89 protein-coding genes, 24 tRNA genes, 6 rRNA genes, 1 pseudogene and 1 other annotated feature (1 of these 121 cut by a window edge) are annotated in these 115,343 nt (G+C 37.0%); of the genes and pseudogenes, 16 read left to right on the top strand and 104 right to left on the bottom strand.

The window, feature by feature from the left end; genetic code table 11:
* Positions 1-94: the start of a phosphohexomutase domain-containing protein gene (locus tag BP17_RS05885; RefSeq protein ID WP_035052524.1), read on the bottom strand. It extends 1,433 nt beyond the left edge of the window; 94 of the gene's 1,527 nt are visible here — the first part of the coding sequence; the start codon lies at positions 92-94; its stop codon lies off the left edge, out of view.
* A 36-nt stretch (positions 95-130) separates the two neighbouring features.
* Positions 131-586, bottom strand: coding sequence for an arginine repressor (gene argR, locus BP17_RS05880; RefSeq protein WP_035052522.1), 456 nt, complete (start codon positions 584-586; stop codon positions 131-133).
* 173 nt (positions 587-759) lie between these two features.
* Positions 760-1,001, top strand: a binding site (T-box leader).
* Positions 1,002-1,093: 92 nt separating this feature from the next.
* Between argR and argS the strand changes: the two genes are divergently transcribed.
* Positions 1,094-2,788 carry an arginine--tRNA ligase gene (gene argS / locus BP17_RS05875; protein WP_035052520.1) on the top strand — a complete coding sequence of 565 codons (1,695 nt, stop codon included), beginning with the start codon at positions 1,094-1,096 and terminating at the stop codon, positions 2,786-2,788.
* A gap of 462 nt (positions 2,789-3,250) precedes the next feature.
* Here the strand turns inward: argS and BP17_RS05870 are convergent, their stop codons facing one another.
* The 4 genes from BP17_RS05870 to BP17_RS05855 all read right to left on the bottom strand — a co-directional run bounded on the left by BP17_RS05870 (position 3,251) and on the right by BP17_RS05855 (position 7,070).
* Complete coding sequence (locus BP17_RS05870) at positions 3,251-3,784, bottom strand: acyl-CoA thioesterase (RefSeq protein WP_035052519.1); 534 nt, start codon at positions 3,782-3,784, stop codon at positions 3,251-3,253.
* Positions 3,781-5,037, bottom strand: a complete 1,257-nt coding sequence (locus tag BP17_RS05865) for a thiolase family protein (protein WP_035052517.1) — start codon at positions 5,035-5,037, stop codon at positions 3,781-3,783. The genes BP17_RS05870 and BP17_RS05865 overlap by 4 nt, the downstream gene beginning before the upstream one ends.
* A gap of 185 nt (positions 5,038-5,222) precedes the next feature.
* Complete coding sequence (gene trmL / locus BP17_RS05860; RefSeq protein WP_035052515.1) at positions 5,223-5,732, bottom strand: tRNA (uridine(34)/cytosine(34)/5-carboxymethylaminomethyluridine(34)-2'-O)-methyltransferase TrmL; 510 nt, start codon at positions 5,730-5,732, stop codon at positions 5,223-5,225.
* Positions 5,733-6,221: 489 nt separating this feature from the next.
* Positions 6,222-7,070 carry a methyltransferase domain-containing protein gene (locus BP17_RS05855; protein WP_035052514.1) on the bottom strand — a complete coding sequence of 283 codons (849 nt, stop codon included), beginning with the start codon at positions 7,068-7,070 and terminating at the stop codon, positions 6,222-6,224.
* A 192-nt stretch (positions 7,071-7,262) separates the two neighbouring features.
* Between BP17_RS05855 and BP17_RS05850 the strand changes: the two are divergent.
* Positions 7,263-7,697, top strand: a pseudogene (locus tag BP17_RS05850) (DUF2188 domain-containing protein).
* Between the two features lie 62 nt (positions 7,698-7,759).
* Here the strand turns inward: BP17_RS05850 and BP17_RS05845 are convergent.
* The 51 genes from BP17_RS05845 to BP17_RS05600 all read right to left on the bottom strand — a co-directional run bounded on the left by BP17_RS05845 (position 7,760) and on the right by BP17_RS05600 (position 49,368).
* The gene (locus tag BP17_RS05845; RefSeq protein WP_035052513.1) at positions 7,760-8,269 is read right to left on the bottom strand and encodes a YtxH domain-containing protein; all 510 of its coding nucleotides are present in this window, start codon (positions 8,267-8,269) and stop codon (positions 7,760-7,762) included.
* A 145-nt stretch (positions 8,270-8,414) separates the two neighbouring features.
* Complete coding sequence (locus BP17_RS05840; protein ID WP_035052512.1) at positions 8,415-9,674, bottom strand: PLP-dependent aminotransferase family protein; 1,260 nt, start codon at positions 9,672-9,674, stop codon at positions 8,415-8,417.
* Positions 9,675-9,777: 103 nt separating this feature from the next.
* Positions 9,778-9,915, bottom strand: coding sequence for an OadG-related small transporter subunit (locus BP17_RS13365; protein WP_408605794.1), 138 nt, complete (start codon positions 9,913-9,915; stop codon positions 9,778-9,780).
* Positions 9,916-9,941: 26 nt separating this feature from the next.
* Positions 9,942-11,012, bottom strand: a complete 1,071-nt coding sequence (locus BP17_RS05835) for a sodium ion-translocating decarboxylase subunit beta (protein WP_051910555.1) — start codon at positions 11,010-11,012, stop codon at positions 9,942-9,944.
* Positions 11,013-11,110: 98 nt separating this feature from the next.
* Positions 11,111-11,482 carry a biotin/lipoyl-containing protein gene (locus BP17_RS05830; protein WP_035052510.1) on the bottom strand — a complete coding sequence of 124 codons (372 nt, stop codon included), beginning with the start codon at positions 11,480-11,482 and terminating at the stop codon, positions 11,111-11,113.
* Positions 11,483-11,494: 12 nt separating this feature from the next.
* Positions 11,495-11,785 carry a hypothetical protein gene (locus tag BP17_RS05825; protein WP_035052509.1) on the bottom strand — a complete coding sequence of 97 codons (291 nt, stop codon included), beginning with the start codon at positions 11,783-11,785 and terminating at the stop codon, positions 11,495-11,497.
* Positions 11,786-11,794: 9 nt separating this feature from the next.
* On the bottom strand, positions 11,795-13,213 hold the full coding sequence (locus tag BP17_RS05820; protein ID WP_035052507.1) for an oxaloacetate decarboxylase subunit alpha: 1,419 nt from the start codon (positions 13,211-13,213) through the stop codon (positions 11,795-11,797).
* Positions 13,214-13,287: 74 nt separating this feature from the next.
* A complete protein-coding gene (locus tag BP17_RS05815) occupies positions 13,288-14,928 on the bottom strand; it encodes a phosphoenolpyruvate carboxykinase (ATP) (protein WP_035052505.1) in 1,641 nt (546 codons plus the stop codon).
* Positions 14,929-15,090: 162 nt separating this feature from the next.
* Positions 15,091-15,174 (bottom strand) — tRNA-Leu (locus tag BP17_RS05810).
* 34 nt (positions 15,175-15,208) lie between these two features.
* Positions 15,209-15,279 (bottom strand) — tRNA-Cys (locus tag BP17_RS05805).
* 31 nt (positions 15,280-15,310) lie between these two features.
* Positions 15,311-15,382 (bottom strand) — tRNA-Gln (locus BP17_RS05800).
* Between the two features lie 11 nt (positions 15,383-15,393).
* Positions 15,394-15,466, bottom strand: a tRNA-His gene (locus tag BP17_RS05795).
* A gap of 36 nt (positions 15,467-15,502) precedes the next feature.
* A tRNA-Trp gene (locus tag BP17_RS05790) sits at positions 15,503-15,576 on the bottom strand.
* Positions 15,577-15,607: 31 nt separating this feature from the next.
* Positions 15,608-15,688: transfer RNA gene (locus BP17_RS05785), tRNA-Tyr, on the bottom strand.
* 5 nt (positions 15,689-15,693) lie between these two features.
* Positions 15,694-15,769 (bottom strand) — tRNA-Phe (locus BP17_RS05780).
* Positions 15,770-15,806: 37 nt separating this feature from the next.
* Positions 15,807-15,879 (bottom strand) — tRNA-Asp (locus BP17_RS05775).
* A gap of 12 nt (positions 15,880-15,891) precedes the next feature.
* Positions 15,892-15,964: transfer RNA gene (locus tag BP17_RS05770), tRNA-Val, on the bottom strand.
* A 45-nt stretch (positions 15,965-16,009) separates the two neighbouring features.
* Positions 16,010-16,081 (bottom strand) — tRNA-Glu (locus BP17_RS05765).
* A gap of 11 nt (positions 16,082-16,092) precedes the next feature.
* Positions 16,093-16,181 (bottom strand) — tRNA-Ser (locus BP17_RS05760).
* Positions 16,182-16,234: 53 nt separating this feature from the next.
* Positions 16,235-16,307, bottom strand: a tRNA-Asn gene (locus BP17_RS05755).
* A 14-nt stretch (positions 16,308-16,321) separates the two neighbouring features.
* Positions 16,322-16,437 (bottom strand): 5S ribosomal RNA (gene rrf, locus BP17_RS05750).
* A gap of 88 nt (positions 16,438-16,525) precedes the next feature.
* Positions 16,526-19,446 (bottom strand): 23S ribosomal RNA (locus tag BP17_RS05745).
* Positions 19,447-19,669: 223 nt separating this feature from the next.
* Positions 19,670-21,231 (bottom strand): 16S ribosomal RNA (locus BP17_RS05740).
* Together the 16S, 23S and 5S rRNA genes with 12 tRNA genes alongside form the textbook arrangement of a ribosomal RNA operon.
* 3,108 nt (positions 21,232-24,339) lie before the next feature.
* A tRNA-Leu gene (locus BP17_RS05735) sits at positions 24,340-24,423 on the bottom strand.
* Positions 24,424-24,457: 34 nt separating this feature from the next.
* Positions 24,458-24,528 (bottom strand) — tRNA-Cys (locus BP17_RS05730).
* A 31-nt stretch (positions 24,529-24,559) separates the two neighbouring features.
* Positions 24,560-24,631: transfer RNA gene (locus tag BP17_RS05725), tRNA-Gln, on the bottom strand.
* Positions 24,632-24,642: 11 nt separating this feature from the next.
* Positions 24,643-24,715: transfer RNA gene (locus BP17_RS05720), tRNA-His, on the bottom strand.
* Between the two features lie 36 nt (positions 24,716-24,751).
* Positions 24,752-24,825: transfer RNA gene (locus tag BP17_RS05715), tRNA-Trp, on the bottom strand.
* 31 nt (positions 24,826-24,856) lie between these two features.
* A tRNA-Tyr gene (locus tag BP17_RS05710) sits at positions 24,857-24,937 on the bottom strand.
* A 5-nt stretch (positions 24,938-24,942) separates the two neighbouring features.
* A tRNA-Phe gene (locus tag BP17_RS05705) sits at positions 24,943-25,018 on the bottom strand.
* A 37-nt stretch (positions 25,019-25,055) separates the two neighbouring features.
* Positions 25,056-25,128, bottom strand: a tRNA-Asp gene (locus BP17_RS05700).
* A 12-nt stretch (positions 25,129-25,140) separates the two neighbouring features.
* Positions 25,141-25,213 (bottom strand) — tRNA-Val (locus BP17_RS05695).
* A gap of 45 nt (positions 25,214-25,258) precedes the next feature.
* A tRNA-Glu gene (locus BP17_RS05690) sits at positions 25,259-25,330 on the bottom strand.
* 11 nt (positions 25,331-25,341) lie between these two features.
* A tRNA-Ser gene (locus tag BP17_RS05685) sits at positions 25,342-25,430 on the bottom strand.
* A 53-nt stretch (positions 25,431-25,483) separates the two neighbouring features.
* A tRNA-Asn gene (locus BP17_RS05680) sits at positions 25,484-25,556 on the bottom strand.
* Positions 25,557-25,570: 14 nt separating this feature from the next.
* Positions 25,571-25,686: ribosomal RNA gene (gene rrf / locus BP17_RS05675) — 5S ribosomal RNA — on the bottom strand.
* Between the two features lie 88 nt (positions 25,687-25,774).
* Positions 25,775-28,695, bottom strand: a 23S ribosomal RNA gene (locus tag BP17_RS05670).
* Between the two features lie 223 nt (positions 28,696-28,918).
* Positions 28,919-30,480, bottom strand: a 16S ribosomal RNA gene (locus tag BP17_RS05665).
* A gap of 543 nt (positions 30,481-31,023) precedes the next feature.
* Positions 31,024-32,652, bottom strand: a complete 1,629-nt coding sequence (locus BP17_RS05660) for a glycoside hydrolase family 13 protein (protein ID WP_035052503.1) — start codon at positions 32,650-32,652, stop codon at positions 31,024-31,026.
* Positions 32,653-32,664: 12 nt separating this feature from the next.
* Positions 32,665-33,324, bottom strand: coding sequence for a beta-phosphoglucomutase (pgmB, locus tag BP17_RS05655; RefSeq protein WP_084676299.1), 660 nt, complete (start codon positions 33,322-33,324; stop codon positions 32,665-32,667).
* Positions 33,325-33,430: 106 nt separating this feature from the next.
* Positions 33,431-35,710 carry a glycoside hydrolase family 65 protein gene (locus tag BP17_RS05650; protein ID WP_035052500.1) on the bottom strand — a complete coding sequence of 760 codons (2,280 nt, stop codon included), beginning with the start codon at positions 35,708-35,710 and terminating at the stop codon, positions 33,431-33,433.
* Positions 35,703-36,563 (bottom strand): DUF1189 domain-containing protein, encoded by an 861-nt coding sequence (locus BP17_RS05645; RefSeq protein WP_035052497.1) that lies wholly within the window; start codon positions 36,561-36,563, stop codon positions 35,703-35,705. Before BP17_RS05645 ends, BP17_RS05650 begins: the two co-directional genes overlap by 8 nt.
* A gap of 35 nt (positions 36,564-36,598) precedes the next feature.
* Positions 36,599-37,450, bottom strand: coding sequence for a sugar ABC transporter permease (locus tag BP17_RS05640; RefSeq protein ID WP_035052495.1), 852 nt, complete (start codon positions 37,448-37,450; stop codon positions 36,599-36,601).
* 1 nt (position 37,451) lies between these two features.
* Positions 37,452-38,762 carry a sugar ABC transporter permease gene (locus BP17_RS05635; protein ID WP_035052491.1) on the bottom strand — a complete coding sequence of 437 codons (1,311 nt, stop codon included), beginning with the start codon at positions 38,760-38,762 and terminating at the stop codon, positions 37,452-37,454.
* A gap of 84 nt (positions 38,763-38,846) precedes the next feature.
* On the bottom strand, positions 38,847-40,124 hold the full coding sequence (locus BP17_RS05630; protein ID WP_035052489.1) for an extracellular solute-binding protein: 1,278 nt from the start codon (positions 40,122-40,124) through the stop codon (positions 38,847-38,849).
* A gap of 201 nt (positions 40,125-40,325) precedes the next feature.
* The gene (locus tag BP17_RS05625; RefSeq protein ID WP_035052487.1) at positions 40,326-41,600 is read right to left on the bottom strand and encodes an extracellular solute-binding protein; all 1,275 of its coding nucleotides are present in this window, start codon (positions 41,598-41,600) and stop codon (positions 40,326-40,328) included.
* A 490-nt stretch (positions 41,601-42,090) separates the two neighbouring features.
* Entirely contained in the window at positions 42,091-43,872 is a 1,782-nt protein-coding gene (locus tag BP17_RS05620) for a glycoside hydrolase family 13 protein (protein WP_035052485.1), read from the bottom strand.
* Positions 43,873-43,928: 56 nt separating this feature from the next.
* On the bottom strand, positions 43,929-45,617 hold the full coding sequence (locus tag BP17_RS05615; protein WP_035052482.1) for an alpha-glucosidase: 1,689 nt from the start codon (positions 45,615-45,617) through the stop codon (positions 43,929-43,931).
* Positions 45,618-45,744: 127 nt separating this feature from the next.
* Positions 45,745-47,445 (bottom strand): glycoside hydrolase family 13 protein, encoded by a 1,701-nt coding sequence (locus BP17_RS05610; protein ID WP_035052480.1) that lies wholly within the window; start codon positions 47,443-47,445, stop codon positions 45,745-45,747.
* Positions 47,446-47,718: 273 nt separating this feature from the next.
* Positions 47,719-48,672 (bottom strand): LacI family DNA-binding transcriptional regulator, encoded by a 954-nt coding sequence (locus BP17_RS05605; protein WP_035052478.1) that lies wholly within the window; start codon positions 48,670-48,672, stop codon positions 47,719-47,721.
* 237 nt (positions 48,673-48,909) lie between these two features.
* Positions 48,910-49,368 carry a Fur family transcriptional regulator gene (locus BP17_RS05600; protein ID WP_035052477.1) on the bottom strand — a complete coding sequence of 153 codons (459 nt, stop codon included), beginning with the start codon at positions 49,366-49,368 and terminating at the stop codon, positions 48,910-48,912.
* Between the two features lie 205 nt (positions 49,369-49,573).
* Between BP17_RS05600 and BP17_RS05595 the strand changes: the two genes are divergently transcribed.
* Positions 49,574-50,866 carry a glutamate-1-semialdehyde 2,1-aminomutase gene (locus BP17_RS05595; RefSeq protein WP_035052475.1) on the top strand — a complete coding sequence of 431 codons (1,293 nt, stop codon included), beginning with the start codon at positions 49,574-49,576 and terminating at the stop codon, positions 50,864-50,866.
* A 125-nt stretch (positions 50,867-50,991) separates the two neighbouring features.
* Positions 50,992-52,089: an FUSC family protein gene (locus BP17_RS05590; protein ID WP_035052473.1), complete on the top strand. Its 1,098-nt coding sequence runs from the start codon at positions 50,992-50,994 to the stop codon at positions 52,087-52,089.
* A 104-nt stretch (positions 52,090-52,193) separates the two neighbouring features.
* Here BP17_RS05590 and BP17_RS05585 read toward each other — a convergent pair whose 3' ends face one another.
* From BP17_RS05585 to BP17_RS05535, 11 genes are all read right to left on the bottom strand, one after another.
* Positions 52,194-53,042 (bottom strand): hypothetical protein, encoded by an 849-nt coding sequence (locus BP17_RS05585; RefSeq protein ID WP_232219605.1) that lies wholly within the window; start codon positions 53,040-53,042, stop codon positions 52,194-52,196.
* A gap of 196 nt (positions 53,043-53,238) precedes the next feature.
* The gene (ntdP, locus tag BP17_RS05580; protein WP_035052470.1) at positions 53,239-53,772 is read right to left on the bottom strand and encodes a nucleoside tri-diphosphate phosphatase; all 534 of its coding nucleotides are present in this window, start codon (positions 53,770-53,772) and stop codon (positions 53,239-53,241) included.
* Positions 53,773-54,222: 450 nt separating this feature from the next.
* Positions 54,223-55,431 carry an A/G-specific adenine glycosylase gene (gene mutY / locus BP17_RS05575; protein WP_035052469.1) on the bottom strand — a complete coding sequence of 403 codons (1,209 nt, stop codon included), beginning with the start codon at positions 55,429-55,431 and terminating at the stop codon, positions 54,223-54,225.
* A complete protein-coding gene (gene recX / locus BP17_RS05570) occupies positions 55,428-56,279 on the bottom strand; it encodes a recombination regulator RecX (RefSeq protein WP_051910466.1) in 852 nt (283 codons plus the stop codon). The genes mutY and recX overlap by 4 nt, the downstream gene beginning before the upstream one ends.
* Positions 56,280-56,413: 134 nt before the next feature.
* Complete coding sequence (locus tag BP17_RS05565) at positions 56,414-57,379, bottom strand: general stress protein (protein WP_232219604.1); 966 nt, start codon at positions 57,377-57,379, stop codon at positions 56,414-56,416.
* Between the two features lie 155 nt (positions 57,380-57,534).
* Positions 57,535-58,404: an SDR family oxidoreductase gene (locus tag BP17_RS05560; protein WP_156956003.1), complete on the bottom strand. Its 870-nt coding sequence runs from the start codon at positions 58,402-58,404 to the stop codon at positions 57,535-57,537.
* A gap of 159 nt (positions 58,405-58,563) precedes the next feature.
* On the bottom strand, positions 58,564-59,439 hold the full coding sequence (locus tag BP17_RS05555; protein WP_035052467.1) for a general stress protein: 876 nt from the start codon (positions 59,437-59,439) through the stop codon (positions 58,564-58,566).
* 174 nt (positions 59,440-59,613) lie between these two features.
* Positions 59,614-60,771 (bottom strand): cation diffusion facilitator family transporter, encoded by a 1,158-nt coding sequence (locus BP17_RS05550; protein WP_232219603.1) that lies wholly within the window; start codon positions 60,769-60,771, stop codon positions 59,614-59,616.
* A 15-nt stretch (positions 60,772-60,786) separates the two neighbouring features.
* The gene (locus tag BP17_RS05545; RefSeq protein WP_232219602.1) at positions 60,787-61,113 is read right to left on the bottom strand and encodes an ArsR/SmtB family transcription factor; all 327 of its coding nucleotides are present in this window, start codon (positions 61,111-61,113) and stop codon (positions 60,787-60,789) included.
* A 115-nt stretch (positions 61,114-61,228) separates the two neighbouring features.
* Complete coding sequence (locus BP17_RS05540; protein ID WP_035052464.1) at positions 61,229-61,984, bottom strand: hypothetical protein; 756 nt, start codon at positions 61,982-61,984, stop codon at positions 61,229-61,231.
* 131 nt (positions 61,985-62,115) lie between these two features.
* Complete coding sequence (locus BP17_RS05535; RefSeq protein WP_035052461.1) at positions 62,116-63,048, bottom strand: competence protein ComK; 933 nt, start codon at positions 63,046-63,048, stop codon at positions 62,116-62,118.
* A 238-nt stretch (positions 63,049-63,286) separates the two neighbouring features.
* Between BP17_RS05535 and BP17_RS05530 the strand changes: the two genes are divergently transcribed.
* The 4 genes from BP17_RS05530 to BP17_RS05515 all read left to right on the top strand — a co-directional run bounded on the left by BP17_RS05530 (position 63,287) and on the right by BP17_RS05515 (position 65,757).
* Positions 63,287-63,490 (top strand): DUF1659 domain-containing protein, encoded by a 204-nt coding sequence (locus BP17_RS05530; protein ID WP_035052459.1) that lies wholly within the window; start codon positions 63,287-63,289, stop codon positions 63,488-63,490.
* A 56-nt stretch (positions 63,491-63,546) separates the two neighbouring features.
* Entirely contained in the window at positions 63,547-63,771 is a 225-nt protein-coding gene (locus BP17_RS05525) for a DUF2922 domain-containing protein (protein ID WP_035052457.1), read from the top strand.
* Between the two features lie 94 nt (positions 63,772-63,865).
* Complete coding sequence (locus BP17_RS05520) at positions 63,866-64,969, top strand: peptidoglycan-binding protein (RefSeq protein ID WP_035052455.1); 1,104 nt, start codon at positions 63,866-63,868, stop codon at positions 64,967-64,969.
* A gap of 119 nt (positions 64,970-65,088) precedes the next feature.
* On the top strand, positions 65,089-65,757 hold the full coding sequence (locus BP17_RS05515) for a deoxynucleoside kinase (protein WP_035052453.1): 669 nt from the start codon (positions 65,089-65,091) through the stop codon (positions 65,755-65,757).
* 232 nt (positions 65,758-65,989) lie between these two features.
* Here BP17_RS05515 and BP17_RS05510 read toward each other — a convergent pair whose 3' ends face one another.
* From BP17_RS05510 to BP17_RS05495, 4 genes are all read right to left on the bottom strand, one after another.
* Entirely contained in the window at positions 65,990-67,141 is a 1,152-nt protein-coding gene (locus BP17_RS05510) for a mannitol-1-phosphate 5-dehydrogenase (RefSeq protein WP_035052450.1), read from the bottom strand.
* Position 67,142: 1 nt separating this feature from the next.
* Positions 67,143-67,583: a PTS sugar transporter subunit IIA gene (locus tag BP17_RS05505; RefSeq protein ID WP_035052448.1), complete on the bottom strand. Its 441-nt coding sequence runs from the start codon at positions 67,581-67,583 to the stop codon at positions 67,143-67,145.
* A 21-nt stretch (positions 67,584-67,604) separates the two neighbouring features.
* On the bottom strand, positions 67,605-69,698 hold the full coding sequence (locus BP17_RS05500; RefSeq protein ID WP_084676295.1) for a BglG family transcription antiterminator: 2,094 nt from the start codon (positions 69,696-69,698) through the stop codon (positions 67,605-67,607).
* 98 nt (positions 69,699-69,796) lie between these two features.
* On the bottom strand, positions 69,797-71,203 hold the full coding sequence (locus BP17_RS05495) for a PTS mannitol transporter subunit IICB (RefSeq protein ID WP_051910554.1): 1,407 nt from the start codon (positions 71,201-71,203) through the stop codon (positions 69,797-69,799).
* 460 nt (positions 71,204-71,663) lie between these two features.
* Between BP17_RS05495 and glmS the strand changes: the two genes are divergently transcribed.
* Positions 71,664-73,472, top strand: coding sequence for a glutamine--fructose-6-phosphate transaminase (isomerizing) (gene glmS, locus BP17_RS05490; protein WP_035052440.1), 1,809 nt, complete (start codon positions 71,664-71,666; stop codon positions 73,470-73,472).
* Between the two features lie 456 nt (positions 73,473-73,928).
* Here glmS and BP17_RS05480 read toward each other — a convergent pair whose 3' ends face one another.
* The 19 genes from BP17_RS05480 to BP17_RS05390 form a co-directional block, all read right to left on the bottom strand.
* Positions 73,929-74,474, bottom strand: a complete 546-nt coding sequence (locus BP17_RS05480; protein WP_035052436.1) for a hypothetical protein — start codon at positions 74,472-74,474, stop codon at positions 73,929-73,931.
* 108 nt (positions 74,475-74,582) lie between these two features.
* Positions 74,583-75,974, bottom strand: coding sequence for a dihydrolipoyl dehydrogenase (gene lpdA, locus BP17_RS05475; protein WP_035052434.1), 1,392 nt, complete (start codon positions 75,972-75,974; stop codon positions 74,583-74,585).
* 119 nt (positions 75,975-76,093) lie between these two features.
* Positions 76,094-77,044 (bottom strand): glycosyltransferase family 2 protein, encoded by a 951-nt coding sequence (locus BP17_RS05470; RefSeq protein ID WP_035052433.1) that lies wholly within the window; start codon positions 77,042-77,044, stop codon positions 76,094-76,096.
* Between the two features lie 94 nt (positions 77,045-77,138).
* Positions 77,139-78,959 (bottom strand): polysaccharide biosynthesis protein, encoded by a 1,821-nt coding sequence (locus BP17_RS05465; RefSeq protein WP_051910465.1) that lies wholly within the window; start codon positions 78,957-78,959, stop codon positions 77,139-77,141.
* A 62-nt stretch (positions 78,960-79,021) separates the two neighbouring features.
* Positions 79,022-79,744: a CpsD/CapB family tyrosine-protein kinase gene (locus BP17_RS05460; protein ID WP_035052431.1), complete on the bottom strand. Its 723-nt coding sequence runs from the start codon at positions 79,742-79,744 to the stop codon at positions 79,022-79,024.
* Between the two features lie 2 nt (positions 79,745-79,746).
* Entirely contained in the window at positions 79,747-80,496 is a 750-nt protein-coding gene (locus tag BP17_RS05455; RefSeq protein ID WP_035052428.1) for a YveK family protein, read from the bottom strand.
* A gap of 80 nt (positions 80,497-80,576) precedes the next feature.
* Positions 80,577-82,037 carry an oligosaccharide flippase family protein gene (locus BP17_RS05450; RefSeq protein WP_035052425.1) on the bottom strand — a complete coding sequence of 487 codons (1,461 nt, stop codon included), beginning with the start codon at positions 82,035-82,037 and terminating at the stop codon, positions 80,577-80,579.
* Positions 82,038-82,118: 81 nt separating this feature from the next.
* Positions 82,119-83,180 carry a glycosyltransferase family 2 protein gene (locus BP17_RS05445; protein WP_035052423.1) on the bottom strand — a complete coding sequence of 354 codons (1,062 nt, stop codon included), beginning with the start codon at positions 83,178-83,180 and terminating at the stop codon, positions 82,119-82,121.
* Between the two features lie 26 nt (positions 83,181-83,206).
* A complete protein-coding gene (locus tag BP17_RS05440; RefSeq protein WP_035052420.1) occupies positions 83,207-84,040 on the bottom strand; it encodes a glycosyltransferase family 2 protein in 834 nt (277 codons plus the stop codon).
* A complete protein-coding gene (locus BP17_RS05435) occupies positions 84,009-85,331 on the bottom strand; it encodes an O-antigen ligase family protein (RefSeq protein ID WP_051910464.1) in 1,323 nt (440 codons plus the stop codon). Before BP17_RS05435 ends, BP17_RS05440 begins: the two co-directional genes overlap by 32 nt.
* A 37-nt stretch (positions 85,332-85,368) precedes the next feature.
* A complete protein-coding gene (locus BP17_RS05430; protein WP_035052418.1) occupies positions 85,369-86,586 on the bottom strand; it encodes a glycosyltransferase family 4 protein in 1,218 nt (405 codons plus the stop codon).
* 53 nt (positions 86,587-86,639) lie between these two features.
* Positions 86,640-87,839 carry a DegT/DnrJ/EryC1/StrS family aminotransferase gene (locus BP17_RS05425; RefSeq protein ID WP_035052416.1) on the bottom strand — a complete coding sequence of 400 codons (1,200 nt, stop codon included), beginning with the start codon at positions 87,837-87,839 and terminating at the stop codon, positions 86,640-86,642.
* Positions 87,840-87,886: 47 nt separating this feature from the next.
* Positions 87,887-88,630 carry a sugar transferase gene (locus tag BP17_RS05420; RefSeq protein WP_035052414.1) on the bottom strand — a complete coding sequence of 248 codons (744 nt, stop codon included), beginning with the start codon at positions 88,628-88,630 and terminating at the stop codon, positions 87,887-87,889.
* A 180-nt stretch (positions 88,631-88,810) separates the two neighbouring features.
* Positions 88,811-89,617, bottom strand: coding sequence for a GNAT family N-acetyltransferase (locus BP17_RS13060; RefSeq protein ID WP_051910463.1), 807 nt, complete (start codon positions 89,615-89,617; stop codon positions 88,811-88,813).
* A gap of 59 nt (positions 89,618-89,676) precedes the next feature.
* Positions 89,677-90,645: a GNAT family N-acetyltransferase gene (locus BP17_RS05410; protein ID WP_035052412.1), complete on the bottom strand. Its 969-nt coding sequence runs from the start codon at positions 90,643-90,645 to the stop codon at positions 89,677-89,679.
* 563 nt (positions 90,646-91,208) lie between these two features.
* Positions 91,209-92,177 carry a GNAT family N-acetyltransferase gene (locus BP17_RS05405; RefSeq protein WP_035052409.1) on the bottom strand — a complete coding sequence of 323 codons (969 nt, stop codon included), beginning with the start codon at positions 92,175-92,177 and terminating at the stop codon, positions 91,209-91,211.
* 764 nt (positions 92,178-92,941) lie between these two features.
* A complete protein-coding gene (locus tag BP17_RS05400) occupies positions 92,942-93,889 on the bottom strand; it encodes a sugar-binding transcriptional regulator (RefSeq protein ID WP_035052406.1) in 948 nt (315 codons plus the stop codon).
* A 32-nt stretch (positions 93,890-93,921) separates the two neighbouring features.
* Positions 93,922-94,281, bottom strand: coding sequence for a PTS glucitol/sorbitol transporter subunit IIA (locus tag BP17_RS05395; RefSeq protein ID WP_035052405.1), 360 nt, complete (start codon positions 94,279-94,281; stop codon positions 93,922-93,924).
* 83 nt (positions 94,282-94,364) lie between these two features.
* Positions 94,365-95,621, bottom strand: coding sequence for an NAD(P)H-dependent oxidoreductase (locus tag BP17_RS05390; protein ID WP_035052403.1), 1,257 nt, complete (start codon positions 95,619-95,621; stop codon positions 94,365-94,367).
* Between the two features lie 384 nt (positions 95,622-96,005).
* Between BP17_RS05390 and BP17_RS05385 the strand changes: the two genes are divergently transcribed.
* Genes BP17_RS05385 through srlE form a run of 3 tightly spaced genes read left to right on the top strand, consistent with a single transcriptional unit; the run spans position 96,006 to position 97,985 of the window.
* Positions 96,006-96,410, top strand: a complete 405-nt coding sequence (locus tag BP17_RS05385) for a transcriptional regulator GutM (RefSeq protein ID WP_035052401.1) — start codon at positions 96,006-96,008, stop codon at positions 96,408-96,410.
* Positions 96,411-96,436: 26 nt separating this feature from the next.
* A complete protein-coding gene (gene srlA / locus BP17_RS05380; protein ID WP_035052399.1) occupies positions 96,437-96,976 on the top strand; it encodes a PTS glucitol/sorbitol transporter subunit IIC in 540 nt (179 codons plus the stop codon).
* 22 nt (positions 96,977-96,998) lie between these two features.
* A complete protein-coding gene (gene srlE, locus BP17_RS05375) occupies positions 96,999-97,985 on the top strand; it encodes a PTS glucitol/sorbitol transporter subunit IIB (protein WP_035052397.1) in 987 nt (328 codons plus the stop codon).
* Positions 97,986-98,112: 127 nt separating this feature from the next.
* On the opposite strand, the gene BP17_RS05370 is transcribed toward srlE, so the two are convergent.
* The 11 genes from BP17_RS05370 to BP17_RS05320 all read right to left on the bottom strand — a co-directional run bounded on the left by BP17_RS05370 (position 98,113) and on the right by BP17_RS05320 (position 108,019).
* Positions 98,113-98,862 (bottom strand): SDR family NAD(P)-dependent oxidoreductase, encoded by a 750-nt coding sequence (locus BP17_RS05370; protein ID WP_035052394.1) that lies wholly within the window; start codon positions 98,860-98,862, stop codon positions 98,113-98,115.
* 203 nt (positions 98,863-99,065) lie between these two features.
* Positions 99,066-99,713: a ribulose-phosphate 3-epimerase gene (gene rpe, locus BP17_RS05365; RefSeq protein WP_035052392.1), complete on the bottom strand. Its 648-nt coding sequence runs from the start codon at positions 99,711-99,713 to the stop codon at positions 99,066-99,068.
* A gap of 18 nt (positions 99,714-99,731) precedes the next feature.
* Entirely contained in the window at positions 99,732-100,409 is a 678-nt protein-coding gene (locus BP17_RS05360; protein ID WP_035052390.1) for a ribulose-phosphate 3-epimerase, read from the bottom strand.
* Positions 100,410-100,416: 7 nt separating this feature from the next.
* Positions 100,417-101,067: a transaldolase family protein gene (locus BP17_RS05355; protein ID WP_035052388.1), complete on the bottom strand. Its 651-nt coding sequence runs from the start codon at positions 101,065-101,067 to the stop codon at positions 100,417-100,419.
* A gap of 17 nt (positions 101,068-101,084) precedes the next feature.
* Complete coding sequence (gene rpiB, locus BP17_RS05350; RefSeq protein ID WP_035052386.1) at positions 101,085-101,534, bottom strand: ribose 5-phosphate isomerase B; 450 nt, start codon at positions 101,532-101,534, stop codon at positions 101,085-101,087.
* A gap of 85 nt (positions 101,535-101,619) precedes the next feature.
* Positions 101,620-102,651 (bottom strand): zinc-binding dehydrogenase, encoded by a 1,032-nt coding sequence (locus tag BP17_RS05345; RefSeq protein WP_035052384.1) that lies wholly within the window; start codon positions 102,649-102,651, stop codon positions 101,620-101,622.
* Positions 102,652-102,655: 4 nt separating this feature from the next.
* A complete protein-coding gene (locus BP17_RS05340) occupies positions 102,656-103,705 on the bottom strand; it encodes a galactitol-1-phosphate 5-dehydrogenase (RefSeq protein ID WP_035052382.1) in 1,050 nt (349 codons plus the stop codon).
* Between the two features lie 77 nt (positions 103,706-103,782).
* Entirely contained in the window at positions 103,783-105,060 is a 1,278-nt protein-coding gene (locus BP17_RS05335; protein ID WP_035052380.1) for a PTS galactitol transporter subunit IIC, read from the bottom strand.
* Positions 105,061-105,107: 47 nt separating this feature from the next.
* Entirely contained in the window at positions 105,108-105,389 is a 282-nt protein-coding gene (locus tag BP17_RS05330) for a PTS sugar transporter subunit IIB (RefSeq protein ID WP_035055166.1), read from the bottom strand.
* 52 nt (positions 105,390-105,441) lie between these two features.
* Positions 105,442-105,906, bottom strand: a complete 465-nt coding sequence (locus BP17_RS05325) for a PTS sugar transporter subunit IIA (RefSeq protein WP_035052378.1) — start codon at positions 105,904-105,906, stop codon at positions 105,442-105,444.
* 16 nt (positions 105,907-105,922) lie between these two features.
* Positions 105,923-108,019, bottom strand: a complete 2,097-nt coding sequence (locus tag BP17_RS05320; protein ID WP_035052375.1) for a BglG family transcription antiterminator — start codon at positions 108,017-108,019, stop codon at positions 105,923-105,925.
* A gap of 1,104 nt (positions 108,020-109,123) precedes the next feature.
* On the opposite strand from BP17_RS05320, the gene BP17_RS05315 reads away from it, so the two are divergent.
* The 4 genes from BP17_RS05315 (at position 109,124) to BP17_RS05300 (ending at position 113,912) form a co-directional block, all read left to right on the top strand.
* Positions 109,124-110,113 (top strand): thiamine pyrophosphate-dependent dehydrogenase E1 component subunit alpha, encoded by a 990-nt coding sequence (locus BP17_RS05315; RefSeq protein ID WP_035052372.1) that lies wholly within the window; start codon positions 109,124-109,126, stop codon positions 110,111-110,113.
* 12 nt (positions 110,114-110,125) lie between these two features.
* On the top strand, positions 110,126-111,109 hold the full coding sequence (locus BP17_RS05310; RefSeq protein WP_035052370.1) for an alpha-ketoacid dehydrogenase subunit beta: 984 nt from the start codon (positions 110,126-110,128) through the stop codon (positions 111,107-111,109).
* A gap of 14 nt (positions 111,110-111,123) precedes the next feature.
* Positions 111,124-112,488 carry a dihydrolipoamide acetyltransferase family protein gene (locus BP17_RS05305; protein ID WP_035052368.1) on the top strand — a complete coding sequence of 455 codons (1,365 nt, stop codon included), beginning with the start codon at positions 111,124-111,126 and terminating at the stop codon, positions 112,486-112,488.
* 485 nt (positions 112,489-112,973) lie between these two features.
* Entirely contained in the window at positions 112,974-113,912 is a 939-nt protein-coding gene (locus tag BP17_RS05300) for a sugar-binding transcriptional regulator (RefSeq protein WP_035052364.1), read from the top strand.
* Positions 113,913-114,070: 158 nt separating this feature from the next.
* Here the strand turns inward: BP17_RS05300 and BP17_RS05295 are convergent, their stop codons facing one another.
* Positions 114,071-114,883, bottom strand: coding sequence for a Cof-type HAD-IIB family hydrolase (locus BP17_RS05295; protein WP_035052362.1), 813 nt, complete (start codon positions 114,881-114,883; stop codon positions 114,071-114,073).
* Positions 114,884-114,928: 45 nt separating this feature from the next.
* Positions 114,929-115,189: a hypothetical protein gene (locus BP17_RS05290; protein ID WP_035052360.1), complete on the bottom strand. Its 261-nt coding sequence runs from the start codon at positions 115,187-115,189 to the stop codon at positions 114,929-114,931.
* Positions 115,190-115,343: the final 154 nt, after the last annotated feature.

Genomic DNA, 115,343 nt, shown 5'->3' with positions numbered 1-115,343 from the left:
CATCTGTTAACGTTAGTTCATGCTCCGCTGTTTTGATAGCAATTCCACGAATATCCGACCCATTTTGTAATGAAGCTAAATTAAATTCAGACATATTAACAATATTCCCTCCTTCTTAACTCTTTAAGGTTTATGCTTCAATCCATTTTTTTAAGTAATCGTACATTTTTTTTGCCTCTTCTTCATCTTTTGAAATAATTAAACAAGTATCATTACCACCTACAGTACCAACCATTTCTGGAAAATCAATGGCATCTAACAACGCAGCCACAACATGAGCATTACCCGGTATCGTCATCAATACATTTGTAAACTGTACTTGCGTCAGTCGGATCACAACATTCCCTAATGTAGATTGTAGCTTTTCTTCATTAGACATTCGATTATTTTGGAATATCGTATACTTGACATTCCCGCTAGATGAAGTCGTTTTTACTAAATGCATCTCTTTAATATCTCTTGAAATGGTTGCTTGTGTAGCCTCAACCCCTTCTTGTTTGAGATAATGCAATAACTCTTCTTGTGTAGCAATATCATGATTTGTAATGATTTGTTTGATTGCTAATTGTCGGTTTGATTTTTTCATACTGCAAGGCCCCCTTTTAATTAAAAGATTCTTCTTTTTTATTATACCAAACAAATGATGTATACGCTTATATTTTGTGATATTTTTGCAAAATAGTGAATAAAAATTCTATTTTTTTAAAACAATGGCATTCTTTTAGGCAATTTGCTATAATGGATTAAAGTCACATTTATAGCTACTCTATGATGAAGAGAGTACTGATAGAAATCATTTTAAGCGAGTTGGGATGGTGTAAGCCGACAATGAAATTTTTCAGGAAACGTACTTCTGAGAGGACAAAGCTAGTTTGCTATACAGTTCAACTGCATAGATTACTCAGCTTATCCGGTTTTGTTTGCCGTTATCTAAAAACAAGTGGTTTTGTCAATTGACAAAGCAACAAGAGTGGTACCGCGGGGAAAACCTCGTCTCTTTTTTGATCAGCATAGAATCAAAAAATAGGCGTTTTTTTTATGTCTAAAATACTAATTTTTGAACGTAAAAGTCGTTCATGTAGGAGGAAAAAAAATGGATTACAAATTAATAGTTGCTCAAGCACTAAAAGAACAGATTGGTGAAGCTTTACCAATCGAAAAAATCGTCAGCTTATTGGAAAATCCAAAATCAGCTGAACATGGAGATATTGCTTTTCCTGCTTTCGCTTTAGCAAAAGCTTACCGTAAAGCTCCTCAACAAATTGCTACTGAATTAGGAGCATCAGTTACTTCTTCTCTTGTAGAGAAAATAGAGGTTGTGGGACCTTATCTCAACTTCTTTTTAAATAAAAAAGAAGTTAGTGCAGCTGTTTTAGCTGAAGTTTTAGAAAAAAGTGGCCATTATGGCGATGCTGAAATTGGTGAAAATAGAAACGTACCTATCGATATGTCCTCACCAAATATTGCAAAACCAATTTCAATGGGCCATTTGCGTTCAACAGTCATCGGAAATTCTTTAGCAAATATTTTAAAAAAAGTCGGTTTTAATCCAATTAAAATCAATCACCTTGGCGACTGGGGAACCCAATTCGGTAAACTGATCGTAGGCTATAAACTTTGGGGCAGCGAAGAAGCTGTTAAAAAAGATCCAATTGGCGAACTTTTAAACTTGTATGTTAGATTTCACAAAGAAGCTGAAGAAAAACCTGAATTAGATAATGATGCTCGTGAGTGGTTTAAAAAATTAGAAGACGGCGATCAAGAAGCTCAAGATCTTTGGAAATGGTTCCGAGAAGAATCTTTAAAAGAATTTAATTATATCTACGAGCGTTTAAATATCACTTTTGATTCTTTCAATGGTGAAGCATTTTATAATGATAAAATGCAAGAAGTAATTGATTTGCTTGAAGAAAAAAATGTGTTGACTGTAAATGATGGAGCTACTATTGTCGATTTAGAAAAATACAATCTAAATCCTGCATTGATCAAAAAATCTGATGGTGCTACTCTGTACATTACCCGTGACTTAGCAGCAGCGATCTACCGTAAACGGACATACGATTTTGCACTGTCTTTATATGCGGTCGGCAATGAACAAAGCCATCACTTCAAACAGTTAAAAGCTGTTTTAAAAGAAATGAATTACGATTGGGCAGATGACATGCAACACATTCCTTTTGGGTTGATCACACAAGGCGGTAAAAAATTATCTACTCGTCAAGGAAAAATTGTTCTACTTGAAGAAGTATTAGATGACGCCGTTGCTTCTGCACTTGAACAAATCGAAGAAAAGAATACCGATTTACCAAACAAGGAACTGATTGCTGACCAAGTTGGTATTGGCGCCGTTATCTTCCACGATTTGAAAAATGATCGGTTAAATAACTTTGACTTTACCATTGAAGAAGTTGTTCGTTTTGAAGGAGAAACAGGTCCTTACGTTCAATACACAAGAGCTCGTGCAATGAGTATCTTAAGAAAATCAGGTATAGCTGGCATCGATACGACTATCGCCTACTCTTTAGATGATGCTTATAGCTGGGATATTATTAAGTTGTTGCAAAGTTACCCAGATGATGTCAAACGTGCCTATGAAAAATTCGAGCCATCTGTGATTGCCAAACACGCGATTCATTTAGCTCAAGCGTTCAATAGATACTATGCAAATAGCAAAGTCCTTGTCGATGATGCTCAAAGACCAGCTCGTTTAGCATTGGTCCAAGCCGTTGCAACTATTTTGAAAGAAGATTTAAGATTATTAGGTGTTGAATCTCCAGATCAAATGTAATTTACTTGAAAAGCTTCAACAGATCAATAATCTGTTGAAGCTTTTTTTTTACTCTCTATTTAAATAAACAAAGAAAGAACGGCTCTAGGTCAAATAGTGTGGATGCTTCAGCTACGTACTGGCATGGATACACTTAGTCATAGCCTACAGTGCTTTCGTTTGATGGCCGATGACCATCCTGCGCTTATTCGTTCCAGTTACCTTAGCTCTTGTGGCTTTAGCCACTTTAGAGATAAGGTATGCGTTAGAAGATATCGTATCTGAACGCTTTTAGTCACACTCCACAACTCGTAATCGCTCTAAAGCACTAACGTTTTGTAATTCTCATAGAATTCAATACATAGCTACAAGCAATCCTATTCCGCCAGAAGTTTTGGGCAAGTAATTTAATTATCCATACCAAAAAATTATACAAAGAAGGAACGAGGCATTTGTGCCCTCGTTCCTTCTTTGTATTTGTTCTTAGTCTTCATCTTTCAAAGAACTGGTCAGCGTAATTTTGTAAGCAAATTGTTTATTAAATTCTCGCTTGGCGAAGCGATTCTTTTTGCGTTCTTCATACCCACCGCAGACGAATTTTTCTTCCTCAGTTTCAGGTTTGATCATTGGAACAACCGCCTTACTTTTGTCTTTATTGAATGCAACAAAAGTTAAAAAAGCTGTAACTGCTAGATATTGTTCACCAGTCAGTAGATCTTCTCCAATAACTTTACAAAATACTTCTACAGATGATTTTCCAACACCAGAAACATAGGTTTCAATCGTAATGGCATCATTTCGATTAATAGGATGCAAAAAGTCAACAGAGTCTGTTGAAGCGGTCACCGACCGTGTCCGAATATGTCTCGTTACAGCTATCGAAGCTGCTACATCTAACATACTCATGAGTTCCCCACCAAATAACGTTCCATGATTGTTCAATTGATTTGGAAAAATACTATGTGTCTGAATCACTAAGGATTCACGACAACTTTTTACCGGTCTTTTCTCATTCATTCTTTAACAGATCCATTCTCTAATAATAATGCGATTCCTTGACCGCCGCCAATGCAGGCTGATGCAATAGCATATTTTTTTTCAGGGTGGTTTTTAAATTCATAACAAATCGACGTAATGATACGTGCTCCAGACATTCCTAAAGGATGTCCCAATGCTATTGCCCCACCATTTGGATTTAATCGTTCATATAATTCAGAACCCGGATTAATGCCTAATTCCTTCATACAACCCAATGTTTGGGCTGCAAAAGCTTCATTGATTTCTAAAATATCTATCGCTTCAAGTGTTAATTCATTTTGGGCCAACACTTTATTGATTGCGTAAACAGGGCCTAAACCCATTACATTTGGGTCACACCCGGATACAGCAAAATCAACAATTTTAGCCATCGCATTTAGCCCACGCTCTTTTGCAACAGAAGACTTAGTGAATATTTCAAAAGCTGCCCCATCATTTAGCCCAGATGAGTTCCCAGCGGTGACCGTCCCTTTTCCATCTTTGCGAAAAACCGGTTTCAATCTGGCTAAATTCACCATGTCCATTCCAGGTCTAGGATGTTCATCAGCATCCACTATTGTTACGCTGCCTTTAAGACCCTTCACTTCAACTGGAACAATCTCTTGAGCAAATCGACCACTATCAATCGCTTGAGCCGCCTTGTTTTGACTATCCACTGCAAATGCGTCTTGTTCTTCTCGAGTGATCGTGTATCTTTCAGCTACTTTTTCTGCGGTATCCCCCATATGATGGATCTCAGGATAATCATTAGTCGGCTGAGTACTTACATGTAGGGCTAGATTTGCATCAATCACCGTAAAGTTGCCTGTTTTGAAACCTTCATATCTCGCTTCTAATGGCAAATAAAATTCTGAACGAGACAAGCTTTCAACCCCACCGGCTGCAATAAAATCCATATCCATCGTCATCAGTTCTTGAACAGCTGAAATAGCTGATTGAATCCCAGAACCGCACACGCGATTAATGGTCATTCCTGTAGACTCTTGTTTTAGACCTGCCTTTAACCCAATGACACGGCCAATATTACTTTCTTCTTGTGTTCCCATTGCTTGACCGGCAATCACTTCTGCTATATCTTCATTCATTAACCCAGCTCGTTTAATCGCTTCTTTTAACGCTACGGCTCCTAATTCACTTGAAGGAACCGTTTTTAATCCTCCTAAATAAGCCCCAATCGGTGTACGGGCTGCACCTACAATGACAATTGGATCATCAGTTTTTAATCTTGGCATAACTTAAATCGCTCCTTAACTTATATGGATACATACTTATTTATTATAATTCTTGTAAATAAGATTATCAATTCCCATTGGCTTGTTTAAGCAATATTATGAAAAGCTTTACTTTTAGAATAATAGCAGTGATTTATCCATAAAAAAACAAACTAGCTTTAACATAATGCTAGTTTGTCTTTAAATTAATCCAATTTATCACTTTCATAATGGTGCGTTAATTCCATTCCATTAAAATCTTGCTGGCGAAGAGCTTCATAAATTAAAATCGCCGCCGTATTTGATAAATTCAATGAACGAACATGTTCATCGTTCATTGGAATCCGCAAGCAATCTTCTTCATGCTCACGCATAAATTCTTCCGGCAAACCCGTTGTTTCTTTCCCAAAAAGAAAATAGTGATCTCTTTCACTTGCAGCATAGTCAACATCGCTATAATTACGATGACCAAATTTAGTAATCAAATGCAATTGCTCATTTTGTACAACTTCCATAAAAGCTGCTAGACTTTTATGATACGTAATATGAACTTGATTCCAATAATCTAATCCAGCTCGTTTTAAATGCTTATCATCAGTTTGGAATCCTAATGGTTCAATTAGATGCAAATGTGTATTGGTTGCTGCACACGTACGAGCTATATTTCCTGTATTTGCAGGGATTTGTGGTTCAAATAAAGCAATGTGATTTGTCATGTTAACTAAAATCCTCCTAAGATAATTCCAATAATGAATTATTTTTTCTCATTTTTTACTAGAGCTTCTTCTAAAGACGCAATTACCAGTTCATTTCTTCAAGCTGATTTTTTCTTTTAATGAACTTGATCTTTCAACCATAAGATTACTCTTTACATTTATTTTATCGCATTTTTACGTTAAAAACAAAAAAAATTTAGTATACGGTCACTTAATGACACAAATTAGTTTAGCCTTTAATTAAAAAAGAACGCAAAAAAACGTATTGCTTCGGTGTCCAGCACTGCGAAACAATACGTTAGTTAAGCCTATCACAATTCACTAACTTTTATCAAAATCTGATGGATTCCTGATAAAAACGAATGACGTTTAAGAACTTATAGGTAATATAACATCGCTGTGGCATAGTTGCAAGGGTATTAGCTAATGAACCTTCATGAAACCGTTACAAAACAAACCTAGAGTTCACAATTCGTTCACAAACTTATCTTATTTTTGTCCAATTAGCACACAAACATCAATTGTTATTTCTTGCAACGGATGCGTTAAAGCATACTCTTTAGATGCCGAACTAGCACCCCAACTTAATGGCGTCATTTTCATTAAATCTTCAAATAAAGTTGGCGTTAACTCAAATGAATACTTGACTCGTTTGATTTCTAATGTCGGAAAATGCTCTTTAAACTTCGTGATCACTACTTCATTTGAGTAAGTTTGTTTTTCTTCTTGATCACGGTAAAATAATTTCCTCAATTCAATTAAATAATCTTTCTCGGGAACGACTTTGATTACTTGGCCGCCTTTTTTTAATAATCGATCGAACTCTTTGTAATTCGAAGGCGAAAAAATATTTAAAATTGTATCATACTGCTCTGAAGCAAAAGGAGACTGTGCTAAATCAGCTACACACCAGAACGCATTTGAAAAATGAGTGGCTGCTAATTGAATGGCATCCTTTGAAATATCAAAACCAATTTTTTGGCCATTCAAACCTAGTGTTGTTAAATAATCAAGTTGAGAACCCTCTCCACATCCAACATCTAACGTATGGCCATTCTCTTTTTTTGCAATACTTTTATACAGTTCATCTAATAAAGGATGGAATAAACCAGCCGTTGCAATATTGAATCTTGAAGACAACATCTCTTTATCGTATTCATTTTTAGTTCCTTTTAACAGAAAATAAAGCGTACCCTTTTTTGAAATATCAAAAAGATGGCCATTCGTACAACTTAAACTATTGCCTTCAATTTGATCGAATACCTCTTTACAAATAGGACATTGAAACAATTCTCTATTTTCTTTTAGAAACAATGCAGCTTTTTCTATTTTTCTCATATGCAACCTTCTTTCATTCAACCTAATTCCAAATCATATATAGTGTTTCCTAACCCGTCTATCAATATACCATTATTAATCGATTATTTCATAGTTTCTATCACAATGTTGACTACAATCCTTTTAATTGTTTTATTAATCTAACAATGCTATAACATAATTAAACTAGAATCTGAGAGGATGTTGAGCGTTATGCCTTGGGATGTCAATGATTATCCTAATTCATTAAAAAACTGCGACCCGCTTTTACGAAAAAAAACGATTGAAATCGCGAATGCTCTTCTAGCCAATGGATATGATGAAAATCGTGCCATTCCAATTGCTATTTCACAAGCTAAAGAGTGGATGGCAGCTGCTTCTAAAGAAGAAAAAGAAACCTTTGATAAGGAAAGAAATCCTAAAAAATCTGATCAGCATGATACTTCAAGTTCAAATCCAAAATTATTAGATAATGCAGTTGAAGTTTTTTAGGAAGAAAATCACTGGGTCGTAAAAACAAAAGAAGCTAAACGAACTAGCGATACATTTGATAAAAAAACCGAGGCAGTAGATCGTGCAACTGAAATTGCTGCTAATAAAGAGTCGAAAGTTATTATTTATAAAAAGGACGGATCACGACAAAATTAAAACAAGGTATTTACAATGATGATTTCATTGTAAATACCTTGTTTTTTTGGAATAACAGATACTTAGAAAGTATCTACTGCTTTATTTTCAGCCTTTGTTTCATCGATTTCCATTTTAGCTTCATCAATAACCGCTAATGAAATATCTTTCGCTTCTGAAGTTGTTTGACTTACTTGTTCTTTTAAACTTGTAGCTGTGTATTTCACTTCAGTTGCAGCATCAATTAAGTTAGCCTTTAAATTTTCTTTACTGCCTGGCACACCATCTTTAACATCTTTTAAGTCGGATTTTAAAATTTGAGAATCCATTTTGATTTGTTCTGCCAATTGTTTTGAAACTAACTGTACATCCGTTTTCAAACCTATTGCAGCATCGGTTGCAATGGCTTTAAAATCTCCACCACGTTCTTTTGCGATAGACAGATACTCGCTAGATGATTCTTTCATGATCTCCGCTCTATCTTTCAACTCTCTTTGGTATTCTTCTCCAGACTTAGGTGCATACAATAAAGCTGCCACATAAGCTGCTGCTCCTCCAATTACTGCTCCAAATAAAAATGTTCCTTTTGACATCTGTTCATCTTCCTTTCTGTAATAAGTGCTAGAATTGACAATGGTATATGAAAGTCTATTTTAGTACTATTCTTAATGCTGCTTTTGTTGCTATTCTTAGTTTACACTTTATCGATCCATACTAACAAAAGTTATCCCTCAAATGTTATAAAGATACTCGTTTTTGTACACTAACGTAGTCAATACATAAACAAAGAGCATCCATGGCTATAGCCAAATCAGGTAATGAAACCGAAGTCGGCGCTAAGCGTATACTGTTGTCCATTGGGTTATCACCATGTGGATAGGTGGCACCTGCTTCTGTTACAGCAACACCTATTTTAGCTAATGCCTCAACGACCGCAGTTGCATACCCGTTTTCTGTCGTCAAATGAATAAAATAGCCGCCTTTTGGCTCTGTCCATTTCAAACTCTTTTTATCAACAAAATAATGTGATAGTTTCTCATTGATCAACTCAAATTTCGGCTTCAAAATAGCTGCATGTTTTTCCATATGTTGAGCAATATGGTTTTTATCTTTTAAAAACTTCACATGTCGCATCTGATTGATTTTATCGAACCCGATTGTTTGGTAAGAAAGTTCTTTTGCTACTAAAGCAATATTTTTTTTACTTGCTCCTAAAGCAGCTACTCCCGCACCTGGAAATGTGATTTTTGAGGTTGAACAAAACATCCAAGCTCGATCAGGATTTCCAGCCGCTTTACAAGCGGTCAATAAATTTTTAGCCGCATGCTTATCTTTAGTCAAATGATGAACAAGATAGGCGTTATCCCAAAGAATCATGAAATTATCAGCTTTTGTTTCCATACTAGCCAATTGATCGACCACTTCATCTGAATACGTTATACCGGTTGGATTGCTATAAGTCGGCACACACCAGATTCCTTTTATAGTTGAATCATTTGCGACTAATTGTTTTACTTCAGCCATATTAGGACCATTCTCGGTAAGTTCAATCGGAATCATTTCAATTCCTAGGTTCTCAGTCATCGCAAAGTGGCGATCATACCCTGGACTTGGACATAGAAATTTAACGGGCTCGTTAAAGGAGCGGCCTGCTTTTTTGGTAAATAATTTTGAAGTGATGACCAAGTGCATCAAACTCAAACTCGAGTTTCCTCCAATCAAGATTTCATCCATTTCTGTTTCTAACAGTTCTGAAAATAGTTTCTTAGCTTCGTGAATCCCAGTCAATTCGCCATAATTACGGATATCGATCGTACCTTGGCTTAAAAAATCGTTTGGTGAAGAAAGCAAGCCAAGCATCGGTCCAGACAACTGTAATTGCTCTTTACTCGGTATCCCTCTTTTTATATTTAAGTTTAAAGGATGTGCCGCATAATTATCGTATATTCTTTTTAACTGCTGATACTGATTCTGCAGCTCTTCTACTGTTTGTGTCATTTCCTTAACTCCTTTCGCTTATACTCTTCTCAAAAAAGTATAGCGAAGAACAATTAAGAAAGCAAAACAAACTTGTTGATTTCCCTTTTTGCTACTACAGTAACTAACCTTTTTCCGAAAACCATTTAACCAGACCCGTACAAGCTAAGAAAAGAATACCTAACACAATAAAAATACCCAACATACCATATCCCATTAGTTCCAGACCTTGCTGTAAAGCTTTATAATCAATATCAAACATCTTTTCACCACTTTCTTTTTCATGAATCAAGCAAAATACCCAAGTAATAATCCGCCGGCGATCACTGAAGCGATTTGACCAGAAACATTTGCCCCAGCAGCATGCATCAAGACAAAGTTTTCTTTATCTTCTTCTTGAGCCATTTTTTGGATCACTCGAGCAGACATTGGAAATGCAGAAATACCCGCACCACCAATCATAGGATTGATTTTTTCTTTACGGAAAAGATTAATGAATTTTGCAAATAATACTCCACCAACCGTATCCATAATAAAAGCAATCAAGCCAAATCCGATGATCAATAACGTATCTATAGTCAAAAATAATTCAGCAGTCATTTTTACAGAAATGGTCAGACCTAATAAGATACTGATAATATTGACTAGTTCATTTTGAGCGGTATGGCTTAACCGATCTAAGACACCACATTCTCTCAATAGATTACCAAACATTAAAAATCCGACTAATGGTAAAGAAACAGGTGCTACAAATCCGGCAACCATAATGACGATGATTGGGAAAAAAATGCGAACTCTTTTTGAAATCGTCGTTGCTGTGTACTGCATGCGAATCAATCGTTCTTTTTTTGTCGTTACAGCTCGAATAGCCATGGGTTGGATAATTGGGACCAACGCCATATAGGAATACGCGGCTACAGTAATAGGCCCCAATAAATGCGGAGCTAGTTGCAATGCTACAAAAATAGACGTTGGCCCATCTGCAGCACCTATAATACCGATTGAAGCTGCTTCTAAAATATCAAATCCAAAAATCACCGCAACCAATATAGTAAAAAAAATACCAAATTGAGCAGAAGCTCCATATAACAAAAGGATTGGATTTTGCAGTAACGGTCCGAAATCGATCATCGCACCGATCCCAATAAAAATCAGCAGTGGGAATAGTTCTGTTGCAATACCAAAATCAAATAAAACATTGAGGATTCCTTCTTGCTCTTGGTTATTGACCACTTGACTGACTAGACCAGATTGAGGGAAATTCACCAATAATGTTCCAAGACCCATAGGAACCAGTAAGGTCGGCTCATATTTTTTCTTGATACCCAAATAGATTAAACTTCCGCCAATGACCATCATGATAACTTGTCCAAGTGAAATCGATAATAGGCCAGTAAAAAAAGTACTCAAAAAATCTCCTCCCTCACCCTGGATCTAGCACGATCATAAAAGAAACGTTACCTTGGCATAATAACCATTAAAGACTCACCGGCTTCGACCGCTTGACTGTTTTGTACATTTACCTTAAGAACAACCCCACTAACTGGAGACACAATGTCATTTTCCATTTTCATTGCTTCTAATAAACACATCGTTTCTCCAGCCACTACAGTTTGATTTTCTTTTACCTTTACAGATAGTATTCTTCCTGGCATAGGAGCCGTGATCATTACTCCTTCTTGAGGAATTGCTTCGGATTGTTCCGCACGCACGCTTCCTCTATCCTTTTTTTCATTGATTCGAGAGGGTTCTTGGCTAATTTCACCTTCTATTTCCTTTACTGAAACTTGATAGATTTTACCATTAACGGTTATCTCATAGTTTTTCATCAGCACACACCCTTACCGAATTCGCTCAATTTTTGTTATTTGATAGCTTTTATCTTGCTGATCCTCATTAGCTAAAATCAGCGCCATCAAAACGGCGACCATTTTTGTCTCATCCTCTTCATCGATTGCTGAAGAATCTTGTTTCGCCTGAACAAGCACATCAGTTTTTCTATTCATTTTAGCAAATTTCGAGCCAACTATGACCAGTTGACGAATCAATTGCCAGCTCATGAGTACTAAAAAAACAACTAATAGTCCAACAACAGCAATCACCACTATATCCAAATAAGAAAAACGGTCCATTTAGTCACCTCATTTTATATAGCCAGAAATTCTTATTATTTGTTCACTATTCAACTCATTTTTTTTTAACTTTGCATCTGGAATTGCGTATTTTTTCAGTAAAAATTCTTTCCCAATTTGCGGAAATAGAGCATAAGTCAACACATCTTCATCCGTTTTCGCTAAAACACCTAATTCTTCTTTCAAGCGTTCAAATTCTGGTTGGATATGATCAGCCGGCCGATCCGTAATAACTGGATCGTTATAAATAATTTGTTTTCTGAACTCATCACTGATAGGCATTGGTGGACGACCATATGAACCGTGTAAATAGTCTTTGATTTCATTTGGGACCATTTTGTAACGTTCCCCGGATAATACATTAAAGACGGCTTGTGTCCCGACCATTTGACTCATAGGCGTTACCAATGGTGGGAAACCTAAATCTTTTCGAACTTGAGGGACTTCTTTCAAAACTGCTTCGTATTTATCAGTTGCATCAGCTTGCTTCAATTGCGAATATAAATTCGACAACATCCCACCAGGAACTTGATACAAAAGAGCTTTTGGATCAACACCCAACATCTTTGGATCCAGCAACTGATTAGCCAAATAGTTATCTCGAATTGGTTTAAAGTAATCCGCTATCTCTTCTAACAGCTGAAGATCAAGTTTTGTTGTGATCTTCCCTTCATTTAACGCAATGGCCATCGATTCAGTCGGCGGTTGACTCGTTCCTTCCGAAAATGGCGAAATGGCTGTATCAATTATGTCCACCCCTGCTTCTACAGCTAATAAATACGTCATTTGTGAGACGCCGCTTGTAGCATGTGTATGCAGACTAAGTGGAACGGTTAAAACTTTTTTTAGCGATCCAACAAGTTCCTTTGCAACATATGGTGTAAGAATGCCGGCCATATCCTTTATACAAATAGAGTCAGCACCCATTTTTTCTAATTCCCTAGCAAGCTTGATATAATAATCTATGGTATGAACTTCACTTATTGTATAACAAATAGTCAGTTGAGCATGCTTGCCGTATTTTTTGACTGCTTTTAAAGAAGCCTCCAAATTTCTAGGGTCATTCAGTGCGTCAAAAATCCTAAAGATATCTATTCCATTTTCACTCGCCTTTTGAACGAATTTGTCTACGATATCATCTGCATAATGACGATACCCAAGAAGATTTTGCCCTCTTAACAGCATTTGTAATTTTGTATGCGGTGCACGCTCTTTAATAGCTCTTAAACGTTCCCAGGGATCTTCATTTAGAAAACGGATGGCTGCGTCAAATGTAGCTCCTCCCCAACATTCTAGTGAGTAGTATCCGACTTGAGCCATTTTTCCGATAATAGGCAACATTTCTTGTGTGGACATCCTTGTCGCCATCAAGCTTTGATGAGCATCTCTAAGAACAGTTTCCGTTATTTCAACTTGACGTTCTTCCATCTCCTCATACTCCTCTCTAGTGAATGAAAAGGGTCATTTGAAGCGACCAACCTTGATGTCATTTAGTACAGCTTTTAGTCAATCAGAGCTTTCATTGCTTCTAAAGCTTCATCTGGTAAAACATTCATTTCATTTTTTTCTTTTTGTTCTTGAATATAAGCAACACGCTTTTGCAAACGCTCTTGAACCAGTTGACGATACTCATGATTGTTAAAATCTGGCTCATAGCCATCTATTACGAGATAACTCAGCTCATTGATTACTCCAAATGTTTCGAACACAGCTGTATCCTCAACAATTGATTCAATACTGCCTAATGTAACTGCAGGAGTAACCTTCTTATCTAAAAAGTAACCTGTATTTAAAATATAACAATCGATATTTTGATCCGTAAATAATGTCTTGAAATGATTGTAATCTTCAATAAGCGGATAAATACGGAAAGGATTTGCATAAGGCTCGATCACCAATTTGTTTACATCGATTCCTTTTTTTAATTGCTCGGCTGTTGAGCGTTTCGTAGCCAATGTAGCCCCAAATGTTGCAGCAAGAACTGGGTCAGTTACCTTGATTACAGGAGGCAAGCTATCATCTTTCATGATCCAATAGATAGCATTGATTGGTTCATTGAATTTATCTACACGATTTGAAGTAGAATAACGTGATTTGACCGTTCTTCCATTTCCATTTCGTAAGTCTTCTGTCAAAAGGACTTTATCTCCATTTTCATCTAACGTGACCGCGACATTTTGTACCGTTACAAAATAATCAACTTCAGGATGATCTGAAGGATAATCTTGTGTTTTATCAAAATAGGATGGTTCCAATGCAATAGAAGAACCATTCGCTAGTGAAATGATAAACGCATCATCATGTAAAACTTCAACAGCATATTTATTTCCATGTTTAGCGTGGGTCAATGTTGATTTCCCTGAACCTGATAAGCCAAAAAAGGCTGATACATAATTTTTCCCATTAGATAAGGTAAATTTCTTTTGACCACCATGACAAGCAACATATTCCAATCTATGAGCTATCCCCCAAGCCATTGTTAAGGTTGCTTTCTTTAATTCACCAAAATAATTCATTCCTAAAATAACAGCTGCATTGTGATTTGAATCAAAATAAGCCAGTCCCATAGGGTAATCTGGATGATGCCATTCTGGATCTTGATAAATAAAAATATCGCCTTCATTTATTGCTCTAGATTGAACATATAATTCATCATAAACTTCATTACAAATTTGGAAATTCAATAACCATGAATAGATATTATTTTCTTGACCAACAGGTACGCTCAAGTGGGCCTTCACCATGAATTCGGGATCTAATCCAACATAAGCAGTTCCTTTATACCGCAATTTTTTTTCGCCTTGATGAATAGCTTCACGAATAATTGGTGCCAGTTTAGCATCTTCTTCAGGATTTTCTCCCAAGATACGTTTTGCCGCTGCTGTTCTCCCGACTACTGCTCCACCGTTCTCAACTAATACCCTTGCTCCAAAGGGTAACTCGAGTTTTTCTGGATATTTGACTAATAAATCTGTTACAATAGTATGCATTGAATCCTTAGCCAATAAGTACGCTTCTTCGATCGTCTTTACCTCTTTATTATTGTTTCCGTACATCGCCGTTTCTACAACTGAGCGTAAGGACGAAAATACGGGATTATCTTTTCTGATTTCTGCTTTTGAAAAAGTTGACTTTGTTGACATTATATCTCCTCCTATTTTCTAAAAAAATTAATTCAATTAATTTTCACGAATATAAAAGCGCTCTCATTTAACTAAAAAAACATTAGATATTAATATCTTTATCATAACAGATTCAATAAAAAAAAGCCCCTAAAAACAGTTTTGTTTTTAGGGGCTTTAATATACCGGCGGCCGGAATCGAACCGGCACGCCCTCGCGGGCACAGGATTTTGAGTCCAGCGCGTCTACCAGTTCCGCCACGCCGGCATATGGACTACTTTTTTTCATCTTTTCAAAAATAAGGCGGTAACCGGATTTGAACCGGTGATGAAGGTTTTGCAGACCTCTGCCTTACCACTTGGCTATACCGCCATCTTTTTAGTTGAATAGCTATTCAATTAAACTGGGCTAGCTGGATTCGAACCAACGCATGAGGGAGTCAAAGTCCCTTGCCTTACCGCTTGGCTATAGCCCATTAAAAAAAAAGGCGACTGATGGGGTTCGAACCCACGCATGCCGGAACCACAATCCGGTGTGTTAACCACTTCACCACAATCGCCATGGTAATTATTTGTTATTGGTCTTACTTTAAAAATGGCAGGGGTAGTAGGAATTGAACCCACACTGATGGTGTTGGAGACCATAGTTCTACCTTTAAACTATACCCCTATCTTAATAGAAGGTCTTACATAAAAAACAATGGAGGGGGACAGATTCGAACTGTCGAACCCGAAGGAGCGGATTTACAGTCCGCCGCGTTTAGCCACTTCGCTACCCCTCCATAAATGGTGGCCTGGGACAGAATCGAACTGCCGACACCTTGAGCTTCAATCAAGTGCTCTACCAACTGAGCTACCAGGCCTTTATAGAAATGGTTTTTAGTTTAATTATTCTACCAACGGTCTCGACGGGAATCGAACCCGCGATCTTCTGCGTGACAGGCAGACATGTTAACCCCTACACCACGAGACCTTTTTAAACTAATGGAGGTTGACGGGCTCGAACCGCCGACCCTCTGCTTGTAAGGCAGATGCTCTCCCAACTGAGCTAAACCTCCAAGTGAGACCGTGCTTTTACTCTAACCCAGTAACGTCGTTACTGATGACCCGTACGGGAATCGAACCCGTGATACCGCCGTGAAAGGGCGGTGTCTTAACCGCTTGACCAACGGGTCATTATTTTAAACGGAGAGTAAGGGATTCGAACCCTTGAGACAGTGTTCACCGCCTACATGATTTCCAATCATGCTCCTTCGGCCACTCGGACAACTCTCCAGATGGGGTTCACTAACTGATCTCTCTTTTGTTTTCATAGATCGACTATGGAACTCCGCAAGTAGGACTCGAACCTACGACATCATGATTAACAGTCATGCGCTCTACCAGCTGAGCTATTGCGGAATAAAATTGAATCTGCGTGGCAACGTCCTACTCTCACAAAGGGAAACCCTTCACTACCATCGGCGCTAAGAAGCTTAACTTCTGTGTTCGGCATGGGAACAGGTGTGACCTTCTTGCCATCATCACCACACAATTTCAATCAGAGAACATTGTTCTCTCAAAACTGGATAAGGTAAAAATCGTTTTTGTTCTGAATCCGTCGTACACCGGTTATTTCTTTGGTTAAGTCCTCGACCGATTAGTATTGGTCCGCTCCATATATCGCTATACTTCCACTTCCAACCTATCAACCTGATCATCTCTCAGGGGTCTTACTCACTTACGTGATGGGAAATCTCATCTTGAGGGGGGCTTCACGCTTAGATGCTTTCAGCGTTTATCCCGTCCACACATAGCTACCCAGCAATGCCCTTGGCAGAACAACTGGTACACCAGAGGTGTGTCCATCCCGGTCCTCTCGTACTAAGGACAGCTCCTCTCAAATTTCCTACGCCCGCGACGGATAGGGACCGAACTGTCTCACGACGTTCTGAACCCAGCTCGCGTACCGCTTTAATGGGCGAACAGCCCAACCCTTGGGACCGACTACAGCCCCAGGATGCGATGAGCCGACATCGAGGTGCCAAACCTCCCCGTCGATGTGGACTCTTGGGGGAGATAAGCCTGTTATCCCCAGGGTAGCTTTTATCCGTTGAGCGATGGCCCTTCCATACGGAACCACCGGATCACTAAGCCCGACTTTCGTCCCTGCTCGACTTGTAGGTCTCGCAGTCAAGCTCCCTTATGCCTTTACACTCTGCGAATGATTTCCAACCATTCTGAGGGAACCTTTGGGCGCCTCCGTTACACTTTAGGAGGCGACCGCCCCAGTCAAACTGCCCGTCAGACACTGTCTCCCAGCCCGATAAGGGCTGTGGGTTAGAGTGGTCATACAGCAAGGGTAGTATCCCACCAACGCCTCCACCAAGACTGGCGTCCTGGCTTCATTGGCTCCTACCTATCCTGTACAAGCTGTACAAACACTCAATATCAAACTGCAGTAAAGCTCCATGGGGTCTTTCCGTCCTGTCGCGGGTAACCTGCATCTTCACAGGTACTATAATTTCACCGAGTCTCTCGTTGAGACAGTGCCCAGATCGTTACGCCTTTCGTGCGGGTCGGAACTTACCCGACAAGGAATTTCGCTACCTTAGGACCGTTATAGTTACGGCCGCCGTTTACTGGGGCTTCAATTCTGAGCTTCGCCCGAGAGCTAACCCTTCCTCTTAACCTTCCAGCACCGGGCAGGCGTCAGCCCCTATACGTCATCTTACGATTTTGCAGAGACCTGTGTTTTTGATAAACAGTCGCCTGGGCCTATTCACTGCGGCTGACCAATTGGTCAGCACCCCTTCTCCCGAAGTTACGGGGTCATTTTGCCGAGTTCCTTAACGAGAGTTCTCTCGCACACCTTAGGATTCTCTCCTCGACTACCTGTGTCGGTTTGCGGTACGGGCAGTTTGTTTCTAACTAGAAGCTTTTCTTGACAGTGTGACATCGGGAACTTCGGTACTTAATTTCCCTCCCCATCACAACTTGTTCTTAAAGAAGCAAGCATTTGACTCACTTCAAAACTTGTTGCTTGGACGTGCATATCCAACAGCACGTATTCCTTAGCCTACTGTGTCCCTCCATTGTTCAAACAAAACAAACTGGTACAGGAATCTCAACCTGTTGTCCATCGTCTACGCCATTCGGCCTCGACTTAGGTCCCGACTAACCCTGGGAGGACGAGCCTTCCCCAGGAAACCTTAGTCATTCGGTGGACGGGATTCTCACCCGTCTTTCGCTACTCATACCGGCATTCTCACTTCTAAGCGCTCCACTAGTCCTCACGATCTAGCTTCAACGCCCTTAGAACGCTCTCCTACCATAGAACCAATGGTTCTATCCACAGCTTCGGTGTTATGTTTAGCCCCGGTAAATTTTCGGCGCAGGGTCACTCGACTAGTGAGCTATTACGCACTCTTTAAATGATGGCTGCTTCTGAGCCAACATCCTAGTTGTCTAAGCAACTCCACATCCTTTTCCACTTAACATAAACTTTGGGACCTTAGCTGGTGGTCTGGGCTGTTTCCCTTTCGACTACGGATCTTATCACTCGCAGTCTGACTCCCGGATATAAATCAATGGCATTCGGAGTTTATCTGAATTCGGTAACCCTAGAAGGGCCCCTAGTCCAAACAGTTGCTCTACCTCCATGATTCTAATTCCGAGGCTAGCCCTAAAGCTATTTCGGAGAGAACCAGCTATCTCCAAGTTCGATTGGAATTTCTCCGCTACCCACACCTCATCCCCGCATTTTTCAACATACGTGGGTTCGGTCCTCCAGTGCGTATTACCGCACCTTCAACCTGGACATGGGTAGATCACTTGGTTTCGGGTCTACGACCACATACTCATTCGCCCTATTCAGACTCGCTTTCGCTACGGCTCCGTCTCATCAACTTAACCTCGCATGTGATCGTAACTCGCCGGTTCATTCTACAAAAGGCACGCTATCACCCATTAACGGGCTTTAACTATTTGTAGGCACACGGTTTCAGGGGCTATTTCACTCCTCTTCCGAGGTTCTTTTCACCTTTCCCTCACGGTACTGGTTCACTATCGGTCACTAGGGAGTATTTAGCCTTGGGAGATGGTCCTCCCGGATTCCGACGGAATTTCTCGTGTTCCGCCGTACTCAGGATACTGATCAGAGTGAAATTGGTTTCGGTTACAGGGCTTTTACCTTCTTCGGCAGACCTTTCCAGGTCGCTTCTCCTACCAACTTCATTTATGACTCTATATGTTCAGTCCTACAACCCCAGAAAGCAAGCTTTCTGGTTTGGGCTATTCCCGTTTCGCTCGCCGCTACTCAGGGAATCGATTTTTCTTTCTCTTCCTGCAGGTACTTAGATGTTTCAGTTCTCTGCGTCTACCTCTACTGACCTATGTATTCAGTCAGCAGTAACATCCTATCAAAGATGCTGGGTTCCCCCATTCGGAAATCTTTGGATCAAAGCTCACTTACAGCTCCCCAAAGCATATCGGCGTTAGTCCCGTCCTTCATCGGCTCCTAGTGCCAAGGCATTCACCGTGCGCCCTTATTAACTTAACCTATGGTTAATCGTTAATGTTTAATACTCATCTTTCGATGAGAACCTTAAAAAACTTATTTTTTTAAACTTTTCGGTGTGTTTCTGGTTTCTTACTTAATTACGATTTTTAACTTTATCCAGTTTTCAAAGAACAATTTTTACATTCAAGCGTTTGAGAAGATTAGACCTCTCAAAACTAAACAAAGTAAAGACGAATGTGTGGGTTTCCGTTATATTCCTTAGAAAGGAGGTGATCCAGCCGCACCTTCCGATACGGCTACCTTGTTACGACTTCACCCCAATTATCTGTCCCACCTTAGGCGGCTGGCTCCCAAAAGGGTTACCTCACCGACTTCGGGTGTTACAAACTCTCGTGGTGTGACGGGCGGTGTGTACAAGACCCGGGAACGTATTCACCGCGGCGTGCTGATCCGCGATTACTAGCGATTCCGGCTTCATGCAGGCGAGTTGCAGCCTGCAATCCGAACTGAGAATGGCTTTAAGAGATTAGCTTGGCCTCGCGACCTTGCGACTCGTTGTACCATCCATTGTAGCACGTGTGTAGCCCAGGTCATAAGGGGCATGATGATTTGACGTCATCCCCACCTTCCTCCGGTTTATCACCGGCAGTCTCACTAGAGTGCCCAACTGAATGCTGGCAACTAATAATAGGGGTTGCGCTCGTTGCGGGACTTAACCCAACATCTCACGACACGAGCTGACGACAACCATGCACCACCTGTCACTTTGTCCCCGAAGGGAAAGCCCTATCTCTAGGGTGGTCAAAGGATGTCAAGACCTGGTAAGGTTCTTCGCGTTGCTTCGAATTAAACCACATGCTCCACCGCTTGTGCGGGTCCCCGTCAATTCCTTTGAGTTTCAACCTTGCGGTCGTACTCCCCAGGCGGAGTGCTTAATGCGTTAGCTGCAGCACTGAAGGGCGGAAACCCTCCAACACTTAGCACTCATCGTTTACGGCGTGGACTACCAGGGTATCTAATCCTGTTTGCTCCCCACGCTTTCGAGCCTCAGCGTCAGTTACAGACCAGAGAGTCGCCTTCGCCACTGGTGTTCCTCCACATATCTACGCATTTCACCGCTACACGTGGAATTCCACTCTCCTCTTCTGCACTCAAGTTCCCCAGTTTCCAATGACCTTCCCCGGTTGAGCCGGGGGCTTTCACATCAGACTTAAAGAACCGCCTGCGCTCGCTTTACGCCCAATAAATCCGGACAACGCTTGCCACCTACGTATTACCGCGGCTGCTGGCACGTAGTTAGCCGTGGCTTTCTGGTTAGATACCGTCAGGGGATGAGCAGTTACTCTCATCCTTGTTCTTCTCTAACAACAGAGTTTTACGATCCGAAAACCTTCTTCACTCACGCGGCATTGCTCCGTCAGACTTTCGTCCATTGCGGAAGATTCCCTACTGCTGCCTCCCGTAGGAGTCTGGGCCGTGTCTCAGTCCCAGTGTGGCCGATCACCCTCTCAGGTCGGCTACGTATCATCGCCTTGGTGAGCCATTACCTCACCAACTAGCTAATACGCCGCGGGTCCATCCATAAGCGGTAGCCGAAGCCACCTTTCTTCTATTCGTCATGTGACGTTTAGAAATATGCGGTATTAGCATCCGTTTCCGAATGTTATCCCCCTCTTATGGGCAGGTTACCCACGTGTTACTCACCCGTCCGCCACTCCTTGACTTCGGTGGGTGCAAGCACCCGGTGAAATCAAAGCGTTCGACTTGCATGTATTAGGCATGCCGCCAGCGTTCGTCCTGAGCCAGGATCAAACTCTCATATAAAAAGATGTTTGAAGCTCATTATTGAATTGCTAGCGAATAATTATTCACTAATTTTGTTACTGTTGACTTAGCACTGCTAAGTCACCCTCACATTTTGTTCGTCTTACTTTGTTTAGTTTTCAAAGGTCTAAAGTGTGTCACAACAGCTCGTTGCAACTTCTATATAATAACAAGTTATCTTTTAATTGTCAATAACTTTTTTATAAAAGATATTTTCTATAGAATTTTTATTCATTATTTCTGTAAATTGCTTGTTCTAGCAACTCCTGTTACTTTACATGCTTTACACAAAATTGTCAACTATTTTACAATCGAATTATCTAAAAAAATACGATTAGACTAAAAAAAAGATTCATCCCCTTTTTAGCTCTTCTTTCTTCTCATTAAATTTTATGAGAAATGACCTGAAATTCACTTATCTGTGCTTATGCTTTTTTAATTTAATGGAGCTTATGTAGACTGTATTTTAGTACAACATATTTCACCTATATTTTACAGATACTTATTGCACCCTTATAATCACTACACCATTTCCCTAATTTATTTTTGTTCAATGATAGCCAATATTGGGGTATTACTATTTTCTGAATTTATTCAAACAATTTATTTGAATATCTTATCTAGCAGTAAATTTATTCGTACTTAATAAACGTAATTGAAAAAGATAACCAAGATTAGCAAACCCATTTAATCGTATAATTTTATTAGGTACCACTTTCATTGAAAAAAATATACTACAAGCATTCCATTAGATCAAGATGTTTATCAAGAAGTGAACTTGTTTGTAGCCGCATTAAATCCTTATAGTAATAAAAATTTAATTAGCGCTCCAGCGACGAGCCATTTTTTGATTCCTAAAAATTCAGACAATATCCTTATAAGCCAATTCGTCACTCTAAAAATTATGTCATATAAATATTTTAAAATACCTATCCACTGTGACAAATTCAATATAATCAATATCTGGAAATTAGTCAAAAAAGGTTTTATAGTATTCTCGATATTTGTAACCTTAGTGTTTGACATAGCTAATTATAGGTAAGCGTAAATTGCGGTTCAAGGTTATTTGTAGGTTATTTGTAGCTTCTTTCCATTATTACCCAATTTTATGACAGTTTGGCCAAACAATAGCGGAAAGAAGGCTGTTGTTTCTACCAAAAACGATAAGCATTCTCATTCTCCTTCATATAAAATCTAAAACTTTTAAGAGTTTATGCAAAATCAATGAACATCCATTTTTTCGCTTTATAATGGTTATTCTTTCATCAGTAGTTTATTAAGCGATTATTTTCAGTCTTTTAATTCACTTTATAGAAATTTTTGAACCTACTTCATAAGTGTGTTATTAATCAACAATATTTTCTCCTTTTAATCCGCTTATATGAAAGGCGTCAAATTTGATATCTTAAAATGCTATAAAATCAACTTTTTCCTCAGCTATTTTCATATAAGTAAAGACGGTGGCTTGTCCTATTAATTTACCACCCACCTTAATACCATGTACCTTGTTGTCAGAGGACAATATCATGCGATTTAGCGAAACTATTTACTGTTACTAATTTAATTTTTGCTTTATTCACATAGTCCACTCACTGATCCCTTAAGTCCAATAATTCCTTATCTGCATGAGTCAATCCAAGCAGATAAGGAATATCTTTTTCCTTCGACTTCCCAATCCATTATTCAGCCGTTTCAATTGTTGCTACTAGTGTTGCACTTTCAGTTTTATGTTTAAGTAACGAGAAAGAACATTCAACGAGCTCCAGTGCATTAATATTAAGAATGTTTAGCTAAAACTCCTTGATCAACTGCTTGTTAATTCATCCATAAATACATCTGATTAGATTAAAAATTCTTTTAGAGTATAAAACTGTTCTTCCGAAATAACTTCTTAGACTATTTTGTTTTAATATCTGGATAGTACATAATTTATTGTCTCCTACACATTTAATTGTCTTAAAAAATAGACTGTAAAGAATCATCTATTAAAGGATCAAATAATTGCATAGGTTGAAGTGCTATGGAATCGAAAAAAACTTTGTTAGCAAATTAGTTGCTTTCTATCTCAGCCTCTTCCTTTATGCGTTTGAAACTTTCATTACTCTTTTGTTGAATAGAAGAGCACGCCTTATTTTAAGCTTGACTAATTAAAGGTTAAAACTAACTACCATCTGTATACTTTTTTAGTCTTAGCCTTTTATTCTAATAAAGCACTTTCCCTCTACAAAACAAAATGACCAATAAGTCAAATTGAACTATTTTACTATCAGTTTATTTAAGAACCAAAGAGTGTCTTTTTCCGCACTATCTTAAGAATTAAGAAAAAATATTTTCATTTTTATATAGCTTGACTACGATATGTTTTAACACTAATGACTTTTCTGATTTTTGGGTTAATTGAGAAAAATATGGCATGATTAAAATCAGAATCGAACAACAACATTGACCTGTTGAGTCAAGGAGTCAAATAAAATAGTCAACTATTTGAGTTACTCAAACTACGCTCGTCCCGGGTACTCAAATGCAGATCAGGGTCTCAGGTACTCGAACTAATGCTCGTTCCCATTACTCAAATGCAAATCAGTTCTCAGTTACTCGAACTAATGCTCGTTCTCATTACTCAAATCAAAATCGGCGTCTAAGTCACCCGAACTAACGCACGTTCTGGCTACTTGCTCTTAACAAGATAGTTTTAAAACATGACCTAAAAAAATAGATTCTTGTTTACACATGCTTTATCTCTAATGTAGCTAATGTCATAAGAGTTAGGTCAACGTGAGGAAATAAGCCCGGATGCTCATCATCATCCATCGAGCTAAGTACTATTAGACTATGACAAGTAACTGTAAAATGTGTGTACGTGGCCGGGCTGGAGCAACTTCAGCTATGACAAAAGCAGATTAGGTCCACTTTTTGAAACACGTTCTAGAATAACCCTTACAGACGAGTTCACAACTCCATAAGCAAACACGCCTATTCCAGAAGATGATTTATTTTGTTTTATCGACAGATCTTACGAGAAATCATTTGATTGAGAGCCAAAAAATAAAATAAAATAAAACGCAAAAAAGACACCCAACATCTTATAAATGTTGGGTGTCTTCAGTATACCGGCGGCCGGAATCGAACCGGCACGCCCTCGCGGGCACAGGATTTTGAGTCCAGCGCGTCTACCAGTTCCGCCACGCCGGCATATGGACTACTTTTTTTCATCTTTTCAAAAATAAGGCGGTAACCGGATTTGAACCGGTGATGAAGGTTTTGCAGACCTCTGCCTTACCACTTGGCTATACCGCCATCTTTTTAGTTGAATAGCTATTCAATTAAACTGGGCTAGCTGGATTCGAACCAACGCATGAGGGAGTCAAAGTCCCTTGCCTTACCGCTTGGCTATAGCCCATTAAAAAAAAAGGCGACTGATGGGGTTCGAACCCACGCATGCCGGAACCACAATCCGGTGTGTTAACCACTTCACCACAATCGCCATGGTAATTATTTGTTATTGGTCTTACTTTAAAAATGGCAGGGGTAGTAGGAATTGAACCCACACTGATGGTGTTGGAGACCATAGTTCTACCTTTAAACTATACCCCTATCTTAATAGAAGGTCTTACATAAAAAACAATGGAGGGGGACAGATTCGAACTGTCGAACCCGAAGGAGCGGATTTACAGTCCGCCGCGTTTAGCCACTTCGCTACCCCTCCATAAATGGTGGCCTGGGACAGAATCGAACTGCCGACACCTTGAGCTTCAATCAAGTGCTCTACCAACTGAGCTACCAGGCCTTTATAGAAATGGTTTTTAGTTTAATTATTCTACCAACGGTCTCGACGGGAATCGAACCCGCGATCTTCTGCGTGACAGGCAGACATGTTAACCCCTACACCACGAGACCTTTTTAAACTAATGGAGGTTGACGGGCTCGAACCGCCGACCCTCTGCTTGTAAGGCAGATGCTCTCCCAACTGAGCTAAACCTCCAAGTGAGACCGTGCTTTTACTCTAACCCAGTAACGTCGTTACTGATGACCCGTACGGGAATCGAACCCGTGATACCGCCGTGAAAGGGCGGTGTCTTAACCGCTTGACCAACGGGTCATTATTTTAAACGGAGAGTAAGGGATTCGAACCCTTGAGACAGTGTTCACCGCCTACATGATTTCCAATCATGCTCCTTCGGCCACTCGGACAACTCTCCAGATGGGGTTCACTAACTGATCTCTCTTTTGTTTTCATAGATCGACTATGGAACTCCGCAAGTAGGACTCGAACCTACGACATCATGATTAACAGTCATGCGCTCTACCAGCTGAGCTATTGCGGAATAAAATTGAATCTGCGTGGCAACGTCCTACTCTCACAAAGGGAAACCCTTCACTACCATCGGCGCTAAGAAGCTTAACTTCTGTGTTCGGCATGGGAACAGGTGTGACCTTCTTGCCATCATCACCACACAATTTCAATCAGAGAACATTGTTCTCTCAAAACTGGATAAGGTAAAAATCGTTTTTGTTCTGAATCCGTCGTACACCGGTTATTTCTTTGGTTAAGTCCTCGACCGATTAGTATTGGTCCGCTCCATATATCGCTATACTTCCACTTCCAACCTATCAACCTGATCATCTCTCAGGGGTCTTACTCACTTACGTGATGGGAAATCTCATCTTGAGGGGGGCTTCACGCTTAGATGCTTTCAGCGTTTATCCCGTCCACACATAGCTACCCAGCAATGCCCTTGGCAGAACAACTGGTACACCAGAGGTGTGTCCATCCCGGTCCTCTCGTACTAAGGACAGCTCCTCTCAAATTTCCTACGCCCGCGACGGATAGGGACCGAACTGTCTCACGACGTTCTGAACCCAGCTCGCGTACCGCTTTAATGGGCGAACAGCCCAACCCTTGGGACCGACTACAGCCCCAGGATGCGATGAGCCGACATCGAGGTGCCAAACCTCCCCGTCGATGTGGACTCTTGGGGGAGATAAGCCTGTTATCCCCAGGGTAGCTTTTATCCGTTGAGCGATGGCCCTTCCATACGGAACCACCGGATCACTAAGCCCGACTTTCGTCCCTGCTCGACTTGTAGGTCTCGCAGTCAAGCTCCCTTATGCCTTTACACTCTGCGAATGATTTCCAACCATTCTGAGGGAACCTTTGGGCGCCTCCGTTACACTTTAGGAGGCGACCGCCCCAGTCAAACTGCCCGTCAGACACTGTCTCCCAGCCCGATAAGGGCTGTGGGTTAGAGTGGTCATACAGCAAGGGTAGTATCCCACCAACGCCTCCACCAAGACTGGCGTCCTGGCTTCATTGGCTCCTACCTATCCTGTACAAGCTGTACAAACACTCAATATCAAACTGCAGTAAAGCTCCATGGGGTCTTTCCGTCCTGTCGCGGGTAACCTGCATCTTCACAGGTACTATAATTTCACCGAGTCTCTCGTTGAGACAGTGCCCAGATCGTTACGCCTTTCGTGCGGGTCGGAACTTACCCGACAAGGAATTTCGCTACCTTAGGACCGTTATAGTTACGGCCGCCGTTTACTGGGGCTTCAATTCTGAGCTTCGCCCGAGAGCTAACCCTTCCTCTTAACCTTCCAGCACCGGGCAGGCGTCAGCCCCTATACGTCATCTTACGATTTTGCAGAGACCTGTGTTTTTGATAAACAGTCGCCTGGGCCTATTCACTGCGGCTGACCAATTGGTCAGCACCCCTTCTCCCGAAGTTACGGGGTCATTTTGCCGAGTTCCTTAACGAGAGTTCTCTCGCACACCTTAGGATTCTCTCCTCGACTACCTGTGTCGGTTTGCGGTACGGGCAGTTTGTTTCTAACTAGAAGCTTTTCTTGACAGTGTGACATCGGGAACTTCGGTACTTAATTTCCCTCCCCATCACAACTTGTTCTTAAAGAAGCAAGCATTTGACTCACTTCAAAACTTGTTGCTTGGACGTGCATATCCAACAGCACGTATTCCTTAGCCTACTGTGTCCCTCCATTGTTCAAACAAAACAAACTGGTACAGGAATCTCAACCTGTTGTCCATCGTCTACGCCATTCGGCCTCGACTTAGGTCCCGACTAACCCTGGGAGGACGAGCCTTCCCCAGGAAACCTTAGTCATTCGGTGGACGGGATTCTCACCCGTCTTTCGCTACTCATACCGGCATTCTCACTTCTAAGCGCTCCACTAGTCCTCACGATCTAGCTTCAACGCCCTTAGAACGCTCTCCTACCATAGAACCAATGGTTCTATCCACAGCTTCGGTGTTATGTTTAGCCCCGGTAAATTTTCGGCGCAGGGTCACTCGACTAGTGAGCTATTACGCACTCTTTAAATGATGGCTGCTTCTGAGCCAACATCCTAGTTGTCTAAGCAACTCCACATCCTTTTCCACTTAACATAAACTTTGGGACCTTAGCTGGTGGTCTGGGCTGTTTCCCTTTCGACTACGGATCTTATCACTCGCAGTCTGACTCCCGGATATAAATCAATGGCATTCGGAGTTTATCTGAATTCGGTAACCCTAGAAGGGCCCCTAGTCCAAACAGTTGCTCTACCTCCATGATTCTAATTCCGAGGCTAGCCCTAAAGCTATTTCGGAGAGAACCAGCTATCTCCAAGTTCGATTGGAATTTCTCCGCTACCCACACCTCATCCCCGCATTTTTCAACATACGTGGGTTCGGTCCTCCAGTGCGTATTACCGCACCTTCAACCTGGACATGGGTAGATCACTTGGTTTCGGGTCTACGACCACATACTCATTCGCCCTATTCAGACTCGCTTTCGCTACGGCTCCGTCTCATCAACTTAACCTCGCATGTGATCGTAACTCGCCGGTTCATTCTACAAAAGGCACGCTATCACCCATTAACGGGCTTTAACTATTTGTAGGCACACGGTTTCAGGGGCTATTTCACTCCTCTTCCGAGGTTCTTTTCACCTTTCCCTCACGGTACTGGTTCACTATCGGTCACTAGGGAGTATTTAGCCTTGGGAGATGGTCCTCCCGGATTCCGACGGAATTTCTCGTGTTCCGCCGTACTCAGGATACTGATCAGAGTGAAATTGGTTTCGGTTACAGGGCTTTTACCTTCTTCGGCAGACCTTTCCAGGTCGCTTCTCCTACCAACTTCATTTATGACTCTATATGTTCAGTCCTACAACCCCAGAAAGCAAGCTTTCTGGTTTGGGCTATTCCCGTTTCGCTCGCCGCTACTCAGGGAATCGATTTTTCTTTCTCTTCCTGCAGGTACTTAGATGTTTCAGTTCTCTGCGTCTACCTCTACTGACCTATGTATTCAGTCAGCAGTAACATCCTATCAAAGATGCTGGGTTCCCCCATTCGGAAATCTTTGGATCAAAGCTCACTTACAGCTCCCCAAAGCATATCGGCGTTAGTCCCGTCCTTCATCGGCTCCTAGTGCCAAGGCATTCACCGTGCGCCCTTATTAACTTAACCTATGGTTAATCGTTAATGTTTAATACTCATCTTTCGATGAGAACCTTAAAAAACTTATTTTTTTAAACTTTTCGGTGTGTTTCTGGTTTCTTACTTAATTACGATTTTTAACTTTATCCAGTTTTCAAAGAACAATTTTTACATTCAAGCGTTTGAGAAGATTAGACCTCTCAAAACTAAACAAAGTAAAGACGAATGTGTGGGTTTCCGTTATATTCCTTAGAAAGGAGGTGATCCAGCCGCACCTTCCGATACGGCTACCTTGTTACGACTTCACCCCAATTATCTGTCCCACCTTAGGCGGCTGGCTCCCAAAAGGGTTACCTCACCGACTTCGGGTGTTACAAACTCTCGTGGTGTGACGGGCGGTGTGTACAAGACCCGGGAACGTATTCACCGCGGCGTGCTGATCCGCGATTACTAGCGATTCCGGCTTCATGCAGGCGAGTTGCAGCCTGCAATCCGAACTGAGAATGGCTTTAAGAGATTAGCTTGGCCTCGCGACCTTGCGACTCGTTGTACCATCCATTGTAGCACGTGTGTAGCCCAGGTCATAAGGGGCATGATGATTTGACGTCATCCCCACCTTCCTCCGGTTTATCACCGGCAGTCTCACTAGAGTGCCCAACTGAATGCTGGCAACTAATAATAGGGGTTGCGCTCGTTGCGGGACTTAACCCAACATCTCACGACACGAGCTGACGACAACCATGCACCACCTGTCACTTTGTCCCCGAAGGGAAAGCCCTATCTCTAGGGTGGTCAAAGGATGTCAAGACCTGGTAAGGTTCTTCGCGTTGCTTCGAATTAAACCACATGCTCCACCGCTTGTGCGGGTCCCCGTCAATTCCTTTGAGTTTCAACCTTGCGGTCGTACTCCCCAGGCGGAGTGCTTAATGCGTTAGCTGCAGCACTGAAGGGCGGAAACCCTCCAACACTTAGCACTCATCGTTTACGGCGTGGACTACCAGGGTATCTAATCCTGTTTGCTCCCCACGCTTTCGAGCCTCAGCGTCAGTTACAGACCAGAGAGTCGCCTTCGCCACTGGTGTTCCTCCACATATCTACGCATTTCACCGCTACACGTGGAATTCCACTCTCCTCTTCTGCACTCAAGTTCCCCAGTTTCCAATGACCTTCCCCGGTTGAGCCGGGGGCTTTCACATCAGACTTAAAGAACCGCCTGCGCTCGCTTTACGCCCAATAAATCCGGACAACGCTTGCCACCTACGTATTACCGCGGCTGCTGGCACGTAGTTAGCCGTGGCTTTCTGGTTAGATACCGTCAGGGGATGAGCAGTTACTCTCATCCTTGTTCTTCTCTAACAACAGAGTTTTACGATCCGAAAACCTTCTTCACTCACGCGGCATTGCTCCGTCAGACTTTCGTCCATTGCGGAAGATTCCCTACTGCTGCCTCCCGTAGGAGTCTGGGCCGTGTCTCAGTCCCAGTGTGGCCGATCACCCTCTCAGGTCGGCTACGTATCATCGCCTTGGTGAGCCATTACCTCACCAACTAGCTAATACGCCGCGGGTCCATCCATAAGCGGTAGCCGAAGCCACCTTTCTTCTATTCGTCATGTGACGTTTAGAAATATGCGGTATTAGCATCCGTTTCCGAATGTTATCCCCCTCTTATGGGCAGGTTACCCACGTGTTACTCACCCGTCCGCCACTCCTTGACTTCGGTGGGTGCAAGCACCCGGTGAAATCAAAGCGTTCGACTTGCATGTATTAGGCATGCCGCCAGCGTTCGTCCTGAGCCAGGATCAAACTCTCATATAAAAAGATGTTTGAAGCTCATTATTGAATTGCTAGCGAATAATTATTCGCTAATTTTGTTACTGTTGACTTAGCACTGCTAAGTCACCCTCACATTTTGTTCGTCTTACTTTGTTTAGTTTTCAAAGGTCTAAAGCGTGTTGTCTGTTCGTGACAACTTCTAAATAATACAATATTTTTTTTGTTTCGTCAAGCTTTTTTGTTTTTATTTTTGAATATTTATTCAAAAGAAAAAATACGATTTAGCTTTGCGACATTTATTAGATTACCATAATTCACATATTGCTGTCAATCAAAAATAATTTTTTAATAGTAAAAAAAATTTATAATCGCCAGTGTTAAACTATTTGCAACAACAGTTACTATAACAAGTCTATCTCATATGGTCAACTATATTTTTTGAATTCTTGCAAAAAAAAATAAAAAGCGAACATTCATTTATTTGTATAAATAGAAAAGACGGATATATATTCAAAAAAAATCCCACTTCAGAACTATCGCAAATAAAAAAAGTTTTTCGTTCGCTTTTTTATTTTCACTTAGACGTTACTTTAATTTGTAAACGATCGATTCAAATGCTCGTAATGTTAAATCATCTATTTTTTCACTGCTATTTTTGTAATTACTGATAATGATCGTGTCTACTTTTCTATCCTGATCTTTATAAAAAGTTGTTTTTTCGTAGAAATTAATAATGACTAACCAGGTTTCACCTTTATAACTGCGTTCATAAACAAATAATTGCGGATCATTTGGCAGTAGTTCTTTATACTCGCCCCATATGATCAACTCGTGTTCTTTTCTTAAACGGATCACTGCTTTGTAATAGTCAAAGATAGATTCATCAGCATCTTGATCTTTTTTTACATTCAATTCTTTATAATAAGGATTGAGAGCTAACCAAGGTTCACCAGTTGTAAATCCTCCATTTGAAGACTCATCCCAAGGGATAGGACGTCTAGCATTATCGCGGCCTTTTTTATTGATGGCTTGAATGATTTCTGTTTTACTGTATCCTTGCTGAAGTCGTTCATTATACATATTGATACTTTCTATATCATTGACTTCTTCAATTGAAGAAACAGGTGTATTTGTCAAACCGATTTCTTCGCCTTGATAGATATAAGGCGTTCCTTTTAAAAAATGCAAAAACGTCGCGAACATCTTAGCAGATACTTTACGGTACTGCGGACTATCGTTTCCCCAATTAGACACAATACGGGGAATATCATGATTATTCCAAAATAAACTGTTCCAGCCATCTCCATCCAATGCTACCTGCCATTTAGTAAATACTTGTTTTAAAGCGATAAAGTTTAAGGGCGTTGTATCCCATTTAGGCTTTCCAGGTTGTTCATCAAGACCAATGTGTTCAAATTGGAAGACCATCGATAGTTCATTACGCTCTGGTGCAGAATATAATTTGGCATCATCGGTGGTTACTCCCCAGGTCTCACCTACCGTTAGAACATCTCGCTTACCAAACGTTTCTTGATACATTTCTTGGAGATAGGTATGCAGCATTGGGCCATTTCCGGTAATCAATTCATCTGGTACCTTTCCAATCAAGTCGATAACATCCATTCGAAAACCACCAATCCCTTTATCCAGCCAAAAATTCATCATTTGCCAAATCTCATTGCGGACTTTTGGATTTCCCCAATTTAAATCAGGTTGTTTTTTACTGTATAAGTGTAGGTAATATTGCTTGGTTTGTTCATCTAATTCCCAAGCCGATCCGCTAAAAATAGATACCAACTCATTAGGTACGCTATTATCTTGTCCATCTCGCCAAATATAGTAGTCCCGGTACTCGTTATCTTTGGCCTTTTGTGACTCAATAAACCAAGCGTGTTCATCAGATGTATGATTCACGACTAGATCCATAAGGATACGGATGCCTAATTCCTTAGCTTTTTGGATCAAGCTAGCCATATCGTCCATCGTTCCAAATTCTGGTGAGATCGCTTGATAATCGCTAATGTCATATCCGTTATCATCATTAGGCGTTTGATAAACTGGACTCAGCCAAATGGTATCAATACCTAACTCTGCTAAGTAACTCAATCGCTGAATAATACCTTGAATATCTCCTATGCCATCTCCATTGCTATCTTGAAAACTTTTAGGATAAATTTGATAAATAACCGAACTGTGCCACCATCTTTTTTCCAATCGAATCACTCCTCAACTGTTTGCTCTTTCTAAAATGTCAGCTAATTTCAATTTACTCGTATCTGCTACTGCATAATCAGCTTTTTCCATTGCTTCTTTTGTCCCTACACCGACTGAAAAAATTCCAGCGGCGTTGATGGCTGCTATACCCGCTTGAGCATCCTCGACTCCAACACATTCGGTTGGTTTTAATTGTAACTGTTGGGCTCCTTTACTAAATATTTCTGGATCAGGTTTCCCATTTTTTAATCCAGCCGGATCGACAACCGTATCAAATAAGTCAGCAATTCCAAGCTTCTCCATTATTACCGGCCCGTTTTTGCTAGCGGAAGCCAACGCTAAGCGAATCCCTGCTGTTTTTAAATCAGCTAATAAATCAGCAATTCCTGGTAGCAAGTCAGCTGGCGTTACATTTAAGATCAACTTTTTATAGTCTTCATTCTTTTCATCTGCTAACCGCTCTTTTTCTTCAGTCGTGTAACTTTTTGTAGGATCTCCTAGAGCTAAAATCCGATCAAGAGAATCCATTCGACTGATCCCTTTTAGCTGTTCATTCATTTCACGGTCCAGCGGAATCGCTAATTTATCCGCAAGTCTTTTCCATGCTTGATAATGGTATTCAGCCGTATCTGTTAGTACACCATCCAAATCAAAAATAAACCCTTTGATCATGTCTATCTACTCCTTTTTTTCAATAGGAAAAGCTATCAAATGAATTTATCGATTTGATAGCTTCCGATTGATAGTTTTTTAAATTCTTTCCTTGTCATTCAATTGTTTATAAAAAGTCAAGTGGGCTTTCAACTACATCCGTCAACAGCATTTCTTGATCAAACAAAGCCAGTTTGATCGGTTCGCCTTCTTCTAAATGAACGCTCACGGATTCTTGCGTCACCGAGATGTGCAACAAACGTTTACGGTATTTGATCATAAAGCTGTATCCTGTCCAATTATTTGGACAAAATGGTTTAAAAGATAACTTGCTATCGACCGTACGCATACCTGCAAATCCTTGAACAATAGCTAACCAACCACCGCTCATAGAAGTGATGTGCAATCCATCTTCGGTATCATTGTTGTAATTGTCTAAATCTAAACGAGCAGTACGCGCATACAACTCAACGGCTTTCTCTTTCTTACCAAGTTCCGCTGCTAAAATAGCATGGACAGAAGCTGAAAGCGATGATTCATGCAGCGTCATTGGTTCATAAAAATTAAAGTTCGCTTCTTTTTCTTCTATAGTATATTTATCATTCAAATAATAAATACCTTGCAAGACATCCGCTTGTTTAATAAAACAAGAACGCAAAATTTTATCCCATGACCAATGTTGATTGATCGGCCTTTCAGATGGATCAAGGTCATTTGCGGTCAACAACTCTTTATCTAAAAAGGTGTCATGTTGGACAAAGATATTTAATTCGTCATCATGAGGATAATACATTTTTTTAATAATGTCTTCCCACTTTGTCTTTTCACTAGCGTTTATATCTAATTTATTCATTGCTATAGAAGAAACTTTATCCAAACTTTCCAACGTATATTGTAATGTCCAAGCAGCCATCGTATTCGTATACCAGTTATTATTGACATTATTTTCATATTCATTTGGACCAGTAACGCCATGAATCATATAGCAATCATTGCGTTTAGAGTAGTGCACACGATCGGCCCAAAAGCGCGAAATAGCCACTAACATCTCGATGCCTTTTGTTTTCAAAAAAGAGTCATCGCCCGTATAATTCGTGTAATTGTAAATAGCATATGCAATCGTGCTATTGCGGTGGATCTCTTCAAATGTGATTTCCCATTCATTATGGCTTTCGATTCCATTAAAAGTCACCATGGGATACAAAGCACCTTGCAACCCTTGTTGTTTAGCATTATGAAAGGCGCCAGAGAGTTGATTGTGACGGTAAGTCAATAATTGTTCTGAGACCGTTTCATCTGCTACGGCCAAATACATCGGCAAAATGAAAGCCTCTGTATCCCAGTAAGTTGCTCCTCCATATTTTTCGCCGGTAAAGCCTTTTGGTCCAACATTCAAACGATTATCTTCTCCATAGTAAGTGGAGAATAACTGGAATATATTGAAGCGGATTCCCTGTTGGCTTTTTGCATCTCCTTCAATCGCCACATCAGCTTTGTGCCAGCGTTCTTGCCAAATAGCAATGTGTTGCGCTTCTACTTTTTCTGCACCCAAGGCAATCGCTTGTTCTAAAATTTCAGTGGCTTTCGTCAATTGATCTTCAGGTTGCACATCACGGCTTGTAATCACACTGACAAATTTAATTACTTTGGCTTTTTCACCAGCAGATAATGCGTATGTGATTTGTTCTTCAACTTGCATAAACTTTTCAGAGAACGTTCTCTTTTCATAATGATCTTTCACATTTTCCATCATCGTCGTTACTGTAAATTGCTCTACCCCAAAAGGATTTTCAATCGTTTGGGTAGTCAAACTGCTTTTCTCACCCGAAACACGATTCATTTCCAACCAAAAGTTTTCTTCATAGTTGCTGTCTTCATTTACCACATTTCCGTCCATTTTAGGACTGAATACGATTGTTGCTGTGCCTTTTAACACCTCAGCTGTCACTTCAATGACTGCTAATTCTTTTACGGCTACACTCACAAAGCGTTTAAAGGTAAATCGAATCTCGATTTCTTCATTGTCCCAAATATATGAACGATTTAAAATACCTTTTTTCATATCTAAATCGATTTTATACTCTTTCACTTTATCTATTGCTAAATCGACTTTATGGTCATTTACCGTTAATTCGATAGGTATAAAATTTGTGGTGTTGATCACTTTTCCAAAATACTCTGGATAACCATTTTTCCACCAACCAACTCTCGTTTTATCAGGATACCAGACTCCTGCTAGATAAGTTCCTAAATGAGAATCCCCAGAATACCCTTCTTCAAAGTTTCCCCGCATACCCATGTACCCATTTCCGATAGCCGTTAAACTTTCTTGCAACCTTTTATCTACTTTATCTAATTTTGTTGAACTGACTCTCCATGGATCAATATCAAATAAACGTTTAATCATGAGCTCTTACCCCCAAATGCTTTTTCACTTCATTCTTATTTAGTTTATCGTTAAATCGTGTTTGGTAAAAAACAAACAGCAGCATGACTACTAGTCCCACTGATTGAATCATCAACATGATGACGATATCAAATTGGATCAATCCAATCACTAACGCAATCAATGATGGCAAACCAATGCAATTCGTTAATAAGTTGACCGATTCTTTATAGCTACTAATAGAAGAAAATTGACTTTTTCTAGTCAAATATAAGAAAATAGCCGACCCAAATGTTAGAAAAAGAGTGCTGACCAATGTGATACTAAAAACTACAAACATTAACGTCGCTATCGTGTATCCTCTATTTTTGATAAACCATTGGCGTGAAAGAGCTTCTTTTAATTCAGCAGCGTTCGTAACTTTTGATAAATCAAAATCTTTTGTATAAGGAATGGTCGACAACGACTGACTGCCTTCTTTGATCATGAACTCATTTTCTTGAAATATCAGTGCATTTTCAGCTGTTAAAACTTCTTCTACCTCACTTTCTGTCAACATCCCGCTAACAGTGCCAGTGCCAGATATCAGAATAAATGATTCCGACATCGCTAAAGTACCGTTCTCATATTTGCCTTCTTTTAATTTTAAAACAACCGATTCATCTATTAAACCAAATGAATCAGGTAAAGTATCTTCCATTGGAAAAGTATCCATTTTCATATAATTTAACGCTACCGGTATCATCAATAAACTGTTAACAAATAGCAAGACAACAAAAATTTGAAACCAGTTTAATTGATGACGATTTTTAAAAATTTGTCTTGGAGACCAAATACTTTTAAAGAAATTTAACGGGAATACATCAGTTTTCATGATTTCACTTCTTTTCTTTCAAATTTCTTGTTCGATTATCCTTTTGTTCCACCAGTTGTTAACCCAGAAACAAAGTTCTTTTGTAGCAAGAAGAATAATACGGAAATTGGAACAGCAATCAAAATCGCACCAGCCGCGAATAAGGCAACTTTTTGATCTTGTGGATTGCTGATAAACGTTTGCAACCCTACTGCTACAGTGATTTTTTCTGGACTTCTCAATAAGAATCTTGCTAACATAAAGTCGCCAAATGGAGTCATAAATGCCCATAATGCTTGTACAGCAATCATTGGTCGAACTAAGGGAAGAACAATTTGCCAAAAAATCCTAAAATGTCCAGCTCCGTCTAATTTAGCCGATTCATCTAAGTCCTTTGGAACCGTATCAAAGTACCCTTTCATTAACCATGTATTCATAGGTATTCCTCCACCAATATATAACATCGTCAAGAACCAAAATTGATCTAAGGCTCCTAATAACAATGCCATAACGTAAAAGGCCGTCAATGCAGCCATCGTTGGGACCATTTGAATAACTAAGAAAAACATCAAGCTTTTTTTCCGTCCCAAAAAATTATAGCGGCTATACGCATATCCTGCGATCGTAACCAATCCTACTTGGATGATCATAGTAGATACAGCCACAAGCAACGTATTTTTATACCATGTTCCATAAAGCGTTTCTTGGAATAAACGTGTGAAGTTAGCCAATGTCCACTCTGAACTTAGATCTAGCGAAAAAGCCGTTATATTGCCTGACTTAAACGCTGAGCTAGCTGTGATCAACAGTGGATAGATGATGATGATGGCTAGCACAATCAGATACAGATACGTAAAAAATCGACTAAAGAAGCGACTTAACTTTTGTGAACCCATTATTTTTTTCATATTATGCATCCTCCATATTAAATGCATTTGTTTTCTTGAAGACTGTCAAGGAAACAATGATTACCAGAGCCGAAATGATCAAGGTAATGGCAGCTGCCATAGAATATTGAGGCGAGGTTCCTGTCGTTAATTTGTATATCCAAGAAATCAGGATATCCGTGGCTCCTGCGCCTCCCCCGACACTACCTGGTCCACCATTATTGAAGAGATAAATCATCGAAAAATTATTAAAGTTTTGTGTGTATTGCGTAATAAACGTTGGCGCAGCTACTAAGAAGACCATTGGCATCGTGATTTCTCTGAACCGCTGAAAAGCACTAGCTCCATCAATTTTTGCAGCTTCATATAAATCTTCTGGGATAGATTGCAATATACTCGTTGTCATGACGTAAATATAAGGGAAGCCTAACCATCCTTGTATCATGATGATGGCTATTTTAGACCAAAAAGCATTTGTTTTCCAAGCGATTCGACCAATCTCTACAAATGGGAGCTCATTTATTAGCGGAATCACTTGGGTATTGATGGCTCCGATACTATCATTAAAAATATTTGAAAAAGATAGAATGGTGATAAAAGCTGGTACAGCCCAAGGCAACAAGAAAATAACACCAAAGAAACGTTTGCCTTTAATGAAAGACTGATTGGCAATAACCGCTGTGAAAATCCCGATGACGATTTGTAACGTTGTCGCACTGAATGTCCAAATGATTGTCCAACTAAAAACAGACGTGAAAGCATCTCGATATGAACTTAAGAAAAAGATATTCATAAAGTTTTTTAATCCGATCCAGTCAATTAAATTTGCTGGAGGAATATGATAAAAATCGTAATTTGTAAAAGCCATAAATAAGGTGACTAAGACGGGGAAAATAATTGTAAAAGCCATCATTAAGTACGCCGGTACGATTAACAGATAAGGAAATCCTGCATTGTATACATTCCACATCACGTCTTTTACTGTTACATTAACTTTTTGTCCTCTATTCCAAATGGACGCTACACGTTTGGCATCATAGATATTTAACGCATAAAAAGCTAAGAAAATGACCGTTATGATCAATTGAAGGGTTCCTTCGATCATAATAAATAATGAATGATCTTCTATTGGTGTGCTGCCTAGTGTAATCAGTCCATTAAATGCATCAAAACCAAAAACAATCATCTCGACAATAAATGCGATAAAAATAGCTAAAAATACAATCCCTTTAAATAATTGACCGTTATAGAGCTGGCCTAAACCCGGTATGCTTGAATACCACATCGCTTTTTTTTCGTTTTTGACATTATGAGGTTCTGTCTGAGAAGACATTTTTATTCCTCCCTTTTCTATTAACATTTTTCGGCAGAGAATGTATGTATTCTCTGCCGAAATCTGTTCATCTTTTTTAAAGATTTAATTTGTGTATTTTTGTTCGATTGATTCTTTAATTAATTTAGCAGAGTCATCAGCTGATTCTTGAGGTGTTTTGTTGCCAGATGCTGCGTCAAACAACATGTTTTCAGCGCCAGTCCAAACTTCAGCCATTTCAGGGATGTTTGGCATTGGTTGAGCATCTTTGTATTGGTTGATTACAGCAGTTGTTAATTCATCTTCTTTTTCAGTAGCATAAACACGTGATTCTTGATTTGCTGGAACTTCATTTGTTGCATCATAGAATTTATTTTGGTTTTCAGTATTGGTTACATAGTCTAACCAAGCTTGACCAACATCTTTATTTTCAGAATAGTTGCTGACGACCCATCCTTTTCCGCCACCAAATGCTTCATAAGCTTCCCCATTGTTCAAAGTTGGAATCGTTGAAACACCATAATTTACACCAGCATCTTTCAAGCTGGCTGCTTGCCAAGGTCCGCCGATAAATGCGCCGACTTTACCATTTAAGTATTGATCTGTGATGAAGGCATCAGCACTTGTTACATCTTGCATTCCTTGTGGCCATGTATTTTTGAACCAATCAGTAGCATATTCAATAGCTTCAACAGCACCTTCATTGTTTAATCCGATGTCTGTTGGATCTGTTCCATCTTCACCAAAAACATATCCACCGTATCCCGAAACTAAACCGTAAGTGAAGTAAAAATCAGTCCATTTAGCTAAAAATCCTGTATTTTTTCCTTCTTCGTTTTCAAATGCAAATTGATCATCTTTTGCTAATGCTTCTAGATCTACAAATGTTGTTGGTGCTTCATCCAATAGATCGGTATTGTAATACAATACCAATGTTTCAATTACTGAAGGTGCTCCATAAATTTTTTCATCTAATGTTACTTGAGCTCTGTCGGTATCATCGTATTGATCATCATTTGCTAACGTTACCTCAGCAATATGTCCTTGTTGTCCTAAAGATCCCATACGGTCATAAGCAGACATCATAATATCTGGTGCATTTCCAGATGGACCATCAAGAGGTAGTGCTTCTAATTGTTCAAACATATCTCGTTCAGTTACTTCGATCGTGACTCCATTTTCTTCTTCAAATGCACCTTTGATATCTTCAACATATTCTACGTAACCTTGGTCAACAGAAATTTGTAATGTTGTATCTGCTGCTGCTTCTCCAGATGTTGAATTTGTTTCTGTAGCTTCTTCCCCGCCTCCACATGCTGCAAGAACTAATGCACTAGTCGACACCAAACCCAAAACATATTTTTTCCAACTTGTTTTTTTCATCTTTGTATTTCCCCCTTATATAAAATCTCTTTGCTTACATTCTTATTATCAGTTATTAAATATTTTTCTGCAACCGTTTTCTTAGTGTTACCGGTAACAGGATTTTTTTTAAATTAGCTTTCACTCTAGCTTCTGAGCTAATCTTTTAGTCATACAAAAGGGAGTTGAAATTTAGATCTCAGCCCCCATTTCCATCATCAATTAATTTTGATATTTTTGTGCAATATTTTCTTCGACCAGTTGGACAGCATCATCTGCAGCTTGTTGTGGTGTTTTATTGCCTGAAGCAGCATCAAAAATCAACGTTTCCGCTCCCGTCCATACTTCACTCATTTCAGGAATATTTGGCATTGGAACAGCTGAATCAAATTGTTCAATGACCGCTTTGGTTAGTTCATTGCCAGATTTGCTAACAACAGTTCTAGCTTCTTGATTCGCAGGAATCTCTGAAGTCAACTCGTACAAAGTTTCACTATTTTCGGCATTTGTTACATAATCTAGCCATTCTTGAGCCAATTCAGGATTCTTTGAATATTGACTCACAGCCCATGCAACTCCGCCAGCAAAGGGTTCATACTCTGCTCCATTTGCCAGTGTCGGGATGGTTGAAACACCATAATTCACACCAGCTTCATCGTAACCGCTTGCTCCCCATGGACCATTTATTACAGCAGCTGTTTTTCCGCTAGTAAACAACTCGTTCATAAAGTTTTCTGAACTTGTTGCATCCAACATACCTTGCGGCCAAACATTTTGGTACCAATCTGTTATATAATTGATTCCTTCAACCGCTTCAGGTGAATTTAAACCAATATCCGTTGAATCAGTTCCTTCTTCCCCAAAGACATATCCGCCGTAGCCTGAAAGCAGACCGATGTACTGGTAAGCCGTTGTCCAATTGGCTAAGAAAGCTGTATTTTTTCTTTCTTCATTTTCAAATGCATATTGATCATCCTCAGCTAACGCTTCTAAATCTGCAAATGTTTCAGGTGCTTGTGCAATTAAATCTTTATTATAATATAATACCAATGATTCAATCACGAAAGGTGCGCCATAGATTTTATTTTCAAGTGTAACTTGTCTTTGATCCAATTCGTCGTAACGTCCATCATTAGGCAAGGTTACCTCGGCTAAATGTCCTTGCTGACCTAATACACCAATTCTATCATAAGGGGCGATCAATATATCCGAACCGATTTCGGCAGGTCCATCTAATGGCAAAGCTTCAATAGCTTCAAACATATCTCGCTCAGAAATTTCAATCGTTACGTTATGTTCTTCTTCAAACGCTGGGATGATTTCATCAACATACTCGCTATAGCGAGGGTCTACATCGATTTTTAATGTTGCAGAATCTCCGTTCTCAGCAGGTGTATCTGTTTCTGTTGCCTCCTCTCCGTTTCCACAAGCTGCTACTAATACGGTACTGACCGATACCAAACCTAAAACTAGTTTTCGCCACTTTTTATTCCCCACTATATTTTCCCCCTCCTGTTATCTAATTTCATTATCTAACATTTGTTATTTTTTTGCAATCGCTACCACTCAGTTGAAGTAGGAAAAAAAACTAGATTAGCATCTACCTAAGGAAATCATACTCGCTAATCACTTAAGCTACTTCTTGGGCACATTCTAGGATTAGCTTTCAATGATACAAAAAAATAGAACTGGATAAAAATCCCAGTTCTATTGGATCTATAATTTTTAATGTTGATAGATTTAATCAAATGGCATTACTTATCCAAAATTGATGGAGGAATAGGGTTACTTGTAGCTCAAAATGAAGCAATATGGGCAAAGAACGCCCAAGTGTATCATGTTTGTAAGCTGCTAAAGCAGCAACAACCATGACAACTTCCTCTTAGGCTTCAGGCGCTTCCTTGGCTCCACAAGCAAACCCGTACATTCCAGAAAAAAATTTTTGAAGCATCCACAACATTTGATGCAGAACCATTCTATTTCCTATTTATGCTTGATAAATAACAAACCCATGTTGTTTAACAGACAGTGCTTTATTGTCTGAAAAAACTGAATTAGAAAGCAAAATTTCTGGTTTTTGTTCTAAACTTAATTCTAAATCTTTTTCTCCTTGATTGAAATAACAGATGAGTTCTTCATTATTAAATTTTATTTTAAATCCGATAACTTGTTCGTCATCTCGAACATCAAACCATTCCATCTCTCCATGGCTCAATAACGCTTGATTATTTTTTCTGAAGGTGATCAATTTTTTTGTAAAAGCAAGCATATCGCTATCTTGTTTTTCTTCATCCCAAATCATACATTTACGGCAGTCAGGATCATTAGATCCATCTATCCCAATCTCAGTTCCATAAAAAATGCACGGCGAACCATGTTGAGTAAACATAAAGGCTAATCCTGCTTTTGCCAATTGTTTATTATTTTTACTGATTGTTAGCAAACGAGCAGTATCGTGAGAATCTAGCATATTGAACATGACCTCATTTGTCTGTTTGCGGTAGAGCATCAATTGTTCATTTAGCCCAGCAACCATTTTATTTGCTGAAATAGTTTCCTTCATAAAGAAATTTTGAATCGTTTCCGTATACGCATAATTCATAACAGCGTGGAATTCATCTCCTTGTAGCCAACTTTGCGAAGAATGCCAAATCTCCCCTAGAATATAAAAATCTTCTTTTAAAGCGACAGAAGTTTGATAGAATTTTTTCCAAAAATGATGATCCACTTCATTTGCGACATCTAAACGCCAAGCATCAATGTCAAATTCCTTGATCCAATAGGCCGTAATACCTAATAAGAATTCTTGAACCTCAGGATTGCTAGTCTTTAATTTTGGCATATGACCTGTAAAAGCAAATGTATCATAGTTTAATTCGCTCACATTTTCCAATTCTTCGATCGATAAGTCAGCGAGTGATTGAACCGGAAATTGATTGATATGGAACCAATCCTTGTAACGCGATTTTTCTTGGTGTTCAAGTACATCCTGCCATTGCATCGAATCCATCCCTAAATGATTAAATACGGCATCCAACATTACACGAATCCCTCGTTTATGCGCTTCTTGGACAACTGTTTTAAAAAGTTCTTTGTCACCAAAATCAGGGTCGATAGTGGAATAATCGATCGTATCATATTTATGATTCGATTTAGCTTTAAACAATGGACAAAAGTAGATGCCATTGATTCCTAGATCCACTAGATAATCCAAATGATCAAGCACACCTTGTAGATCGCCACCATAAAAATCATCCCGTCCTGGATGTTCCTTACTTCCCCATGCCAATGTTCCCGCTGGATCATTCGTCTTATCTCCATTAGCAAACCGTTCTGGGAAAATTTGATACCAAACGGTTTTTTTGACCCATTCAGGCGTCTTTACTCGATCGATTTCATGTAAATAAGGCATTCTGAAAAAGGTATTCGCATCTTCTAAATAATTATCTGTAAAGGGAAAAACGCCACGATCTCCATAGAGGACCTCACTATCGTCCGTTCCTTCAACATGAAAACAATAAGCGATCCGCTTTGTTTTTTCAGTTGTTTCAACCAACCAATAATCATGGATATCTGTACTGGCAGCCAATTTCATGGGTTTGTCTTCCTTATACCATTTTTGCGAACCATGAGCATAAGGATCACCGCTAATCAAACTAACTTTCTTAGCATCTCCTTTTTTTGTTCTTAGACGAACGTGAAATTGATTTGTCTCATATAAATAAGCGTATTCGCTATCTGGTCTGTGGTAAATAGCAGCTACTTCCATTATAAAATTCCTCATCTCTTAAGTTTATTTTAGGTCTACTTGTTCATAAGTGGTTTTCACATTAGAATAACCATTGCTCCATATGGACTCAAGGTCACGGTTTCCTTTTGCAAAGTGTTTCCTTGATTCGTCAATGCAACGGTATAAGGTTGATTGATCCAGCCTTTTATTGAAACCACTTGCGTTTTTTCCGATAGATTGCAACACACTAAAGCTTTAGCTGCTTCCCAATGACGCTCATAACAATAGGTTTCCAAACTTGTTGCCATTAGTTGTAACGCACCTTTTATAAATAAAGGTTCCTTTTTCAATTTTAATACTGCTCGATAGTAATGCAATACACTGGTTACATCTGTCTCTTGATCTAGCACATTATACTTTTCTTCGCGATTTACGCCACTCCATGGCAGATGAGCTGAAAATCCCGCATATTTTGTGTCATCCCATTGCATAACACCTCTACTAACGTCTTTGCTTCGTGCATTTAAGTGCTCCAAAGCAAATTCTTTTGAATGACCTAAATCGAGTGCCATTTGATAAAAAAGATCCGCTCCTGGCAAAGAAAAATTTTCAATCGCTTTGATCGTTAAATTTTTCATGCCTATTTCTTCGCCATTCAATAAAAAGGGAATGCCTTTTTGCAAATACATTAACGTCGCCAGCATCTTACTGCTGTTATCACGGTGGTGTTCATCATCGCCAAAACGTGAAACCGCTCGGGCCATATCATGATTATTCCAATACAATACCGGTCCGCCAACTTCAGCTAATTCTTTTTGCCATTCTGCCATTGTCAGTTTGAATTTTTTTAAATCTAGCTTACCATGCTGCCTATTTAAGGGCAGTCGTTTGTCTTTTAACTCTTCCGTTTCGGGAAAGTACCGAAACGTTATCACACTATCACATACCTTATTTATCGGGTCTGTATATTTTTTTGCTAATTCAACACTTGCAGACGCGGCTTCTCCAACCAAAAAAACAGTTGGATGATTTTTACGAACACGCTGATTGAACTCGTTCATGTAATCGATCACTTTTGGTAAATTAGCATAATAGTTCTCTGCCAAAACGATTTCACCTTTGTTTGCTGGGCTGACGTCAGGAAAACCACCTTCTTTGGCAACATGAATAAATGCATCTAATCTTAAAGCATCAATTCCTTTATCTAACCAAAACTCAGCACTATCAGCCATTGCCAAGCGTACTTCAGGGTTCTCCCAATTCAAATCCGGCATTTCCTTGGCAAATAAATGAAAATAGAAAGAATCACTCCTAGATTCTTTTTCCCAAACAGAACCGCCAAAAAATGAGCCCCAATTATTTGGTATTGATTGTCCGTGAACGGCTTCATGCCAGATATAGTAATCCCGATACCTATTCTCTGGACCTTTCAAAGCTTCTTGGAACCAAGGATGCTGATCAGACGTATGATTCAATACAAAATCCAACATGACTTTGATGCCCCGTTTATGCGCTTCTTCAATTAGTTTCTCCATATCCGCCATCGTGCCAAACAAATCATCAATAGCATAATAATTAGCCACATCGTAGCCATTATCGACCTGCGGAGAAACGAAAACAGGATTCAACCAAATCATATTTACTCCAAGGGATTGGATATAGTCCATCCGTTTAAGAATGCCTTTCAAATCACCAATACCATCATCATCTGTATCCTGAAAACTTTTAGGGTAGACTTGATACACAACTGCTTTTTCAAACCACTTGTCATGAATGGTACTCATACTATGCCACCTCGACTTCACTAAATTCCATTTCAACTATTAGTTTACCGAATTATGAAAACACTTACAATCAGAAATAAGCTGTTAGCGGTAACAGCTTATTTAATCAGTGGCTTATTTTTTATCCTTACTTAGAAACTTTGGTATCATGTAAAAAAACGACGGCTCCATATGGGGCCAAAGTAACTGCATCTTGATCAATTGTATTGCCCTCATTTTGTAACAGAATCTTCCAACCAGCTTTTGAAATGCCATCCTCTTGAATGTGCTCTTCGGTATCGGACAAATTACAACAGATGATTGCACGCTGACCTTCAAAATCTCTTTCATAGATGTATAACGCTTCTTTAGTCTCAGTCAATTTAAAAGAGCCTTCTCTAAATAGGGAAGATTTTTTCAATTTTAAAACCTCTTGGTAATACGCCAAAATACTGTTTGGGTCTCTTTGTTGATCCGCTACATTGTATTTTTCTTCTACGTTTAAAACACTCCATGGTTCGACTGTTGAAAAACCAGCAAATTTTGAAGCGTCCCACTGCATAGCTCCTCGGCTCACATCTCGTCCTGTGTGGTTTAATTCTTTCAAGATGTGTTCTTCAGAATACCCTAGTTGCTTGGCTTTTTCATAAAAAGGGATAGCCCCTGGTGTGTCAAATATATGATGGTCTGCACATTGTAAATTACGCATACCAATTTCTTCGCCATTAAAAATAAATGGGATGCCATGTTGTAGGTACATTAAAGTCGCTAACATTTTGCTGCTGTTGTCTCTATATTTTTCCACATTTCCAAAACGTGAAACGGCTCGGGGCATGTCATGATTGCTCCAATACAAAACAGGTCCACCGGTTGGGTTCATTTTCGTTTGCCAGTCAGTCATAACTTTTTTAAATGCTTTTCGATCTAATCGACTCGATTGCATGTTGAATGGCAGTCGTGGATCTTTCATCTGCTCGTCTTCTGGAAAAATCAAAAAGGAAACAATCGCATCGCACATATTGCTTTCAGGATCAGCATACTCAAAAGCAAGATCCACATCAGCTGAAGCAGCTTCACCTAAAATAAAAACGTCTTTTTTAACTTTTCGTAAATCCATGGTCAATTTTTGAACATAGTTTTTAATATTAGGTAAAAAAGCATTGATTTTTTGAGCAGAAACCAGTTCTCGACCTTCTTCCATTTCAATCGTCTGAAAGTCATCTAATTTATCCATATGAATAAACGCATCTAAGCGAAATCCATCAACCCCGTGATGCAACCAAAATTTTCCAATATCCAACATCGCTTTTTCAACTTCTGGATTGTCCCAATTTAAATCAGGCATTTCTTTTTTGAACAAATGAAAATAATATTGGTCTCCAACAGGTTCTTTTTCCCAAACAGAACCACCAAAAACGGCGACCCAGTTATTGGGTAAATGACCACCTTTTTTAGGATCTTCCCAAATATAGAAATCACGATATGGATTTTCTGGTCCTTTTAGCGCTTCTTGGAACCAAGGATGCTTATCAGACGTATGATTCACAACAAAATCAAAAATAACTTTCAAATCGCGTTTATGAGCTGCTGCAATCAATTCCTCGACATCTTCAATGGTTCCAAAAATTGGATCGATCGTATAATAATCGGATACATCATATCCATTATCTACTTGCGGTGAAGTGAAAATTGGGTTGAGCCAGATAGCTGTAGCACCTAATTGCTGAATATAATCTAAGCGAGAAATAATGCCTTTAAGATCCCCAATGCCATCTCCATTAGTATCTTTAAAACTTCTTGGATAAACTTGGTAAACGATTGCTTTTTTCCACCAATCTTGTTCTTCCATGAGTATCGCTCCTTCATCATTTTTAAACGCTAGTTACCGTTATTGTATGTAAACTATGAACAGATTGCTACTTTTACGATTGCAATTTATTTTTTTTACATAGAACGCCTTAACCAACAGCCGAATTCATTTTTTGTTAATTAAAATCTACATCCTTGAAGTCCGAAAGAAACTAATTTTTTTTAAAATTAGCTTTCAAAAAAAATACTCCCGCTTATTTTCATAAGAGGAAGTATTTTTGTAACCATCAAATTGATGCTTGTGCACGAATTTTTACCGCTGCGTTGTTGTTCCCCTAGCAATTAGTTCAGGAGTGAACAATAGTTCTCCTTGTGGGGCATTCTTTTGTTCAATTTTATTCAATACCATCTTCGCGCAAGCTTCACCCATTTGGACAACCGGTTGCTTTACGGTTGTTAGTTGCGGAAAAGCAATTTGATCTAAAAAAACACCGTCATAGCCGATAATTCCAAAATCAGACGGAACCGTTCCTCCCATGTTGATAACCCCTCTTTGAATCCCAATTGCTAATCGATCAGAACTGCAAATAAAGAGCGTATTCGTTTTAAAGGTAGCCCAATTTTCTTTAATAAAATTTGCAGCATACCGCGAACGATTTTCAAAACGGTGGATTTCTGGTTCTCGTTTATTTATTTGGAGTGTTGCTATGTATCCATCCTCTCTTGAACATTCGAAAGGTTCTTTGATATCGATTCCAATAAAAATAATCTGCTCATAGCCTAAATCGATCCCAAATTGTGTCGCGTTCGCTACACCTTCCTTATTATTTGAATCCACAAAATCATATCCATGTCGATTTTCTCCAAATAATACGACTGGTTTTGTAGCACCACTTATCCATTCATAATCGCTTTCGCGCATTCCACAAATAATGTACCCATCACATGCCCCGATATCAAAGTTGTTTTTAGTTACTAGCTGCAAGGAATAATGCCGATTGTCTAATTCTTGTGCGATGCCCATCAATAAATTCATGTAATAAGGTTCAGTTGTATCCATTTCTTCAAGGATAAATAATTTGATGATTTGAGTACGGTTACTGACAAGTGCCTTTGCTGCAACATTTGGTCGGTAACTCAATTCTTCCATTGCTTCAAATACTAGTTCTTTCAATTCATCTGTCACTTGTTCAGGATGATTGATTACCCTAGATACCGTCATTTTTGATACGTTTGCTTTTTTTGCGACATCATTGAGCGTTGCCATGTAAGGTCACCTCTCTTTTATTTCGATTTTCTAACCCTTTTATAAATACACTCTTTCTTCTTTATAGTATACAGAATCTTTTTTTGTGTCAATCTTCTTTGATTCCAAATAAAAAGGCGTTATCATTTAGATCTTTTTTAAAACATCTTTGATTTAAAGTCACCAGTTAAAATAAGCAAGTGTAACTAGGACATTCGCCTCAGTTGCACTTGCTTATTTAAGTTTGTCACTTAATTTTTACGCTTCAGTTTGTGCTGCTTCCTCTTGTTTCAATTGGCATTCAGGACAAATCCCATAAATCTCCAATCGATGTCGTTTGACTTTAAACCCTGTTAAATTAGTTGTTACTACACCAATATCTTCTAAGCCTGGATAATACAAGTCTTCAATTCTCCCACAAAATTCACAAATAGCGTGGTAATGTTGGGTGGAAGTGAAATCAAATCGACTTGAAGCATCTCCATAATTCATTTCAACTACAAAGCCAATTTTAGTAAATAGCCGCAAATTATTATACACGGTTGCAGCACTCATGCTAGGAAATTGTTCTTCAAGCGCTTGATAAATTTCATCAGCAGTAGGGTGGTTATGATTTTCAATTAAATATTCTAAGATTCCCTGACGTTGTGGTGTAATACGAATATGAGCTCGCTTTAATTTTTCAATCGATTGGATGACTAAATGATTCGAAGACATACTATTCCTCCTTTCAAATCAAAGGCAATAATAAAAAAGTTGTACTATTAAATTATAATTGTCATTTGATAGTGATTATTATCTTATAATAACTTTTACGGACCGATTTTGCAAGTAATACTGCTTACTTGATAGAAAGATTGCACTTATAACTTAAGAGACTTACAATAGGAATGATTTTACTTTTTGAGGAGGAAATTATTTTATGTTAAACCATAGTCAAAGTGACCGATTAGCTAATGAAGCAAACAAAGTTATTGTAGGAGGGGTCAATAGTCCAAGTCGCTCTTTTAAAGGAGTCGGTGGAGGAAATCCTGTTACTATGGCTCGTGGAGATGGAGCTTATTTATATGATGTTGACGACAATCGCTATATCGATTATTTAGCAGCTTTTGGACCAATTATCACTGGATTTAATCATCCACATGTTGTAGAAGCTATCAAAAGAGCTGCAGATACAGGTGTTTTGTTTGGCACACCATCAGAGCATGAAATAACTTTTGCTAAAATGTTAACGGACGCTATTCCTTCAATGGACAAAGTTCGTTTCACCAATTCAGGAACTGAAGCCGTTATGACCACTGTTCGAGTCGCACGCGCGTATACAAAACGCGAATTGATTGTTAAATTTACTGGTCAATACCACGGCCATTTTGATTTGGTTTTGGTTGAAGCAGGTAGCGGCCCTGCTACTTTAGGAACCACAGATTCTGGTGGTGTAACAAAAGGAACCTCTAAAGAAGTGATCACCGTACCTTATAACGACGTCGAATCTTACAGAGCCGTTATGGAAAAATGGGGAGACCAAGTAGCGGGCGTTTTAGTTGAACCCATTGTTGGAAACTTTGGCATGGTAGCTCCAAAACCTGGCTTTTTAGAGGCTGTTAACGAAATTACACATAACTATGGCGCATTAGTCATCTATGACGAAGTGATTACCAATTTCCGTTTCCGATATGGAGCTGCACAAGATATGTTAGGTGTGATTCCTGATTTAACGGCCTTTGGTAAATCAATCGGTGGCGGCTTACCTATTGGTGCATATGGTGGACCATCCCAAATTATGGATACGGTTGCCCCTCTTGGACCTGCCTATCAAGCTGGTACAATGTCAGGTAACCCACTTTCCATGCAAGCCGGAATTGCTTGTTTAGAAGTTTTGCAAGAACCTGGCATATATGAAAGAATGGCTGATTTCGCTGTTCAATTAAAAGAAGCGTTACTTGGTGCAGGAAAAAAATATGCCATTCCAACAGTTGTGAATCAAATTGGTGGTTCCTTAACGGTCTACTTCTCTGATCATCCAATTGAGGATTACGCAGATGCAAAAAATACGAATACCGAACGTTTTGGATATTTTTTCAAAGCTATGCTAGATGAGGGAATCAATTTAGCTCCAAGTAAGTACGAAGCTTGGTTTTTAACCATTATGCATACTCAAAAAGATATTGATGAAACAAAACAAGCTATTGATAAAGCTTTTGCTAAATTAGTTTAAGAATTTAAATATTTGGGTACTATTGTCTTAATTTTCAAACTATTGACTATAAAATCTTTGCTTAATCATTCTAAGTAGCTTATCATAAAGGTACAACTATCAATCAAATGGAGTGAATTTATTTTATGAAAATTGGAGCAAGAACGCTCAAAACAGGAATTGCTGTGGCTCTTTCTTTAGCGATACCTGCGCTATTAAACTTCCCATCGGGCAGTGTTTTGGCTGCTATATCGGCAATTTTTGCGTTACAGCCTTCTGTCAAAAGATCGATCAATACTCTCAAAGATCGTATTATTGCCAATTTGATTGGTGCCTTTGTCGCAGTTGTTATTACTTTGACTTTAGGAAATCATTTTATCGTAATAGGGGTCGCAGCTGCCTTCTTGATTGCTATCTTAAATCAGTTAAATCTTAGTAGTGTGATTGGTTTGGCAACGGTAACGTTGATTGTTATCATGCAAACTACCGGAGACGATTTTATTCTCTATGCAACGATAAGGGTCATAGCTACTATTATGGGAGTTGTCATTGCTTTCCTAGTAAACACAACTTTATTCCCACCGAAGTATGAAGAAAAATTGTATCATGTGACAGACTATTCAACTACTGAAATCATGAAATTTCTACGTGCCAGCGTTCGGAAAAATAGCCAATATCCTGTTCTAAAAAAAGACTTAAAATGGATCAAATCTGAACTAAATCGAATGGATGTCTACTTGTCATTATTTAGAGATGAAGGAATGGTCACCAAGAAAAAAGATCGCGTTCAAAAAATGCGGAAAGTGGTTGTTTATCGGAAAATTATTGAAACTGCAAAAGAAGCTTATGATTTATCTTATACTTTTCATAAATATGAAAATTCATTTAACCATTTCCCGAAAGAACTGCGCATTTTGATCCGTGAACGTCTTGAGACTTTACTTACAGCTCATGAACAAATTTTGTTGAAGTTCAATGGGCGTGTTTCACCAGATAGTGTAAACTTCATTGCTTATAAAGCCCCGCTTAGAAAAGAATTTATGCAGTCGTTCTTTGATGAAGCTAGTTTAGAAGAATATATGCATGATGATTATGGACAAAGCAATGCAGTCATCCATATTATGTCTAGTATTTTGAAATATGAAGAACACTTGGAGCATTTGAATATTTTAGTTAGCAGTTTCAAAGGAAATGATTGGAATCAGGATACTGAAATTTCGAATATTGAGCACATCGAACAATAAAGAAAAAAATTCAGATCAGTAATTGAATGGAATTTATCAATACTAAAAATTATATAAACAAAAAAACAGTTGAGCAATTTTTGCTCAACTGTTTTTTTTCATTCTTAAAGTCCACTCGTTGTATCAACTTTTTGATTTAAGGCTTCTTCAAATGAGGTACTGTAAATTGCTGTTCCTTCCCCATTCAACGATTTACCATTTTCAGTTAAGGTATTTACTAATTCTAAACCATCTGTTTCCAGTTTTTCTAGGTAGCTTTTATGAAGATCAAAAACAAGCCATTCATTCTTTTCAACTGTCGATACCATTTCATTTAAATAAGACGTGTAATCAAGTGTTCTCGAGTTATTATTACCCTTTTCACTACTACTAGGATTAGGTGTTACAAAGACAACCAACACTTCAGGCAAAACATCTTTGATTGCAGCGTAATTCTGAGCTATATACTTACCTGAATCCTCTAAACTAATATCCAGTTCTTGATCAGCATAAGGCGTTAATTGAAAAAACACAACATCTGGATCCGTTGCTGCTAATTCTATTACTTTATTTTCACTTATCAATTGATAAGAATTATAGTCCGGGTAAGCTAAATGATTGCTCTTCATTGAACCGGCTACTTGTTTATTTATGTATTGTTCTGTTGTAGAGATCCATGATTCTTTTGGTGCTATATCCCCATAAAAACTAATGGAAATTTCTTCTTTCAGAGAACTGACGTACTTTAGATAGTCTAGTACTGATAAGTCTCCACGACTTTCTTCATAACTAGCAATTTTTTGAGAAGCATCTTCTTTGGTTTCTACTTCATCATTTTGATCCGTTTGTTCTGCAACTGTTACTAACTCTTGTTGCTGTTTTTTCGAGTAACTCATACCAAAAAAGACAACTCCTACAGCTAAAATAACTAGCAGAAAAACAGCAAATCCGCTTTTTTTCGACAACTTTCTCACTCCTCAGACTAATAATCATTTTTCACTCAAATGATTTCGTTTGTTATTCAATCCTTAATTATTTTACCATACATTCGCTAAAACTCACCAGTTTTTTTCATGACAATAGTAAAGAGGTCCCAATATTTTGGAACCTCTTTACTATTGTTATATCTATCCTGGAGAACTGACTTTCATCCTATCCAGCAGAAGCTCATTACTTATGTGATAACTGTTGATAGCGTTTATACCATAAGTCAACATAATCTTGTGAAAAGGGACCTTTTTCTTCATTGATCCAATCCACTAGAATTTTCACATTTTCTTTTAAAATATGGTCAATATCATCAGGATAATTCCACTTTTTGCTATGATCTTCATACTCATCTACATCCAATAAACGCTTTTCGCCATCTGGAAAGACTTTGATATCTAGGTCGTAATCTATATACTTCAAACCTTCTTCATCTAGTGCAAAAGGTGAAGCGAGATTACAATAGTAAGAAACACCATTATCTCTTATCATTGCAATGATATTGAACCAATAATGCTTATGAAAGTAAACGATCGCTGGTTCTCGAGTTAGCCATCTTCGACCATCCGATTCCGTTACAAGAGTATGATCATTTACTCCTATTAACGATTGATCACTTGTCTTAAGTACCATTGTATCTCTCCAAGTACGATGCAAGCTGCCATCATGTTTATAGCTTTGGATCGTGATGTATTCTCCTTCTTTTGGAATATGCATCTCTAACCCAACTTTCTTTTCTCGCATAGAAATTGCAAGAAATCAGCAAATAATAAACCAGAGAGTGAATGAACACTCGACTCGTATTTATTATATCACAACTCTTAATCTTTAGAGTATAAAACCAAATAAATAATAAAAAAAACAAGTTAAAAAAACTATTTTTTCAATCTATATTTTGATTTATCTTATCTATACTACCCAGTACTGATAAGTTAGGCGAATTGATTATTTTAAATTTCTGGAAGATTATGATTTCCATACTTCATGTACTATCTTTAATTTGCACAAGCAAACCCGCTTATTCAAAAATTTCTTGAAATACATGCTTTTTATTAACTACGCAATTTACCCGAATTGATTTGACGAATCAAAATTAATAAAAAAAAGCTCTTTTTTCAGTAGAATCTGAAAAAAGAGCTTTTACTTTTACTTTGCTTAGCCATTTGGCTATTTTTTAAATTTAGATAAATAACTTTGCCACATTTTAGTTTGAGGACCAGGAAATACATATTGATCAAAGTCTGATGGTTGTACCCAGTAACAGTTTTCAGGAATAGCTATTGGTTCTTCTAATCCCATTTGGCCATAATAGACAGCGACATACCATTTCAAATGACTAAAAATATGTTGGACCTCATCAAATGGGGCTTCCATTAGAGTAGGTTTGATCCCATACTTATTTTCAAGTTCATCCATAACTCTCGTCAGAACTTTCTCATCGTGGTCTTCATCCTCTGACTGAATCAAGGCCTCTTTTGCACTATCTTTTTCTTGAATCACTAATTCTTTTTCAATCAACGGAAAAGTCCACATATTAGCAAGTAAACCATTAGTTGGACGCTTTTCTAGCAAGAAAGCGCCATTAGCATTTTTGATAATAGTACCAACATAATAAACCGGTTTAGCCTTCTTCTTTTTACTTTTTACCGGATATTTCTCCCAGGTGCCATTTTGATACGATTGATTAAATTCTTTAATAGGGCTTAACTCTGGATGGTAATTTTTAGGCGTACAGAGGCTTGAGCCTAAATCCATAAAAGCTTGGTTAAAATCTCCTGGTTTATATGGATCGATCAGTTCTCTCATGATACCCTCAAAAATCTTACGATTTCCGGGTTTTGCAATATCGGCATCAATTTCAAATAAACGGCTTAAGACTCGCATCACATTTCCATCAACAGCTGGTTCTGGCAGACCAAACGCCATACTAGCGATTGCTCCGGTTGTATAAGGACCGATGCCTTTTAATTTGCTGATTTCTTTAGGATCAGTTGGCATTTTCCCATCATAATTCTCCATGATTTGCTGCGCTGCCGTTTGCATATTGCGCACGCGCGAATAATACCCTAAACCCTCCCAAGCCTTTAGCAATAAATCTTCATTTGCCTGTGCCAAAGCTTCGATTGTTGGAAAACTTCTCATGAAATTCAAGTAAAATGGAATGACCGTGTCTACCCTTGTTTGTTGCAACATAATCTCAGATACCCAAATACGATACGGATCATTATTTTTTCGCCAAGGCAATTCTCGTTTTTCTAGATCATACCAGCTTAAAAGTGTTTCTCTAAATCGTTCAATTTTTTCTTGGGGCCACATAGGTATACTAAAAACCAACGGCTGCTTTTGTTCGTCTAAATTTGATTCTATCTGTGTCATTCTTCTTCGTCTTCCATTTCTTTTTCATTAATGAATTGCGTGATCAACTCACCCGCAAAACCTTTTTGGAATAGCCCACTTTTAACCTTTTGAATCTTTTTAGCGCCTTTTAATTTGGATTGCTTACGCCAAATTTTATCGCCTTGCACTTTTAGTGCACTGTATTCATCATCGTCTTCTTTTTCTGTGGTGATTTGTTCAAGTACTTGAGTGATTACATCAGATTGAAAGCCCTTTTGCATCAAATTTTGGCGGATTTTATTGCTCGTTTCTCTAGATGATTGTCGTGTAGAACGTCGCATCACTTTTTCAGCTAGCGCCACACCATTTTCAACCATTTGATCAAATGGGTATTGCTCCATGGCTTCTTCAATTATTTCTTCATTAACTCCACGTTTTTTCAATTCTCTTTTTATCACGTAAGGCCCCTTTCCGCTAACATTTGCAGCGGTTCTTGTATAACTTTCAGCGTACATCAAATCATTTAAATAGCCTTGTTCTTTTAATTGTTCAACAACTTGATCAGCTGTCTCACGAGTAAATTCATGGGCGACCAAATCATCTTTGATTTCTTTTATTGAGCGCATCGAATAATTTAAATAAACGAGTGATCTTACATAAGCTTTACGGTACCCATCTTCAATTTCTAATTCTTGGCGATAGGTGTTTGAAATTTCCATTCCTTTATGCAAAATATGTTTAATTAAAATAGTTTCATCAACAGGAAAAGCATACTCTTCATCTAAATAAATATTGTAGCGTCCTTTTCTTTTTTGCGCTTCAATTTTTGTGATTTTAGGCAACGCTGATGTTGAAGAGTTTTTTTTACTATTTGGTTCATATATCATAGCCTCACACTCCTACTTCAGTTCCACTATTATAACATAAACCAGAGACAAACATATGTTCAGGAAATAGAATTTAGCGAAATCTAAAAAAAGCGACATAGACCTAAGTCTGTGTCGCTTTTTACAGTTCTTTATTAATTCGGGAAGTCTCTTTTTGGATCATTTCTTGGTTGACCTGACAGTGTACTGCCATCAAAATTTGGTAAATCTAGTTCTTCCTGGTTAGGTGAACTAGGGCCACTTGGTTCATTATTTGATACTGGTCCGCTAGGAGGTGTACCTTGTAATGGATTGTCATTAGGGTTGTACTCTTGATGTTTTAATGGATCGATTGGAGGACTAACCACGTCTCTAGTGTCATCTCTTCGATCTTGTTCTTTGCTGAACGGGCCACTTGATGAGTTGTCATCTTGATTGTCTTGCAATCTAGGCTTTTCTCCATCTCTAATAGATTCTTCCATGGCGTTATCCTCCTCAATTGTTTCAGGAACAGTCGTATCCGTTAGATCAGATTTAACGTTAAGACTCTCATTTGAGTTTTCTTGCTCAGAAAAATAAGTTTCTACTGGCACTTCTGCATTGTTTAATTGGTCACTACCATCATTCGCAAAGGTCTCACTGTCTGTCGGTTCAGAAGCATTTCTTATTTCACGGACACCTTGTCCAGCTTGACCCACAACTCCTTCAGGTGCAGTTGAATGATTGTTGGTTTCATTGGCTTCATTAGTTTCATCAGCAAGAACAATGTATGCTCCATTTTTCAATGACTCATTGTATTGTGCAGCACTGGAATGATCGATACCATGATTTTCTAATGCTAAATTGTTATCTGTATCAACAAATAATTCTTTGAATTTTTTCCAATTTGCTTTTTCATCCTCTTGTTCTTTAGAAACTTTAGCGACTTCTACACCAGTCTGTTCGTGGATTACTGAAGGATCTTGATTGGTCGTAACAATTTTTATACTGCTAGTAGGATGATTCTCTGCAATCAATTGCTCTACACAAGATGTTGTTTCTTGTATAGTTGAAAATGATCCGATAACGACTTTACTCATACCTAACACTCTCCTTTTATTAGCATCTTTTTCCTTAGCCATTTCCTCCATGAATAGTTAAATAAAGAGTAAAAAAGGCTAACTTTATTGCTGTATATAAACTGTAACAAATGAAAAAAGAGTTTTCAAAATAAACGACTTAACTTAGGTTTTAAAGTGCATTTAGTTGCAAATTAATACTAGTTTAGAACTGTTTTTTAGCCATTGATAACTACTCCGCCATTAACATGTAGCACTTGACCAGTAACATAGCTAGAATCTGTACTAGCTAAATAGACATAAGTTGGTGCTAATTCAAAAGCTTGTCCAGCACGCTCGATTGCTCCACCTTTACCCCAGCTTTTCAATTGCTCTTCAGTAAAGGTAGCAGGAATAAGAGGAGTCCATATTGGACCTGGTGCAACACCATTAACGCGAATTTTTTTCTCAATCACTTCACTATTTTGCGAAAGTGATCTAGTAAATGAAGTAATTGCACCTTTAGTAGCTGAATAATCTAGCAGATGGGCACTTCCACGATATGCGGTGATTGAAGTCGTGTTAATTATGGATGCTCCTTGCGGCAAATGGGGCATTGCTGCTTTCACAAAATAAAATTGACTGAAAATATTGGTTCTGAATGTTCGTTCTAATTGATCTGCTGTAATATCGCCAATTTTTTCTTGGACATGCTGCTCACCAGCATTATTGACCAAGATATCTAAATGACCCCATTTTTCAATTACTGTGGCTACAACTTTCTCAGCATAAGACTCTTGGCCTACATCGCCTTTAAATACTAAAGCTTTTTGTCCAATTTTTTCAATGCGATTTTTTGTATAAGTTGCGTCTTCTTCTGATTCCAAATAACCTATTGCAACATCTGCGCCTTCTTTGGCAAAAGCAATTGCTACAGCTTGACCAATACCACTATCTCCGCCAGTAATGATAGCTGTTTTTCCTTTCAATTTTCCGGCTGCTTTATAATTAGGATCTTCTGTTTGCGGTTCAGGATCAATATTTTTACTTTCATCATCTATTAAATAATCGTCTTTAGGTTTTTGGATAGCTTTTTCGTTCATTGTCATAGCTTTTCCCTCCTTGATTTATTTTCACGACTAGCATAGCAACTCAAGAAACTGAATACAAATAAAGTGCCTTACCTAAAGAAAATAAGTTATCCGATAGTGCACTAACGCAAAAAAAGAGGTTGAGAAAAATAACTCAACCTCTTTTTACTTTTGTAATTATTTAGTTTCTTCTTCATCTTGTTTAATCGATTTCCCGCCAGCTTCTTCAAATTGATCGCTATAGTAGGCGTCACTTTCTGGTTGTTCTGAATTTTGCTCTGGCCTTACTTCTTCTGTTTTCCCAGTTCCATTTACATGAGCAGTTCCAGTAGCAGAATTTCCGCCATCTACTACTCCTTTACTGACATTATCCGGGTAAACATGTCCTTCATTTTCAGCTACTACAGTCGCTTCATCACCTGTTAATTCAGGGTCATTTTCAAGAGAAGAATCTTTTAGTTCTTTATTTACAGATGAAGATTGTCTGTCGGGAGCCGTAATAGAGGCCCCTTCAATATCTTCACTAGCAGATTGAGCTTTAGTGGGATCAAATTGTTCTTCCTCACCAGGAGCTGGTTCCATTTTTTCTTTAGTAGGAACTTTTGCAGGTTCTTTTGCTGCGATGATTGCTACATCCTCGCTGTTGCCATCTTCCGTTCCATTTAATACCTCTTCAGTCACACTAGATAACCGTTGATTGTTGGACGGACCTGCACTATTAACGAGGATGACGATTTCGCCATTTTCTAAGGCTTCTGCATAATGTTTCCCTGGGTCTTCTTCAACACCATACTCTTCTAACGGGTTAGATAGTTCATCGGAATTGTATCGACCAAAACTAAAAGTCTGCTTCAGTTTTTCCCATAAGGACAGACCTTCAGAAGGGTCTACTGCATCCACTTCAACTATTGTTAAGTCTTCTAATTCACTCTCATTCTTTTCATCGGTTACGATAATGATTTCATCAGCTACATATCCTTCGTTGATCAATCGTTCTACTGCACTTACCGTTTCTTCTTTTGACGTATAGGTTCCTTCTACTTTTCTATCCATTAAATTCACACTCCATTTCATATTAATAGTGTTAAAATTTTTGAATTTTCACTACGCTATTCTTGTTCAAATAAGTTTTTTAATACCTTATCCACTTATCTTCATGATAGCAAAATTTCATAGCACAAGCAAAGAAGAAGCCTTTGCTTGTGCTATGAAATAAGCTTACCTTTTTTATTGAATAAAAAATTCTTTATCAACTACGATTTCAATAGTAGAGTGAGTCACATTTGCATCTTTGATCAAATAACGAATTTCTTCTTTAACTTGCTCCTGTTGTTTAGTATCTTCCGTGTTGACATAGATAGTTATAGCAACAGCATTTTCTTCGCCATCAATTGACCACATGTGAAAATGCGAAACAGCGTGCACGGAATCAATGAGCTTCACATTGTTTTCTAGTGCTTTGATGTCCACCCCTTTTGGCACAGCTTCAAGAAAAATTGCTGCATTTTCTAGAAGACCTGGAATAGCTTTTGATAAAATATAACTAGCAATCACTAGTGATAAAATAGGATCCAAGATAAACCAATCAGTAAAATTCAATACAATACTGACAATTAAAATACCTATCCAACCTAAAACATCTTCCAACATATGCAAATTGAGTACTTTTTCATTTTTTGATGTACCTCTACTGATCAACCAGGCAGCGTAACCATTGATCCCAATTGCCACAATTGAAAGCCAAAACATCCCATTTGCATTTACCGGTTGCGGATCAACTAACAACGGGATACTATTCATTATAACTAATATAGACCCTGCTATTAAGATAACAGAAGTGATCAATGCACCCAAAAGTGAAAAACGTCTATGTCCAAAACTATATCGTTCATTCGCTTCTTTCGTAGAGATTTTTTGGAAAAATAAGGCTAATCCGATTGATAAAGAATCCCCTAAATCATGTACTGCATCAGATAGGATAGCTGCACTATTAAATAAAGCACCCAGAATAAATTCAGCTATCGAAAATGTCAGATTTAGTATAAAGACAATTTTTATATTTTTAACGGCCTTACTGCTGCCTGTAAAATCATGCTCCTGAGCATGATGGTGCTTCTTTTTGGTGATTCCCTTCTCTAGATGATCATGGGCGTGTTCCGATTTAAAAACTGATTCTCCATCATTTTGAGTTACTTCTACAATTTGTACCTCATCAGATAATAAAATTCTTTTTACAGCTTGCATATCTATTTCTTCAGGAAGATATAAGTGACTCGTGGAATAATTTAAACGGATCGTTTCCCCATTTTTCAATTGCTGTAATCGTGCTTCCATATTTTTAGCACAATTGGCGCAGTGTAAACCCCGAACAGTATACTGGTTCATCTTTATTCCTCCTCATTATAAATGACTATCAATTTTTTCCCGTGAGTGCAAAATTACTTGCTTTAGAACGCTGTAAACATGATCATCTGTTTGGCTATAGGCTATCGTTTTTCCTACTCTTCTGGATTTCACCAAACGAGCCGACTTCAAAAGTTTTAATTGATGCGAAACAGCTGATTGCTCGATAGCTAAAATTGAGGCTAACGTCCCTACATTTATTTCTTTATTTTCCAACAAATATAGGATTGAAAGGCGCGTTGGATCGCTTAACACTTTGAATGTTTTACTAACTTTCGAAACTGTTTCACCATCTAGCAACAACTCTTCTTCTTTACTAAACATAGACTGCATGCTCCTTTCATATGTAAATGTATTCATATGAATATTATATCATATGTTGGGCGATAAAAAAAGCCGGAATCTTTCTTCCGACGGCTTAACTTCATTTTATAAAGGGCTAATCATCTTCACCCATTTTATCTATGATTACCTCATCTGTTTTATTTTGTCTGGTAGACTCTATTGTAATCAAAATTCCATCCTTTTGTTCTTCCAGATACACCTTATTATTAATAAATTCAGCAACTTTAAGGATAACTTTCTGACTATAAAAATCAACAGCAAATGCAACCAATTTATCCGCCTCTAAATGGTATTCATTCATATGATGAGTCAGCCTGTAATTGTATTGAATATTGTCTCCCTTGATCAAATCATTTTTTATTAAATCTAATATTTGGAGATAACAGCAATTTTCATTCGTTACCGTTGTTGGAGGATTGATCAACTTAAAGTTCATATCAGCCGATTCAACATTTCCATTTCGCTTTTCATTTGTTGCAATGACGATTTCGTTTGGAATGTTTTCAATCAACCCTAACTTATGCAAGTATGCCTCACCTGTTAGATAGCCATAAATATTTCCCGTCTTATCCTCTACATAAGTTCTTTCGATCAACTCAACGCAATCAATACCTGATTCTTCTGTCTGTTCTATTCCATCACGATAATAGACACCCGTTCCAAAACGCTTTAATCCTTTATCGTCTTTTACCATTCTCATTAAAATAACATTCACATTTTTTCTTACTTGTTTGTGCTCTTTATCATTATCAGCATACTGTTCTATGTAATGCATAATATCGGAAATGAAAATTGGACTGCCAATATTTTGATTAACAATATACAGTTGTACAAGTTTCGTTAAATTCATAGGGACCTACCTCCTTGTTCATTTTCTGATTTAAAAAATGATACTGGATTTAAAATTCTTATTAAAGAACAATTTAAAGAACAATTTTGATTTTACAAAAATAAAATGCATTCTGCAAGATAAACTAGTTTTTATTCATTTGATTTAAATGTTAATGTAACCAGGATATCATTTAAATTAGGATGATCGTCTCCTAGAATTGACGTTAACAGCTGTTCTTTTATGACTTTTTTAAGATTGTTGGATTGACTTTGGATGGATAACGCATATCGTTCTAGGGTTATCTGATCTACCTGGTTAGAAAATGAGCCTACATTTAAATCGGTTTCTTTAAAATAGAATAAATCTTGCATGGAATATTTATTCAGCAACATTTCTTTTGCAAACAGCTGTTGACAACAACTTAATGCTGTTCCTTTTCCTGCTTGATTCAAAAAATGCGTTCGTTCAGTTACCACGCTAATATTAGTTTGATTTTTAAAATATAAACGGATGTCGTTTGATTGCTCAACCACTTCGTATTGACTAACATGATGTAGAGCAAACCAACTACTAGTTCCTCTCATTGAACTTTTTTCCGGTATAAAAACTGCTTCACCTATCACATAAGGGATTTTATAATAAAAGCCTAACAAATGACCTACTGACCGTACTTTTTCATAGGGGACCCCTGTATGATCAATAAAACGTTTTATTAGATCTTTTGATGTTTCTTTGGTTTTAAGTGGATAAAGATTAGATTGAAAAACGATTGTATTGAACGACGATAACGAGTAATGACTAATATCCATCACATAGAACGTCTGGTAATCAAGTGAAATTTGATTTTGCTCAATGCTTCTTTTCAACCACTCCTCTACTGTGTTCGTTTTCTCATATATTATTTCTAAAAGGTCAGTTTTATTAAGACTAGTTATTTCTTCTTCATCAAAATAGTCTGTTTCTATATGATTTTCTTGTTGACACAGACATTCTTCTAAAAAATTACAAACAAGACTCTCTAATTCGCTGTTCCAAGTCTTTTTATTGAAAAAATAGTCATCTTGAATAGTGTAATCTTTCAAGCTTGTATCCTCATTTCCATCACCCTATTTAATATATAACAATTGTAATCGTTATCAAACTAAAAAGCACGTTTTTTTTTAGCAAATTTAACTAAACAGAAAACCCAATAAATCTGTGTACTTTTTTTCATTCTTTCAAACATAAGGTAACACTCTATTCTTTCTAAACGTTATTAAAAGTGTAAGATGTCATGACAAAAACTTACACAGCACCTAACTATATAAGGAGGAATTAATTATGCAAAAAGAATGGACAAAAGGGTCAATCGAAGTACATTTTGAAGATGCAGCAAATGAAAAAACAGTATCACGCAACTACCCTAATGCAATTGCTGCGGTTACACCGGAACAAGTTGAAGGTTTTACGGCTGCTTTAGAATCTCTAACTAGCTTCCCATATTTAGAAACAGTCATGGTTGAAGAATATACCTACACTCGTTAAGCACTAAAAGCACATCATCTTTGATCAATTTAACTATAAGAGGAGGAAAAAAAAGTATGGCAAAATCATTGGAATTAAGATTCGGTACAAGTTTAGGAAAGACAAAGGCAATGAGCGTAAAAGATCCAATCCTTAACTTAACAGCAGAAAAAGCTCAGGAAGCAATGAATTCCATCATTTCATTAAATATGTTTCAAATTGAAGGTGCCAATCCCTATGCCACTGTAGTAGGCGCACGCTACGTTGAACGGGTCGTAAACGACATCTTTGAAGCAGAATAACGGTTAATGAAATACAATTAGACTAGCTATCCAGCTTAAAAATAGGATGAGACAAAAGTCTCATCCTATTTTATTTTCCAAGGAGGAATTAAAAATGACGCATACGATTGAAAAACAACTCTTGCCAATCATTCAAAAAAAATTGCTCAGTAACAGTTTTGTTATTGCTCATGAATCTGGCAATACCAAAAATAGTGGTCCATTTTCTTTAGAAAATGAAATTGCTTATATGAAAAAACAAGCTTTAGCAAATGGTGCTTTCACCAGTCATTGGGTCGGTGGTGGCGGAAGAATCATCCAAATTGCTCAAACAGGAAAAATACAATTTGGTGCGGGGAAACTGGCAAATCCGCATGCTTATGCCCAAGTTGAATTAGCTCGCACAACAAACTTAACTTGGTTTCAAAGAGACTATCAGGCTTATATATGGCTTTTACAAAAACTTGCAGCTGAAGCTGGTATCCCACACACATTAAATTCTGGTACAACGCTCTCCTCTAAAGGCATTAAAACGCACCATTGGATTTCCCGTCATTTAGGAGGCACTACTCATACAGATCCTGACACTTACCTTTTGCAGCAGAATATTTCACTCGCACAATTTTCCAAAGATTTGGCTAAGACTAATCAAACTGCCCCTACACCCATACCCACCGTTTCTAAACTGAATCAATTGTATCATCTTGTTGTGAAAGGCGATTCGTTGTGGAGTATCGCTAAAACATACCACACGACCCTTACTTGGCTAAAAATGATCAACAATTTATCTTCTGAAACTATCTTGATTGGTCAAAACCTGATTATTTCAATGGAACAACCTAAAGCAACTACCTTATCTCAAAATGATTTGATCAAACTAGTCCAGAAAAAACTTAAAATCGAACAAGACGGTCTTTTTGGACCGTTAACAAAACAAGCACTAATAAAACTCATCCAGCAAAACAATGGTTCTACTATAGATGGCTATTGGGGTCCTAAAACAGCTTCAAAAATGAGAATCTTAAAAAACAGATCGACTGGGCAGGATGTGTATGCAGTTCAAGCTTTTTTACTAGGAAAGAGATATCCTCTAATTGGTATGCCAGATTCTTATTTTGGACTTAACACAACTCAAGCAGTTAAAAAATTCCAAACGACTTGTGGCCTTCTATCTGACGGTATTGTTGGTCCAAAAGCATGTCAAAAACTATTTTCTTAATATTTTGATCCCTATATGTTTCGAAATTCACAGAACTGATTCTTTAAAATATGGTATACTAGCATTCGAAAAAGAAACAAAAAGAGGACATCGGTCTTTGATAGGAGTGTGGCCGCTATATGGAAGGGGAAAATAAAGCTGTGATTGTTTTAGCTGGTATGATTGGTGCTGGTAAAAGTACCTATACAAAATTTATTTCTGACGCATTAGGAAGTGACCCTTTCTACGAAAGTGTGGATGATAATCGGATTTTGGAGAATTTTTATGAAAATCCTGAACGTTGGGCTTTTTCCCTGCAAATCTATTTTTTGAATACTCGTTTTAGAAGTATCAAGGCAGCTTTTAAACACGAAAACAATGTATTGGATCGCTCTATTTATGAAGATGCATTATTTACTCGTATCAATTATGAAGAAGGCAATATGAGTGACGCTGAGATGGATACTTATTTAGATTTATTGGACAATATGATGGAAGAACTTGATAACATGCCTAAAAAATCTCCAGATCTTTTGATCTATTTACGAGGTTCATTAGATACTGTTTTAAACAGAATTGAAAAACGTGGCCGTACCTTTGAACAAATTGATGGAAATGATAGTTTATTAGACTATTATACTCATCTTCATGGTCAATACGATGGTTGGTTTAACGATTACGATAAAAGCGAAACATTAGTGATTGACATCAATCAGTATGACTTAGAGAAATCAGAAGACGCTGCAAAAGTAATCAATATGGTTACAGAAAAATTGGCAGAAGTTCGAAATAAAGAGTCTATCCGTTAGATAATTAATATAGAAGAAAGGGTCGAGACTTTTGTCTCGACCTTTTCTTTTGATACCCAATCCGATAGTTAGCCTAAAATATGCCCACATTACAGACTCAGTGCCTGCCTTATTTAAAAAGAGTTGAAATTGATCTGCAACGAAAAGGTTGAGCGTTAATTTGGCGTTACTCTTTACAAAATAAAGACAGCCTAGATTCCATTATGCTGGTTTCTAGACTGCCTTTATTTATTTATTTTTTGTTTAATTGCGTATATTCTTTAACGATTTTTTCAATCAACACTTCATCTTTTAATTGTGTCACTTTACGAATGACTGCTTCAACAGACTCATTTTTCAACAATTTTTCTAACTGTTGGCTTTCCTCATCATTAGCATCACGATACACAAGTGCTTTAGCTACTGTTTGAATCAAGTGATCCGTTTCAAGGCCTCTTTCATTCGCTTCTCGAATCGGACGGATAAATCGTTCGTCATAGCCTAGCTTACGCATTGGCGTTCTAGCTACACGTGTTATATCATCCGAGATATATGGATTAGCAAAACGAGAAAGAATTTTAGCAATGTACGCTTTGTGTTCTTTAGCATCAAACTGCCATTTGTTGACCATTAAGCCTCCCGTTTCAGCTAAAACATTTTCAACTTGTTTTTTGACTGCTTCATCTTTTAAAGCTTCATCAATAGTCTTGTATCCTTCATATTTCCCAACATAAGCTGTCGTTGCATGCCCAGTATTTACTGTGAATAATTTTCTTTCAATAAATGGTTCTAATGCAGCTGCATAATGAACACCGTCTAAATGCAAAGCTGTGTTTTTAAGTTTAGATTCGTCTATGACCCATTCTTTATAGCCTTCTACTGACACAAACAATTTGTCTTCATGAGATTGTAACGGAACGATTCGATCAACCGCCGCATCAGGAAACCCGATATATTGATCAACATAGTCTATATCTTCTTTGTCTAAATGCTTTAACACTTCTTCTTTAAGGAATGTACTGCCGCCAATCATATTTTCACACGCAATAATGTCGATTGGTTGAGTTACTTGGTTAGTTCTTCTTTTTTGAATGCCTTTAGCAATCAAAGGTGCAATGTATGGTAAAATTTTTGGACCGATAGCCGTCGTTATAATCTCTGCCTGCTCAAAGGATGCGATCACCTCTTCTGGATGAGTCCCATTGTTTATTCCATAGACATTGTCTACTTTAATTTGAGGAGTACCCTCTTGAGCTAATTCAATCGTGTATTCTTTTTTATCATTTAAAGCATCAATTATTTCTTTGTTTACATCAACAAAAGCAATCTTAAATCCATTTTTATTCAAGACTTCCCCAATGAATCCTCGGCCAATGTTTCCTCCGCCAAAATGAATAGCTAGCATATTATTCAATCCCTTCTAGTAATTCTTTGATTTCATGTTCAGATGAAGCGTCAGCTAATTTGACAACATTTTCGACATCTGAACAGTAAATAGCAATTTTTGAAAGGATATCTAAGTGTTCATCACCTACACCTGCAATTCCAAAAACAATTGTTACCAACTTTTCTTCTTCAGGGGTACCAAAATCTATTCCACCCGGAATTTGAACAATAGAGATACCTGAATTATTGATCAAGTCTTTTGAATTTTCAGTACCATGTGGGATGGCAATAAAATTCCCCATATAAGTGGATACATTTTTATCACGCTTGATCATTTCATCGATGTAACCTTCTTTTACGTATTGACCTTTTACCAAAATTTCTCCTGCTGCACGAATGGCTTCCTCTTTTGTGTTGAAAGATTGGTTTAATTTAATACTGCTTTCTTCTAAAATATTCATAGTTTTTTGCTCCTTATTTTTTCATTTTTTTAATTTATCTAAAAATAAACTGCTTAAATAATTGTTTAATAACTGCTTAGAACCTGAATTGAAAATCTCCATTGTCAATTGACTGTCAACAATAGCCGAACTGATAGAACCCAATATTTCTTGTGCATTCTCACTTAACGGATCCGGACCCAGCATCATTAGCACCCTGTGCATCTGCATAGGCTGTCGATCGATTCCGAGTACTTCGATTGGCGTTGCCAAATCATATATTGAAAAAAAGGCTTTTTTGATTGCCGGATCAATACAATGAAACAATGCCATATTTGTATTAGGAAGTCCAATAGGAGCTAGATCTATTCGCTGCATCAGTTTACCAGCTACGTGCTCGCTATCGGTTAAAATCTCCCCAGTTAAACTATCACAAATAGCTAAAATAGCTGGCTGCAATTCTTTTATTCCAACTGTTTGATGCACATCGAAATTTTCTAACACGCTATTCGCAATCGACAGTTTTTGGTAAAATTCTTTAAATCTCACTTCATCTGTTTGATTGGCAAGAAATACTTTTTCTATGACTGCTCTTCCTTTTTTCTTTTCAGCTATGATTTGACGAATATACAATTGAATACTTTTTATCTCATTATCCATTAACAAGGGGGTCACAACTTTGTATTCCGTTTCAAATCCCTGTAAAAAAATGGTCGATAAAATCAAATCGTATTCATTAAAGTCAATTCGATGCAGTTTTGAGATCCTAGAAATTTCGATGACCGTTATTTCAGGAATGTATTTACGTATGCGACTTTCTAATATTTTTGCAGTTCCGACTCCACTTGAACAAATAACCAAAGCTTTCAATTCTTGAATTTTAGGTTGCCTTTCAAAAGCTGAAGCAAAATGGATCACAATATAGACGATCTCATTTGGTAAAAAATGAACCGTTGGAAAAACTTGTGTCAGATTTCCTTTGACCGCGAAACTCAACTGACCATATTGAGTGCTGATTTTTTCTAACAACGGGTTATTGCTCTCAGGCATCGGTGCAATCGCTCGTTTGATAGCCGCTGAAATATGTGCCTGAAGATCTTGAAAAAGAGTCTCATCCTGATTGAAATTCCATTTCATTTCAATCGAGACTAGACGAATCAACTCTCTCACCTTATACCCTAAGTCAGCATCGTACTCTTCTGAAAAAAAATCATTGCGTAACGGCACATTCAACCCTTGGATTTGAAGACCTAAAAATTGGATTTCTTCTATAGTTACTGTTAAGCCATATAATTTCTGCAAAAAATCATAAATAGCCGTAGCTGTTTCTATACTCTTTGATTGATCATTATCAGTTAATGATATCGTAGGGGCAAAGGAATGAATTTGATGTCCCTCACGCAATCTCATAATAGAAACACACAATAAAATAACTAATCGCTGCAATTGACTGTCTGTCACTTCTTCAAAATAATGTTGCCCAAACTGTTTAACAACAGCGTATACATGGTAAAGATCTTCTTTACTTAGTTGCTTCAAAAAAGGATTTTGTTCTCCGACCCAGTCTGGGACTTCGGTTTTCGACTCATTTTCCATTAATTGAAAAAAGTCATATTCATTGATCTCACTATGAATCAATCCACTGATAATCAAACGCCGACTGCTTTCTGAAGCAACGGCTTGAATGCCTTTAGCCTTTTTACGTTCAATGTCAATTTTATACGCCTTAAACACTTCTTCGATTGAAATTAAATCAGCTTGGATCGTACTAATACTGACTTGAAGATCTAGAGCAAGGGATTCCATTTTCACTTCATGTTCTTGCATCAACAACTTAATCACTAGAGTACTTTGGCGTTGTTGAGCCGTTAACTCTTCTGGTGAAGCATTCAATTGTTTCTGCAATTCGCTAAATAAAGCTGGCTTTCCAATAAGCCGGTAACCGGTATCTAGTTCACGAATCAATTTGATTTGATACTTAGCTAATGTACTTTCAAGACTCGCTATTTCTCGATAAATCGTTCGACTGCTTACCTTTAATTCATCCCTCAAATAATCTAAGGTGATGCCATTCCGTTGTTCGAGTAAAATTTCAATAATATTTTTTTCTCGTTTGGAAATGTACAAATTTTTCATCTCATTCCTAGACAAGATTTAAACAGATAAAAGCAGTGAATCAAAGCTCACCGCTTTTATCCCTAACTTATTTGCATCTTATTGTCTAGATAAGATGCTTATAATTGATTTTTCAAATTCTCAACAATTTCTTCATATTTAGGACTGTTCAAGAAATTGTCTACTGAGACTTGTGTAGCACTTGGTGTTTTTTGTTTGGCACGTGCTGTTAATTCTTTTTGTGTGATTACCAATAAGCCGTCTTCATCTTTTAAATTACCGATTGATGCATTGGTTACAGAAATATCTAAGCCAGCATCTTTTACTTTTTTACGCATAATAGAAGCTCCCATTGCGCTTGATCCCATACCAGCATCACAAGCAAAGATAATTCTTTTGACATCTTGTTGTCCAACAAGTGAAGCATCATCTGCTACCATTGTTTGAGTTGTTGAAGTTTGGTTAACTCCTTTTGATTCTGCTTTACGTGATTGACTTTCATTTACTTTTGATGAAAAATTATCTTCTTCAATACTTACTTCAGATTTGTCTGATTTAAGAATCAACATAGCAACTAAGAATGAAACGATTGTTGCAACAAGTACTCCCATAACAACGCCGAGGTAGCTTCCTCTTGGTGTCATTGCCATTATAGCGATAATTGACCCTGGAGAAGCTGCAGCTACTAAACCTGAACTAAAGATTGTATTTGTAAACGTACCAGCAATCCCACCTGAAATTACAGCAAGAAATAATGCGGGTTTCATCAATACATATGGGAAATAAATTTCGTGGATCCCACCAATAAAGTGAATTAAAACTGCACCTGGTGCAGAAGCTCTAGCAGCACCTTTTCCAAAGAGTGAGAAAGCTAATAATAATCCTAAACCAGGTCCTGGATTAGCTTCAAGTAAGAACAAAATAGATTTTCCTGCTTCTGCCGCTTGTTCGGTACCTAATGGTGTCAATATACCATGATTGATAGCGTTATTCAAAAACAAAATTTTTGCAGGTTCGATAAAGATATTTGCTAGAGGCAATAGTCCTGCATTCACGATCCAGTCAACGCCACTTGCAAGTGCATTTGTTAAGGCTGTTACAAAAGGTCCAACAGCGTAAAAAGCAATAATAGCTAATATAAATCCGATAATTCCACTTGAGAAATTATTGACGAGCATTTCAAAACCAGCTCTAATTTTATCTTTAAAAAGGTCATCAAATTTCTTAACCAAGTATCCGCCTAAAGGTCCTAAGGCCATCGCTCCAATAAACATTGGCACACTAGATCCTACAATAACACCGATCGTTGCGATTGCTCCTACAACTGCTCCACGTTGACCGTATACCATGTTTCCTCCAGTATATCCGATTAAGAGTGGCAATAAGTATTTCAGCATTGGATCAACCATTGTAGCTAGCTGTTCATTGGGCCACCAACCTGTTTCAATGAATAACGCTGTAATGATCCCCCATGCGATGAATGCACCAATATTCGGCATGACCATACCACTCAAATAACTTCCCATACGTTGAATGGCTGCTTTTGTACCTTTTTTTTCTGTTTGTTCTGTTTTTTCTACATGTTCCACGATAATTCCTCCTTCAACTCTTTTTGATAAATTTAGTTTACCGCCCTTTGTATCCGATTACAACGAAGTGTAGTGTTGAGTTTGGCATCGTTTTATTTGTCAAAGGTACCGCTAACACTCCACTGTTTAGTCAAATCCGTTGAACTTGTTCTTAAAAGAGGTCCGACCAAACTGATATAGACCATTAGACCACTTTGTATAAAAAAGTTGACATTTTTTTATCGTTCCCTTATTATTAACCTGTCAGACCGATTCATAACTTTTTTAGTGTATATACCAATTTTAATTATAACCAATAAAATCAACCTAAGAATTGCTTTAATTACCAGATAATAAAACTAAAAAAGTTGACTTCACTATGGAACATTATAAAAAAAAAGAAAGTAGGAATTTAAAAATGTGCGGAATCGTAGGTTATATAGGAAGACAAGATGCAAAAGATATTTTATTACATGGACTTGAACTGTTAGAATACCGTGGATATGACTCTGCTGGTATTTATGTAATGGATGATCAAGATGCAGGCCATTTATTTAAAGAAAAAGGACGTATTGCTGCTTTAAGAGAAAAAGTAGACCATAACGTTCCTGCAAAAACAGGTATTGGACATACTCGTTGGGCAACTCACGGCGTACCAAGTGTTGAAAATGCTCACCCTCATCAATCAAATAGTGGCCGCTTTACAATTGTGCATAATGGCGTGATTGAAAACTACAAAGCAGTAAGAGACGCTTTTCTTACAGACACATTATTACACAGTGATACAGATACTGAAATTATCGTACAATTAATTGCTTGGTATGTTGAAGAAGAAGGATTAGACACAATCGATGCTTTCAAAAAAGCCATCGTTGCTTTAAAAGGGTCTTATGCTTTAGCTTTGATTGACAGCGAAAAACCTGATGTTGTTTTTGCAGCAAAAAATAAAAGCCCATTGTTATTAGGTAGAGGAGACGGCTTCAACGTCATCTGTAGCGATGCTATGGCAATGATCAAAGAAACGAATCAATTTGTCGAACTAATGGATGGCGAAATCGCTACTTTAACAGTGGACGATATCAAAATTGAAACATTAGCCGGTGATGTAATCACTCGTGCTTCATACACTGCATTATTAGATGCAAATGATTTAAGCAAAGGTACTTACCCTCACTATATGATCAAAGAAATTGATGAGCAGCCTGCTGTTATGCGTAAAATCGTGCAAAATTATCAAAATGATGCTGGCGAACTAGAAATTGACCCTGCTATTCTTGAAGAAATGACTGCCAGCGATCGTATTTACATTATTGCTTGTGGTACAAGTTACAATGCTGGTTGGGTCGGCAAACAAATCCTTGAGAACTTAACAAATATCCCAACAGAAGTTCATCTATCTAGCGAATTTGGTTACAACACGCCTTTATTAACTGAAAAACCTTTCTTCATTTTCTTGTCTCAAAGTGGTGAAACAGCTGACAGCCGTCAAGTACTAGTAAAAATTAATGATTGGAACCACCCTTCACTAACTTTAACAAACGTACATGGGTCTACTCTTTCTAGAGAAGCAAAATATACCTTGTTATTACATGCTGGTCCTGAAATTGCTGTCGCTTCAACAAAAGCTTACACAGCACAAATCGCTGTTCTTGCTATTCTTGGTGAACTTGCAGGCCGCAAAAAAGGTCTTGCTTTAGAGTTAGACATTGCACATGAGTTAGGAATTGCCGCTACTGCAATCGAATCAATTATTGATGAAAAAGAAGTTTTTGAACAACTCTCTGTTACCCATTTAAGCACTAGCCGTAACGCATTTTACATTGGACGCAGTATTGATTACTACGTTGTAATGGAAGCTGCACTTAAATTGAAAGAAGTTTCATATGTTCAAACTGAAGGCTTTGCAGCTGGTGAGTTGAAACATGGAACAATCGCTTTAATTGAAGAAGGTACTCCCGTTATCTCAATCATTACTGATGAAATAACAGCTGGACATACTCGTGGAAATGCACAAGAAGTTATTTCTCGTGGAGCACACAGCATGATTATTTCTCTAGAAGGTTTAGACCAACCAGGAGATGCGTATGTATTGCCAAAAGTACACCACTTATTAACTCCATTGGTTAGTGTGATCCCAACTCAACTAATTGCGTATTACACAAGTTTACACCGTGGAAACGACGTTGATAAACCAAGAAACTTAGCTAAAAGTGTAACAGTTGAATAAACCTATCCCTGTTTATTCTTAGTCAGACAAAAAGCCTGCGATTTATGAAGAAATACTTCATAAATCGTAGGCTTTTTTTATAATTTTTAGTATTGATATAAACAAATTAAATTACCTACCTATAATCTTTATGCTGCACAATTTTTGGTGTGGATAAATAAATGAAATAAAAGACTCATTCAAAAATTCTGGCGGAATAGGGTTGCTTGTAGCCATGTATTGGATTCAATGAGAATTACAAAACGTTGGCGCTTTAGCGCGATTGCGGTTTGTTTGAAGCTTGAAAGTCTGTAAGACTTCTTTTTAGGCTTCACACGTTCCCATGGCTCTCCACAAGCAAACCCGTCTATTCCAGAAGAAATTTTATTTTGAATCATCCACACCATTTTAATTTGACCTAGAACCTTTTAGTTTATGTAATTTATTTAACTACTCTCCCCATGCCAAAGACCTTTTTCAAACTGATTCTATCCATACACAGCCAATTGTTTGTGATGCTGGTAAAACCGCTGTATATCTTCCATGATTATCATAAGCCTTAAAAAATAATTTCCCATCTTGATCGTATCCATATGCATAAACAACCACCCAATGATTTTTATACGGACTGCCAAATAAAGTTGCTGTACCGACCGCAACTGGAATAGGTTTCTCTCTGTTTAATAAAGCGACTACTTTTCGCTCAGAGACAAAATGCATTTTAACTGTGAAATCTTGGTTCTCTTTTAATACCCAATTCAACCCATACCAGACATCCCAAGGAAACGTACCTTTATAAACGAAGGTATCCTCAATCATTGTTTTTAACCCAGTAATCAGCTTCTCTTTAGACAAATTGATTCCGTACTTTTGATTAAAGGCATCATGTAGGATCACCGCACCTACATAAGTGCCACATATACCTGGTTTAACATTGTTGACCCAAGTTTTATATTTTCGAAAACGCTCCGGTTTCAGCCCAATCCAATTAATAGGATAAGCATCTTTTATTTGTTTAATCATTTGATCACCTTTCGTATATCCGCCGTTTTTCTTTTTAAGGTTTGCTAAATAAAAAAAGTTCTTGTAAGCAATGAGTTTTCTCTGCTTACAAGCCCTTAGCAAAACAATTTACATATGAATAGGTAGCCCAATAGCTAATTCAGCTGTATCCATTATTGCTTCTGCAATAGAGGGATGAGCATGGATCGTTAATGAAATATCTTCAGCCACCATTTCCAACTCAATGGCTAATGCTAATTCTGAAATAACGTCTCCAGCGCTTACTCCAACAACTTGTGCTCCAACAACTTTACCCGTTTTTTCTTCAGTAATCATACGGACAAAGCCTTCATCAGCATCTAAGGATAACGCACGACCATTACCGGCTAATGAAAATTTACTGGCTTTATAGTCTTGATTGCCCTTCACTTCATCTGCTGCTAATCCAACTTTTGCCATTTCAGGTTCCGTGTAAATAGAGATCGGTAGCGTTCTATAATCTACGACTGCCTCTTTACCAGAAATAAGCTCTGCAACGATTTTAGCATCATGACTTGCTTTATTCGCTAATGCCGGCCCAGGAACAATATCTCCGATGGCATAAACATTTTCTACAGTAGTCCTCAATGAATCATCCACATCAATTCTGCCATTTTCCAATAATTCAATGCCAATCGCTGCTAAATTCAACTTAGCTGTATTAGGTACTCGACCTGCTGAAACCAATACATAATCAGATTCAATCGTTGCTTCTTTCCCATCTTTTTCATAGGTAATCGTTACCATTTCATCTGTTTGGATAGATTTCGTTACATTAACGCCTTCTACAACGTTAATACCTTTCTTTTGATAACTTTTTTTAGCGAGTTTCACCATATCCTTATCAAAAAAATTGATTATGCTGTCTTCCTTTTCAAGAATCGTAACTTTAGAACCAAAATTGTTAAAAGCAAAGGCTAATTGACTACCGACATATCCACCACCGACGATCACTAAACGTTTAGGAAGTTCTTTTACATTTAATCCACCAGACGTATCTAAAATCCGTCCGCCCATTGGAACTTCAGCAACTTCAAGTGGTAAACTACCTGTAGCAATCACGACATTTTTAAATTCAATCTCTTGAGAACCTTCTTTCGTTTCAACAGACAAATGATTTTTATCCGTAAAGATGGCTGTCCCACGAATGATTTCAACTTTATTTTTTTTTAAAAGGCTTTCCACACCGCTAGTTAACTTATTAACAACTTGAGTATCTTTCCAATTTTGCATTTTTGCAACATCCAACGTGACATTTGAGGCGGTCACGCCAAAGATCTCAGAATGTTGAGCATCATGAAAGTGATGTCCAGCAGTGATCAATGCTTTAGACGGAATGCAACCAACATTCAGGCATACCCCACCGATAAATTCTTTTTCAATAATAGCTACTTTTTGCCCTAATTGTGCTGCTCTAATGGCTGCAACATAACCTCCAGGACCAGATCCAATTATAACTGTTTCTCTTTGATTCGTTGCCAAAACAATTCAGCTCCTTTTTAAGTTTAGTTTCAATATTTCTAATCTAAAAAATAAGTATACTACCATTTTGAATGGATTTTATTATAAAGATTGTAACCCTTTTTTTTTATTTGGTCCAATCAGCCACTCCGTATTTTCCAAATATTAAAATAAACATACGTCATTTTTCTAGCCATCACACAAGACGTTTTAACTCGTTGGCTTCTTACCTCATTTAATGGAAAGTAATATAGATTCTTTCTAGCTTCTTTGATCAATTGCCGATTTTGATCTTCTTCATTTAAAAGGTGCATCAATAATTGAATTGAATAATTGATATAATGTTCCTTTATTATACAAACATCAAAATTGTCTAAATTCTCTGCTAAATCAATGACTTTCAACAATCCCTTAGCACCAGAAAGTTTTTCCTTCGTGAGCTCATTAAAAAAAGACACATGCCTATAAGCAATATAGTGATAATGTAAATTAGGATCATAAATAATTTTTTTGCTCTTTAATATACATTGAACTGACATGACTAAATCTCCGAAAATATCCAGCGTTACATCAAATTCATGTATAGGTTCTGAACGAAACAACTCACTAGTATAAAGTTTGTTGCATAGAAAACTTTTGATTTGAAATTGATCAATAATTTTATTTAAAGCCATTTTTTTTGTCCAGATGACTGTCTCAGAGGATTCAATGGGTTCTTTATTATTTATAATCTGTTCTTCCCCATAATTTGCTATAACCATATCTGCTTTATGCTTAATAATCGTTAATATCAATTTTTCAAACATCAAGCCATCTATTCGATCAACAGGATCAATAAAACTGATGAATTCTCCTTTAGCCATTTCTAGCCCAAAATTTAAAGCTTCAGAAATATTTTTGACATCTTTATGAAGTACTTTAAAGCGGGAATCCACTCGCACAAAGCGATCACATATTGCACCACTCATATCCGAAGATCCTTCATTGATTAAAATAATTTCTATATTCCGATAAGATTGAAATCTCAAACTATTCAAACAGTGGCTTAATACATTTTCAACATTGTAAATAGGAACGATAATCGATAACATTACTGCTCCTCCTTCCTATACAGCATCATGGATTATCAACCTATTCCATGTTCTTCCCTTTCTGATTCAACTATTTCATCTGCCAATCCTCGCTTTACGCCGCTTGTTGATGTACTCTAGCAAATGAAATCAATTGCTCTTTTAATGAAGCATCTGTACATCCTTCAACTGTTTTTAAAAAGGCCATGACTTCTTCTAATGAACGTCTTGCAGCTTTTCCGACAAATATTTTATCGTATACTTTTTCTCCAGTATTTTCACTTGCAATCAGCAATTCTTCATACAACTTTTCTCCTGGGCGAATACCTGTTTCAATTACTGAAATTTCTTCATTACTAAAGCCGCTTAATTTGATTACTTTCTTAGCTAATTCTAAAATCTTAACCGGTTTGCCCATATCTAAAACAAAGATTTCGCCACCTTTTGCTAAGGTTCCGGCTTGAATCACTAAACGGCTAGCTTCTGGAATAGTCATAAAATAACGGGTCATCCTAAAGTCGGTTACTGTAACCGGTCCCCCAGCCTTGATTTGCTCTTTAAATAGTGGAACCACGCTGCCACGACTGCCAAGAACATTTCCGAAGCGAACAGCTGCAAAGTTTGTTTTGCCGACTTCATTCAAACTGGTCACGATCATTTCAGCAATTCGTTTTGTTGCACCCATGACATTTGGTGGATTAACCGCTTTATCAGTTGAAATCATGATAAACGTACCCACGTTAGCTGCTTTAGCTGCTTCAGCGATATTTTTTGTGCCAAAACAATTGTTTCTCACAGCTTCAAATGTATTCAATTCCATCATTGGAACATGTTTATGAGCTGCTGCATGATAGACGATATCGGGTTTATATATTTCCATGATATCAAACATCCTTTGTCTATTTTGCACATCTGCTATAACCGGTGTAATTTCAATTTTCCCAACAAATTTTTTGTTCAATTCGCGGTGAATTTGATAAATTGAATTTTCACCATGGCCTAATAAAATAATCTTTTTAGGTGAAAAATTAGCAATGATTCGACAAATTTCTGATCCGATAGATCCACCGGCACCACTGACTAAAATCGTTTTGCCAATGAGATCCTCTGAAATTTTTTTGGTATCTAAAGTTACCTCGTCTCTACCCAACAAATCGACAACATCGATTTCTCTAAAACGACTGACCATAAGCTTACCGTTCATCACGTCTTCAATCGATGGCATCAAATTAACTGGAAGATTGATCTCATTACAGATCTCCAAAATCTTTTCAAGTTGTTTGGGTTTTAAAGAAGGGATAGCAATCGTAATTTGTTCGACATTCATTTTTTTTGTAAAAAGTGGGATATCATTAATATTACCTAGAATGGGAATACTGTAGAGCCTCTTACCATGCTTATTTTTATCATCATCTACAATACCCACAATTTTTATCTCTGTTGAATTTTTCTGGATATTTTTTATAAACAAATTCCCTCCATCTCCGGCACCAACGACTAATGTCCGAATTTTCTTTGCCATTTGTTTTTGTGGGGGAATAGTTGTATTATATTCATGGAAAATTCTGAACAAGACATGTCCACTACTTACCAGTAACAAAGAAATAAGATAGACCAACAAAATGTACCTAAAACTCATTTCATCTATTAACAAGATGGCAAGAGTCGTTGTTACTCCAAACGATATTGTAATGGATATAAAAATAATCATCATATCCTTGATACTTGTGTAGCGATAGAGAGTTGCACAAATTCCTGAATAACCGGCTAAAACGCTATAACCGGCTATCCCAAGCGCAACCATAAATAAGTACGAAGATGCAGGAAGTGCTACGTAAGGATTTAAAAAGAAATACGCTATCACACCTGATAAAAGAATTACTGAACCATCTAAGAGCATATAAAGACCTTTTTTGTTTAACATTGCTTGAACCATTCCAATCACTCCTTATATTTTTTTAGATTTATAAAAGTGTTGCTTTAATTTCTGCTACCACTTTATTTAATGCTGTCAAGGTTAGTATCTTTACCATAATAACCAGCATTTAAGCCTCTTATCCGCTCCTTACTATTGAATATGGCACCGATGACATTTGCTTGTACCAAGTTTAATAGCTCTTTAGCTTTTAGAACATCGCTTAAATCGGCAATGTCTTTGCGAATAACGAATACTGTTCCATCTGTTTTGTTACCCATAACTTGTGCATCCGTTACGATATTAATAGGCGGTAAATCAAAGATAATCAAATCATAATCCGTTTTTGCTGTTTCAATGAATTGGTTCATCCGTTGAGAGGCCAGCAATTCTGATGGATTTGGTGGTATGATCCCGCTAGTCAATAACGCTAAATTATCTTGACCCGTTTTGTGCACAAGGTCACTTATTTCTCTGTTTTTAGTTGTTAGAATACTGGTCAACCCTTGTTGATTACGCACTTTAAACAATCTATGAAGTGAAGGATTACGCATATCCGCATCCACAAGAAGTACTTTGTTTCCTTGCGAAGCAAAGACAATCGCTAGATTAGCTGAAATAGTAGATTTCCCTTCCCCTTGTTTTGAAGAAGTGATCATTAAGGTTTTCAATTCTTTATCGATCATAGAAAACTGGATATTTGTTCTAAGTGTCCGAAACTCTTCTGAGATAAATGAGGAAGGATCTTTTAACGTAATCAGACTTTTTCCTTCATATCGGTTGTCCGTTGATTTTTTCTTCAACATAGTTAATCTCCTCCTAAAACTTTTTTAGTTTGATTCGTTGCTACAGTAACAACCGGTTTTTTCTCTTCTTCAGCTACTTCAGCAAGTGTCATCTCAGTAATATTTCCTAAATGGACCCATCCTAATTTTTCAGTGATGATTTTTTCATCATGCACTTTCTTATCACTCGTTTCTAAAATAATGGATAAAATCATTCCTAATAGAAAACCAACCAATACACCCACAACCTGATTTAACATTAGATTAGGTGAAACAGGAACAATATTTGCTTTAGCTTTTGAAAGAATCGCCACATTTTCAACATTTATGATGCCACCGATGTTTTCTTGGAATGTAGCAGCCATCAGATTGGCAATCTCAGCAGCACGTTGTGGATCTGTATCAGTCACTTTTATCCCAAAAATTTGGGAATCGTCTTGAGTCATAATTTCAACTTTTTGTTGCAAATCAACTTCAGACAATGTACTCCCTAGTTCAGTTAAGACTTTATCAATAACGACCGGATCTTCTATAATATCTCGGTAAGTATTGATCATTTGAATGTTCGTTTCAATTTCTCCCAACTCAATTGTCTGTGTGTTCGTATTTTTTCTACTTACTAAAAGCTGAGTTGTAGTAGCATATTGAGGGATAAGTAAATAATTTGTTAAAACCGTTGTTAATGCAATGCCCATTAAACTTAGCAGTAAAATTACCCACCAGCGTTTCTTTATCATTTTAAATAGGTCTACCATTCCAATCATATTCATCATCTTATATCCTCCTCATAACTGTCGTTTTCTAAAAGCACTAAATTATATGATACTTTTTCCACCCGCAAAGATCAGTCATCTCAATTTTTGACCTTATACCTTTTTGAGTGATAAATCCTTCTTTTTAGTAGTACAAACAAATCTTTCAAATAGGGGACTTTCAAAATAATAGAGCAACTGGCATAAGTTATTGATCCAATGACAATTTGGATGAGTGTCGTTACAAAATTATCGTCCATTCCATTAGTCATCACTTTAATCGTGATTGCCATGATTGCTGCTGAAGTAACCATTTTTAAAATCAATCCCTTATTAAACGTGAAATCAGTTTGTTTTTTCAAATAAATCAATCGAAAAACAGTAACAAATGTTTCGACTATTAGACTGGTTATAACCGACCCTAAGACGCCTAAAATAGGAATCAAGGAAAAATTCAACAAGATACTGATTGCTGCGCCACCAAAGGCAGAATAAGAATATATTTTTATATCTCCTCTAGGCAATAAGTATTGATTACTAATCGCTATTCCAATTGGCATGAGGACAATGACTGGAGCGACTATCGGGATAAAAACCTTTAATATCTCAAAATCGCTACCAAAAAACCAAGGAACCATTGTTGCAGCTAAAGCACTTGCGCCAAACGCTGCGGGTATAGAAATAAATAATTGAGCATGAATCAAACTATGAAGTGTTTTATTTATTTCATCGATTCTATTTTTCGCAAACAAATTACTCATCTTTGGGAGCATCACTAAATTAACGGTTGAGATCATAGTAATGATGATCGTGCTCAAATTAAGAGTGTTTGTATAGATCCCAACAGCTGTTGGATTCTCCAAGATTCCTAAAATCGTTTTACTTAAAGTTGTATAAAAAATAACCGCAATTTGAGGGAAGAAATACGCTACCATTGGAAGCAAATGCCTCGTCATTTTTTTGATTGGTACCAACTGGATGGAAATTTTTTTATAGATAAAGCCCCACATGATTAGTTGTGAAAAAAGATTTCCCAAAGCTTGTAACAACAGATAAAACGGTAGGTCACTGTAGTCTTTTATAAAAAACACGATTCCGAAGAACACAACTGTTTGAACAGCTAAATTGCTTAAACTTACTTTTTTAAAATCTTCTATCCCCATAAAAAACCAAGAAATATCAAACAAAACGGCTATAATGTGCAGCGATTGAATGAGATAAAAAAGCCAGTCTCTTTGAAAAAAAACAAGGACAACCACTGAATAAAGAATAAAAGAAACAATCGTCGTCAATAATTTTAAACTGATCAATTCAGAAAAAGTTTCGTTCAATTTCTCTTTATCATCTCTAACCATTGCAATCTCACGATTTCCATAAAGTGTGATCCCTAAACCGGATAATAGTATAAAGTACTCAGCTATCGAATTAGTGAAGGAATAGATCCCAACACCCTGTGCACCTAATGCCTTAGAGATAATTGGAATAGTGACCACTGGCATGAGGATTCTAATGCCTTGAAATAGTGACTGATAAAATAAATTTTTCGCGACACTTGATGTCATATTTTTAGCACCTCAATCTTATTAACTCAGCTTGTAGAATAAGGACCTCTTTCACTACGTCAAGGCAACTTATTCAGTCTATTACGTTCCTGCTATCTTTTTGAACGCATTGAATGCATGCTGATAGTTTTTGCTGAATTGGATCTTAGCTCTCATAACGCTTAACACTAGTCGATACCTAGCATTTTTTAATAAAAGGATCAATAATTGGATATGACGTTTTCCTTCCAATCCTGAATCTAGTGAAAATATTATTTCTTGAATTTTGGGGTGGCTTAAAATTGTGGCGATGCGTTGTTCCTTCTGGTGGTCATCAAGGGGGCAATCTTCTAAAACTAAATTACTTAGCTCTACATATAACGTTCTCCAGTAAGCTAAATTAATTAAATCATAATATAAGTGTTCATATTCCCAATACACCAATAATTTTTCAAATTGTTCTGCAATAGTGTATTCCAAAAGAAAGCGATCTGAATGGTACCGATTTATGGCCGACCCAACCCGCTGAACGTAATAATAATAAGGCGTTTGATTAAAATATACACACTCTAAATCACGATAAACTAAGTGATTGAATAAAGCATCCTGCCCAACCCTTTGATCAGTAAAGCGGCAGTTATTTTCAAGTAAGTAACGATGTTTATAAAGCTTATTCCATAATACATTGGAATCTAACGTTTGAAACGCTCTAAAACTTTTTCTGAAATCTTCTTTTGTAGTTAATACGGATAAAATAGGAAGCCTTCTGGATTCCTTAATCTTCCCTCTTGAACTTATTTCTTCAATATAATATCCAAAAACAACCATATTCGCTTGATTTTCTAACGCAATGACTAAATTTTCTTCTAGTAGTGTATGTTCTACATAATCATCAGGATCAGAAAAATAAATATATTCTCCAGTTGCTTGATCTAGACCAGCATTTCGAGCAAATCCAGATCCAGTATTTTCTTGATGGATGACTAGTATTCGGTTATCTTCTTTTTGAAATTCATCACAAATACTACCCGAATAATCTGTTGATCCATCATTAACCAGAATTAATTCAAAATCTTGATACGTTTGGTCCAATAAACTTTGAACGGACTTTCTTAATGTTTCCGCAACATTGTAGATTGGCATAATGATAGACACTGTAACCATAGCGAGCTCCCTTCTTAAAATGATAGTTATTTGTATAGGCGAGTAGGGTTTTCATCAACTGTTTCGTTTCCTAAACCTTGACGACGTAACACTGTCAGTACTTTTTGAGGAATTAACCCTACAATTAAAGGTTTGAGTACATAAATTAAACCTAATGGCATAAGTTTCATTTTATTAAAACCGTTATATCGCACCTTAGCTTCATCCAATCTGTATTTATAGGCTCTTCTCTTAAAAGTTGTTTCGTCTTCTCGGTAGTAGAGTAAAATGTCTGGTAGATTGTGCCCTGTAAACCCAGCAGCATATAATCGCATAAACAATTCATAGTCTTCTGCTCTTAATGTAGCTTTCGAAACAGTATAATTTCCAATCTGATTTAGAATAGCTTTTTTTATAATGATCGTTGGATGAACAAATTGAGAACTGAACAAAAAATCTTTTTTTAAAGGATCTATTTTTGGTTTTCTAACTCCCCAAATACCGGTATTATTAAATAGATAAACTTGACTTCCAACTAATGCACATTCATGATGAGCTTCTAAATAGCTCATTTGTTTTTCCAGCCTGTTTTCATAAGCGATATCATCTCCATCCATTCGTGCAATGTATTCACCTTTTGAGCTGTCAATACATCTATTTAACGAATACGCTAAGCCCATATTTGTTTCATTTTGGATCAAATGTATTTTTTGAGGATAATTTTCTACATATTCTTTTGCAATCTGCAAAGTATGATCTGTTGAACCATCCTCACACAATATGATTTCAAACGATTGATAGGATTGGTTTAGAAGCGAATCGATACTTTCTTTTAATGTTTTTTCGCAATTATAAATGCCCATTATCACGGAAACTTTCATGCTTTTTTTCTCCTTTCAAAAGCTGATTTGCTGGTTGGTTGTACCTTGTTTGAAAAACACTCATTCCTAGTACTAACCAAAATATTCGGGCATTGTTTAATGATATCGAGACCGAGGCTATTAAAAATATGATTAAAATATCGCGAATCATTTGTCTATTTTGATTCTCCTGTTCATTTTTAGAAATACTTCTCTTATTATCAATCAGAGTCGATCCGACATATAATAAAAATAAAACCGTTAATACAATCCCCCACTCAGCAGCCAACTGAAGGTACGTATTATGAGCAACATTAGGATTATGAATAAATTGGTTAGCTACCGGAATATAGTTTCCTAATCCAACACCTAATAATGGAGCAGAATCAATCATATGAAGAGCGGTCTCCCAAACTTCTGCTCTCCCGGAGCCACCATCAGAAACGGCCGAAGAGAAGTCAGTGAATAATAATTCTACTCTTGAAAAAATTGGGAATCGTTCGACAATTACGTCCATCAACTCTTCTGAATAACGCAAAAGGTTGGGGACAATAGCTGACAGACCCAAAATCGAGAGGAGTGCACCAACTACTTTTAAAGAAGTTGCTTTTTCCATCTTGACTACTTTTTCAATCAGAAAGTATACGCTATAAAGAACGACTAAAATAATGCCTGATTTTGAACCCGAGCTAATGATTGATAACAAAATGATCCCAATCGCTCCGATTCGAACGACCATCTTTATTGGCTTCATTCGTAACAGAATACTTAACGCACAACACTGGATCACTGCGAAAAAATTAGGATCATTCATTAAGCCAATCAAGCGACTTTCGCCAAATAACATGATTGAAGATAAATAAGGAATCTGCACAAATGAAATCAAAATACCGAGAAATCCAATGCCAACAGAACCTACTACGAACCCTTTTAGAAAAGCAGCTGTTAATTTTAATCGAGTGAGGTTAAAGCCTAAGATGTAATAAAGGAAGACAACCAGCAGCTTTGTGTAATCGATTAGAGTGGCTAATGGATCAGCTGCGATCATGTATTGATTAGGAATGATATACAAGGAATGAACCAAGATTAGAATTGAAAAAGCACTAAATACTAAAATATGAGAAAGCGGAAGTTTTAGCTCCTGCTTCAGGATCAAACTAGCCATTACCCCGACAATAAAAATATCAGAAAACGATAAGTTGATCCCAAATAGAACATTTGATTGATTTAAAAAAACAGACAACAAGAATACACTCACAATCAAGAAAGGTGTATCTCGTTTTTTTTCTAACAGTAAAGAATTTGCAGCCACCTTTTTCACCTCCAATAAGTTCCCTTTTATAGGAAGCTCATTTAGTCAAAACCTTTACTGTTTTTTCACTACTAATAAGAGACGGATCTGAAGGATAATTGACACTCTGATAAATCTGAGTCATCTGTTTCATCACAGATTGAACAGAATATTTCCCAATATATTCTAAACTTTTCAGTCCAAAAGCTTCTCTCAAACTACTAGAATGATAAAGAGTATCTACATAACCGGCCAAACGCTCTCCTTCTTCTAACCCAACTAGATAGCCATTTTTCCCATGATGGATCAAATCACGATTACCTCTGCAATCCGTAGCTATAATTGGCAATCCAGTTCCCATCGCCTCCAATACATTAACAGGCAATCCTTCTTGTTTTGAAGTAGAAAGGACAATATCAGAAATACTCATTAACTGATCTACATCGGTTCTAAATCCAAGTAAAAACACATTTTTTTCTAGCTGTAAATCATTGATTTGTTGAGTACACTTTTCTCTTGATTCACCATCTCCGACTAATAATAATTTAGCCTGTGGGATTTTTTGGACGACTTTTTTCATCATACTAATAGCTAACTGTTGATTTTTTCTTTTACTCAGTTCTCCAACATAAATCAATAAAAAATCATCTTTCTTATAACCAAGTAAGCTTCTTCGCTGATTTTTTTCTCCCATATAAATTGGCTTATATTTAGTTTTATCGATGCCTACTCCATTGATTTTTTCAATTTTTTTAGTCTTGAAATGTTTATTATGAGCTGCGTGGTAATCTTCTTCATTGATTGTGATCAAACAATCGGTATACCTAGCTAGCCACTTTTCAACTGAATAATACATCAGCCAATTTTTCATAGGTGCACCTTTGAAGAAATGAAATCCATGTGCTGTATACACAACTTTCGTATTTTTTCCACGCGCTTCTCTTGCCGCAAGTCTGGATAATACCCCTCCAATTGGTGAATGACAATGAATAAATGAATAGCCTTCGTGATCGATAATTTGTTTGATTTTTTTGTAAGCTTTATAATTCGTCATTTTGAAAGGGTCCCGATTAATTGGAACATCGAATACGATTACACCTTTAAGTTCTAATTGGTTTCTAAAACGATTATTTCGTTCATTCGCTTCAGTATTTTCATCTTTAAAATTTGCCAAAACATGGACTTCATATTTTTCCTTTTGCAGCAGGTCAATATTTGGTATATTAAATCCTTCTATCATTGGAGCAATTGATGCTAAAATCAATACTTTATCCATAATTGAAGCCTCCAAACCTTTTATTTACTACATTTGGCACCTTTTAACTAGCTTTAAATTTGACCAGTTTGAACCTTATTCAATAAGCTTTGTACTTTATCATTAGGTGCAAAAATTTTCTTTGCCTCTTCAATAACTCTGTATTGATTTTCTTCAGTCAAATTAGAACCAGAAGGAATACAGATCCCCATGGTAAAAAGCAATTCAGATACGGCAGTCGTTTTTTCACTATGTTTATAAAATTTGTTGTTTTTAAATAACGGTTGCATATGAAGTGGCTTCCATAAAAGCCGCGTCTCTATGTTTACTTGATTCATTCGATCCATAAACTCAAAAGGAGTGATTGTTGTCATAAATGGATCAATCACCAATGTTGTCAGCCAACGATTGGATTTGCTTTGCTTGAGTTCAGGCATGAAATGAAGTTCTTCAATTGTGTTTAATTCTTTATGGTAATTTTGAAAGATCTCTCTTCTTTTTTCAACTCTATCATCTAAAACCTGTAATTGAGCTCTTCCAATTCCTGCGAGTACATTGCTCATGCGGTAATTGTAGCCAACAAGTGAATGTTGGTAATAAGGTGCTGCATCTTTTGCTTGAGTAGCTAAGAAAAAAGCTTTATCCAATATTTCTTCATCATCACTAATAATGGCTCCTCCGCCAGAAGTTGTAATGATTTTGTTGCCATTAAAGGAAAAAATACCTATTTTTCCTAATGTTCCACTCTTTTTATTTTTATATTCTGCTCCTAAAGATTCTGCAGCATCTTCAATAATAGGAACGCCAAACAAATCTGCAATGTCCAATAACGGATCCATATCTGCACTTTGCCCATAAAGATCTACCACAATAATCGCTTTTGGCAGCTTATTTTCTTTGCTTGCAGCAAACAAGGCTCTTTCTAATGCTTGCGGCGACATATTCCAACTGCTAGGTTCAGAATCGATAAAGGTCAATTCAGCTCCTAAATACAATGCTGGATTGGCACTTGCAATAAAAGTAAAACTGGAACAGAATACGCTGTCTCCTTTTTCTACCCCTAAACAAGCAAGCGACAAATGAATAGCGGCAGTTCCAGAACTTGTCACTGAAGCCCCTTTTTTATTGGTGTACTGGGCAAGTTCTAATTCAAAATTAGTAACATTCGGACCTAAAGGAGCAATCCAATTGGAATCAAATGCCTCTCTAATGTATTTTTGTTCTTTTCCAGACATATGTGGTGAAGATAGTAAGATCCGCTCATTGTCTTTCATTGACTTCCCCTCTTTCTATCGCTGATTTCCATCAGATTTTGTTCAAATCAGCGATGACTATTTTTTAACTCAGTCGTTTTAATTTCTTTATTTCTCATTATTGGTGTTGCTTTTAAAGGAATCGTTTTAGAAAATAAAGGAGTGATATTATCTAAGATCTGCCCCTGTTCCCATTGTTTTTTACGGTATTCATCAAAAGCTAGAATATACTCATCTTCTTTTTCAACAATATCGGCTCTCATTACTACTTTTTGAATCGTCATAAAGATGATCTTCATATCAAATAAAAATGAGCATCCGCCAACATATTCTACATCTAGAGCAAACCGTTCTTCCCAGCTTACATTGTTGCGACCATTCACTTGTGCCCAGCCACTAATACCTGGCTTCACATTATGACGACGCAATTCTGCCTCATTGTAAAAAGGCAAATAGCAAACGAGTAACGGTCTAGGACCAATGAAGCTCATGTTTCCTTTTAGAATATTAATAAGTTGCGGCAATTCATCTAAACTTAATTTTCGAATAAATTGTCCGATTTTTAACATCCGATCGTCATAAGATAGTTCTTTGCCATTGATAATGGTTGGATTTTTCATACTCCTTAATTTGTACATCTTAAATATTTCGTTGTTTTTTCCTACTCGTTCTTGAATAAACAACACAGAACCCGTGGGATCTTCTATTTTTATTAAGATTCCTAGAACGATTAAAATAGGGAAAACCATTAAAAATAACATGCCAGCAAAAATCCACTCGATAACTGACTTAACGGGATAATAAAATGTCATAGAATTCTCTCCTCGTTTTGTATTTTTACATTTCTGTTATCTAAATATCAGAAAGAGAGGGGTCAGAAATGAAAAGTTATTAATTGAAGGTTTATTACTGAGGTGTACTGCTGAGGTGTACTGCGAATATTAGCCAGAGGATCATTTTCATGAGGAAATAAATAAAGAAAGAGGGTATACTTACGAGATTAAAGTACTGGAAGGGTGAGACTGAGGAATATCTAATATTACAAAGGGAAAGAAGCGCTTAAATGCTGAAATTTGGTAACCGCTGAATTGGTAATGTTGATGATAATACATTTTGTTAGCATCTGTTCCTTTATCTACTACTAATATTACTTTCCTATCATTTGCTAACAACATAATAAATTTTTGAATTTCGGTTCCTACTCCATTGTGTTGCGCTGTGGGGACTACTTCAAAGTGATCGATTTCAACAAATTCTGTAGATAGAATAATGCTAGCTGTTCCTACAACCTTTCCATTTAAATACGCATTGATTTGTTGGACCTTTGGTGAATGAAAACGATTCACATAAAAGACTTGCTTTTTCTGAGCAAACGAACTGCCATTTTTTAAATTTAACTGGTACATAAAGTCGATATAATTTTTTAATTGTTGGTTATTTTCGACTAACTCAACCCTAACGTCTTCATTTGAATGGCTATAATAAAAATCTTCGGGGTTAATACTTAGTAATTCTTCACCTGCAATACTATAGTTTTCTGATAACAAATACTGCTCTATTTCTTTTGAGAAAGGTGTATTTTCAACTGCATAAAGGTAGATATAATCTTGATTCATTTCTTGTTGAAATTTCATTAGCTTTCTTTCAATTTCCATGTATTCCTCAAGTGTTGGAGATTTTTTGAATTTTAATACATTACATGGATAGAAAAAAGGAATTTCTGGGTTATGATAATATTTATAAAAATCAGTTTCTTCTGCTAAAAAATATTCATGATAAGTTTCATTGAACATTATCATATTCATCTCTCCTCTTAAATGAACCAATTCTATTAGACCCACTAAATCTATTTTATTTATTAAATTCTATACTTTGGAAAAAAAGAGTTTTCCGTATCAAAATTACCAAATGATTTGCGGAGGTTAATTAATTTTTCGTTAATAATCGGATCATGTATTTTTTTACCAACATAAAATAAATGGTCACCATTTCTTGCATAACCTTTTTTATGAAGATAGATACCATCTTCTCCTTTATGTCCCCCACCGATAATGTATTTTGTTAATCCTTTGTCTTTCAACCATTGGATAGTCGTCAATTCAACTAAAGCTTCTGGATGATAACTGTAATAGTCTCCAATCGTTCCTGCTAGAAAACCAAATGATCTTTCTTTTCCCAGCAATACTAGGGCTGTTGAAATGACTTTTCCATCTAAAACAGCGTGAAGATAGATAAATTGATCTTTCATTGTATCGTGGATCTGTTCAAAAAATGCCTTATCAAAGTAATAATAATCTTCGGCTCCAGTACGCTTCATTGTTGAATAATAAACTTCTAGGAAATCATCAATGTACTCCCCCGTTTCATCAAGAATAATTTTTATACCGCTTTTTCTAGCCGATTCCGCATTTCGTAAAATATTTTTACGAATATCTTTAGTAGTTGGTAAATTTAAATCTCTTACTATATTTTTTCCAACTAACGTTACATCACCATAAAAATAATCCCTTACCTGTGTATTCTCGAAAAGATCAAATCGAATAAATTCAGTGATGATATCATTTTTTTGACAATAATTGGAAAATGCCTTGAAATATCCTTCCAACAATTTTTTCTCGTCACTCGTTTCCTGAATGACTGGTCCACCATATCCATAGGGTGTCACGATATCAAAAAATACTTTATTTTCTAAATCTAATGGTATTTTTCGTTTAATAAACATATTTTTTACTTTTCCATAATCATTTTCAAAATTAAAGATTTTTAATTCTCCATCTTCGATTGTTTCATATAACCTTCCGTAAGGTTCGGTGAAATTAATTTCCATGCAGCATTCTCCTTCATATTTTTAATGAATTTCTATAAAAAGGTAACTCAAATAAACCTATGACAAATTATTTTTTCTGAAAATTTTTGCAACTATCTGTAAAAAATGGATAAAGAAAAGTAGGTGGATAAGAAATTATGGGATGATGCTTATAATCGGTGGGAAAAAAATGGGTAAACTAAACAAGAGGGTCGGAATGCATTGCTTGAAAAGTAAATCTAAACTAAAAGTGTGTAAGGTGGTCGGAATGACCTAGGATAAAACTGAGGGTCTTGCTTCAAAGAGGAAAAACAACTATTAGGTGAAAGCAGATTGATTAATAAGTACTGTTACCCTAACGGATACTACGAGTATAGCAATTAATATTTGCAAGGGCTAACAATTTCCTTTTTAAAAAGAACTTTCATTATTAGTTTGTGACAACTTTGTGAACATTTTTATCACAAATACGTTCCCATAGACGTTTCAAATTATCTGTATTTGTAAAATACTAAAAAGTACAGTTTAAGATAAACCAACTAACTAAACCTCAAGCAAACTTATAAAGTACAATTCTCCTATTCTCAAGTTCTGTACTTTGGAAAAAAAGAAGTTTCCATATCGAAATCACCTAAAGTTTTACGAAGTTCTATCAATTTCTCATAAATAAATGGATCATGCACTTTTTTTCCTACAAAAAATGGATGTTCTCCATGTCTTGCATAGGCTTTTTTGTGCATGTATATTCCATCTTCCCCATTGTGACCGCCACCTAAAATATATTTTTCAATACCTTTATCTTTTAACCACTCCATAGCCGTTAATTGAATCATAACTTCCGGATGGTGATTGAAAAACTCTTTTAGGGTTCCTGCTAAGAAACCAAATGCTCTTTCTTCATCAAATAAAACCAAGGTTGCCGCAATAACTTTTCCATCAAGACTAGCAAATACATATAAGAATTGATTTTTCATTGTTTCATGGATCTGTTCAAAAAATGACTTTTTAAAATAATAGTATTCATCTGCTCCGTTACGATCCATTGTTGAATAATACATTTCTAGAAAATCATCAATGTGCTCTCCAGTTTGATCCATACTAATTTTTACACCTTTTTCTTTAGCTACTCTTGCATCTCGAAAAATCTTTTTTCGAACATCTTCTTTTATAGGCAGTTCTAAATTCTTTACGATACAATTGCCAACAAGTGAGACATCTCCATAATAACAATCCCGTACTTGAGTATTTTCAAAAATATCAAAACGAATAAATTCAGTAATGATATCATTTGTTTGGCAATATTTTGAAAAATCTTCAAAGTAGCCAGCCAATAATTTTTCCTCATCTGTCGTTTCTTGAATAACCGGTCCACCGTAACCATAAGGGGTTACGATATCAAACAACTCTTTATTTTCTAAATGAAATGGGATTTTTCGTTTAATAAACATATTCTTTATTTTTCCATACTCATTTTCAAAGTTAAAAATAACTAAATCTCCTTCTTCTACTGTTTCGTATAACCTTCCATAAGGTTCCGTAAAATTAATTTTCATCTAACATTCTCCTTCATATTTTTAATAGATTTCTAAAAAATGACAACTTAAATAAAACTGTAGTACTGTATTTTTTTCGAAAAATATTTACTGCTTAAGGTAAAAAATAAATAAGGATAATTATGGTGAGGTAAAAAATATGGAGTGAAACTGGTGGTGAATGGGGGTATAAATGGGTAAATTAAATAAGAGTCTCTGAAGCTACTACTTGAAAAATCTAAACGAATAGTGTGTAAGACGGTCTGAATGACCAAGAATAAAACTGAGGGTATTGCTTTAAAGAGGAAAATAAGTACAAATTAAAAGCAGATCAATCACTAAATTCTGCTATACTAATTGATACTCAGAGTATAACAATTAATATTTAAGTGGGCTACAAATATTATTTTTAAAAAAACTTTAGTTATTACTTTGTGACGAAAATGTGAACAAATCTATCACAAAGCTTTTATTTGCAGGCTTTTAGAATTGTGCCTATTTATGAAGCTACTAAAGAATTGATTGTGCAACACTGCTAAAAACTTCCTCAATTTTATTATATTGAACCTGAAAAAAGAGCCCTTTGAAGAATAATCTTCAGTGGCTCTTTTTCAGATTTTTTACCGATAGATAAATCTAGGCTAGTTGAATCACTTACTTGAAATTTCTAGCGTAACAAGGATGCTTGTAGCAATATAAAGTATTCAAGCCTCAAGCAAACCCGAACATTCCAGAAGAAATTCCATTTTGAATCATCCACTCTATTTGACTTAAAGCTCTTTAAATTATTTTTCTAATAGAGCAGAGGCAGTAGCTGAGTCTGTTACCAGCACATCTATCAAGTTTCCTTTGATTGAGGCATAGATACTTTCAACCTTTTCTTTACCTTCAGCAACTGCAATCACAAGTGGAATCTTTTTAATACTATCTAATTCAATTGAAATGACTCTTTTATTCCATTCACAATCAACTAATTTTCCATTTTTATCGATAAAATTGTAACAAATATCTCCAACAATTTCAGGATGGTTCAACTCATCCTCAGCATTCATTTGCCCCATATAGGAATTAGCCATTGTACTATAAACCGGATTCCCTCCTATACCAACTATTGCAATGTCAGCTGTTTTGGCTTTATTCAATACTTTTTTTATCGATGTTTGACTCATCATGATATTTTTAGCTTCTTCAGAGTCTAGCGTTACGGGGGCGTGCAATTCTAATTTTTTTGCTTCTAATTTTTGTGCAAAAAGGTCACATAGAACGTTTGATTGAATATCCATTTGCTTGTTTCCAAGTCCACCTGTAATAGAAACAAATAAAGCATCATGATTTTTTGCAGTTGAAGGAATAGAAGATATCATTGAATAAATAGTCGTACCTGGAGCAACTGCTACAATAGCTTTATCTTCCATCTTTCTCAACAAAAATTTAACTGCTGCGTTAGCTACTCGCTTTTTCTGGACTTGTTTATCCTCTTGCGCTGGAACGACGATAGCATTAGTCAAATCGAATTTCACCTTTAATTTTTTCTCAAGATTTCTATGAGGATGAAGAAAATCATCATGTATGATAATTTCTACAATTCCCGATTCCCGAGCTCTTGATAAATATTTTGAAACGAGAGAACGACTGATATTAAACGCTTCTGCAACCTCTGATTGCTTTGCTCCTTCTTCATAATACATATGTGCGATCTCCGCTAAAAGACTTAGATCCTTATTATTGTTCATTTCAGCTCACCCTCTTGGTCAAAAAAAGTTTATTAGGCTATAAATTCTATACTATCGCCTTCTTTTAGGATTGGTTTGTTTTTAGGCGATAGAAAGGCAGAACCCGGTAAAACTTCAGACTCTTCATCATAATCAAAATACAATGATATATGGCCTAATTCGTGAAAAGTGTCATTGGCAACATGTCCAATTTGTTCAATAGTGTATTCTTCCCCAGCAAAGATCATCTTGCTGCCTTTTTTCAAGAAATCTTTTGGAGGAGTTTCTTCAAATTCATGAATAATACAAACTTCTCTTAACCCTATTGGAGCAGTATTATTGAATAAAATAATTACCGGCTCATCCTCGAAAGTAGACAATTCTCCAATTTCAATTACCTTTGATTTAACCATGGTTACCTCCTTAGCTTTTGAAAAATAGTTTTTAAACATAGCGTTTGTTCATCTCCTTCTTCAACTACCATAATAGAGTTTTCTTATGATACTTTTATAGCAAATGTTTCATTTTGTAATTGTCTTAATTTCCATACTGTTGTATTTTTGTCTAGTTCAACGTCATCTTCCGTGACAAATGCTCCATTTTTGATATCTTTTCTTGCGATAATATTTCCCGTAAATAATCCAACTGGTATATGCCCATTTCCCGACATGTCTGCATGCGTTTCTAGTACTCCACGAACACAATAGCCACCTATTCCATCAACTTTTTCTCCTGCTTTAATATCTTTTTTTGCAACAGCAACAGTCTCAGAAATTGGAGCTCCTAATGGAACAATTGCATGATCTTGATTCAACACTGCTTTAGCAATTGTTAGAGGGGTTTCCAGACTTGCTAAATGATAAGGTCTGTATAAAATATGATGATCATCGACTTTCTTCATCATATAATTTAGTTCATCTACCACACCTTCATTTTGACCTTTTACGATTACAAAAACACCAGGTGCAATTCCATCTACGTACTCTACAACTCCATAATGATTTAATATGCCACCGTCTTCTTTTGTTCTTAATTTTTCAACGGTCCCATTTAAATCAGCTGCAATACCATGCATTCCGACAGTATCTGGTAAAAAGCCAATCGCATTTGATAATAAATTCATTTCGGCCATTGTTTTAGTACCATCTGCAAATGACGTTAACATATGTGGAGACATTCCACGATCAGTAGCTTCTTGTTTAACAGAATCAGGATTAGCTTGCGGACGAAGTTTATTATTCTTTCCTTTACCTGCAACAAGAACCTCCATCCCCATTGATTTAGCAGATTCATACAGAGCTGTTGTAACGGCTGGCTCATCTCCATCTGATCCAGTGTAGACTAACCCAGCAGATTGATATAGTGAATGCATTAAAGGCCCAATCGTAATATCAACCTCTACATTTAGTAGGACCAAATGTTTTTTTGCGATCAACGTCTCTAAAGCAATTTTAGCACCAATCTCTGTTGACCCGGTTGCATCTACGATCACTTCTACGTAAGAAGAGTTAATAACCTCTTTAAAATCAGTTGAAACTAAAATTTCCTCTTTTACATTAGCAGAAGCGTTGTAAGCATCAGCTGCCCGTTTGCCAGACTCAAGATAAATATCACTAATGCCTTTAACAGCCATACCTGGAATCGTAGCAATTTGAGAAATCATGCCTGAGCCCATTTGACCCGCTCCGATAATCCCAACTTTAATGCGATTGCCTTCTTTTTCTCGTTCTAGTAATTGATTATATATTGTCATTCCAAACCATCTCTTTCCTATTTTTATTTTGACGCTGCTACTTTGACCCATTTCCTGTTTGGAACATATGTCAAAGGCAGTAACTTAATTTACATTCTTAATGTTAACCGTTTACGAAAGCGTTGTCAAATAATTAAAAATAACTTATCTCTTACTATTTTAACCTTTTCCATTAGATACTTAGTTTGTTCACATAACAAAATCTTTTTAGCTAAAATAATGGATGCTTAATAACTAGTCTAATTCTAAAAGATTGTTTTTAACTTCACATTTATGACATATGTGAAAGTTGTTATCATATGTCAATAAAAATTTGACATATGAATGTAAGCGTTTTATCATTATGGTAAGGTTAATAGAAATAAAAAAAGGAGGAGAATCCATTTGCAATATTCAGGGTTAATAATTTTGTTGGTCAGCTTCTGGTTAATGCAATTCTATTTATCTATTAGACAAACAAAAGATTACAATCGTGTGATTGGAGAAATGAAACAATATAAGTCGGGGCATCTAGGAGTTGGTATTGCACGAACAAAATTTAATTTTGGACCCGGAACCGTTATGATTGTCGTTACTAATGAAGAAGGTATCATTATTGATCTTCGTAAAATGTCTGGAATCACTGTTTTTGCCCGTTTTAAACCTGACAAAAAAATAATTGGTCAATCTGTTAGCTCTTTATCTCTTACCTCTTTTAAAAAGACCCAAAAAAGAGCTATATTAGAAGCATTGACCTTTATAAACTCAGAAAGGAGAAAAGGAAATTTAAACGAGCTAACTTTTTCATAAAAAAGATACTATAAGGAGGAAATAAAATGGATTTTTTGGTTAGACTTGCTGAAGGTTTTTCAGGTATTTTTAATGCTGGAGGCCAAAACCTAGTTGGATTAATTGTTGGTATTCTACCTGCTTTGATTGTTTTGTTAACTTTTGTAAATGCCTTAGTGGCCATTATAGGAGAGGAAAGAGTAACGAATTTCGCTCAAAAAACCACTAAAAGTTTCATCTTACGCTACACCCTTTTCCCTCTACTAGCTGTTTTCTTCTTAACCAACCCGATGTGTTACTCATTTGGACGTTTTTTACCAGAAAAACAAAAACCTGCTTTTTATGATTCAGCCGTTTCTTTTGTTCACCCGATCACGGGACTATTTCCCCATGCGAATGCTGGTGAATTATTTGTTTGGACCGGTATATCTTCTGGACTCACAACATTAGGTCTTTCCATTACACCGCTAGCTGTTCGTTACTTCTTAGTTGGACTTGTAGTAATTTTATTAAGAGGAATTGTTACCGAACTTATCACGAAAGCTATGTGGAAAGAAGATAGAGCAACTTCATCAGTTAAAGCTTAAATATGAATAGGAGGGTTTATCAATGAGTCAATCCGTTAAAGTAGTTAAAGGACCAAATGGTTGGGGAGGACCCCTAATTTTAAAAGAAACTGAATCAAGAAAAATTGTTGCTTCTATAACTGGAGGCGGCATCCATCCTGTAGCTCAAAAAATCGCTGATGAGTTGGGCGTACAAGCTAAAGATGGCTTTAAAGAAAAAGTTGCTCCTGAAGAAATGATTTGTGCTGTAGTCGATTGTGGAGGAACTGCTCGTGCTGGTGTTTATCCAAAACTAGGTGTTATGACGTTAAATCTTCACGCTACTACTCCTTCAGGACCGTTAGCAAAATATATTGTTGAAGATATTTATGTATCTGGTGTTACCGTCAAACAAATTTCGATAAGTGACTCTACCGGTTCAGAAACAATAGAGGACATGCGAGTTCCATATAAAGAAGATGAGAAAAAGATTTCTTCCGTACATGACCAGCCTGAACCTGCTAAAGGAAGCATAGTTACACGTCTAGGTCGTGGAATTGGTGGTGTAGTTGGTATTTTTTATCAAGCTGGACGTGACACGATCGATATGGTTATTAAAAACATTCTTCCTTTCATGGCATTCGTTAGTATGTTGGTTGGTTTGATCACTTACACAGGTATTGGGGATTTAATTGCCACAGCCGTTAAACCACTTGCTGGAAATGTTGTCGGAATGCTTGTTTTGGCACTTATTTGTTCCATTCCGATTCTCTCTCCAGTATTAGGACCTGGGGCAGTAATTGCTCAAGTTGTTGGAGTATTGTTAGGAGTTGAAATCGGCAATGGAAATATTGCACCTGCTCTAGCATTACCGGCCCTCTTTGCAATCAATGCTCAAGCTGGTGCAGACTTTATACCCGTTGGTTTAACTCTTGCTGATGCTGAACCTTACACAGTTGAAGTGGGTGTTCCAGCTGTCCTCTTCTCTAGAATGATTACAGGACCAGCAGCCGTATTGCTTGCATGGTTAGCTAGTTTTGGACTTTATTAAACTTATAAAAAAAAGCTCATTAACGTTAATTACCGAAACTTTTCGTTGATCAACGAAAAGTTTCGGTAATTATTTCTCTCCGTTAATCAGCTTTTTTATTTTGTTGATTTTTCTTCTAATCTTACCGCTAGTAGGTTCTTCCACCATCTGATAAAATGATTTGACCATGAATATACGAACTTTCGGAGCTAGCTAAAAAGACTGCTAAGTTAGCGATATCTTCTGGATTTCCAATACGGCCTATCGGTATCTTTTTTATTAGTTCTTCTTTACTATTAGCCGTTGGATACAGTTTAGCTAACATATCTGTTTGAATTACCCTTGGCGCAATCGCATTGACGTTCACTCCATTGTGTCCAAACTCTTTAACTAAATTACGCATCAAACCATGTTGACCAGCTTTTGACGCTGCATAATGAGCTCCTCCACCAGTACCTGTGATAGCAGAACCTGAAGAAATAAAAATAATTTTGCCTTCATCAATAGCAGATTTTTTAGAAAAATCTTCATAAAAGACTTTTATAGTATAAAAAGAACCACTTAGATTGATTTTAATGACCCTATCCCATTCTTCCACACTAATGTCTTTTAGAGAATGCAAATAGCTTATACCAGCATTGACAATTAAAATATCAATTTCTCCAAGCTTGTCATAAATTGTTTTTCTTGCTGCTTGTAAAGAGTGATAATTTGAAACATCCGTTTGAATAAACAAAGCATTGCCACCGGACTCTTGCATTGACTTCTCCGTCGCTTCACCCGCTTCTTTATCATAATCTAATAAAACGACATAAGCCCCTTTAGCTATAAACTTTTCAGCAATGCTTTTGCCAATACCTTTTGCGGACCCGGTAATAACGACAATTTTTTGTTTCATTTCTATATCTCCCCTTTACTCGTAGTAAATATACCCAATAAAAAAGAGCCCAAGTCACTCGAGCTCTTATAAAATATAGGATTTATAATTTTTAGTGGTGCTAAATAACTTATTCAAAATCTCATTGCTCCACAAGCAAACCCGTCTATTCCAGAAGAAATTTTTTTTGAAACAGCCACAATATCAACAAAATTTTTAATAAATTATAGAGAATGAAGTTCCTCTACTAATTTAACTCTATCTGGTGAATCAATAAAATAAGAACCAACTACTAATACATCTACTCCATTTTCAACACAGACTGCTGCAGTATCTTTATTTATCCCACCATCAACTTCAATCAAAAAGTCATAGCCTTCTTCTTCTCTCCATTTAGTCAATTTTTTAATGTTATTTAGTGTGGAATCAATAAACTTTTGTCCACCAAACCCTGGTTTTACTGTCATTTGTAGCACCATACTAACATCCGGTAAAAATTCTTTGATCTTTTCTGCCGGAGTATCGGGATTGATCACAACTCCTGCTTTACAGCCATTTTCTTTAATTAAATTTACAACTTTTTTTAAATCAGTACACGCTTCATAATGAACTGTAATGATCATTGCACCTGCTTTAGCATATTGAGCGATGCTTTGTTCTGGTTTTTCAATCATTAAATGAACATCTAGTGGTAATCGAGTTTTTTTATTCATTTGTGCAACCATCTCTGGCCCGAATGTCAAATTAGGTACAAAATGTCCATCCATAACGTCAAAATGTAAGTAATCTACTCCAGCTTTTTCAATAGATTCTAGTTCCGCTCCTAAGTTCATATAATCAGCAGAGAGGATTGAAGTGGCAATAATTGTCATTGTTTTATCTTCCTTTCGTTAAGCTTTATAGCGTTCAATTTGTTGACGCAGCTTGCTCATACGTGTGCCATAGCTTTCATTATCATTTTCATGAAATAATGCAGATGTTCCTAATACAAAAATATCGGGTTGAGCATGATTCATCCATTCAATCGTTTCCGATTTAATATTGCCGTCAACCTCTATTAAAGGTCGATGCGCTTGTCCCAATAGTAATTCACTCAGCTCTTCAATTTTTTTAAGTACCTTTTTATTAAATTTTTGACCTGAAAAACCTGGATTTACAGTCATCATTAAAACCATTTCGACATCATCTAAAAATGGCATAATAGCAGAAAGCGGCGTCTCAGGATTCAACGCAATAGAAGGTTTTATTCCATAGCTTTTAATTTTAGCAATCGTTTCTGCAACATTCCTTGCTTCTTCTACATGAAAGGATAGAAATTCAGGTTGAAGAGGAGCAAACATGTCGATATATTTAATCGGATCGATCGTTGCTAAATGAATATCTATAGGTATCGTTGTCGTTTTTTTTACAGCGTCTATCCATTCAGGTCCTAATGCTAAATTATTCACATATATTCCGTCCATAACATCTAAATGTAGCAGATCACAATTAGCTTTTTCTAATTTGTCGAGTTCATCACCAATATGAAGCTGGTCACCGCACATTAGAGAAGCCGCCATATACGTCATTTTAAATTTACTCCTTTTCAGCCGCATGTTGATTAAAAACTTGAATACTATCCGCAGCTAACTTATTTTTCATCATCACTTCAATTAGCGCTGTTGGGATCGTAACATCATCCGCACCCGCTAATAAACTATTGATAACTTGAGAAGTATTTTTGTAACTTGCTCCTAAGATCTTTGTTTTTATTCGTTGGTTTGCGTATACTTCAGCAATTTTAGAAATGATTTCTATGCCATCCAAACTTTGATTTTCCATTCGATTAACATAAGGTGCTACCCAATCACAGCCAGCTAAACCAGCAAGATAAGCTTGCTCGACTGAAAAAATAGCGGTCGCCAAAATAATAACTTTTGGATAACGATTCTTGATACTTTGAATAGCTTTGAAGCCATCCTCATCTGCAGCGATTTTCAAAGCAACTCGATCATCTTCTAAAGCTAAAATAGTTTCTGCATCTTCGATTAATTCTTGTACCGTTTCTCCTGCAATCTGGACGAACAATTGACGTTCTTTAATAATCGCAAGAATTTCTTGAATGCTTTCAATTCTTTTTTGAGTTGATTCCGTCTTTAATAAAGTTGGATTCGTTGTTACTCCTGTTACCCAATCAAACAGTATATATTTCTTGATCAATTCAGTATTTGCCGTATCTAGATACATTCCAACACCTCTTTTTATTAGTTATTGATTTGCTCTAATTCTGCTACTTTTTTCAGTCTTCTTGCATGTCGTTCTCCACCTTCAAATTCAGTTGCTAACCAAGTGTCAACGATCTTCAAAGCTAATCCTTCACCAATTACGCGTTCTCCTAAACAAAGTACATTACTATTATTGTGTGCTTTAGTAGCTTCAGCTGAAAAACAATCGGATACAACTGATGCACGAACGCCATTTAGTTTATTTGCTGCAATCGACATTCCTATTCCTGTTCCACAGCACAGAATACCGTAGTCTGCTTTCTTTTTTGCAACTCTTGTTCCAACTTCACTTGCATAAGACGGATAATCAACACTTTCTAAATCAAATGGACCAATATCCTCTATCTCTATTTGCTTATTTTTCAAATGAGCTACGATAGCATCTTTTAACCTTTTACCACCATGATCACTCCCAATAACTAATTTCATTCTCCCCACTCCTGTCTTTTAGTTTGATTAATTTTAATAGACAAATAGATATGCGTATAATTACGCATATCCACTTGTGGTATTCTTATGATTTTACTAGTACTTTAATTTCGTCTCCACCCATTACGGCTTCAAAGGCTTCACGCCAATTGTCTAAATCAGTTACTTTAGTGATCATTTTGTCTGCATCGATTTTTCCATCAGACAACAGTTGTAACGCAATGACCCAAGACGTTGGTTTTTGAGAACGACTACCAACATATTGAATTTCTCGTTGAATAATTGACTCTTGATCAAATTTATTGAATTTGTCAACAAACAATCCAACTTGTACAAATGTTCCTTTTTTGCTTGTTACAGCTAACGCTTGGTTTACTGCCGGGGCAAAGCCTGAACAATCAAAGACTTTATCTGCTCCATACCCATCTGTTAACTCTAGAACAATGTTTGTAAGATCTTCAGTCATTGAATCGACAGCCACATCAATGCCTAGCTCTTTTGCTAAATCTAACCGAGGTTTGTCTTTTGTAATTCCTGATATAATGACTTTTGCACCTTGCGCTTTTACAACTTGTGCAAGTAAAAGACCAATTGGACCAGGGCCTACGATTAAAACAGTGTCTGTAGCTTTAATTGTTGTTTTCTCTAATGCCGCATGAACACAGCAAGCAAGTGGTTCTGTTAAAGCTGCAGCTTCAAATGTTACATTATCCGGGATGATGTGAACACTTTCTTCTTTAGAAACTAAAAATTCAGCAAAACTGCCATCTTGTTGCGTCCCGATACCGCGACGATTGCTACATAAATTATAATCTTTTTCCAAACAGTAGCGACATTTCCCACATGTTTCAAAGGTTGTCTCACTAACTACACGATCGCCAACTTTTACTTTTTTCACTTCTGGACCAACCTCAACGACTGTTCCAGAAAATTCATGTCCTAAGGTTACTGGAGTTTTAGGATTTTTATATTCACCTTTAAAGGTATGAATATCTGACCCACAGATTCCAGTAAACGCCGTTTTTATTTTTACTAGGGTACCGGTTACATTTGGTTCTTCCACTTGTTGTAATTCCATCTTATCGTATCCAGGTTCTAACTTTCTAACTGCTTTCATTTTATTACTCCTCTCCATTTGGTTGAATAATCACTTTGTTAAAGTCTTCTTTTCTGCCAAGCATCATGTCAAAAGCTTCTTTCGTTTGATCAAGTGAATAGCGGTGAGATACCATTGGTTTCAATTTAATCCGTCCTTGTTCTACAAACTCAATACCATCGGTCCACTCCTTACCAGGAAAAGGTGCACTGTAAGAATTCCAAAAACCTTTAATCGTTAATTCATGTCTAAAAATATTCTCAAATGATTTTTCAGGCAATAATACATCTTGATAAGCAATTCCGATGTACCCAATTTTCCCGCGTTTACTTGTGACCCGCAAACATTGCTCTTGTGTGATTTTTGATCCAGCACATTCAAGAGCAATATCAGCACCTAAACCATTTGTGTATTCGAGTACTTTTTCTTCTAGGTTTTCTTCTAAAGAATTGATTGTATAGCGGACACCATAAGATTTTGCTTCTTCTAATTTTTTTGAACTGATATCAACTGCGATAACATCCTTTACCCCCGCTACTTGCAAGGCTTGCACAACAAGCAATCCAATTGTTCCAATACCAAAAACAACTACCGTATCCCCTAGTTTAGGCTCAATGCCACGCACTGCATGCATAGCAACGGCTAACGGTTCAATCATTGCTCCTTCTTCAAAACTTAAATCACCTATCGGAAGAGCATTTGCTTCAGGTACAACAACATTTTCGGCAAATCCTCCATAACGATGAGAACCGATCATTGTGTAATCTTCACATAATGAGAATTCCCCTTTTTGACAGTAAAGGCATTTACGACAAGGAATCAGCGGTGCTACTGCAACTCTATCTCCAATTTTGTGTTCGGTTACATTTGTGCCGATTTCACTTATCACTCCCGAAAATTCATGCCCCATTACAGCCGGCAGTGGGTATTTCCATACTGCTTGCATTTTATGCGTATCCGAACCGCAAATACCAGCAGACATCACTTTAACACGGACTTCATCTTTCTGGACTAATTTTTCCTTTACTTCTTCTGTTTTGATAACTTTATTATCATACAATACTGCTGCACGCATTATTTTTCACCCTCCATTTTTTCAAATAAAAGCGCACTATTCATTTTTCATTGAACAGTACGCTCTATTTTCATATACTATCCAACAATAGATTGATAAAATTGTGAGAATTTCAAGATTGCCCAGTTAAGGAAGTTACCACCCATATCTAGAGAAGATATTTCTGTAACATTTCCTGGAGCTGTAAAGTCAGCGTTAGCCATCATTGCTGTATGAACTTCAGCAAAGTCAGTAGCCATCCATAATGAAAATACTAAGATAATTGATGTAGTAATAACAGATTGGACGATATTTCCTTTACGAGATGCAACGATAAAGGCAACATAGAATGTAATTGTAGCTAAATCACCGAATGGTAATACTCTGTTTCCTGGTAATAAAACGGCAATTAAAAGTGTAATAGGTGTTAGTAGTAATGCAGTTGACATAACTGCGGGATGTCCTACTGCTAAAGCAGCATCTAAACCAATATACAAATCGCGGCCTGGGAAACGTTTTTTCATAAATTCACGAGCTGCTTCAGAGATTGGGATTAAACCTTCCATTAACAATTTAACCATACGAGGCATTAGTAACATAACTGCTCCCATTGCGATACCAACTTGGAAAGCAGCACCAACATCGTAACCAGCTAATAGACCGATAAAAGTACCAAGGATCAATCCAACCATCATCGGTTCACCAAAAATACCAAAACGTTTTTGGATTGACTCAGGATCAGCATTTAGATTTTTGATTCCCGGAATCATTCCAACTACTTTACCAATTGGAATACCTAAAAGAGCAAATGCTGCTGTTGAACCAGTTGGTAATGAAATTCCTTCTAAACCGAAGAAGTTTTCTGCCAAAGGTTGCGTTTTATCTGCAATAATCAAAACAGCTACTTCATAAAGGACAGCACATAATATGGCGAACCATACGCTTCCGCCGGTAACGATATAACCCGTTGCACCAGCTGCAATAAAGTGCCAATAATTCCAAATATCTACATTTAATGTTTTAGTCATTTTGAATACGATCATTAATAAGTTCACTACTAAAAGAATCGGAATTAAAAGAACTGAGATAGGCATTGCCCATGAGGCTGCAGCTGCTGCAGGCCAACCTGCATCAATGACATTTAACGATAAACCGAATCGCTCAACCATTGCTTGTGCTGCTGTACCTAAATTATCTGTTAACAAACCAATAACTAAATTTATTCCTACAAAACCGATACCAATTGTGATACCCGATTTAAAGGCTGTTTTAAAACCTGTTCCAAAAATCAATCCAACAAACAACATTGTGATTGGAAGGATAACTGTTGGCCCAAGTGCTAAGATATAATTAATACCATCTATAAACGTTTGCATTCTTTTCTCCCCTTTTCCTACCAGCTTTTTTTAAAATTTAACTCCTATTATTTTAAAGCGTCAATAATTTTTTTATCAGTACCCTCTTGGTTGATACCAGAAATATAAGATACGGCAATGACTACGGGAATATCATACGTTGTTGGCAAAATTGTAGTAGAAACTAATAAATCTGCACCTTTTTGTTTTCCTTTAGCTTCCGAAATTTTGATTTGTTCGATTTCAGCATTGATCCCATTTTCTTTTAAAATTCTTTCAACCCGGTTAGTTACCACCGTTGAAGTTGCAATCCCAGCGCCACATGCTACTAATACTTTTTTCTTTTCGATACTCATAATATTTTCCTCTTTTCTCTTTTTTTTTATTAATAAATTAACAAATCTATTTAGTAACACCCTTTAAATATTCTAAAATATCGCTTTCATTATCAAAAGAAAGCAATTTTTCAACCGTTTCTTTATTCTGAAGCACACCCATTAATTGTTGAAGAACTTCTAATTGACTATGAGGTTCATTAAGCCCTAACATAAAGATGATGTTTGCCTTTACCTCTTTACTAGCGTCGTCCATCCGTTTAAAAGGGATGCCTTCTTTAGAAGTCAGAACCGCTATGAATTGCTCTTTAACACATTCAGGATCTGTATGGGGAATGGCTACTGCATACCCCTCCAATTCTAATCCAGTTGGGAAAGTTTCTTCCCTCTCTTTAATTTTTTCTAAAAAGTTATCTTCAACAAACAATTCTTTATGTGCTTTTGCAGCAATTAGTTCGAACACCTCTAGATGTGTTGAAGCATCTGAGTTTGTCCAAATCAGTTCAGGTTTTAAAAAATCTTCAAAATACATCTAATCGTTCTCCTCTCTATTTCTCGTGAATACTATTTGTTTCATGGATAAATTCAACAATTAAGTCAGCCATTTCTAAGTGACTTTTAGACTGTTTCAGTCTATCCAATTGTTCTTGATTGCCAGCTAGTTCCATTAATTGTAACAAAGATGTAAAATGAGTTTTTTTATCGATTGCTGCTATGACAACAACAAAGTGAATAGATGTGCCATTAATAGTTGGCAAGCCTTCTTCAATATAAATCATGCTCATTCCAATTTTTTTCGCCGATTCTTCGACCTCGGCATGCGGGATCGCGATGGTTCTTCGTAAGATAATGTAATCAGAAATCGTTGGAAATTGTTTTTTCATCTCTTCAACATAGTTTATGGTGATTATATTTTTTTCTATTAAAGGTATCGATACAAGCTCGATTGCTTCATACCAACTTGAAACAGATTTCACACGCTGAATCATTTTACTATCAAGCAATTCATTTAATTGTATTTCTTTTTTTGCTTGAGTCAGCTTTATAGGAATGTTCGTCACAGGCTCAGCCTTAACCAACCCTTTTAATGATTCAATCAATCCTTTTTCATCCTTGATATCACAGAAATCATTGATTGTTCTCATTAAAGCATCAATATTTAAACTTGGCATTTCAAGGAGAAATCCTTCATTTATAACTCTTTTTCTCAATGCTATTTTTTCATCGTGATCCATCATTTGATTAACAATAAAGAGTTTTTTGTCCGTTTCAACTGGTGTAACAGAAAATACTAGATCATAGTTCAGCTTATTTTGATTAAATTCTCGAATAGATAAGGCTGAATGAAAATAAATTTCTGGAAAAAGTTGATCAAAGGTTTGCTTCATTAATTTCGAAACAGATAAACCATTCGGACAAACAACTACTGCTTTTAATTTTGCATTTGTAGTAATCTTTTCTTGATTGTCTATAATATGACCACCGATGAATAAAGTTATGAACATCGATTCTTTTTCTGGTATTTCACTATTTAAACACTCACGTAAAGGATCTATCGATTGTTTAACGATATAATGTAAAATATCAAATTCTTTACCAATTTTATCTAAGATACTATAGTCAGTCGTTAAATTGTATTTTATCCGGTAGTATGCTGGCTTAAAATGGGCAAATAATTTTTCTAGCAGTCCTTCTTTATCTGCCAGGTATACAACCGATTTTTTCTCAAATTGAATCAAACATTCTTTTAATGCATTTTTCAATTTAGGAATTTCTTCCCCACTTAAAGTGCTTTTTTTAACAACTTTAGAAGTTAATAATTGCAGTGTAATGTATAATCGTTCATCTGTAGAAACTATTTTTTGATCTTCTGATTCAATCAATATTCGAATGGCTTCATATTCACGTGTATCTGATAACTCATTGAAATCAATCAAGAAATTAGTATTAAGCGTTTTTCCAAGTGCAATTCTTTTAAAGATCCCTTCAAAAGAATAAGGCAATACATTCATTTCTGAATCTACAAAATTAAGACCTAATTGCTTTTCAATTTTCATGATCGAATTTTGAAGAGAAGTGATTCTCTCATGATTGATCTTCATAAATTTTTGTAAAAATATTTCACCACCAAAACTATCAAGAATATATTTTATGGCTTCTAGCATGACTGACCGTTTATCCCATTCACTTCCTTCGAAGTGATACCCTTCACTTCTGGAATACACAATTCGAAGATCAAATAAATCAAGAATTTTTTGAACTGCCTTCATATCTTGTAGTACTGTATTTTTACTAACCTCTAAATCGTATATAAAGTGATTTAAAGAAAGTTCTTCATTTCTAAGTAAAATCAATATGACAATCAAGTAAGACCGTTCTTTTTCTGAGGGGATATAAGAATTAAATTGAGATGCTTCTCGTTTTATTTCAAAAAGTTCAAGGTCCCTACTATTTATTCGATACTGCCCATTCACTTTTTGAATTTCTTTTTTACCCTGATCTTTTAACCACTCATTTATTTTTTTGAAACTATAATCAACTTGCCTTCTAGAAAGACTAAAATCCTCTTGCAACTTTTTATTCGTGATACTAGGATTGCGCAATACCTCTTCTAATAATTTATTGCCCCTTTCATCCAAATACATTATTTACTAACCTCTTTCTGTTTTTATTATACCGCTCGATGCTACAAAAATGAATCCGTTTCCAGCGCAACTTTTGCTCATGCCTTTGTACACAATTGTGCTCGGCCTTTTTTTCTTATTACTTATTTTAGCTTATATATTCTATTCAAGCAAAGCTTATCCCGATTTTTATATGAAAAAGCAGTATTTTTTTCTATATCCCATTTGTTTACATTTTATTTTGTACACGATTGGGATTAGAAGAAAAGCCCTTGCGATGAGCTCATCCTGTTTTAAATTCCAAATAATACCGCTTATGCCTATATCAAATTTTTTAAATAGACTAGCTTTATATAGTAGAATAGTGTGCCCAAAAATTTTGATTCCCTAACAAAAGGATTAGCAGCTTGGAGAATTGAAGCAAAACAAGTAACGAGTACAAAGTAATTGCATAAACGAAACAAAGCACACGACTCTCAGTTACCCGAACTAACACTTGTTCCGGCTACTCAAACGCAAATCGAGGTCTCAGTTACTCGAACTAACACTTGTTCCGGCTACTCAAACGCAAATCGGGGTCTCAGTTACTCGAACTAACGCTCGTTGCGGCTACTCAAACGCAAATCGGGGTCTCAGTTACTCGAACTAACGCTCGTTACGGCTACTCAAGTGCAAATCGGGGTCTCAGTTACTCGAATTAAAGCTCGTTACAGCTACTCAAGTGCAAATTGGGCTACTCAAGTGCAAATTGGGGTCTCAGTTACTCGAACTAACGCTCGTTCTGGCTACTCATTCTTAACAAGATAGTTTTAAAACCCGTTCTAGTTTATTCTATGATAAATCCAGAACTAGGATCTTTATGTACGATGATTTAAGTTGCTTCTAATGCTATTACAAAAATTATTGTAGTAGGTGTACTCACAAAACTTAAGATTGATGCAATTTTTATTGCTGCTGATATTAACCTTAAAAGAATTGAAGAAAAAATAATCCAATTATTTTTGATACCAATTACATTTAATAGTTTTCATTTTATTAACATTTGTTCTTGACCGTAACTAATGTTAGATATATACTATTTACATATGATACAGTTATACACAAATGTTAAAGGAGGATTCAACTATGACACAATCAATTGAAAATCATGCGGGCCTAGATGATGAGAAGTTACAGGAAATCTATCAAACAATGTGGACGATCCGTTATTTTGACGAAAAAGTCGATCAATTCTTCGCTAAAGGAATGATTCACGGAACCACACATTTGGCTGTCGGACAAGAAGCATCTGCTGCTGGTAGCGGGGCCGTATTGAAAAAAACAGATTGGATCACTGCAACACATAGAGGTCACGGACATACGATTGCTAAAGGCACAGATGTAAAACCGATGATGGCTGAACTGTTTGGGCGTCAAACGGGTACGAATAAAGGTAAAGGTGGTTCCATGCATATTGCAGAATTAGCAAATGGGAATCTAGGCGCTAATGCTATCGTAGGTGGTGGTTATGCCATCGCTACAGGTGCCGCTTTAACCTCTAAAATGAGAAATGAAGGTAAAGTTGCTTTAGCTTATGCTGGTGACGGTTCAACAAATGAAGGAAGTTTTCATGAATCTTTAAATCTCGCTTCGATCTGGGACTTACCGGTGGTCTTCTTCATTGAAAATAATTTTTATGGTATGAGTGGTCCTGTTGTAGAGATGATGAACATTCCTCATATTTCGGATCGTGCTGCCTCTTATGGAATTCCAGGTATAACTATAAATGGAAACGATATCATTGAAGTGATCAACGCTACTTACGATGCTGTCGAACGTGCACGTCGTGGTGAAGGACCTACTTTAATAGAAGCTTTAACTTATCGTTGGAAAGGCCATTCAAAATCAGATGCTAAAAAATACCGGACGAAAGAAGAAGAAAAAGAATGGAAAACCAACAAAGATCCAATCAAGTTAGCTAGAAAACGGTTTATTGATGCAGGTGTCTTTACTGAAGAAAAAGCTGACGAACTTCAAAACAGTGCGCGTCTATCTATTGAAGAAGCTGTAAAATTTGCCGAAGAAAGTCCCATTACAGATATTAGTGAACTGTATACGGACGTTTACTCAGACTAGGGGGAATTATTAATGCGTGAAATCACTTATTTAGAAGCTATTAGAGAAGCAATGAGCGAACAAATGCGCGAAAATCCAGACGTTTATATTATGGGAGAAGATATCGGAATATATGGTGGTGGATTTGGTGTCACTAGAGGAATGTACGAAGAATTCGGTGGCGAGCGTGTCCGAAATACACCTATTTCTGAAGCGGCCATTTCTGGCGCTGCCATTGGTTCTGCTATTACCGGTATGCGTCCTATTTTCGAATTGCAATTCTCAGATTTTATTACGATTGCCTTAGATAATATTGTCAACCAAGCTGGGAAAATCCGTTATATGTATGGTGGGAAAGCTCAGATTCCCTTAGTGATGCGTACGCCAAGCGGATCTGGAACGGGTGCAGCTGCTCAACACTCGCAAAGCCTAGAAAACATTACTGCTCATATTCCTGGTTTAAAAGTTATCCAGCCTGCTACTGCTTATGATGCAAAAGGATTATTGCACTCAGCCATTGAAGACAATAATCCTGTTATGTTTTACGAGCATAAATTATGCTACAAAACGTCTAGCGATGTCCCTGAAGGAAAATACCTTATCCCGATTGGGGTCGCAGACATTAAGCGTGAAGGAACGGACATCTCCATCGTTGCTACCGGAATTATGGTCCATAAAGCGCTAGAAGCTGCAGAAATTTTAGCCAAGGATGGCATCAACATTGAAGTCGTCGATCCTCGTACCTTGGTGCCACTTGATAAAGAAACGATTATCAAATCAGTCATAAAGACAGGAAAAGCAATCATAGTCACAGAAGCTGTCAAACGTAGCGGCTTCAGTGCTGAATTAGCGAGTGTGATCGCTGAAAGTGAATCATTTGATTTTTTAGATGCTCCTATTATCCGGTTAGCTGGCAAAGAAATCCCGATTCCATACCAACCAGAGTTAGAAAAATTAGCCGTTCCACAAGTCGATGATATTGTCGCAGCTGCTCGCAACATGATGAAAAAAAATTAGGAGGTGAAGAACTAATGGCTCACGAAATATTTATGCCCAAATTAAGCTCTACTATGGCTGAAGGAAGTATAACGGAATGGTACAAAGAAGAAGGAGATCCAGTTGAAATCGGTGAAGCAATCTTTGAAGTCATGACCGATAAAATTGCGATTGAAGTTGAGTCTTATGATGAAGGGATCTTATTGAAAAAATATTTTGATGTAGACGAACCTGTTCCAATCAATCATGTGATTGGATATATTGGTGAAAAAGGTGAAAAAGTTCCAGATGCACCTCCTGGAGAAAGTGGCTCAACAAGCGAAGAAGCTACCCCTCCATCTCCAAAAACAGATCAAACCGATACCCCAAAATTCAACAAAGAAACTGTTAAAGAAGCTGTCACATCTGATAAAGAGAGTTCGCAACGCCCGGATCCTTTAAAATATACTGGAACAGAGGAAATTTCAGAAACTGAACAAGCAAATCTAAGCGAAAAAGTACGTGCTACTCCTGCTGCTAGACACTTAGCGCGTGAACACGATCTTTTATTACATGAAGTAACCGGATCTGGGAGAAAAGGACGAATCCATGTAGAGGATGTAAAAATTTATCTTGAAAGAAAAGAGACAACTCCTGAAGTTACAGTAAATGAAGCACCACCAGAAAATATTCCACCATCAAAACCAGTGACTTCTACTCTTCCTGCTGGAGAAAAAATCATTCCTTGGAAAGGCATACGTAAAGTTATCGCTGATCGCATGACTAAAAGCAAACAAACTATTCCTCACGTTACCTTGAATGCGAATTTTGATGCTCGAGAAATGATTAAACTTCGTCAAGAATTGCTACCGCTTATCGAAAAAACTACAGGTAAAAGAATTTCCTATAATGAGATTATTATCAAAGCGATGACCGTTGCCTTAAAACAACACCCTCGGTTGAATGCTCATACTTTAGATGACGGTATTCATGAATTTAAAGATATGAACATTGGCTTTGCTGTTTCAGTAGCTGAGGGTCTACTCGTTCCAGTCCTAACATTTGCCAATCACAAAGGGTTAGCGGAACTGACTAATGACTTTAAAGAACTTACTGAAAAAGCCCGTACTGGGAAATTAACTTCTGAAGAGATGACTGGTGGTACGATCACTCTTTCCAATCTAGGAAAAAGTCGCGTTGAAAACTTTAATCCAATCATTAACCAACCGGAAGTTGCTATTTTAGGGGTCAGCACACTTACAGAAGTACTTGATCTAAACGAGAGTGGAAATGTCTTTAAAAAGCCTACGATGACTTTAAGTCTTTCTTTTGATCACAGAGCTATCGATGGTGCTCCCGCTGCAGAATTTTTGAATACACTAATTGAAATTCTAGAAGACCCTAGACTGCTTCTTTTATAAACAGAAGCATTTCTATTATAGCCAAGCATCAAAACTTCAAATCTCTTTTTAGAGTTGAATAACTATTCTAAACCATACTTCAAAAGCAGACCCGATGTCTACTTTACGACTACTAATCCTTAAAACTAGTCGTAAAGTAATTCGGGTCTAATTGCTTTGGCTTCAAGTTACTCGAACTAACGCTCATTGTTGCTACTCAAACAGAATAACGACTTTGAGTTACTCGAACTAAAGCTCGTTTAACAAACTTAAATGATAGTCTATTTTGAGTGAATTTTTCTATTTCCTTTTTCGCTCTTAAACCGATTTATTTCCGAAGCAGTCGAGGTGATTGTTATCTTAACAAGATAGTTTTAAAACACGATCTAATTCATTTATCACCACTGAAAATTATAACCCCAATGTTTTATCCTATTCCCTTTTCTTTCTATATTGAAATTATGGTACAATAAACGAATACTGACACTTCTAGGAGTTGAGAAACTGTGAAAAAATGGGAAGATAAGCGGTCTATTTTAAAAATCGCTACCCTATATTATAATGAAGGATTAACACAAGCAGAAATTGCAAAAAAAATGGGGATTTCCAGACCCTTAGTTTCAAAAATTTTACAAGAAGCAAAAAGAACGGGCATAGTCGAAATTTATATTAAAGATGAAGATGCTTACTCCATCGCTCTTGAGATGGAAATTGCCAAAAAATACGACCTGACTGAAGTTATTATTGTGCCTAGTCAAAAAAGTGCTACTGAAGAAATTTCTAAAAAGAATGTTGGCAGGGCTGCTGCTTCTTATCTTACTTCTATTCTTCCAAAAGTAAAAAAAATCGGTATTTCCTGGGGCACAACCTTAGCTGAATTCGTTGATGAAATGCCTTTTCTTCAATACCCTACCGTGACGGTTATTCCTATAATGGGTGGCGTTGGTTACTTGAATGTGCTTTACCATTCTAATCATTTAGCCTTTTTGTTGGCCCAAAAATTGAATACAACCAGTACTTATTTCTATGCTCCAGCTTTAGCAGATACAAAAAAATTAAAAGAAAATTTATTGGAATCGAAGATGATTTCCGTTGCTTTATCAGAAGGCAAAGACGTAGATGTAGCTATTGTTGGCGTTGGTAATCCTGTTCATTCTTCCACTTATCGTGATTTAGGGTATTTTACCAATCGCGATATTAAAGAACTTGAAGAAAAAGGAGCAATAGGTGATGTTGCAGCTACTTTCTTTGATAAAGATGGTCGACCCGTTGATACAGATGTTTCAAGTCGGATGATGGGAATCGAATTGGAAGATTTAAAAAACATTCCTTGTGTCATAGCATTAGCTACGGGCAAAGAAAAAAGCGATAGCTTAAAAGCATTGTTAGCGCAAAAAGTGATAAACGTGTTAGTCATCGATCAAACTGCCGCTGATGAACTTTAAAACTAAAAAAGAGTCACTTGAAGAATAATCTTCAGTGGCTCTTTTTTAGTTTTTTACCGATAGATAAATCTCTGCTAGTTGAATCACTTACTTAGAATTTTTGGCGGAATAAGGTGTGCTTGTAGCCATGTGAAGTATTCAATGCGAATTACAAAGCATTAACGCTTCAGCGCCCATTCATAAATGGCATGTGCAACACCATCTTCTTGATTTGATTTAGTTACGTGCGTCGCTGTGTCTATAATTGAATCTACTGCATTTCCCATAGCTATACTTGTACCCGCAACCTTCATCATATCTAAATCATTTTCTCCATCACCAATAGCCATTACTTCATCCATAGAAAAGCCCAATTTTTCAGCTAAACCAGTTAACGCTTCACCTTTATTAGCTTTTTGAGGCAACAATTCTAAAACGTATGACAAGCTTCTGATCGGATAAAAATTCTCAGCGATAAAAGAGGGCAAAGACGCAGCTAATCGATCGAGTTCAGCTTCTTTTGCTACATACATAGCCTTAAAAATTTTCATTTCTTTAGGAATTTCGTTGATTGGCATGTGTTTAGCTTCCATGCCTAATAATTTAACATCGAAATGCAACATTTCAGTTGGATCACCTATGTAATAGTAATTTTTTTCATCGAAATAGGTGAAATTCATTTCGAATGATTCAATCAGTTTTCCAGCCGCTTCCAATTGCTTATGGTCCAATTCATGTGAATACACAATCTCCCAAGTCGTTGTTTTTTGAACAACCGTACCATTTAGTGAAATAACATAGTCTTCTTCATCTTGAGGCATATCTAAGTCTTGCAAGTAATCGTAAACGGCTTGTACCGGTCTACCCGTGCATAAAACAATTTTGATTCCTGCATTACTTGCTTCTTTGATGGCTTTTTTCACTTTATCGGTCACCAGGTGATGTTCATTTAATAATGTGCCATCCATATCGATTGCGATTAACTTGATCAATTTTATTCTCCTCCAATTAACGATTCCATATTAACAAATGCTTTTTTAGTGGTATTCTGCGTACTCATAGTCTACACCCTTCAACGTTTGTTTGACCCATTGATTATGAGTCACTTCTTGTTTAGACTCTGATACATTTTCAATTGATTTTTCAATAGCTAAGCAAGCTCGATAAAAATGCTCAGCATCTTCTTGAACTTTAAATTGAAATTCTTGAGCAAGCTCTTTTGAGTTTGCATAGTGCAGAACGACTTCTTTTTCATTTATATAAACACTAAAATAAGTAGAAATGATTCTTTTTTTCACTATAAGTCAACTCCTAGACTGCCTTAACTACCAGACAAATGATTTATCTTATTATACCACTCATTCAGTGAAATCAGTAGGATTGTTCCACGATTTAGGTCAAATGAAACAAGAAACAGAATGGAAATCCGGCTATAGTCAGCTGATTTCCACT

Source organism: Carnobacterium pleistocenium FTR1 (genome assembly GCF_000744285.1).
In the GTDB taxonomy this organism is placed as follows: domain Bacteria; phylum Bacillota; class Bacilli; order Lactobacillales; family Carnobacteriaceae; genus Carnobacterium_B; species Carnobacterium_B pleistocenium.
This window is presented reverse-complemented; position numbering and strand designations above follow the sequence as displayed.

Excerpts from the sequence above, each read along its gene's own strand:
- argR (WP_035052522.1), bottom strand. The coding sequence starts at position 586 with ATGAAAAAATCAAACCGACAATTAGCAATCAAACAAATCATTACAAAT.
- argS (WP_035052520.1), top strand. The coding sequence starts at position 1,094 with ATGGATTACAAATTAATAGTTGCTCAAGCACTAAAAGAACAGATTGGT.
- BP17_RS05870 (WP_035052519.1), bottom strand. The coding sequence starts at position 3,784 with ATGAATGAGAAAAGACCGGTAAAAAGTTGTCGTGAATCCTTAGTGATT.
- BP17_RS05865 (WP_035052517.1), bottom strand. The coding sequence starts at position 5,037 with ATGCCAAGATTAAAAACTGATGATCCAATTGTCATTGTAGGTGCAGCC.
- trmL (WP_035052515.1), bottom strand. The coding sequence starts at position 5,732 with ATGACAAATCACATTGCTTTATTTGAACCACAAATCCCTGCAAATACA.
- BP17_RS05855 (WP_035052514.1), bottom strand. The coding sequence starts at position 7,070 with ATGAGAAAAATAGAAAAAGCTGCATTGTTTCTAAAAGAAAATAGAGAA.
- BP17_RS05845 (WP_035052513.1), bottom strand. The coding sequence starts at position 8,269 with ATGTCAAAAGGAACATTTTTATTTGGAGCAGTAATTGGAGGAGCAGCA.
- BP17_RS05840 (WP_035052512.1), bottom strand. The coding sequence starts at position 9,674 with ATGACACAAACAGTAGAAGAGCTGCAGAATCAGTATCAGCAGTTAAAA.
- BP17_RS13365 (WP_408605794.1), bottom strand. The coding sequence starts at position 9,915 with ATGTTTGATATTGATTATAAAGCTTTACAGCAAGGTCTGGAACTAATG.
- BP17_RS05835 (WP_051910555.1), bottom strand. The coding sequence starts at position 11,012 with ATGATGGTCATTGGCGGAAGTTTAATCTATTTGGGTATCAAGAAAAAA.
- BP17_RS05830 (WP_035052510.1), bottom strand. The coding sequence starts at position 11,482 with ATGAAAAACTATGAGATAACCGTTAATGGTAAAATCTATCAAGTTTCA.
- BP17_RS05825 (WP_035052509.1), bottom strand. The coding sequence starts at position 11,785 with ATGGACCGTTTTTCTTATTTGGATATAGTGGTGATTGCTGTTGTTGGA.
- BP17_RS05820 (WP_035052507.1), bottom strand. The coding sequence starts at position 13,213 with ATGGAAGAACGTCAAGTTGAAATAACGGAAACTGTTCTTAGAGATGCT.
- BP17_RS05815 (WP_035052505.1), bottom strand. The coding sequence starts at position 14,928 with ATGTCAACAAAGTCAACTTTTTCAAAAGCAGAAATCAGAAAAGATAAT.
- pgmB (WP_084676299.1), bottom strand. The coding sequence starts at position 33,324 with ATGATCAAAGGGTTTATTTTTGATTTGGATGGTGTACTAACAGATACG.
- BP17_RS05650 (WP_035052500.1), bottom strand. The coding sequence starts at position 35,710 with ATGATTAAACGTTTATTTGATATTGATCCATGGAGAGTCAGTTCAACA.
- BP17_RS05645 (WP_035052497.1), bottom strand. The coding sequence starts at position 36,563 with ATGAAAACTGATGTATTCCCGTTAAATTTCTTTAAAAGTATTTGGTCT.
- BP17_RS05640 (WP_035052495.1), bottom strand. The coding sequence starts at position 37,450 with ATGAAAAAAATAATGGGTTCACAAAAGTTAAGTCGCTTCTTTAGTCGA.
- BP17_RS05635 (WP_035052491.1), bottom strand. The coding sequence starts at position 38,762 with ATGTCTTCTCAGACAGAACCTCATAATGTCAAAAACGAAAAAAAAGCG.
- BP17_RS05630 (WP_035052489.1), bottom strand. The coding sequence starts at position 40,124 with ATGAAAAAAACAAGTTGGAAAAAATATGTTTTGGGTTTGGTGTCGACT.
- BP17_RS05620 (WP_035052485.1), bottom strand. The coding sequence starts at position 43,872 with ATGGAAGTAGCTGCTATTTACCACAGACCAGATAGCGAATACGCTTAT.
- BP17_RS05615 (WP_035052482.1), bottom strand. The coding sequence starts at position 45,617 with ATGAGTACCATTCATGACAAGTGGTTTGAAAAAGCAGTTGTGTATCAA.
- BP17_RS05610 (WP_035052480.1), bottom strand. The coding sequence starts at position 47,445 with ATGGAAGAACAAGATTGGTGGAAAAAAGCAATCGTTTACCAAGTTTAT.
- BP17_RS05605 (WP_035052478.1), bottom strand. The coding sequence starts at position 48,672 with ATGGCAACGCTCAATGATGTCGCAAAAAAAGCAAACGTATCAAAAATG.
- BP17_RS05600 (WP_035052477.1), bottom strand. The coding sequence starts at position 49,368 with ATGTCTTCGAATCATTTAGTCATCCAATCGATTGAAAAATTAAAGCGA.
- BP17_RS05595 (WP_035052475.1), top strand. The coding sequence starts at position 49,574 with ATGTTAAACCATAGTCAAAGTGACCGATTAGCTAATGAAGCAAACAAA.
- BP17_RS05590 (WP_035052473.1), top strand. The coding sequence starts at position 50,992 with ATGAAAATTGGAGCAAGAACGCTCAAAACAGGAATTGCTGTGGCTCTT.
- ntdP (WP_035052470.1), bottom strand. The coding sequence starts at position 53,772 with ATGCATATTCCAAAAGAAGGAGAATACATCACGATCCAAAGCTATAAA.
- mutY (WP_035052469.1), bottom strand. The coding sequence starts at position 55,431 with ATGACACAGATAGAATCAAATTTAGACGAACAAAAGCAGCCGTTGGTT.
- recX (WP_051910466.1), bottom strand. The coding sequence starts at position 56,279 with ATGATATATGAACCAAATAGTAAAAAAAACTCTTCAACATCAGCGTTG.
- BP17_RS05565 (WP_232219604.1), bottom strand. The coding sequence starts at position 57,379 with ATGGCTAAGGAAAAAGATGCTAATAAAAGGAGAGTGTTAGGTATGAGT.
- BP17_RS05560 (WP_156956003.1), bottom strand. The coding sequence starts at position 58,404 with ATGACAATGAACGAAAAAGCTATCCAAAAACCTAAAGACGATTATTTA.
- BP17_RS05555 (WP_035052467.1), bottom strand. The coding sequence starts at position 59,439 with ATGGATAGAAAAGTAGAAGGAACCTATACGTCAAAAGAAGAAACGGTA.
- BP17_RS05550 (WP_232219603.1), bottom strand. The coding sequence starts at position 60,771 with ATGAACCAGTATACTGTTCGGGGTTTACACTGCGCCAATTGTGCTAAA.
- BP17_RS05545 (WP_232219602.1), bottom strand. The coding sequence starts at position 61,113 with ATGTTTAGTAAAGAAGAAGAGTTGTTGCTAGATGGTGAAACAGTTTCG.
- BP17_RS05540 (WP_035052464.1), bottom strand. The coding sequence starts at position 61,984 with ATGAATTTAACGAAACTTGTACAACTGTATATTGTTAATCAAAATATT.
- BP17_RS05530 (WP_035052459.1), top strand. The coding sequence starts at position 63,287 with ATGCAAAAAGAATGGACAAAAGGGTCAATCGAAGTACATTTTGAAGAT.
- BP17_RS05525 (WP_035052457.1), top strand. The coding sequence starts at position 63,547 with ATGGCAAAATCATTGGAATTAAGATTCGGTACAAGTTTAGGAAAGACA.
- BP17_RS05520 (WP_035052455.1), top strand. The coding sequence starts at position 63,866 with ATGACGCATACGATTGAAAAACAACTCTTGCCAATCATTCAAAAAAAA.
- BP17_RS05515 (WP_035052453.1), top strand. The coding sequence starts at position 65,089 with ATGGAAGGGGAAAATAAAGCTGTGATTGTTTTAGCTGGTATGATTGGT.
- BP17_RS05510 (WP_035052450.1), bottom strand. The coding sequence starts at position 67,141 with ATGCTAGCTATTCATTTTGGCGGAGGAAACATTGGCCGAGGATTCATT.
- BP17_RS05505 (WP_035052448.1), bottom strand. The coding sequence starts at position 67,583 with ATGAATATTTTAGAAGAAAGCAGTATTAAATTAAACCAATCTTTCAAC.
- BP17_RS05500 (WP_084676295.1), bottom strand. The coding sequence starts at position 69,698 with ATGAAAAATTTGTACATTTCCAAACGAGAAAAAAATATTATTGAAATT.
- BP17_RS05495 (WP_051910554.1), bottom strand. The coding sequence starts at position 71,203 with ATGGGAAGTTATTTGAGTGGTATGGTCATGCCGAATATTGGTGCATTC.
- glmS (WP_035052440.1), top strand. The coding sequence starts at position 71,664 with ATGTGCGGAATCGTAGGTTATATAGGAAGACAAGATGCAAAAGATATT.
- BP17_RS05480 (WP_035052436.1), bottom strand. The coding sequence starts at position 74,474 with ATGATTAAACAAATAAAAGATGCTTATCCTATTAATTGGATTGGGCTG.
- BP17_RS05470 (WP_035052433.1), bottom strand. The coding sequence starts at position 77,044 with ATGTTATCGATTATCGTTCCTATTTACAATGTTGAAAATGTATTAAGC.
- BP17_RS05465 (WP_051910465.1), bottom strand. The coding sequence starts at position 78,959 with ATGGTTCAAGCAATGTTAAACAAAAAAGGTCTTTATATGCTCTTAGAT.
- BP17_RS05460 (WP_035052431.1), bottom strand. The coding sequence starts at position 79,744 with ATGTTGAAGAAAAAATCAACGGACAACCGATATGAAGGAAAAAGTCTG.
- BP17_RS05455 (WP_035052428.1), bottom strand. The coding sequence starts at position 80,496 with ATGATGAATATGATTGGAATGGTAGACCTATTTAAAATGATAAAGAAA.
- BP17_RS05450 (WP_035052425.1), bottom strand. The coding sequence starts at position 82,037 with ATGACATCAAGTGTCGCGAAAAATTTATTTTATCAGTCACTATTTCAA.
- BP17_RS05445 (WP_035052423.1), bottom strand. The coding sequence starts at position 83,180 with ATGGTTACAGTGTCTATCATTATGCCAATCTACAATGTTGCGGAAACA.
- BP17_RS05440 (WP_035052420.1), bottom strand. The coding sequence starts at position 84,040 with ATGAAAGTTTCCGTGATAATGGGCATTTATAATTGCGAAAAAACATTA.
- BP17_RS05430 (WP_035052418.1), bottom strand. The coding sequence starts at position 86,586 with ATGGATAAAGTATTGATTTTAGCATCAATTGCTCCAATGATAGAAGGA.
- BP17_RS05425 (WP_035052416.1), bottom strand. The coding sequence starts at position 87,839 with ATGAAAGACAATGAGCGGATCTTACTATCTTCACCACATATGTCTGGA.
- BP17_RS05420 (WP_035052414.1), bottom strand. The coding sequence starts at position 88,630 with ATGACATTTTATTATCCCGTTAAGTCAGTTATCGAGTGGATTTTTGCT.
- BP17_RS13060 (WP_051910463.1), bottom strand. The coding sequence starts at position 89,617 with ATGATAATGTTCAATGAAACTTATCATGAATATTTTTTAGCAGAAGAA.
- BP17_RS05410 (WP_035052412.1), bottom strand. The coding sequence starts at position 90,645 with ATGGAAATTAATTTCACCGAACCTTACGGAAGGTTATATGAAACAATC.
- BP17_RS05405 (WP_035052409.1), bottom strand. The coding sequence starts at position 92,177 with ATGAAAATTAATTTTACGGAACCTTATGGAAGGTTATACGAAACAGTA.
- BP17_RS05400 (WP_035052406.1), bottom strand. The coding sequence starts at position 93,889 with ATGAACAATAATAAGGATCTAAGTCTTTTAGCGGAGATCGCACATATG.
- BP17_RS05395 (WP_035052405.1), bottom strand. The coding sequence starts at position 94,281 with ATGGTTAAATCAAAGGTAATTGAAATTGGAGAATTGTCTACTTTCGAG.
- BP17_RS05390 (WP_035052403.1), bottom strand. The coding sequence starts at position 95,621 with ATGACAATATATAATCAATTACTAGAACGAGAAAAAGAAGGCAATCGC.
- srlA (WP_035052399.1), top strand. The coding sequence starts at position 96,437 with ATGGATTTTTTGGTTAGACTTGCTGAAGGTTTTTCAGGTATTTTTAAT.
- srlE (WP_035052397.1), top strand. The coding sequence starts at position 96,999 with ATGAGTCAATCCGTTAAAGTAGTTAAAGGACCAAATGGTTGGGGAGGA.
- BP17_RS05370 (WP_035052394.1), bottom strand. The coding sequence starts at position 98,862 with ATGAAACAAAAAATTGTCGTTATTACCGGGTCCGCAAAAGGTATTGGC.
- rpe (WP_035052392.1), bottom strand. The coding sequence starts at position 99,713 with ATGACAATTATTGCCACTTCAATCCTCTCTGCTGATTATATGAACTTA.
- BP17_RS05360 (WP_035052390.1), bottom strand. The coding sequence starts at position 100,409 with ATGACGTATATGGCGGCTTCTCTAATGTGCGGTGACCAGCTTCATATT.
- BP17_RS05355 (WP_035052388.1), bottom strand. The coding sequence starts at position 101,067 with ATGTATCTAGATACGGCAAATACTGAATTGATCAAGAAATATATACTG.
- rpiB (WP_035052386.1), bottom strand. The coding sequence starts at position 101,534 with ATGAAATTAGTTATTGGGAGTGATCATGGTGGTAAAAGGTTAAAAGAT.
- BP17_RS05345 (WP_035052384.1), bottom strand. The coding sequence starts at position 102,651 with ATGAAAGCAGTTAGAAAGTTAGAACCTGGATACGATAAGATGGAATTA.
- BP17_RS05340 (WP_035052382.1), bottom strand. The coding sequence starts at position 103,705 with ATGCGTGCAGCAGTATTGTATGATAATAAAGTTATCAAAACAGAAGAA.
- BP17_RS05335 (WP_035052380.1), bottom strand. The coding sequence starts at position 105,060 with ATGCAAACGTTTATAGATGGTATTAATTATATCTTAGCACTTGGGCCA.
- BP17_RS05325 (WP_035052378.1), bottom strand. The coding sequence starts at position 105,906 with ATGTATTTTGAAGATTTTTTAAAACCTGAACTGATTTGGACAAACTCA.
- BP17_RS05320 (WP_035052375.1), bottom strand. The coding sequence starts at position 108,019 with ATGTATTTGGATGAAAGGGGCAATAAATTATTAGAAGAGGTATTGCGC.
- BP17_RS05315 (WP_035052372.1), top strand. The coding sequence starts at position 109,124 with ATGACACAATCAATTGAAAATCATGCGGGCCTAGATGATGAGAAGTTA.
- BP17_RS05310 (WP_035052370.1), top strand. The coding sequence starts at position 110,126 with ATGCGTGAAATCACTTATTTAGAAGCTATTAGAGAAGCAATGAGCGAA.
- BP17_RS05305 (WP_035052368.1), top strand. The coding sequence starts at position 111,124 with ATGGCTCACGAAATATTTATGCCCAAATTAAGCTCTACTATGGCTGAA.